The following is a 115343-nucleotide window of genomic DNA, read 5'->3' on the forward strand; positions in this document are numbered from 1 at the left end:
GCTCAATTTCCGAAAAAGTCAAACGGATACTGGGATTTGTCGCGGCTTGAAAATAATGGGACAAGGGGATGTATTTCTTTTCCAATAATATAGTCACTGGCACCTCTTCCTTCCAAAATCATAGGATTAGTTAGTAATATAATACCATTCAACTATGCTAAAGTACACACTTAACTTTAAAAATACTGATAATTCTAAAAACATTTCCGTATTTAGTTGGTCTGAAGCTGGAGAACACTAGGTTTTCTGTCGCAGATTTTTTCTGAAGAGGCGATTTGTGATAGAATAATCTCAGAAACTACTCAAGCCAGGAGGCCATTATTCATGTCAAAAGTTTTTGTATTAGGTCATAAAAATCCGGACACCGATTCGATTTGTTCAGCGATCGCTTATACCCATTTGAAAAAAGAGCTCGGAATGGATGCTGAAGCCATTCGCCTCGGGGAAGCGAACAATGAGACGCTGTTTGCGCTCGATCATTTCAAATCCCCGACCCCCCGCTTGGTGACACGCGCTTCAGACGAAGTGAAGCAAGTCATCCTTGTCGACCACAACGAGCGCCAGCAGAGCATCGATGATATCAATGACGTGCAAGTGATCGAAGTGATCGACCATCACCGGATCGCTAATTTCGAAACGGCCGATCCGCTTTATTTCCGTGCTGAGCCTGTCGGATGCACAGCGACGATCCTTTTGAAACTCTATAAAGAACATGCAGTCGACGTGCCGGCTGATATTGCCGGGTTGATGCTTTCTGCGATCATTTCGGATTCCTTGCTGTTCAAATCCCCGACATGTACGGAACAGGACATGCAAGCGGCGAAAGAACTGGCTAGCATCGCCGGCGTCGATCCCAATGTTTATGGCCTTGCCATGTTGAAAGCGGGTGCCGATTTGAGCAACAAAACGCTGGAAGATTTGATTTCGCTCGATTCCAAGGAATTCGAGGCGGGCGAGCACCGCTTTGAAGTGGCGCAAGTCAATGCCATCGATGTATCGGAAGTGCTGGCGCGCCAAGCGGAATTGGAAGTGTTGATTGGCAGCACGGTCGCTGCGAAAGGCTTGGACCTGTTTGTGTTCGCTGTTACGGATATCCTGAATAACAACTCGGAAGCGATTGTCCTCGGCCGCCGTGCAGACATTATCGAATCTGCTTTCCAATCAAGCGTCGTCAACAACCGGGTAATCCTGCCGGGCGTCGTCTCGAGAAAAAAACAAATCGTTCCGGTCATTACCGAAGCCTTAAGCTGATTCCCTTATAGGGAGTCAGTTTTTTTGTGCTGGAAATTTTCTTCAAGCAAAAAAATTGTGGCGTATCGAGGTCATTGCTATAGTAAGTGGCGAGGTGAATAGATATGAAAATTGAAGTTTGGTCAGATTACGTTTGCCCATTCTGTTATATAGGAAAGCGCACACTAGAACAAGCTCTCACACGCTCAGGCTACGAGAGCCAAGCCGAGATTACATTTAAAGCATATGAACTGGATCCACAAGCGCCGGTGGGCTCCAGCAGATTAGCCTATGAACATTTGGCAGAAAAGATGGGGCAAAGCCTCGAACGGGCGAAAGAAATGACAGCCCAGGTTGCACAGCAGGCAAAAGCGTTCGATTTGCATTACGACGTGGAAAACATGCCTCACGCCAATACATTTTCTGCGCACCGGCTCGTCAAATGGGCGGCCACACAAGGCGGGGAACACCGCTTGACCGAGCTATTGATGCACCATTACTTCGAAAAAGCGCACAATATCAGCAACACGGAGACGCTGCTTTCGATTGCTGAAAAAGCAGGCCTTGACCGCAAGCAGGCAGCGGACGTTCTCGATTCGGATCAATTCCAGGGCGAAGTCGAACAAGACATCCAAGAAGCCGGCCAGATCGGTGTACAAGGCGTCCCGTTCTTCGTCGTCAACCGAAAGTATGCCATCTCGGGCGCCCAGCCGCTTGAAGCATTCATTGAAGCGCTGGAACAGATCGGTGAAGAGGAAGGCATGCGCCCTTCGTTAAAGCCTGTCGGAAAAGCGAAGACCAGCTTTTGTACAGGAGATTCCTGTGAAGGGGAATGACGTGAGCAAGCTCTTTGACTTTATGCCTTGAATTACTTATAATTATAAAGTCTTGAATTGAAGAATAATAATATTAGTATAAAGGAGTTTTATCAGTGAAAAACATTTTAGTCGTAAAAGCCAATAACCGTCCGGCATCTGAAGGGGTTTCAAGTAAAATGCACGAGGTCTTCATGGAGAACTTGAAGACGGACGCAGAAGTCAACACATTCGATGTATTCGCAGAAGATATGCCGTATTTCGGCCAGGATTTCTTCGACGCCATGCAAAAATCCGCACAGGCAGAAGAATTGACTGAATTGGAGCAGCGCATCTTGACGGCTGCTAATAAAGCGATGGATGCATTCATGGATGCAGACGTTGTCGTATTCGCTTTCCCGCTATGGAATAAGACGATTCCTGCGGCATTGCAGACTTTCATCGATTATGTATACCGTGCAGGCATGACGTTCAAATATACGGAAGAAGGCCCGGTTGGCTTGGTTCCGGAGAAAAAAGTCATCATCCTGAACGCTCGAGGCGGGGTCTACTCGACACCGGAAATGGCGCCTAGCGAAATGAGCGTCAACTACATCCGTGCCATCATGAATTTCTTCGGCATCACGGATATCGAAGAAGTCATCATCGAAGGACACAATATGTACCCGGACCGCGCTGAGCAAATCATTGCAGACGGCATGGAGCGCGTGAAAGAATCGGCAGCATTGCTTTCTAAAGTTGAAGTAAACGCATAATGAATGAACAGACGGAAACGCTTCGGCGTTTCCGTCTTTTTTTTTCTTGAAATTGTCGGGACTAAGCTTTTCCGATCAAATGGGTTAATTCAGCTTTTTTATGCATTTATTTGCTCGACTTTCGCTGTGCTCAAGCCTCGCAAACGAATGTCCGAGGCAAGCCTCGTTAGTTTGCTCCCACATCTGCTAAGCAGATGCGTCGCAAATAAATGAACTCAGCTGCCCTTCGTTCATTTATTGGTTAGTAATTTCCACATGGGGGTAGACAGTCAATAAGCAGAACATTCAATAAAGGAGGGGCAGCATGTCTCAAAATGAACAGCACAGACGCATTCCCGAATCGAAGGAGTCTTTTTGGAGAGCCTATAAGGAATTGCCGGATTATCCGGCATTCACCGGCAATAAGTCTACGGAAGTCGCGGTGATAGGGGCAGGTATTGCCGGCGTCGTAACGGCTTACCTCTTGGCGAAAGAAGGGAAGAAAGTGACGCTTTTGGATGCCGGAAAATTGATCGACGGCGTCACGGGCTATACGACTGCCAAGATTTCGGCCCAGCATGGCCTGTATTATGCGCCGTTGATCAAGATCGCTGGTGAAAAACAAGCGAGGCTTTATTACGAAGCTAATATGGAAGGCTTGAAGTTTATCGAGGAAACGGCAAAAGAGCTGGACATCGATTGCGATTTCTCGCACCGGGATGCATTCATCTATTCGACGAAAGATGCCACCGTGAAGTTATTGGAGAAAGAAGCGGAAGCGTACCAGCAGCTGGGCATCGACGGCGGGCTTGCGCGCGAGGAGTCGGAGTTGCCGTTCCCGGTGACAGAAGCGCTCGTCATGCGCAACCAGGCGCAGTTCCATCCAGTGAAATTCTTGACAGGCCTTGTAAAGGAACTGGAGAAAATGGGCGTGGACATCCACGAACAAAGTCGCGCCATGAAGATCTTGAGCAAGAAAGACCCGGTCATCCAGATGGAAAACCTGTCTCATTTATCATGTGAAAAAGTCGTCGTCGCGACGCATTACCCGTTCAATGATTTCGATGGCATGTATTTCTCCAGGATGTCAGTCAACCGTTCTTATGCCATTGCGGTCCGGACCGAAGGCAAGATCCCGGAAGGCATGTACATCAGCGTCGATAGCCCATCGCGTTCCATCCGGTTTACGCCAGGTGAAGACGGGGAGAAACTCTTGTTGCTCGGCGGCGACGGCCACGCTACAGGCCAAAGTTCAGTTGACACGATGGAGCATTACGAGAATTTGGCAAAGTTCGGCGAAGATTATTTTGCCGCACAGGAAATTCCTTATCGCTGGTCGTCACAGGATTTGACGACTTTGGATAAAATCCCTTATGTAGGCACGATCACCGCCGGTTATGAAAATATCCTCGTCGCAACCGGCTTCCATAAATGGGGCATGGCAAACGGAGCCATCGCGGGGCGGATTCTGACCGACCAAATTGTCGGGCGCGACAACCCGTACGCTGCGCTATTCGACCCGACGCGGCCGAAAGTGAAAGCGGCCGATGCCGCAAGCTTCTTGAAAGACAATGCATCGGTGGCGAAAGAACTGGTCAGCGGCAAATTGAAAAAAGCATCCAAGACCATCGACGACCTGGAAAAAGGACAGGGCGGACTTGTCAAAGTGGATGGCAAAAAAGCGGGCGGCTACCGCGATGAATACGGCCAAGTGCATCTCGTCAAACCGACCTGTACGCATATGGGGTGTGACGTAGCGTGGAACGATGCCGAAACCTCGTGGGATTGCCCGTGCCACGGCTCGCGCTTCTCGCACACTGGCGAAGTATTGGAAGGCCCTGCCGTGAAACCGCTGAAGAAATTAGAAGGCGGCATTTAAAACACAAAAAAGAAGCAGCGAGGGCTGCTTCCTTTTTTTATGCTTATGCTGGGTTCGCTTGGATTTCCAAGTTCAATTTGATGTCTTCGCCGACAAGGACGCCGCCTGTTTCAAGCGCCTGGTTCCATGTCAATCCGAAATCTTTGCGGTTGATCTTGCCGTTGACGTTGTATGCTACGACTTCTACGCCCCAAGGGTTGGTGGCTTTGCCGCCGTATTCCGCTTCGAATTTCGCCGGGCGGGTAACGCCTTTGATGGTCAAATCGCCTTCAAGCTCGTATTCGTCATCGTCTTTTTTGCGGATATCGGTTGCGTTGAACGTAATGTAAGGATGCTGTTCAGCGTCAAAGAAATCAGCTGAGCGCAAGTGGTTGTCGCGGTCTTCGTTATTGGTGTCGATGCTTGTCACATCGATTTTGAAATCGATCAATGCATTTTCCAGGTTGTTTTCATCTGCTTCCACCTGTGCTTCGTAAGAACCGAAAGAGCCTTTCACTTTCGAGATCATCATGTGTTTTACGGAAAATCCGATTTCTGAATGCGCTTGGTCTACTGTCCATTTTTTCATGAGTAATTCCTCCAATTTCGTATGTGTTAGCCTTACTATAAACAATAAATATCTCGAAGTCAATAGGTTTTAATTAAAATAGTTTTAATTAGAGATAAAATTTATCCATACTTTAGTCCTTAACAAGGCAATATCGCTTGTCAAAACATGATGAAAAATGGATACTATTAAGAGCGAAAAGTTTAGAAGGGATTTGCTTGGAATGATGAAAGAAACTTGGTTGGCGGATCTGCGCCGTTTTGTGGCAAAAGATCACGTCAAGATGGACGAGCCTTTGCATTTGCATACATTGACGAAAATGGGCGGGCCGGCCGATATATTTGTAGCACCGACAACGGAAGATGAAGTAGCTTATACTGTAAAATACGCATATGACAATGAGATCCCGCTTTTGATGCTCGGGAATGGCTCCAATATGGTCGTCCGAGACGGCGGCGTGCGCGGCATCGTGCTGACGTTCAAGAAATTGGACGGCATCATGATCAACGGCACAACAGTCATCGCACAAGGCGGCGCCGACATTAAGACCGTATCCCGCGCAGCAGCGGACAGCCAGTTGACAGGCTTGGAATTCGCCTGCGGCATCCCCGGTTCGATCGGCGGCGCAATGGCGATGAACGCCGGCGCGTACGGCGGCGAGATCAAAGACGTCATCGTCCAGGCGACCGTCTTGACGAAAGAGGGAGAAAAGCTGGTCTTGACGAAAGAGGAGCTTGAACTTGGCTACCGCAAAAGCATCATCACGAAAAAAGGGTTCTATGTCCTGGCAGCCGAATTCAGCCTCGAAATCGGCGAACAGCGTGTCATCAACGCAAAAATGGACGAATTGACTTTCCAGCGGGAAAGCAAACAGCCTTTGGAATTCCCTTCTGCAGGCAGTGTCTTCAAACGGCCGCCGGGCAATTTTGCCGGGAAATTGATCCAGGAAAGCGGATTGCAGGGCAGAGGGTTTGGCGGCGCGGAAGTTTCGACAAAGCACGCCGGATTTATCGTCAACAAAAACAACGCGACAGCCAATGACTATATCCAGACCATTGAAATGGTGAAAAAAGCGGTATTCGAGAAATTCGGCATCGATTTGGAGCTTGAAGTGAAAATCGTCGGCGAAGATATGGCTTGATGCAAGTGAGCGGCACTCCTTATACGGAGTGTCGCTTTTTTAATTAGAGCCATTATTATGGTATAATGAATTCAAAGTAATTTACGGAGTAGGTGGTCAATATACAGAGCTTTAGTGTAGACGGTATAATCCTGATCGGTGGAATTTTCCTCCTGGCTGGCGTCTTGATGACGAAAGTATCGGCACGCGCCGGCGTTCCCTCGCTCGTTTTGTTTATGTTCCTCGGCATGGTGTTAGGCAGTGATGTTTCAGGCCTCATCTATTTCTCCAACGCAGAAATTGCCCAGATGGTCGGAATTGTCGCCCTCATTATTATCCTCTTCGAAGGTGGTTTACAAACCCAATGGAAGCATATCCGCCCGGTTCTTGGCGGTTCACTCGTCCTGGCGACGCTTGGGGTTTTGATCACGACAGGCATCGTAGCTGTCGCAGCGTACTATGTGTTTGATTTGACTTGGCTGCAGGCCTTTTTGCTCGGCTCCATTGTCGGCTCGACGGATGCCGCAGCGGTTTTCTCCGTTCTCGCAGGCCAGAACATCAAATCCAAGATTTCCTCAACGCTCGAAGCGGAGTCAGGAACGAACGACCCGATGGCGATGTTTTTGACCATTGCATTTGTTCAATTGATCATGATCCCGGAGTCATCGGTCTGGAACATGCTCGGCAGTTTCCTGCTTCAAATGGGGCTGGGATTGGTTCTTGGCCTGGCGCTTGGATTTTTCGCATCGTGGACCATCAATAGGATCCGGCTGGATGCCTCGGGGCTTTATGCGGTGCTTGCCGCAGGCTTTGCGATTTTCATCTATAGCTTTACGGCCGTCCTCGGCGGCAGCGGGCTGCTGGCGGTATACTTGGCGGCTCTTGTAATCGGGACGCGCGATTTGACGCATAGTTATTCGATCGTCTCCTTCCATGAAGGTTTCGCTTGGCTGATGCAGATCGTCATGTTCGTCATTCTCGGGCTTCTCGTCTTCCCAAGCCAATTGGCTGACTGGGATCTCATCTGGAAAGGGCTCGTGCTCTCATTCGTGTTGATTTTCATCGCGCGCCCGGTAGCTGTCTTCATCAGTACGGCGTTCTTCGATTATGATCTGAAAGAAAAGCTGTTCATGTCCTGGGCAGGGCTTCGCGGTGCGGTACCGATCGTTCTGGCGACGTTCCCGATGCTCGCCGGCATGGATAACAGCATCCTGTTTTTCAATATCGTTTCGTTTATCGTGCTGACGTCCGCTTTATTGCAAGGCTCGACCATTCCATTCTTCGCGGAGAAGCTCGGTTTGAACGGGCGTCCGGTGCCAAAGCGCATCCATTCGCTGGAATTGGTATCGATGGATCGTGCCAATGCGGAAATGCTGGAAGTCGAACTGTCCGAGAAATCGCCTTTTGCCGGCCAGTTGGTGCAGACGATCGGCCTTCCGAACCAGACCTTGATCAGCGCCATCATTCGTTCAGGAAAACTCGTTATGCCGACCGGAACGACGCGTCTCAGAAAAGGCGATGTGCTGTATGTCCTTACCGAAAAGAAACAAGTGCCGAAAGTCAAATTGGTGCTTGGAGAAGAAGATTTCGTCAACTAAGCTTGCCCATGCGGCAGGCTTTTTTGATGGCTAGGAAGGAATTTCCACTAAGCCGGTCGAATGAAAATCACAAAGGGGGATTATCCATGAAAAAGAAAAAATGGGTGAAATGGCTGTTGATTGCATTCGGGTCGTTACTCGCACTGGCAGTCGTTGCAGTGATTATTGCAAGCGCTTACATATCGAAGTCGAAACCGGTCATTGAAGGGGAAGTGGCTGTGCCCGTTTTAGAACAACAAGTAACGGTCGTACGGGATGATATCGGCGTGCCGCATATCCGGGCAGAAAGCGATGCGGATTTGTACAGGGCGCAAGGGTATGTGCAGGCGCAGGACCGTTTGTTCCAGATGGATCTATCGAGAAGGCAGGCGAGTGGACGTTTGGCTGAAGTGATCGGCGAAGCCGCTGTCGATACCGATAAATATTTCCGCACTTTCAGCTTGCGCCGTGCTGGGGAAGCGTCTTGGTCTGGCTACGGGGAAGAAGCGAAACAAGTGCTTGAGTGGTATGCGCAAGGCGTCAATGCGTATATCGATGAAGCGAAAGAAGAGGGGCGCCTCAGCTATGAATTCGCGCTGCTCGGCTACGAACCCGAACCGTGGACGCCTGTTGATTCCTTGGCAATCGGCAAGTTCATGGCCTATGATCTCGGCGGCCATTGGAATTCGCTTGCGGTCCGGCATTGGGCGTTGAATGAATTCCCGGAAGACAAAGCGCGCGAATTGTTCATCCGCTACCCGGAAGATGCGCCTGCGATTTTGGCAGCCAATAAAAAACAGCCGGTCACAGTCGCCGGTGCTTTCGATCCGTCAGTCATCCCGCCAGAGTTCAATGGCAGCAATAACTGGGTCGTGTCGGGGGACAAGACGGAAAGCGGGCTGCCGCTACTAGCAGACGATCCACATCTCGGCCTCAGCACCCCATCGATCTGGTACCAGATGCATCTGGAGTCGCCGGAACAAAATGTCAGCGGCGTCATTTTCGCGGGCATTCCCGGGATCATTCTCGGGCATAATGAACAGATTGCGTGGGGCGTGACGAATGTCGGGCCGGATGTGCAGGATCTGTACATCGAAACGCCAAACCCTGACGATCCGACACAGTTCCGCTATGAAGGCCAGTGGGAGCAAGCACAAGTATTGAATGAGCCGATAAAAGTGAAAGACGGGGAAACCATTGATTTCGAAGTGCTCGTGACGCGCCACGGCCCGGTCGTGTCACCGGTCATGTTTGACGAGGAAGAGCCTTCCGCCGTCTTTTCCATGCAATGGACCGCACTTGAGCCGACACTTGAACTGCAGGCCGTGTTGAATTTCAATAAAGCGGAGAACTGGGAACAATTCGAATCGGCGCTGGAAGATTTCCAGGCGCCTGCACAGAATTTCGTGTTCGCATCGACGGACGGCACCATTGCGTACAAGGCAAACGGCCGCATCCCGATCCGCAAACAAGGCGACGGGCAATTGCCGGTGCCGGGCGATTCCGCGGAGTACGGATGGGACGGTTATGTACCGTTCGATGAATTGCCGCGTTCGGTCAATCCGGAATCCGGTTTTATCGCGACTGCCAATAATCAAGTCATTAATGACAGCTATCCGTACCACATCACGGATTTCTGGGCGCAACCGTATCGCTATGAACGCATCGCGGAAGTATTGGAAAGCAGCGACAAGCTGACAGCGGAAGACATGATGGCCTTGCAGATGGACCAGAAAAATCTATACGCTGCAGAATTTCTTGAAGGCATGATGGCAGAAGTCGAAAAAGTGACAGATGAACACGGCGAGTTATTCGAGATGCTTCGCAATTGGGACCAAGTCGATAGCGCAGGGCAGGCGGCACCTTTCGTGTTCCATACGTGGATGCGCCAATTGCCGGACACTTTATTCGAGGAACAATTTCCTGAAGATGTTTACGAGATGCTGTCGGGCAAAAACCATATCACGGACGCCTTATTGCGCAGGGCTTTTGAAGGCGACGAGGGGGCATGGGTGCGTGAATACGGCGGCACCGGCAAGTGGCTGGCGGATTCACTTGATATGGCACTTGCCGATATCGAAAGCGAACAAGGCGATAATCCCGAAGCTTGGGAATGGGGCGATTACCATCAATTGACCTTCCCTCACCCTGTCGCCGGGGCATCGCCGATTCTCGAGCGTTTCCTGAATCCGGACAAAGTGCCGGTGGGCGGCTCGAATATCACTGTACAGGCGGCGGCTTTCAATGATGACGGCGATGTCGACCACGGGGCTTCGTGGCGTTTTGTCGCCGACCTATCCGATTTGTCCAAAGCTTATCACATTGTCGGCCCGGGGCTCAGTGGCCACGTGAAATCCGATTTCTTCCATAACCAAGTCGACAAATGGGCGCAAGGAGAGTTTCATGCAACCCGAATCGAAGGCGATGTGGAAGGAGCGGAATTAACGCTCGTCCCTGAATAAGGTATACTAGAGAAAACATTTCGGGGGATTTTATGAAAAACATCTTGGCTGTAGGATTTGGCGGCATGGCCGGATCGCTTCTCCGCATGGCCGTGTTTCAATTCGCTGGAGCGGGACTGGGCTTGTGGCTGGTGAACATTGTCGGAAGTTTCGCCATCGGCATCGCAGCGGCCCGATTGGCAAAACGGTCGGCGGAGACGCGGCTATTCGTCTCGACCGGGCTGATCGGTTCGTTCACGAGTTTTTCGGCTTTTTCGGCGGATTGGTTCCGTTTGCTTGAAACGTCCTTAATAACAGGGATCATTTATGCTTTTGGCATGACGGCCGCATCGATTGCGGCGGCAGCTTTAGGGCTGTTGGCAGGGCGCAAGGGGCGGTGGAATGATTAGCGTCGCTGTCTTCGGCTTTTTTGGTGCAGTTGCCCGTTATCTCTGTTATATGGCGGTGGAAAATCGTGCGCGCCAGCCAAAACTTGCGACTTGGTTCGTCAACAGTCTCGGATCGCTCATTATCGGCGCATGCATCGGGGCGGAATTGCCGGCAGCTTCAGGGGTTTTCGGGTTTCTTGGTGCCTTCACGACGTTTTCGACGATGGCGCTCGATTGTGTGAAGGATGTTGAAGATGGCCGCTGGAAACAAGGCATCTTATACATTTCCGCAACGCTTGTTTGCGGCTTGCTGCTGTTTGCTGTCGGTTATTCCATCGCTTCTATGTAAAAAACCGTTCCGCTGAAGAAGCGGAACGGTTTTTGTGTTTTGTTTTTATTCGAACAAGCCTTTTTCGACGACGCGCCCCATGCGCCCAAAAGTGGTCTCGGCATGGAACAGCGATTGATAGACCGCTTCTTCCGTTGATTCGATGACGCCTTGGAAAAGCGCAGCCATCACCTCATGGTCATCGCGCAGCAGCTGTAAATCGGTAAAAGGGGAATGCTGCCGATGGGGAATCGTATAGGCGGTGGAAAAGGCGATGATGATGTCCCCTGAGCCGTTATATACATGGGTACCCGTGCGGCCAAGCCCGATTGCCGCCCGTTTGGCAAGCCGTTTCAGCTGGCGGCTGTCGAGCGGCGCATCGGTGGCGATGACGATGATGACGGATCCATCGGGGCGCTTTTCCGGGGCGTTTTCAGGCAGCCAGTCGGCGATGGCGATTTCTTCTTTGCGCCCGAAATTGGTCAGAGCAAGTGCACCGGCCGTGAACTGTTCTGCCCCGTCTCCTGCAATGCGTGAAGAAGAGCCGATGCCGCCTTTGACGCCGTAGCAGATCATTCCTTTACCGGCACCGACAGCCCCTTGCGCAAAGTCAGCGGAAGCTGTGCGAATCGCCTCGGCGGCATGAGTCGGTTCGACCGCCATCCGCCGCATCGAATTCAAGTAGCTGTCGTTGCATTCACCGACAACCAAATTCAGCGAGCTGGTCGAATCGCCGATGGCCGGATTCCCAGCGAGCATATAGTCCATCGTCCCTTGCAGCACTGCGGCCACGCTGAACGTGTTGGTCAGCATGATCGGGGATTCAAGCACGCCCAGTTCATCGACCTGGACAAGCCCTGCAGTTTTCCCGAACCCATTCAACACAAAAGATGCGGCGGGCACTTTATGTTCAAACCAATTGCCGGCATGCGGCAAGATCGCCGTGACGCCGGTGCAGACAGATTCCTCTTCATTGATCTTTTCATCGAGCGTGACATGGCCGACGGTGACTCCAGGTACGTCGGCGATGGAATTGCGTATCCCTTTATGCATCATGATCCCCATTTCCGTTTTCCTGCATTATAACAAGAAGCCGCGCGGCGGAAAACCGGGCGGCTGATGGAAATGCATTTATTTGACGATTAGGACGGGTGCTTTGACGCGTTTCGCCACTTTATGGCTGACGCTGCCGAGCACGAATTGCTGGACGGGATTCAAGCCACGGCTGCCGATGACGACTGCATCATAGCCTTGTTCATTGGCATGCTCCACAATGGCGGGGCCGGGTGAGCCGTGGAGAACGACTGTCTTGGAAGTGACGCCGGCTTCCTTGAAAAGCATTTCGAGCGGCGCCAGGAACTCTTTTCTCGCTGCCGCTACTTGTTCGTTCGTTTGCCCCTTGCTGATTTCTTTTTCCGCCTTATCGTAATCGATGGCATAGGCGATGGTCACTTCGGCGTCCGGAGTATCTTTCACAAGCCGGATCGCTTCCTTGGCCGCCCGTTTGGAATGCTCAGAGCCATCCATTGCCACTAATAGATTTCGATACATGATCATTTCCCCCTATCCGGCGATGTAATCGCTTTCATTAAATAGAGTATATCATATACGGGATGGGGTATATAGCGTGGAGTACTGGAGTTTTTCATTCAAACGATGGTTTGACTGTTGGGCCTCATGGACGTATACTGAAGTCAATCAAATGAAGATTTGAATGAAGGGCGTGAATTAGATGGAAGAAGTATGCGAAATAACAAAGATCCATCCCGAAGCGGTTGACCGGGTACAGCAGCATATGGCGGAGCTCGATGGCGTTGCCGCTCTATTCAAAGCACTGGCGGATGAAACGCGTTTGAAGATCGCTTATGCACTGACCATCGAGCCGGAAATGTGTGTTTGCGATATCGCTGCCGTGATCGGCTCATCAACGGCGACCGCTTCCCACCACCTGCGGTATTTGCGCGAGCGGGATTTGGCGAAATCCGAACGCAAAGGCAAGCAGATTTATTACTCGCTATCAGACGACCATGTACGGCAATTAGTAACCATCGCCAATGAACATGTGAAAGAAGGTGTTCCGGTTGAGCAAAACCTATCGTCTTGAAAATCTATCTTGCACGAGCTGCGCGGCGAAGTTCGAACAGAACATCCGCGATTTGCCTGAGACAAAATATGTCGAACTGAACTTCGGCGCATCCAAACTGCGGGTTGACGGAAACGTGTCGATCGAAGAGTTGGAAAAAGCGGGCGCGTTCGACCATATCCGGGTTTATCCGGAAAAGCAGCGCGTGCCGCATGTGCCGTTCTATAAGCGGCGGCAGACAGTCGAAACGGCCATTTCGTTGGTCTTCCTGATTGCCGGCATCATCGCTTCATTCCAGCTTGGCGAGACGCATCCCGGAGCGGTCGGCCTGTTCGGTGCCTCGATGCTGATCGGCGGTTATGGAATGTTTTCCACCGGGGTGAAAAACCTCAGCCGGCTGGAATTCGATATGAAAACCTTGATGACCATTGCCATCATCGGCGCGGTCATCATCGGCGAGTGGCGGGAAGGCGCGGTCGTCGTCTTCCTGTTCGCCATCAGCGAAGCCTTGGAATCGTTCTCGATGAACAAAGCCCGCCAATCGATCCGTTCGCTCATGGATCTGGCTCCTTCACGGGCATTGATCCAGCGCGACGGCGAATTGATTGAACTGGAGACCGAAGACATCCGCATCGGCGACATATTGATCGTCAAGCCGGGACAAAAAATTGCCATGGATGGCACCGTGCTGCGCGGCGAGTCTGCCGTCAACCAAGCAGCGATCACCGGTGAATCGATTCCTGCCACTAAGCAGCCGGGCGATGAAGTGTTTGCCGGCACGATGAACGAAGAAGGCGCACTCGAAGTGACCGTGACGAAGCGTGTGGAAGATACGACCATCGCGAAAATCATCCATCTGGTGGAAGAGGCGCAGGCGGAAAAAGCGCCTTCCCAGCAATTCGTCGACCGTTTCGCCAAATACTATACTCCAGCGATTATCGCCATCGCTTTCTTGGTGGCGCTCGTCCCTGGATTTATGACCGGCAACTGGGAATTGTGGGTGTATCAAGGCTTGGCCGTGCTTGTCGTAGGCTGTCCGTGTGCACTTGTCGTCTCGACGCCTGTCGCGATTGTCACGGCAATCGGCAATGCGGCAAGGCAGGGCGTGCTCATCAAGGGGGGCATCCATCTGGAGGAAACCGGGCGCCTACAGGCTGTCGCATTCGACAAAACCGGAACCTTGACGAAAGGTTATCCGGAAATGACCGATGTCCTGCCGCAAGAAGGCTACACGCAGGAAGAGGTGGTCAAGCTCGCGGCGTCGGTCGAAGCCTTGTCGCAGCATCCGCTCGCCCGTGCGATCACCAAACAAGCGCCTGAACTATACCCATCCGAGCGTTTCCAATCCTTGACCGGGAAAGGCGTGCACGCAGAAATCGGCGGCACGCGCATCCGTGTCGGCAGCTTGAAATGGGCAGAAGAACACGGATTCCATGTGCCGGCAGCGGCGTATCGCTTACAGGAAAACGGGAAATCGGCGATGGCGGTATTTTCAAGCAAGCATCTGTTTGGGGTGATCGGCGTGGCAGACGCGATCCGGGAAGAAAGCCCGGCGATCATCGAGCAGTTGAAGGAGATCGGCATCGGCCACACGATCATGCTGACAGGCGACCATCCCGCAACGGCAACAGCGATTGCAGGGGAAATCGGCGTAACGGATATCCGCGCCGGCTTGATGCCTGAAGATAAGTTAGCGGCCGTTAAAGAGCTGCAGGGAAAATATGGCCGCGTGGCGATGGTCGGCGATGGCATCAACGACGCGCCGGCACTTGCGGCGTCCGACATCGGCATTGCAATGGGCGGTGCCGGTACGGATGCGGCGCTGGAGACAGCCGATATCGCCTTGATGGCGGATGATTTGGAGAAACTTCCATATACGATTCGACTAAGCCGAAAAACTTTGCGTATAATAAAGGAAAATATCATCTTTGCACTGGCACTGAAAATCTTGGCTTTGCTCTTGATCATTCCTGGCTGGCTCACATTATGGATCGCAATCTTTGCGGACATGGGGGCTACGCTATTGGTCATCTTGAATGCATTGCGTTTGGTGAAAGTCCAGAAGTAAGAGGCGTTTGGGGGTTGCGATTTGAAGTTAACAGAATGGACCATGGAAGAGCACGAGAAATTGATCGAGTTTATGACGACCAACTCATGGCCTTATCATGGCCACGAACATCCGGTGCGCGCCTTGATCGAGAAAACGATCGTAGAAGGCGGCTATAAATCGGACCAAGTCAAGACCTTTTGGATCGAAAACGACGAAAGCGAACAGGTGGGATTGGTGAAAATCTTCGACTTGCAGGATGAGATCCCGTTATTCGACTTGCGGATCGCCGATTCCTACCGGGGACAGGGCTATGGGCCGAAAGCGTTGCGGATGATTGCCGATTTCGTCTTTTCTCTGCCGGAGAAGAAAATCCGGCTTGAAGGGCATACGCGCCATGATAATTTTGCGATGCGTAAAGCTTTTGAGCGGACCGGTTTCGTCAAGGAAGCGCATTTGCGCCAAGCATGGTTTTCGCCGAAGGAGAACCGCTATTACGATGCAGTGACGTATGGCATGACGCGTGAAGACTGGCAAGCGGGCATCACCACGCCGGTGATGTGGGACGATACTGTCAAAGAGCCTGCCGAACTGCCGTTCAATCCGGTATTGCTGGAGTTTCCGGATGCTTTCGAATCGGAGCGGCTATTGATCCGTGCACCGAAGAAGGAAGACGCCATGCTCAGCTATGAGGCGGTGCGCCATTCGCTGGAAGCGTTGCGGCCCTGGATGCCATTTGCGCAGAGCGAGCCCGATCTCTCGTTGATGACGGCCAACCTTATCGAAGCGGCGGCTGATTTCGAGCTGCGCAAAGATTTGCGGTTGCATTTCTTCGATAAAGACAGCGGGCAATTCATCGGTTCAAGCGGCTTGCACCGCATCGACTGGGAAGTGCGCAAATTTGAAATCGGCTATTGGGTGGACAGCCGTTTTGAAGGGAAAGGCTATGTGACGGAAGCGGTGGAACGCATTACGCGCTTCGCGTTTGAGGAGTTGAAAGCGAACCGCGTCGAAATCCGCTGCGATCCGGACAATGTCCGGAGCCGCGCAGTTGCGGAACGTCTTGGATTTGAACTGGAAGGCATATTGCGCAAGGATAGCCTTTCAAGGCATGACGGGCAAATCCGCGACACCTGCGTCTATTCGAAAGTGAGAGCATGAAAAAACCCCGGGAAGGCAGATCATTCTGCCTTCCCGGGGTTTTTGGGTCAGGTGCTTAGCTAAACACCTTTCCTGCCTGTCACTAAGTTAATGATCAAGACGATTGCTGCGATAACCAATAGAATGTGAATAAGACCGCCTGCTACGTCCATTAAGAATCCGATTATCCATACAGCAAGGATGACTACCAAAATAATCCAAAGAATGCGTCCCATGTTCTCCACCTGCCTTTCAATTTCATGTATCTTTTGTGTTATAACTATCATTACCCTGAGCGAAAAGCTGTTAAACCTCTCCACATCCCTGCGATGCCGTATATATGGAAGTTGGAAAATTGCCTTTATTCGGCGCTTTGCAAAGTAAGCGGCAAGCGCCTATGCTCAGTTGTCCACAGGGCAGCAGTATAGTAAACTGAACATAGCGACGCGAGGGAGGAACGGAACTTGCCTACTCCAAGTATGGAAGATCATATCGAAATCATATATTCATTGATAGAGCAAAAAGGGTACGCACGCGTCTCGGATATCGCCGAGGCGCTATCGGTGCTGCCATCGTCAGTCACAAAAATGGTGCAGAAGCTCGACAAGGACGGCTATTTGATCTACGAACGCTACCGGGGATTGATGCTGACGCCCAAGGGGCAAAAGCTCGGTAAGCGATTGCTCCAGCGCCATGACCTGCTCGAGCAATTTTTGCGGCTGATTGGCGTGGATGAAGATAAAATCTATGGCGACGTGGAAGGGATCGAGCATCATCTGAGCTGGAATTCCATCGACCGTATCGCTGACCTTGTCCAATTGCTTGAAGAAGACCAAAGCGTGGCAGAAAAGCTGAAGCAATTCAGCAATGAACAAAAAAACGACGAATATAAATAAAGGAGGTATGCAGCATGGCTTTGCATCCAGGATTGAAAGCATCATTGCGCATTAAAGACCGTTCCACATCCCAGTGGATCTTGACGGATGGTTCCGGGGATGAAGTAACGATGAACGCATCGGAAATTGAAGAAGGGCAGGAAATCGGTGAGGAGATTGAGGTCTTCTTGTACCGCAACCGGCAGGGGGGCATCTCCGCGACGCCGATGATCCCGCATATTTTGCCGAGCCAGTATGGATGGGCGAAAGTATTGAAGGTTTCACCGCGTGAAGGGGCTGTCGTCGACATCGGAACGACGCGTGAAGTATATGTGCTGCCGGCTGATTTGCCACAAGTGCAGGACCTATGGCCAAAACAAGGCGACCATATTTTCATGACGCTTCGCACGGACCGCTACGGCGATCTCTACGGACGTCTTGCGACGGAAGAAAAGGTGCTGGAACTTTACGAACGGGCGCCGGCTGAGGCCTATAATAAAGATTTGAAAGCACGGGCTTACCGCCTGCTGCCGGTTGGCTCGTTTATGCTATCGGTGCCGGAAAACTACCGTGTCTTCGTCCATGAATCGGAACGTGAAGCAGAACCGCGCCTCGGTGAGGAAAAAACGGTGCGCGTCATCGACGTCAAAGACGACGGTACGCTCAACGGCTCTCTATTGCCGCGCAAGCAGGAGCGCCTGTCGGATGATGCGGAAGAAATCCTGCGTTATCTGGAAAATGCCGGCGGGCAAATGCCGTTTACGGATAAATCATCGCCCGATGAGATCATGGAAATGTTCGGCATGAGCAAAGCGGCATTCAAGCGTGCGCTCGGCCGGCTCTATAAAGAACGCCGAATCGTCCAGGAAGACGGCTGGACAAAATTGACCGGTTAAGGAACCTTTCTGCCTCAAATGCGTACTAATATTTGTAGAAAGGGGCAAAAAATGATGAAAAAAACAATGACTCTTGCCGCATTGGCGCTTGCCTTCGTGCTGGCTTTTGCCGGTGCAGCATCCGCGAATGTCGGGATAAATGAAAAATTCGGCTTGCCGATCGTCGTCTACGGAGGGGATCTGTCCGCAGATGAAAAAGCGCAAGTCGCCGAAAGCCTGGAAGTTTCAGGCGAAGCGGAAGTGGAAGAAATCGAAGTGACCGGACAGGACTTGGTCAAATACATTACGGATGGGGACGCGCGTGCGCGCATGTATTCCTCTGCCAAAATCACGCGCACTGAAGAAGGCGAAGGATTGGTCATTGAAATCGCCACGCCGGATAATATCACCCAAGTGACAACGGAAATGTATGCCAATGCCATGCTGACGGCCGGCATCGAAAACGCGACCGTGGAAGTGGCCGCACCGAAAGCCGTGACCGGGCACTCGGCGCTTGTCGGCATCTACAAAGCCTATGAAGTGAACGGGGAAGAGCTCGACCCTGAACGGACAGATGTCGCGAATGATGAATTGTCTGTCGCAACCGAGTTGTCCGAAGGCGGCGTCGACCAGGAGAAAGTCAGTGAATTGCTGACAGAAATCAAAAAGCAGATCGCCGAGCAAAATCCCGCGACGCGCGAAGACGTGGAGCAGATCGTTGAAGAGCAATTGAGCCGTCTCCAGATTGAATTGAGCCCGGAAGACCGCCAATTGCTGGTCGATTTGATGGACCGCATCCGCCAGCTCGATATCGACTTCTCGAAATGGTCGACTGAACTGGAAGACTTAAGCAAGACGATCGAAGATAAAATCGGCACAATCGTCAACGACGAAGGGTTCTGGGAAAACGTCAAGCAGTTTTTCCGCGATTTGGCCAATGCCGTCCGTGGCTTATTCAATTGATCCATTACTCTGGGTATAAATTGAGTGCCTTTGAATTTCATGGAGAATAAACAAAAAAACTGTCCCGGGACATCATGGAAATGATATCCGGGACAGTTTTTTTGCCTGTTATTAGCTTGTTCATGAAACAGAAACAGCTATCTTGCAGAAGAACACGGATGAATGCTAAACTGGATGTAACAATCTCGAATTCGAGATAAAGAAAGGGTGCTTTTCATGCAGGTAGCAGGGATTCATCATGTTTCAGCGATTACGGCAAATGCAGATAAAAACCATGATTTCTTCACGCGCATTCTTGGGATGCGCCTCGTCAAAAAAAGCGTCAACCAGGACAACCCATCTTCCTATCATCTATTTTATGCGGACGCAGTAGGGACACCGGGCACCGACATGACTTATTTTGATATTCCGATGGCGGGCAGAACCTATCCGGGCGTCACTTCCATCAGCAACACGGGCTTCCGGGTGCCATCTAGTGAAGCGCTCGATTACTGGCTGGAGCGTTTCGGGGAATACGGGGTCCCACATGGCAAAAAAACACAACGTTTCGGCCGTGAAACTGTGGAATTCCAGGACTTTGAAGGGTCGCGCCTGATGCTTGTCGTGGACAATGGCGAGGGCATCCCATTCGGTGTGCCTTGGACACAGCAGAGTGTTCCGGAAGAGTTTGCGATCCGCGGGCTCGGGCCGGTCAGGCTGACAGTACGGAAATCGGAGCGTACCGCCAAGGTATTGACGGATATTCTCGGGTTTACGAAAATTGGCGCCTATACCCCGGAAGTGGAAGGGCAGCCTGAAATTATCGTCTTCTCGACAGGAGATGGAGGTCCTGGCGGAGAAATACATTTAGAGGAACGTTCAGACCTTCCGCCGGAACGCCCGGGCCGGGGAAGTGTCCATCATGTAGCGTTCCGGGTAAAAACTTATGAAGAGTATCATAAATGGAACGATTATTTGCGTGCCAATGGCTTCCAGACATCCGGGGAAGTGGATCGCTATTATTTCAAGGCGATCTATTTCAGGGAGCCGAACGGGATCTTGTTTGAACTGTCGACAGATGAGCCCGGGTTTGCGACAGATGAAAAAGCGGAAGAACTCGGCAGGGCTTTGGCATTGCCGCCGTTCCTTGAGCCGAGGCGCAAAGAAATCGAAGGCTCTCTCCGCCCGTTGGAAATCAACCGCTAATCGGCGTTTATAGCCCAGGCGGCGGAAAGTCTCGATTCACCCGCACAGATAAAGTGGACATAAGGAGGAATTGGACCGATGGATTTGAAATTTACAGAACTTGGACAGGATGAATTCGCTTTTCGCGAGACAGACGGCGAGACAGTAAAAGCGGAAATCACATGGACGCAGCTGGCAGATTTGATGGTCATGGAGTATACCTTTGTCGAAGAAAAGCTGCGCAATCAAGGGCTTGCCAAAGAACTGGTCGACCGTGCGGTTGCTTATGCGCGTGAAAACCAGTTCAAGATGCAGCCGGTTTGCTCGTATGTAGCGGAAACATTCGAACGTTCCGATGAATACAACGACGTCAAAGCCTGATCTGCCAAACCGTATAGCAAGACGCAAAAAAAGCAATCCGTCTCCTTTTGGGATGGATTGCTTTTCTATGTATTGATGAATGGTTGACCCATAGGCTCACTCCTTCTTACAGGCTTGTCATGAAGAACACGATGGCTGTAAGGATAGATGCGCCGCCTACTCCGTACATGAAATCCGCTTGGTTAAAAATTAGTTTATTTTCCATTTTTTAGAACTCCTTTTATATTTTGTATTTGTCTTGCTGATAGTAATAAAATACCCAGCTTGACAAAACTTAAACAAGTTTTAATAACTTTTTAGCGGGAATTGAAGTAATGCGAAACCAAAACAGCGTAAAAACGTATGAATGAGGGAAGAGAAAGCAATAGAAGCCAAGGGGCGGCACCCGGGATGGAACCCTCATTGCGGCGGAAAGCCCCGAATTAGAAAGAGGAGGTTTTTTTATGAATCAGGCACCAGGGAATTACGGCACCATCAAAAGGACAGGGGAGAAAGTTCTCGGCATCATCGGCAGCGTTTTCAATGTAATCGGCATTATTTTGTCCATCATTTTCATCACCAGTTTGTCGGGGTTTGAAAACAGCGATATGCACCGCCAGATGGAACAAGATTTGCGCAATGATCCGATGATGACGAGTCCGGAAGAAGCACAAATGGCAGTCGATACATTCAATGCGTTCATTGCAGGATTCGATGTCGTCGGTTGGGTATTGGTCATCTTACTGGCAATCAGCACCGTCTTTGCCATTTTGGCCATCACGAAGTTGAAATCATTCGATAAGGCGAGCACGGCGGGTATTTTCTTTATCCTTGCCGGCATTTTCGCCGGGATCCTATCCCTGACATCCATTCTCTTCTATATCGCAGCAATCATGTGCTTCGTGCGCAAGCCGCCGCTCCGTGAAGACGAATTGATGGGCCATAGCAACGAACCAACCCCAAGAAACGATACAGTGACGCGTGAAGACGACACGCCATACCGCCCGTTATAAGAAATAATAATAAAACCCCCTCGAAATGGATTCGAGGGGGTTTTATGTGGCTGATTTATTGCGCTTGTCCTGAAAGGTCATAAACGTATTTAGCTGTTTGAAGGGGATGCCCTTCAAACAATTCCTCGAATTCCTCGAGCAACAGGAAGCCGTTCGCTTCGTAGAACTGGCGGCCTTTGTGGTTTTCGCTTTCAACGTAAACGAATAATTGCTGGCCGCCTTTTAGGCGCGACAAGCCATCTGACAGCAATTGCTTGCCGAAGCCTGAACGCTGGTGTTCAGGTTTCATGTACATGGCGATCAATTCGGCATCGCCGTCTTCATCGACTTTCGTGAAGTTCGCGAAGCCTACAGCCTGCCCGTCTTGTTCGGCAAGCAGCAGGATCGTCCGTTCCATGCGCATTTCAAGCATCGGGGTCGAGTAGGACTGCTCCAAAAACTTCTGTTGTATGGGAGATGGAATGATCCCTTCGTACGTATCATTCCAGCTGATGTGAGCGATTTCCCGTACAGATTCGATATCTGCCGGTGTACCTGTGCGAATCATGAGATCACCTCTGGAATTATTTTTGCTATCATATCAAACTCTAGCCTGGATAGCCATTGTTGTGGAATAATGAAATCACAGGAGGCGATTGATTATGGCGTGGAAAAGTTATCAATTTGACGACTTCACAGCACAAGCATTATACAATATCTTAAAGCTGCGTGTCGAAGTATTTGTTGTAGAACAGAATTGCCCGTATCCCGAATTGGACGGGCTCGACGAAGTTTCAACCCACATCGTTTATGAGGAAAATGGCGAAGTGCTTGCCTATGCCCGGCTGGTGCCTGCAGGGAAGAAATACGATGCGCCATCGATCGGCCGCGTCATCGTCCGGAAAGAGGCGCGTGGCCGTGGGCTGGCGAAAGAACTCCTTGAACGCTCCATCCGCTATATCGCCGAGCAATGGGAAGAACCCGAAATCCAATTGCAGGGGCAAGTGTATTTGAAAGATTTCTATGGTTCATTCGGCTTTGAAGCGATTTCAGATGTTTATGACGAGGATGGCATCCCGCATGTCGACATGAAACGTTCGGCTGCCAAAACAGCTGGCTGATCGATGATTAGCTTTAGCCGATTGGGGTAAACAGGAACTAATAAGAAAAGTAAAAGGAGTGCTGCAAATGGCTAGGAAAAAAGGTGGCGGCAGAGGCTTGCTTTTGGCGGGTCTCGCAGCCGGTGCATATGCATATTTCAAGAAACCGGAAAACCGTGAGAAAGCGACGGTCGCATTTAATGACGTGAAAGCGAAGGTGAATGAGTATATGGAATCCCAAAACTTGGACCACAATAAGAACCAGCAAGACCAAAAGAGCGAAGGCTTGGACAAGACCGACCTGCAGGAAAACAAGATGACGGCAGAAGGCGGCACACAAGCAACCGTCCAATACTACAATGAAAAAGAACAGAAGGAAAAGAAAGAAGACAATGACGACGTCAAACTTTCTTCAAACGATGACAGCGAGGAAAAATCGGAAAATACCGAGTCCGTATCATCCGAGCCGCGTTTGAATACCGATAAGCTGTAAATTTTATAAAGACCGCCTCGGCACGTATGCTGAGGCGGTCTTTTGCGTTGCCAAAAAAATCAGTGTTTGAGCGTCAGCCAATTGGCCAAAGCGACGGACAGCAATAGCGAACCGCTGAACAGGAAACCTCCGTCTGCAGTGAGTGCCAGAGCTCCAGTGATGCCCGATCCTGCGACGACGCCGATAGAGAAGAAGGCATAAAAGTATCCATAAGCCCGTCCTCTTGAGGCGGGTTCTGTCGCATCGATCAATAAGGAATTGATTGAAGGGAATAAGAGGGCGAATCCGAAACCGTATGCGCACATTGCCGCATACAACAGCGGCTCTGATGAGATATTGGCCAGTGCGAATAGCGAAGTCCCCATCACGCTGAAGCCGATGATCAATGTGATGATCGGGCGGACAGCATCGAATAGCCGATTGATCGGCAACAGGAAGACCAGGATGGCCGACAAGCCGAATGTGCTCAGCAAAAGCCCGCTGAGTTGGGCCGGGTAGCCAAGCGCCTCTACTTTCAGCGGCAGCATATACGCGAGCACGCCTTGGGAAAACATCAGGAAGAACGCGCCTGAAAAAGATCGCCAAAGCCCTGCATTCCATTGGAAAGATTCGTGTTTGGCCGGGCGGTCCTGTTGCTTTTTCACCTGATGCTTACGCAATAGGAAGAATGCTGCGACGGCGAGCCCCCCGATCAATGTGCCGGTCACGGCCATCGTCTCGGGAACACTGCCCCTGCCCGTATAGATCGCTCCGTAAGCAGGGCCGATAATTGCAGCAAGACCGACAAAGGCACCGGAAATCGCTGCATTTTTACCGCGGCGGCTATGGTCGGTACGATTGGCCAAATAAGTGAACGCGGCCGGAACCGTCAAGCCGGCAGCCAAGCCGTGCAGGAAACGGATGGCGAGGAGGCTCTGAGGCCCTTCCGCCAAGCCATAGGCGAACAACGCCACAGTTGTCGAAACTAGCCCCGCGAGCAAGATGGCATAAGGGCCTTTGCGGTCGGAAAAGATCCCTGAGATTACATTGCCGAATGTATTCGACAAGGAGTACATCCCGACGGCCAAGCCCGCCAGAAATGGGCCAGCCCCGAGTGATACAGCAAACGGGCTGATGATCGGCAGTTGGGCAAATAAATCGAAAAATGCGAAGAAGATGATAAGGTAAATGAAAAAGCGCAAGGGGGTCCCCAACTTCCTTTTAGATGTAATGAAAAGTGAAATACCGCTTTCCATACCGCGCTTTCCGAATTGCCGGCGCAGTCGAAAGAGGCTATGTTGGAAAGAAATAAATACGGCTAGATGGATTATATTCTACATTATTTAGGGTATTGAAACATATGACCTTATTATAGCACCGGAGGGGAAAAGATGAAAAAAGCGATGTTCATATGGAATCCTTCTTCAGGGAAGGAAAAAGCGGCGGATTACAAAGATTTTGCGGAAAAAACATTAATCGAAATGGGGTATGAGGCCGATACGCGTGAAACGACAGGGCCGGGGGATGCCACGCAATTTGCGGAAGAAGCCTGCGAAAAACACTATGATCTTGTCGTTGCGATGGGCGGCGATGGGACGATCAACGAAGCGGTGTCGGGTTTGGCAGAAAAACAACATGAACCGCTATTTGGGTTGGTCCCGCTTGGCACCGTTAACGATTTTGCCCGTGCGCTCGGCATTTCCCTCAATCCCGAAGAAGCGATTGAGGGCTTGAAAACGGGACGCGAAAAGCGTGTGGATATCGGAAAAGTCGGGGATCGGTACTTCATGAACATTTTGGCGATTGGCGAGATTGCCGAATCGACCTACGAAGTGGAACCTGAACAGAAGACCAAGCTTGGGGCTTTCGCGTATTTTCTCGAAGGCGTCAAAGCTGTCGCTTCCGATGAAACCACGACATTTTTGATCGAACATGACCACGGTTCGTGGGAAGGGGAAGCCAAGCTCGTCCTTGTAGCATTGACCAATTCCGTAGGCGGCTTCGAAAAACTCGCACCGGAAGCGTTGGCGGATGATGGCCTGCTTCATCTGTATATTGTCGAAAACGCCGCCCTTCCGGCGTTCGTCCGCATGGCGTCCGCTTTGGTGCGCGGGAAATTCGAAGAAGACCCGGCAGTGGAAGCCATCCACACGACAAGGGTCTCGATCCGCACAAGCGAACCGCTATCATGCAATATCGATGGCGACGAAGGGAACACGACGCCTTTCGATATTGAAATCATGCCGCGCCACATCCGGGCGGTCGTTCCTGGAGAAACCGATTGATGGCTGCTACGCCCGGGCTCTTGGCATTCGATTGGAGTTAAAGGCAATGCAGAACAGGCCGTATATCGTCGACGGCCTGTTTTTGAATTTTTTGTAAAAACGCTGGAAAACGGAACTTTTTCGTCGCTGAAACGTACAGTTAAGTGTATAATTGGGTTTAACTGTTACCGATGTCATATGTTTGTAAAATAAATTAGCTCATTTTACTTAAAAACTTGTAAATTTATCTGTAAAACGCTATTATTATTATTTATTCAAGCAGTTCATTAAATGAATAAGTTCGTTAAATTTTTTACATAGAAAGCCGGGGAGAAGATGAATATACTCGAAACGCCATCCATTCAGGAAACCATTTCCAGAATCTTCATGAATGAAACTGAAAACGTCGCACAGCTCGAGGGGCTGGAACGTTTTTTTGAAGTGGAGACTCAATTAATGCACGAAATCCACAACCTGGAGAAAGACCGTGCCAAAGAAACATTGCGTGAATTGATCGATATGCTTGCCCTTCATGCTGGGAAAGACATCATCCGTACCGTCCGCAATTATTACATCATCTTATCGTCTGTCATGGCGCGTAAATTGTATGAAATGCGCGTGCCGCCGAAAAAAGCGTTCGCGTTCAATGCAGCGTGCGTCGAATTGGTCGATAAGCATATGAACGATTCGGAATTCATGTACGTCGCCGATGAACTGATCGAATTTTTCACATCGATCATCTCGGAACGCAAGCAGCCGTCATTCGGGCACCAAACCGTCAACAAAGTCGTCATTTTCATCAATGACGAAGTCGAGCGCGATTTGTCGGTGGAGGAAATCGCCAAGCACTTCAATATTTCGACAAGCCACTTGTCGCGCATTTTCCGTGAACACGCAGGGATTACATTGGTGGAATACTTGAACGTGCGCCGCGTAGAGGAATCGCAATATTATTTGCGCCATTCCAATAAAGGGATCTCCGAAATCTCCAAGCAATTCCATTTCTGTAACCAGAGCTATTTCACGCGGATCTTCAAGAAATATACCACGGTGACGCCGAAGCAATTCCGCGACAGCCAGCATATTCCTTATTTCCGCTATACCTTGCCGAATGCCAAATAAAGGAGAAGCAATTCTCCTTTTTCTTATGCCTAATTTTTGTCACAAGAAATGAAAAAAGCAGACAGTCCCGGGACGGTGCATTGAATTTTTGCTCCCATATCGTTATACTTCTTAGTAGTCCAAAAAGGTGAAGGTGACAAATGTGAAAAAGAAAATTACATTACTGCTCATGCTTGCGGCCACGATCGCTTTCTTGAGCGGCTGTTCAGCAGTTGAAAACAAAGAAGGATTTTTCTACACGGTTTTTGTAGCGCCGTTTGATTTTTCGCTCGATTATTTGGGGAACCTTTTCGGGGGAAGCTACGGCATGGCGATTGTGGTCATCACGATCATCATCCGCCTTGTCTTGATGCCGTTCATGCTGCGTACCTATAAACGTCAGCAAGGCATGAAAGTGAAGATGGATAAGATGCGCCCGGAAATGGAAGATATCCAGAAGCGCTTGAAGGCAACGAAGGACAAAGAAGAGCAAATGAAGCTCCAGCAGGAAATGATGGGGCTCTACAAGAAGCACGACGTCAACCCGCTCAATATGGGATGCTTGCCCGTCGTCATCCAGATGCCGATCATCATGGGCTTGTATTTTGCCATCCTCTATTCGCCGGATGTGCGTTCGCATGAATTCCTGTGGTTCAACCTCGGTTCGCCGGACATTGCCATGACCCTGATTGCGGGTGCGGTGTACTTCTTCCAGGCTAAAGTGTCGCTATGGACCATGCCGGAACAGCAGCAGAAACAGATGAAATTCTTCATCTACCTGTCCCCGATCATGATCATGTTCATCTCGTTCACATCGATGGCTGCATTGCCTGTTTACTGGGCAGTCGGCGGGATCTTGTTGATTATCCAGACGTTCATCGGCCGGAAATTCTACTCGGAACACCCGGAAAAAGCGTTGGAAGCGGTGGAAGAGACGGAAACAACCGACAAGAAAAATTAATCAAAGAAGCCGGCGCAACTGCCGGCTTTTTTTTCAGGAGAGATTATTATGAACCCGAAAATCTTACAAGGCGTCTTGATTTTATTACTCAGCATATTGGCGATCGTCTTCCTGTTCATGGGCAGCATGGAAATCGCCGTATTGTTCATGACGCTATTATTCGTCTTGACGAACACGTTCCGTTACAAGCAAATGAAAGAGCGCGGCATGGACCGTGAAGCGAAATGGATGAAAGGCATGGCGATCATGTTCGGCATTCTGTTCTTTGTCGTTCTTGGCACGATCTTCATCTAATGAAAAACAGCACAGGCTAATTTGCCTGTGCTGTTTCTGTATGGTGGTGTTTATCTTTTTTGCGTTCTTCAAGAAGAAAGTCCAACTGACTCATGAGGGTCAGCAGGTCATGCTTTGATATCTCTTTCAAAATTCCCAGCTCCCTTAACAGTTATGCCATATTATTCGCGGCCGCGAATTCCGTTAAGGGGGTCGGAACATTATTTTTCAATATTTTTTTAATACGCGAATCGTTTGCGCGTCAACAGCACGAGCACGACGGCTGGGAACGAAGACGCTGCCATCCCGAGGAATGAATAGCCCGGAGCGATTTCGTATAGATAGCCACCGATAAATGTCAGCAATGCGACACTCAAGCTCATGCCGAGTGCAGCGTACATGCCTTGTGCCGCCGGAATATTGAGTGGATCGAGCTTTTTGAAGATATAGCGGATAAAGGCAAAATGCGCGACGCCGAAAGACAAAGCGTGAAGCGTCTGCGCCAAGATGAACACCCACACCGACGGGAACAGGAAAATCAGAATCCAGCGAACGGTCGAACCGATGCCTGCGAGCAGGAACATCGAGGACACCGACCATTTCTCGAACAATGTATCGGCTTTGACGAAAAAGACGATTTCAAAGATCACGGCGACATTCAAGATCAAGCCGATATAGAAGCTGTTGACGCCGATATCCTGCAAGTAGATGAAGCCGTAATTATAATACGCCGCATGCGCTCCCTGAAGCAGGATGGACACGACGAGAACGGTTATAAACCCTTTCGATTTCAGCAGTTCTGCCGTGGCGCTCGGCCCTTTCTTTGTTCTCGGTGCCGGCCTCGATTGCAGCGGCACTGGGGACGCAAGCGATTGGGTGATGGCCATGAACAGCAAGCCGAGAAGCATGATCCACAAAATCGCATTTTCCTGCCAGATGGCGGTCGCTGCCCCGACAATCAATAAAGCGATTGTATAGCCGAGCGACCCGTAAGAACGGCTTTTGCCGTAATGGATGCGATCGGTCTGCATCAAGACGGTCGCCCCGCTCTCCATCGCCGGCAACAGGTTCGGGTAGATAAAGCTGAAGGCGAATGTGATGATGAACAGTAAGGTATAGGAATTGGCTGGAATGTAGAGTGCCATGGCCGCAAACGAAGCGATGGCCAAAATCTGCATCAAGCGCCCAAGCGAGAACAGCCGCGTCAGCAACGGGAAGAAAAACAAAGTCGACAGCGAGCGAGCGACCATGCCAGCCCCCATGATGACACTGGCTGCCGATACGCTCAATCCTTTTTCATTGGTCAGCCAGCCGGTCCAGTAAGGCAAAAAGACGCCCCAGGTAAAGAAAAACGCAAAAAAGTTCAAGGAAAGCCATTTTTGATTGTTCATGAATAAATCTCCACTCTTTTCCAAAAGTCTGATTAAAGTATACCGAAATATTTTCACGCCGGGGGAATTTCCCGAAAGAAAATGATAGAATGGAAAAGGAATTGACAGGAAAGTTGGCCAGCCCGTGAAAACGACAAAAAAGAAACGTGAATTCGACAAGAAATTTTATATAAAATGGATGGTGATCGCAATGACAGCAATCTGGGCAGCTATTGCCGCAGTCTGGCTCTCGATGCATAATTGGGATACTGAAGAAAGCATGAAAGCATTGGCGAGAGCCTTTACCGAACAATCGGCAGAAAGCGGGCAACAACCCCCTGCGGAGGAGGAACCGGCAGTGAAAGAAGAACAAGCAGCGGCAGAAAAAAACGACCAGCCTGAAAAGCAAGCGGAAGAACAGCCGAAAGAAGAAACGCCTGCACCGGCACCGAAAGACGCCACCGTCTATCCGGAGATCGATCAATTACCGGCAGAACCGACTATCGTGAACGGCATCCTGCTGGCGAATAAGCAGCACCCGCTGCCTGCAAGCTACGCACCAGGCGAGAACGCGAAAGCCCGTGCCGCATTCGATTCGATGGCACAAGCAGCTGCCAAAGACGGCCTGCAATTGGTCGCCTTCAGCACATACCGCGGATTCGACCGCCAAAAGCAATTATACGAAGGCTATGTCGCCAAAGATGGCCAGGCAGCAGCCGACCGTTACAGCGCACGCCCTGGTTTCTCTGAACACCAGACCGGTCTCGCGTTTGACATCGGCGAAGCCGGCCAGGAGCAGCATTGGGCATCCTCTTCCTTCGGCGATACGGCAGGGGGGAAATGGGTGAAGGAAAACGCGCATAATTACGGCTTCATCCTGCGCTACCCGCAAGGAAAAGAACAAATCACAGGGTATATGCATGAATCCTGGCATTTCCGCTACGTTGGAAAAGAAGTGGCCACTGCGATCTACAACCAGAACATCACCTTGGAAGAATATTTGGGAATTTAAATGACAAGCGAATAAATGGAACCGGCTGTTTTCCTGAAAAGGGGAAGCGGCCGGTTTTTTGTTGGATATTATTTATGAGGAAATGTCACTGTTAGATGTCTTCATCCGCTGGTATCGTCGCTTAGCTGGACTCGATAGTGAGATGAATCAGCCAATGATTGTTTCATCGCGATATAGTCGCCTCCCGCCATAAGCCAAGAAGGGCACTTGTCTTATGGCTTCGGCTCGACCGTGTCCGCGGTTCGGCTTTTAGATTTCATCGGATGTTGCGTGCGAAGGCGTATCACTGTTGATTGACTTCATCCGCTAGTGGGGACGCTTAGCTAGACTTGATAATTGCAGAGAAATTCCACGCGTTGTTCAATTTGAATTTACGAAGATGGTTAAAGTTTTTCATGCTTACTTCAGTGTATGATGAATTTCATTTCCTCTCTAAAACTAGAGATGAAGCGGAAGGGAGGCGACGCCTGGGGGACTGCGCGGGCTGGCGAGACAAATGTGCTGCGCCCTTTGCAGCACATTGGCGGGTCACCCGCCCATCTCTCGGGCAGCTGAAAGCGCGACGTCCTGTCGCATCAGCTGCATGACTCGCATCCTGCGAGCCCCAAGCGGCCTCCCTGGAGCGTAATCTCCACCTCCATACATTTTCTCTATTATTTTCCGATGAAAAGAATCCACCATATAAGCAATTCACCAAACAAAAAAAAAACGCCCTTCCAAATGGAAAAGGCGTTCACTGGTTTGATTACAGAATCGGTGCCAACAGGCGGGCGATGGATTCTTTTGTCTTGATCATGCGGGTTCTTGCCATGTACATCTCATACGTCAGTTCCGACGATAATTCCGTATCCTGCCTGAACATATCCGCAAGCTCCATCGACACCTTGTCATCGTAAATGAAGGCATTCACTTCGAAGTTCAGCTTGAAGCTGCGGACATCGATATTCGCTGTCCCGACAGTCGATGCTTCATCATCGATGACGATCATTTTCGTATGGAGGAAGCCATTGTCGTAAATGAACACACGAGCCCCTGCCCGCAGCATCTGCCCGGCATATGAATACGTCGCCCAGTAGACAAACGGGTGGTCCGGCTTGTTCGGGATCATGATGCGCACGTCGATTCCGGACAAAGCCGCAATTCGCAAGGCGTCATAGAAACTGGCATCCGGAATGAAATACGGGGTCTGGATGTAAATATATTCACGCGCCAAATGGATCAGCTTCAAATAGCCGTCCTTGATCTGTTCCCATTCCTCGTCAGGGCCGCTCGAGACAATCTGCATCGAAGTCGAGCCGTCTTCAGGTTGTGGTGGGAAATACGCTTCGTCGTATTCAATGTCATGGCGCGCGGACGCCTGGTTCCAGTCGAGGATGAAACGGGTCTGGAGCGGATACAGGGCATTGCCTTCCATCCGGAGATGGGTATCGCGCCAATAGCCGAAGCGGCGGTTGAGCCCGAGGTATTCCTCCCCGACATTGAAGCCGCCAATATAGCCGACCTTGCCGTCGATGACGACGATTTTGCGGTGATTCCGGTAGTTCAACCGGGGATTGATGATCGGCATGATGGAAGGGAAGAAGGTTTCCACTTCGCCGCCGGCTGCCGAGAATTCCTTGAAATGGCGTTTGCTCAAGCTGCGGGAGCCCATATCGTCATAAAGCAACCGTACTTTCACGCCTTCTTTCGCTTTGGCGAGCAAAGCTTCCATAATGCGATTGCCGAGCTGGTCCAAGCGGAAAATATAATATTGGATATGGATATGGTCTTTTGCCTGTTCGATATCGCGGATCAAGGCATCGAACTTTTCACGGCCGTCATTGAAGATCTTTACATGGTTATTCTGTGTCAGTAAGGCGCCATTATTGCGTAAATGCAAGTAAATCAAGTTGCTGTAATCTTTCGTGCTGACATCCTGGAAAGGGAAGGTGCCGTCATGGATTTCATTCATTTGATGGGCGATCAAGCTTTCGATCCCGATCCGTTTGCGGCCTTCCTCCCATTTGAAGAGTTTTTTCTGGCGCAGCTTACGGCCGAGCAAGAGGTAGATGAAGAATCCGGCGATGGGAACGAAGAACAACACCAATAGCCATGCCCAGGTGGAGGAAGCATCCCGGCGTTCCAGAAACACCAGCGCCGCTGCCAGGAAAATATTCAGGATGAAGGTTGCAGCAGTCAACACAGAGATGATGGTGACGGTCATGGCCATGCTCCTTTTAAGGTAATTAGTATAGTTGCTTCTAGTATAGACCAGTTGTGTAATCGAAAGAAAGGAAGAGCTGGATGGAGATTATATCCTTTTGACATGTTTTATTGTAATTAACTGTCTCTTAACTTTATGGGCGACTAAAAAAACTGCACTCTGCAAAGGAGAGTGCAGTTTTATTTAGCTGAGGCGTTCTTCTTCTTTTAATTGTTCGACAATGCCTTCAACTTCCTGGCGGCTCATTTTTTCCTTGCCGGACTTGAGCGCCTTTAAGGTGCTATGGGCTAATGCAAGCGGCACTTTGCAGAACATGAGAATGCGCTTGTTCTTAATGGATTTTACGTATTGGTCGGCTTCCGCCAGGTTTTCACGCGCATAGCTGAACATATCGTCGCGCGTCCAGCCATCCGGCACGAATGTGACACCGCGTTCATAATCTTCGTCGTAATTGCGCAGCATGTTGACGGCTTGCAAACCACGGCCGAACCCGATGGCGAGCTTTGTATCGGTTTCGGTGCCATCATGCCATCTCCAAAGGTCGGAAAGCATGACACCGACAAGCCCGGCAACATAATAGGTGTAATCGTCCAAGTCTTCGCGCGTGTGGATGACCCAATCCTTTTCGACCCATTTGGCCATTCCGCCAGCCATGATGGCCGTTGATTCGAGCACTTTTCCGCGGATTTCAGGCGGGCACACTTCAACCCAATCCGGGAGCCTCATCGTCACGGATGGCAAATAATCCGCATAAGGGGCGACAAGAGCTGCGTATTCGGTTTCGTCCATATTCGTTTCGAGCATATGTTGGATGGAGCGCAGAAGAGACGCTTTCACTTCAGCTGGAAGCTCGGGATGATCCTCGATTTCATCGATTGCGCGCATGCACAAATAGGCGGAGCCGACGGTTTTTTTCAGGATGGGATCCAAAAAGCTGATCGGAATGAAAAAGGTCCGGCTCGTTTGTTTCAGCATCGCGAGTGATTCTTTTTGCAGATTGGCGACTTTGCTCATCTTCAGTCCTCCTTTTTATAGGTTTTGAGCGTGCTTATGTACAAGGGATTCGTAAATGTCTTCCTTCTAAATATAAACGAAATGGCTGAAAAAACAAATGATTACCTATAAAGCCAAAAGAAAACCCTTTGGGAGAAACGAGTTCTCCAAAGGGTTCAGTCTACATGGAAATGGTTCCACGCCTCATAAATTCCGCCAGCACAATGGCGATTCGCCCGGAAAATGAGCGGGTGTTCTTCATGGGTCTTGAGTTCGGGCTGGGCGTTTCCAACGATGACGGAAGGAAAACCGAGCGTCAGCATTTCCAGGTCATTTCCGGAATCACCCGCCACCAAAAGTTTAGCATCGGACAGGCCGTGCCGTTCCAACAGATAACGGAGCGCCTGGCCTTTCCCGCTTGCGGGAGGCAGGATATCCAAATCCTTGCCTCCGCTGAAGATCAGCTTATGGGGCACATTTTCTGCTTCGAGCAGATTGCGGAACTGCTCGACCGCCTGTGTATCCGTGACATGGTAGGAGCGTCGGCTTATCACAGGCAAGTCCTGTGGTGTCAAGCCGCTGATTTCTCTTGCGAGCGCTTCGACTTGCCCAGGCGCCCACTCGTCCATCAAATGGGCTTCCCATTGTGCATCTTTCCGAAAATCGGGGCCTGTATAGATTTCAGTCCCGACATCGGTGACAAGCGCTTCCGGGACCGGGAGCGCTTCATCTGCAATCAGCTGCCGTGCGGATGCGAGATGACGGCCGGTAATATAGATCAAGCCGACTTCATAAGGCTGCCGCTCATAAAAATCCAGCAGTTCCTGCAGCCCTGCTCTATCACCGACTAAGGTTCCGTCCAGGTCGGTCGCTAACAAGTGTGTTGCTCCGTTCACGGATGATCACCTCATACAAAGTATTTATTTTTTTTGAAATGCTGTCCCAATTGAAATCTTTCCGTGCAATGCGCACCGCTTGGCGGCTAAGGCGTTCCACCAGAAGCGAGTTAACGGACAGCACTTCCATGGCAATCGCCAAATCGATCTCATTCTGTGCTTCGACAAGTAAACCACTGACGCCGTCCTCGACGACGTTTTTCAAGCCGCCTACTTTCGAAGCGATGACCGGGCTGCCGCATGCCTGGGCTTCAGCGGCCACCATGCCGAAGGATTCGTAGAAGCTCGGGACGATGGTGGCGGTAGCTGAATTGAACAGCAACGCCAATTGTTCCTGGTTTTTCGGGCCGACGAAACGGACATAATGTTCGATGCCGCTTACCGCTTTGCGCAATTCCGGATCTTTCGGCAAGCCTGTTTCTGTATCGATGGCATCCGGTTCACCGCCGGCAATCACCAATTCAGGCGTGTAGCGGCTGCCGCTTTTTTCTGTCAGGAGCTTGAAGGCTTTCAATAAAGTGAAGATGCCTTTCGTTGCCTCCAGGCGGCCAGCAAAAACGAAGAGGGGATCCTGGTAGCCGAATTTCTTCCGGATATGGTGCCGGCTACCGCGGACACGGAACGCCTCGTCAACGCCGATAGGGATCACCGAGATGGGAGAAGCCGCGGAAACGTTCTCTTTGATCACTTGCTTTTCCGTATTGGTCGTCGCCAGGATATGGTCGCTATGGGCGAGGATGGTTTCTTCCGCTTTTTCGCGGCGGGCATCATGCGTGCCGGTCGCTTCTTCCTTTGCCCATCCGAGCGAATGGGACGTATGGATATAAGGGAGGCCGAACTCCTCTTTGAGTTTCTTGCCGATCAATCCTGAAAGCCAGTAATGGGTATGGACAATATCGTAATTCGATAGCGGCAATAAGCGCTTCATTTCTTCATAAAATGCCGGGAGCATGGAATACATTTCGTTTTTTGAAACGAATCCTTTATAGCCGGCTTCTACACGGATCACACGGCAGTGTTCGCCGAAATGTTCGATTTGGGGCGCGTTTTCATCGCACCAGTGGGTCACGACATCCACCTGCCACCCTCTGTCTTCAAGAGCGAGTGCCAGTTGCTTGACGTAATTGTTTTGGCCGCCTGCTTGTTTTCCGCCGAGCTTTGCCAAAGGATCGCCATGGTCTGATACAAAAAGCACTTGTTTGGTCATTGTCGTTCATCTCCGTTCGTTATTCCCTCCCTCATAGAGCCGGGAGTGCATATTATATATACCCAAATTCAGGGAATGCTAAACAGGATTTCTGAAAAGTTCCAAAATTTTTGGCGGTATTAAAAAAGAGCGCTTATAGAAGCGCTCTTTCCAGGCTGTCGAGAAAGTTAAAAAGCCGTATTTTCCGAAGCTTATTGCTCGCTTTCCGTGGGGCGGGAATCGAGCCTCCTCATTCTCTGCGCTCACTGCGGGGTCTCTCAAACCCGCTGGTCCCACAGGAAAGATAAGGCCGAACTACGTGAGACCTTATCTTTGCGAAGTAATGCGCAGCATTATTGAGCAGAAGGGTTTACGAGCAAACGCTTCTCCAAATACTTAAATAGGTCATTGATTTTTGAATGTCGAAAAGATGGTCAGCTTTTAATTTAATAACCGTCTAACAGACTTCTTCAACAAGCTGAAAAGAGCGCTTATAGAAGCGCTCTTTCAATCTTTCATTTCGTGTGGACAAACTTTCCGTGAGATGGAACGGCGACATCCGGGAAATGATTCGCCAGCTCAACCAGCCCTTTTGCCAATTGAGAACCTTTCATCGGCTTGCCGTGCCCTGTGGCAGCGAAAGAAGGCTTCAAGTCGGCAAGTTTCGAAACGGACTCCCAGGCAGCGCGCCAATCCGTCGTTAAATACACAGGCGGCCCGTGCACTTCTTTTTTCTGGCGCATCACTTTATAAAGTGAATCCTGCTTGACGGTGACAAAGGCATCTCCCGCAATCAATACGCGGCCGACGTCCTTGAAGAACGAGACATGGCCTTTCGTATGGCCAGGTGTATGGAGCCAGCGCCAATTCGGCAGGTCAGGGATGCTGCCGTCTGGCGGCAATTCCACTAAATGCTCGGAAATGTCGATGGCCTTGACAGGGAAGGTCTTGGACATTTTCGTGACCATCCCGCCTTCGACGCTGGAATCCGGTTCCGGGTAATCTTCCTTGCCGGTCAGGTACGGAAATTCTTCCGGATGGGCATAAACCGGGACTGGATGCTTTTCGAGGATGTCGATAAGCCCGCCGACATGGTCAAAATGGCCGTGGGTCAATAAAATCGATTGCAATTGCTGATCCGGGCCGAAGCGTTTTTCCGCTTCTTTCAGAATCTTGTCGGCGGAATGTGGCATCCCCGCGTCCACCAATACCCAGCGCGGGCTGATGGATGGGTTGCCGATCAGGAAGACATTGGAGATTTTCGTCGTATAGCAATACGTATCGGGGGCGATTTCGATGCCCGAGCCGCTGCGGATTGACGTCATCGGCATGATTGCCTCGGTTTCAGTGCTGCGTTCCATATACATTGATTCCTCCTTAGCGATTGACTATTGAATTTTCTTCATATGGATGGTTTACCCGCTATGCAGAATTCAAATCCTGGCGGTGTTTGAGTCTGCTGGCGTGATTCGGTAGAATGGAAGGAAGATTGCCAAGGAAGCAAGGTGCATAAAAATGAAATCAATGATTATCATCGGCTCGGGAATCGTCGGGGCAAGCGCGGCGTATTATGCGGCGAAAGCGGGGAATCACGTCACGTTGATCGACCGCGCGGACCGCGGGCAGGCGACAGGGGCGGCAGCGGGGATCGTCTGCCCATGGATTTCCCAAAGGCGCAACCAGGCCTGGTACCGTCTCGCCTCGAACGGTGCCGCATACTATCCGGTACTCATCAAAGAACTTGAAGCGCTCGGCGAGAAGGAGACCGGCTATAAACAAGTGGGCATCGTCAGTATCCACGAAGAATCGAAGCTCGATAAAATGGAGCAAAAGGCGCGCGAACGCCAAGCGGGATCTCCCGAGATGGGCGAACTTGAACGATTGACGCCTGAACAAACGAAAGCCAGGTTCCCTTATGCCGGAGACCGTTACGGTTCTTTATATGTCAGCGGCGCCGCGCGCGTCGATGGCAGCGCCATCCGTGATGCGCTGATCCGTTCTGCGAGAAGTTTAGGCGCAAGGTTCATCCAGGGTGACGCCATGCTGCTGATGGAAGAAGGGCAGGCGACCGGCGTGGAAGTGAATGGGGAGAGCTTGTCGGCAGACCAGATCATTTCTGCCGGCGGCGCATGGGCGGCTGAACTGTTTCGACCGCTCGGGCTTCACTTAAAAGTCGTCCCGCAAAAAGCGCAGATTTTGCATTTACAATCAGGCGACACGGGAACAGGCGACTGGCCGGTTGCGATGGTGCCGTTCGGGCAATACATCGTGCCGTTTGAGGGCGGGCGCATCGTCGCCGGTGCGACGCACGAGAACAATACCGGCTTTGATGACAAACTGACCGCCGGCGGCATTCTTCATATTTTGGAGAAAACCTTGGACGTTGCACCGGGTCTTGCCACGGCCGAATTCACCGGGGCGGCCACGGGGTTCCGTCCGGCGACACTCAGCGCCTTGCCGTTCATCGGCCAAGTGCCGGGGCAGAAGAAGCTATTCGCCGCCAATGCGCTGGGTGCCTCGGGGCTCACGGCCGGGCCATATCTCGGCATGCAACTAGCGAAGCTGGCCGTTGGCGAAACGACGGACCTCGACATCAGTTTGTATCCAATTGAAGAAGCTTTCGAAGAAAACGAATAAGAAAAGGCAGGAGGCCCGGGTCTCCTGCCTTTTTTATATTGAAGAAGTCTATATTCTGCTGCGCATTACTTCGCGAAGCTGGGTTCTCACGGAGTTCGGGCTGCATTCATTTCGCCGGCAAGTTAATATCCATCAGCTTGCGCGAAAATTTTCCGGTAAGTTTCCAGGATGAACCGTTTATGGGGGAGCTCGGGCATCGGTTCGATCAACTCTTTCGCTTTTTGGGCATACGTTTTCGCCTGTTCGTGGTCGCCCAGCTGTTCGTAGATCAAGGCCATATACGCTTCTTTTTCATAATGCATCGCCAAGTCGTAAGGGTGATGGATGAACCGGTTCATGCGGTGCTGTTTGAAGCATTCGAGTGCTTCTTCGATCCGTCCCATCCCGAAGAGCGCCTTGCCTTTTTCCAGGAAATAAAAATCCTCTTCATCCAATAGTTGGCGCGTTTCTTCGAGCAGCCGGTCCGCTTTTTCGTACTCATGGGTGAAGGAATTCCAATAATGGATCTCGACGGCATGGGCATAAGCGGCGATTTCGGGATCATCGGAAAACTCCGCAAACAGTTTGAGCTTGCCGACATAATAATCCTTGCGTTCCAAATCTCCCGCGAGCATCGCTTCAAAGCCCGCAAGCCGGTACAGCGCATTGATCTGGTAAAAGATTTGATGCTCTTTGGAATAAGCGATCGCCTCTTCCATCAAGCGGCGGGCATTTTTCTTATCGCCAGTCGCGGAACACAGGATCGATTCGTAATAATCGAAGTCCAGTTTCTTCAGCGGGTCGAGGCTGCCCGATTGTTCTTCGATCAATTTGCGCGATTCCTGCAGCGACGCCAAAGCTTCCGCATATCGATGTTCCGTGAATTTCATGAGCGCACGGAACATATGGAGGTCGGCGACGGAATTGATCAAATGCAATTGTTCATAGATTTCTTCTGCCCGGTCAAACGCCGGCTTCCAATCATAGCGCTTCGAATGGTAGCAGCAGCGGCTGTAAATCTCGAGCAGGCGCGCCGATTCGTATCGAAACGGCAATTTCTCCACATACGGATGGATGTGTTCTGCGATTTCCGTATAAGCCCTTAGCATCTGTTCATCCGTTCCGGAGACTTTCCGGCGCTTTTCTTCGATTTCATCAAGCAAAGCGCGAAGTTCCGCGGTCGGCATCTCCTGTAGCAATTCCGTGCGGTCGATGCCAAGCCGTTCTGCGATATAGGAAAGGCTCTCCATCGAAGGGTTCGCTTTATTGTTCTCGATCAAGCTGAGCATGCCTTTCGTCAATCCATCCCCTGCAAGCGCCTGTAGGGTCAGGCCCTGCTCTTTACGTAAGCGTTTGATCCGCTCCCCTAAAGTTGCCATAAATTCACCTGCTTTTTTCTTATTTAGCTAAAATCACTGGCATGGCAGCGGCTGCCGTGCCGTTCTTGCTTTCATTGTAAACGAAGGAAAGGCGTTTTACCTGCCCGAAACACAATATGATTTTAATTAGTTTAATTATATTAAACTTTTGCTTGCAATGCGAATGAAAGCGTGATATATTTTGTTTAATTAAATTAAACTTATTGAAAAGGGAGCGAGAAACATGAACGAAGCGGGTAAAATCAAACAGGCTACGTACCATCTGTATACGTTCACCATCAGCAAACTGATTTCCACATTCGGCAGCTCGGTTTACGCATTCGGCATCAGCCTCTACGTCCTGGCTTTGACCGGTTCCGCTGTCAGTTTCGCCATCAACTTGATCTGCAGCATCCTGCCCCGGACCTTGTTTGCGCCTTTTGCCGGTTATGTCGCGGATAATTACCCGAAAAAAGCGGTCGTACTCTTGTCCCAATCGGCGAGCGTGCTGTCAGTGGGCGGGTTATTGCTCTACAGCATGTCGAACGGCTTGTCGCTGGCAGCAATTTACACGGCGACCGCATTGATTTCCGTCAGTTCCATGTTCACAAGCGTTGCCTTTTCATCCTCGATTGCCAATTTAATCGACCCGGATCGCATCCAGAAAGCGATGGGCTATAATCAATCTGCACTTGCCATCGCAACAATCGGCGGCCCGGTCATCGGCGGCATGCTGTTCGGTTTTGTGTCGATGAACGTTTTTCTGCTGATCCAAGTGATCGCCTATGCGCTTGCTGCGGCACTCGAAGCCACGATGAACTTCCGCCTCTACACGAGACGCGTTGAAACAGAAACCGTAGAAGATAAGCAAGGCGTCTGGCAAGGCATGAAAGAAGGTGCCGCCTATTTGCGGAGAAACCGTGTCATCACCGTCATCGTCACGACGGCCGTCGGCTTGAATTTCTTTTTCTCCGCCTTGATGATTGGTTTGCCGTTCATCGCCGTCCAGCAATTAAAAGTACAAGCGACACATTTCGGCTTCATCGAAGCGATGATCGCGCTCGGCATGCTGTTGGCATCGATTTATTTCTCGGTGCGCAAGGAAGTCAAATTCCCGCTGCAATTCTCTAAGCGCGCCATCATGATCATGTCGCTATTGCTTGCGGCAGTCTCCTTGCCGCTTGTCGCGGGCTTGTCGTATTGGGGAAATGTCATCTACTTGCTCGCATTGATGCTGGCGTTCGGCATCTCCAATGTCTTCGTCAACACGCCGATCGGGGTCATGATGCAAAAAGATGTCGACGAAGAATACCGCGGCCGCGTTTTCGGAATCCTGGAATCGATGGCGATGGCCATGATGCCGCTTGGCTATTTACTGTTCGGCTTGCTCTATGACTTGGTTCCTGCTCAATACGTGTTATGGGCTTGCAGCCTTTGCCTCTTGATCTTGACGGCTTACAGCATGCGCCCGGCCATCATCAGGGAAGCCTATCCGGAGCTTGCGGAGAAGTCGCTTGATAAAGTGTTATCCTGAATCAATAAAACCGCCTTGTGGAAAAGGCGGTTTTTGTTTTACACCGGCGCGGTTCCACGTTTTAGGAGAACAAGGAAGGGGAAAAGCGAAGAAGACATAATAACTGAGAAAGGTGGAGATGTACGATGAAGGACAAAGTGGAAAAAGTCCCGGCACAGCATCAGGACCGCCAGCCCGGTTTTGAAACAGAAATGGAACCGCGGCCGGATTTCCAGGGCAATCTGGCCGGTGCTTCGCAGCGTTTGCCCGGTAAAGCGGCTCTCATCACCGGAGGCGACAGCGGAATCGGCCGCGCAATCGCCGTCGCTTTTGCAAAAGAAGGGGCAGATGTGGCGATTTCCTATCTAGATGAACACGAAGACGCCGAGGAAACGAAACAGCTTGTCGAAAAAGAGGGCCGCAAATGCCTGCTCATCGCTGGGGATATCGGGGATGAAGCGTTTTGCAAACAAGTCATTTCACAAGTGATCGAGGAGTTCGGAAAACTTGATGTGCTGGTTAACAATGCCGCAGAGCAACATGTACAGGAATCGCTTAAGGACATCACGGCAGAGCAATTGGAGAAAACATTCCGCACCAATGTCTTCAGCATGTTCCACCTGACAAAAGCGGCACTGGACCATTTGAAACCTGGCGCATCGATCATCAATACGACATCGATCACCGCGTTCCGCGGCGAGCCAAGCTTAATTGATTATTCTTCTACAAAAGGCGCGATTCTGGCATTCACCCGCGCCTTGTCCGGATCGCTCGCAAAAGAAGGCATCCGGGTTAACGGAGTCGCACCCGGCCCGATCTGGACACCGCTCATCCCAGCTTCCTTCCCAGCGGAAGAGGTCGAAGGATTCGGAAGCAGCACGCCGCTCGGACGGCCAGGGCAGCCCGATGAACTGGCCCCGGGATATGTCTATTTGGCTTCAGACGACTCATCCTATGTTACAGGCCAAGTACTCCACATCAATGGAGGTACGCCATATTAAGTATTTTCAGGCATTCGATCAGTCTAATTGATCGAATGCCTTTTTTATCCATAATAAAATTAATTTACAGGGAGGAGAGGTGCGTGACATGTCCGAGCAATTGAGAACGCCGCTAAAGAAACCGATCTGGACATTGGTCGTATTGAATTTAGCGGATGGTTTTTTAACTTACTGGGGGCTGTTGGCAGGAGCGATCGAGGAAGCGAATCCCTTGCTCAGCGGGCTGCCGCCGCTTGCGATCTTTTCGGTTAAGCTATTGTTATCCGCCTGCCTTGCCGCATTCCTCTTCACCCCGCTCGTGCGGCTTGAGTCCCGGGTCTGGCGCTGTTTCCTTCTGGCTGCCAATTTCGTCTATGCTGGCATTTTGTCGCTCCATGTCATTTGGATCGCTTTATTGTATCTATAAAAAATCCCCAGACAGCCGAGCTGTCTGGGGATTTCCTATGCCGGATTTTGGCCGGCTTGTTGTTCTGTATAGCGCAACGATTTTTTGGAAGCTTTGAACAGGACGATCAAGATGATGCTGAAAATGGCCAATCCGCCCGAAAGATAATAGATGGCGCCGGATTGCATCGTGAGCAGCCACGTGAAAAACAGCGGGCCGATAATGCGCCCGAGGTTGTCCATCGAGTAAGTCATGCCGGCCGCTGTACCGTATTTGCCGCCCGCTTCTTTCGAAGTGAGCGAGACGAGCACGGTGCGCGCGAGGGCGTTTCCGGCAGTGAAGATGCTGAGTGCGACACCTGCAAACACCAAGCTGGTCGTAAACGGCAACAGCACCAAGCCTAGCGCGGTGACGATCTGTGCGCCGATGATCCATTGCGTCTCGGTGCCGTTTTTCACACGGCGGACAACGCCGCCTTGAATCGCGGCATCCACAAAGCCAGAGGCCATGAACAAATAGCCGAGCTGGAGCGGGGTAATTTGGATTTGGTCAATCTGGAACAATTGGAACGTCGACTCCAAGCCTGCGAGCAGGAACGTCACCATGAAGGAGAACAGGAACAAATAACGGATGCGGTAATGCCAAAGCGTGCTGGCGCCTTTTGGCAACAGCTTGCGTTTGACTGCTTCGCCTTTGCGGACCGGTTCTTTCAAGACGATGCTTGCATAAACCATCAACAACAGCACAAGCGCAGCTGAAGCGGTGAATGGCAAGGACAAGGAGACCGCGCCGAGCAAGCCGCCGATCGCCGGTCCAAAAATAAACCCGAGGCCGATCGACATGCCGAGAAGGCCCATGTATTTATTGCGCTCTTCATCTGTCGTGATGTCCGCGACATACCCTGTGACCGCCGTATAAAGAGCGCCCGAGAACAAGCCGCCGATAATGCGCGATATGTACAATAAGGCAAGATTATCGAGGAATAGCGAGAATAGGAAGAAGCTGAGCGCAAATCCGGCAAGGCCGACCAGGATCAGCTTCTTGCGGCCCGTGCGGTCAGATAACTTGCCCCATAGCGGCGCCGTGAAAAAAGACGAGAGGGCATATATTGTAATTAGTCCTCCGACATGGATGTCCGCATACCCTTGCTGGACGATCACTTCGGGGAGAATCGGGATGATCAAGCCGAAGCCAAGATAGACGAAAAATTGGACGGACATGAGCAATAAAATGGTTTTCTTCATAAAGGAATTCCTGCTTTCTGCAAAGACTAATGCCTTCATTTTACTCTTGTTTGCCCCTCAGAACAACGGCAGCGGAAAAAAGTTGGCCAATGAAAAAAGCTCCCGCTTGCCTGATGGCAGCCGGGAGCTTTGGGAATCGCTTACTTATTCAATTTCACGCGCTGCAGACGCAATGCGTTCATGACGACCGAAACGGAACTGAACGCCATCGCAGCGCCTGCGAGCCAAGGCGCGAGGAACCCGGCGGCAGCGATCGGGATGCCGACGGAATTATAGGCGAGCGCCCAGAACAGGTTTTGCTTGATGTTGCGGACGGTCAGGCGGCTCATGCGCACTGCATCCGCGACGCGCATCAAATCGCCTTGCATCAAGGTGATGTCGGCCGCTTCGATGGCAATCGCTGTGCCGGTGCCCATGGCCATGCCGATATCGGCAGTCGCAAGCGCCGGTGCATCGTTCAAACCGTCTCCGGCCATCGCGACTTTCCTGCCTTGTTCCTGCAGTTTTGCCACATGTCCCGCTTTTTCAGCGGGCAAAACGCCGGCGACGACTTCGTCGATGCCGACTTGCCTTGCGATGGCATCAGCTGTGCGCTGCTGGTCACCTGTCAGCATGACGACATGCAGCCCCATGCGTTTCATTTCTTCGACGGCGGCTTTCGCGGAATCCTTGATCGTATCCGCGACAGCAATCAGGCCGGCGTATTTCCCGTCGATGGCAATGAACATCGCGGTCTTGCCGTCTTGCTCCAATTGCTCGGCCGCCCGTTCATCGACCGCAATGCCTGCGAGCAAGCGGCGGTTGCCGACCCAGACTTCACGGCCGTCCACTTTTGCTTTAATGCCGTGTCCGGGTATCGCTTCAAACCCGTTGACCGGAAGGCCGGCGGAACCGAAGTCGGCGATCGCTTGTGCGACAGGGTGTTCAGATTCGCTTTCCGCACTGGCCACGAGCCGTTTGAGATGATCCGAATCGATATCCGGGGCCGTAATGAAGTCGGTGACAACTGGCTTGCCGTTTGTGATGGTGCCGGTCTTATCGAGCACGATTGTGTCGATATGCTTTGTTGTTTCCAGGGATTCCGCCGTCTTGAATAACACGCCTTGTTCGGCGGAACGTCCGGAACCCGCCATGATCGAGGTCGGGGTTGCAAGCCCGAGCGCACAAGGGCAGGCGATGACGAGGACGGCAACCGTACTGGTCAGCGCCGCCGCGAAATCCCCGGGCGCGGCCAGGAAGTACCAGATAAGGAAAGTCACGATCGCGATTGCGACAACGATCGGGACGAAAATGCCCGAGATCTGGTCGGCCAGACGCTGGATCGGTGCTTTCGATCCTTGCGCCTGTTCGACGACGCGGATGATGTTCGATAGCACTGTATCCTTGCCGATCTTATCGGCGCGCACTTTCAGTGAACCGTTGGCGTTGACGGTTGCAGCGTACACTGCGTCGCCTTCCGCTTTATCGACCGGCAAGCTTTCGCCTGTCAGCATCGATTCATCTACCGCTGAACTTCCGGAGATGATGGCCGCATCGACGGGGATGGAAGCGCCTGGTTTGATCAGCAGCACATCGCCTTCTTTGACCTCTTCGATCGGCGCGCTGACGAATTCCCCGCCGCGTTCGACGAGCGCGTGCTGTGGCTGCAGCTTCATCAGTTTCTTGATGGCGTCGGACGAGCGGCCTTTCGCGCGCGCTTCGAACACTTTCCCCAGGACGATCAAGGTGATCAGGACGGCACTCGTTTCAAAATACAAGCCCATATTATGGCCCGTCCCTAAGTTCGCAAGCACGAGATAGACGCTGTAGAAATAAGCGGCCGAGGTGCCGAGTGCGACCAATACATCCATATTGGCGCTTTTGTTTTTCAATGCAAAATAGGCGCCTTTATAGAAGGTCGCGCCGACCCAGAATTGTACCGGTGTCGCGAGCGCCCATTGCACGAATGGATTCATCAGGAATTCCGGGACGTACATCCAAGACGTGAACGTGAAATGACTGAACATCGTCCACAGGAGCGGCAAGGAGAACGCGGCTGAGATCCAGAATAGGCGGGTCTTTTTCTTGATTTCCTGTTCTTTGTAATCAGTCGCTTCCTGCTGGTCCTGTTCAAGCACCGCGTCATAACCGAGCGATTGGATTTTTTGGACAAAATCTTCAGGAGTCAAGGTGCCAGGGCTATAGACGACGTGCCCGCTTTCCATGGCAAGGTTGATCGTCGCGTTTTCGACACCGTCCATCCGGTTCAACGCTTTTTCGATCCGCGCGGAACAGTTCGCGCACGTCATGCCCTGTATCGAGAAATCGACTTCTTCTTGCTGGATCCCGTAGCCGAGCTGTTCGACTTTTTGGTGCAAATCATTGAGATTGGATTGTTCGTCATCGAAACTGACCGATGCTTTTTCGGTTGCGAAATTGACGGTCGCGGATGATACGCCGGGAAGCTTCTGCAGGCCTTTCTCGACCCGGTTCGCGCAAGCGGCGCAGGTCATGCCGGTAATCGGCAGTTCCGTTTGCTTAGTAGCCATGTATAATCCCACCTTCATACCTTATAGGGGTATATTGTTTTGAAAAAAATAACTGCGTTTCCGCAGTTATTCGCTTAATGCCGCTACATCATAGCCTTGGTCTTCGATAGCAGAGGCGATTTGTGCCACATCAACATTCGCGCTGTCATACGTCACATCGACTGCGCCTTGCTCAAGTGAAACATCCACCTTTTCAACTCCGGATAATGCACCGACGCTATCTTCTACAGATTTAACACAATGCTGGCAGCTCATGCCGCTTACTTGCAAATGAACTTGTTCTTTCATGGGAACTCCTCCTTAAATATTATGGTTATTTCCTCATCAGCTTTTGGAAGGTGACGAGCAGTTCGTCCAGGATCTCTTCGTCGCCTGATGCCAGGCGGTCTTTGACGCAGCCTTTCAGATGGCCGTCGAGCAGCACTTTCGTCACGCTGTTCAATGCAGACTGGGTCGCAGCCAATTGCGTGATGATATCATCACAATAGACATCCCGGTCGACCATGCCTTTGATGCCGCGCACTTGCCCCTCGATGCGATTCAGCCGGTTCGTCAAATCACGTTTGACCGAAGGGGGATGGTGGCTTTTTCTGCAGGCATCCGGGGCTGGCATTTCTTCAATCGCTTCACTCATTCAAAACCCCTCCATTTATAGCTGGCGAATCATTCGCCGGCTTTATTCAATCAATAGCTGGACAGTTTCGATTACACCCCGATTATACCTTAAGGGGGTATGTGATTCAAGAGATTAACTTCAGCTTTGCATTTGTCATCAAATTGATACGTTTGAAAAGCTGAAATGATGGTATTATATACGTAGATAAAGAAAAGTCAACTATTTCGAACGGAACAGTCACATCAGCGAGATCTGCACACGTCCAAATAGCAACAACTACTTCCTGAAGAGGTGATCATGGATGATTAAAAATGGAGAGATCCGCAACATCGTATCGAATCTTGCAAAACTTGGTGTCCAGGCGAAGATAACAAAATCCCGTGTGGAGCTGAGCAAGACCCTGGCATTGCCGCAACCGCCGCAAGCTCCTTCCCATTCTTCATAAAAAAACTCCGACGCCCGATGCGCCGGAGTTTTTATTTGGTTCATGAATTTTGGCGCGACCGGTCGAACATATAGTTCTTGTGATGGAACCGCATACTGAAGACGACGCCGAGCGCGAGCATATTGCCGATCAAGGAACTGCCCCCATAGCTGATGAAAGGAAGCGGGATTCCGGTGATCGGCAGCAATTGGATCGTCATGCCGATGTTCTGGAAGACGTGGAATGTGATCATCGCAATAATCCCTGCGCACACGTAAGTGCTGAAGGTATCCTTGAATTGAAGCGTGATTTTCGTCAAGTGGTAAATGAGCATAAAGAACAAAATGATGACGGCACTTGCGCCGATAAAGCCGAAATCTTCCGAGATGACGGTGAAGATGAAATCGGTGTGGTTTTCAGGCACGTATACTTGGCGTCCTTGATAGCCTTTTCCGAACACTTCCCCGGAACCGATCGCATTCAAGGCAGCAATCAGGTTATAGCCGCCTGACTCTGCATAGGAATATGGATCAAGCCAGGTGTAGATCCGCTCAAACATATACGGCTTCAAACCGAAGCGTCCCAGCAACTCCTGCATATTGAGCGTCATCCACAATAAGGTGGCGCCGATGAACGCCACACCGCCGAAGCTCGGCAAGATGATTTTCCAGGAGATGCCCGATACGATCACGATGGCCAGCGTAATGGCAATGAACACAAGGGCCGTTCCAAGATCTGGCTGGAGCAGGATGAAGCCGAGTGGCATAGCCAGCATCACTGCAATTTTCCCGAGCAATAATAAATCGGTTTTGATGGTGCTCAGCACATGATGTTCATGATGCGAAGAAATCATTTTCGCAAGCGCCAGAATATAGAAGGTTTTCATGAACTCGGCTGGCTGGATATTGACGAAAGGCGTGTGGAACCAGGCTTTTGCGCCATTGATCGGCTGTGCGATCTGGCCTTGCCCGTCCGGTGCGACCATTAAGGCGAACAATAGCAAAAGGCCCGCCCCGTACAAATAATACGCCATCTTTTTGTATTGATCGGTATCGAAGTACATCAATACCGCAATCATCCCGGCTGACACGATGTAGAACAGCGCCTGGCGCGGGACGAAGTTGGTCAAGTACTGCCCCGAAGTCTGGGCAGAAGAGATCGCGACCAAGCTGACGATGAAAAACAGGAACAATATAAAAGTGAGCGACCAATCGAAACGATCGGAAAAGCTCTTATTAGTTTGCATATCAATTCACCCATACTTTTCTTAATCTTTAACGCCCATCATTATACAGCATATGCCAAACTTATGCGCATGCAAAAAGTAATGACGATTTGAAAACAGGAATGTTTCCTAAGCGGCGCCCAAGCCGTATAATGAGAGAGGAAATGGAGTGGGGCACATGGAGAAAAAGCCGTTGAAGGCGGATTTTTACATACAGCATTTATATATCTATGTGAGCGAAGCGGACCGGATGGCGCTTTTCAGCGGTTTCGGCTTCGGGCATTTTCTCGAAGCGGTCGACATGCCGGAGAATTTATTGCTGTTGAAGCATCCATACGAGGAAGCTTCTTTTAATATGCACACCCACCTGGACTTCGCGACAAAGGAAGAATACAGCCAATTGAAAAGGGCGCGTTCCAACCGGAAAAGTGAGTTCTGTTGGGTGGATTTCCGCAGTGAAAAGCAATTGAATTCACTGACGGCCCAGGAGCAGGCGGAACTTCTCTACTTGGGCCATAAAAAAGAACCGGTGAAAAGCCCGTTCTTCACGACGCTGCAAAACGAGTATGTGTATTTGGCAGGCGAGGAAAAGGAATGGACGAAGATCTATTTCCGGCGCATGGAAAAGCTCGGCGCATTGATCGCCAATCATTTCACGCAAATCATCCGCAAAGAAACGAACGGCCAGCATTTTTTCCGCCGCCGCATGAGGGACTTGATCCCCGAACTGTCGAAAGAGCAATTCCATAAATTGCGCATGGACATGGGTGAAGGGGTGTTGTTATCGCTGGCGGACCCCGAAAAAACGAAAAACACGATTGAGCTTCATGTCCGGACCGTCGGCGAAATCGATTTTATGGATGAGTTCTGGGAAGATCTCGGGGAAACGATCCGCAAACCGCTATCGGGACGGATCGTCTATGACCGAAAACAAAAAGGCTGGAAATGATACCCGTTAAGACGCGGGTATCATTTTTATTTGTCAAAGTTAAAAGGATCCGTGTCATGCCTGTTCTAATAGTGGAGATGAGAGAGTGGAAAGCGTCCGCCTGGAGCGATTTAACTACTTTCTTTCAAGCTATCTAATTCTGTAACCAAGCTTAATTCAGTGCGATTTTACAGCCGCTGACAAAAAGATTTTTCGGCTGACAACGTTCGTGATAAACTAAGCAATATGCAAAACGAAATGAGGGTCATTGATGAAAAAACGAATTGGGCTTTTATACGGCGGCAAATCCGCTGAACACGAAGTATCGTTGACAACAGCCAGCGCATTCTCGAAAGCGCTTGATTTTGATAAATACGAAGTATACCCGATCTACATCACGCAAGAAGGCGAATGGCGAAAAGGCACCCCTTTAACTGGGCCTGTTTCTTCTATAGAAGAACTTCAATTGGCAGGGGAAGCGGAACGTAAAAACGATATTTCCAGTTTCCTTCCAAACGCTCAAGAGCCGGCGCTGGATGTCGTTATCCCATTGCTTCACGGGCCGAACGGGGAAGACGGCACGGTGCAAGGCTTGCTTGAAGTGATGAACTTGCCGTACGTCGGCAATGGCGTCCTGGCCTCGTCGGCGGGAATGGACAAAGTGGTCATGAAGCAATTGTTCGAACAAGCCGGGTTGAACCAGACGCCTTACGTCTATTTCCTGCGCCGCGATTGGAAAAACGGACAGGACCTATGGCTGGATAAAGTCGAGCGGGAGCTGGCATGGCCGGTATTCGTCAAACCGGCGAACCTCGGTTCGAGTGTCGGCATCAGCAAAGCCGAGTCACGCGAAGAACTGATTGCAGCAGTTGAGGAAGCACTTAAATTCGACCGCAAAATCGTCATCGAACAAGGCGTCGTCGGCCGTGAAATCGAAGTCGGCGTACTCGGGAACGATGAGCCGGAATGCTCGGTAGCAGGTGAAATCAAACCGTTGAAAGCTTTCTATGATTATCAGGCAAAATACAAAGACGGCAATACGGCGATGATCATCCCGGCAGAACTGCCGGAAGTGGTTTATGCAGAACTTGTCGAGTCGGCGAAAAAAGCGTTCAAGATCCTCGATTGTTCAGGACTTGTGCGTGCTGACTTTTTCGTGACGGATGCACACGAGATCATCATCAACGAAGTCAATACTTTGCCGGGATTCACGCCGTACAGCATGTTCCCGCTATTGTGGCAGCATACGGGGCTTGAGTATCCTGATTTGATCGAGAAACTCATCACACTTGCTATCGAACGCTATGAAGAAAAACAATTATTGCAATTCAAAATGGATTGAGTGGGGAGAACCGATGAAAAAAACGATTGAACAGATGGCCGCATGGCTGGACATCAAGACGAATTTAAAAGGGATTGAAGTGACTGGCGTGTCGATCAATACGCGGACGCTGAAGCCGGGCGATTTGTTCATTCCGTTCCGCGGCGAAAATGCCAATGGGCACAAATACGTCCGCTACGCGATTGAAGCTGGGGCTGCTGCTGCATTATGGCAGCGTGACGAGCCGGATGCGCCGACTGACTTGCCTTTATTGATCGTTGACGATTGCGAAAAGGCATTGCAGGAAATGGCGCGCGCTTACCGCAATGAATTGAAGGCGACCGTGATCGGCATTACCGGATCCAACGGCAAAACCTCGACGAAAGATCTGGTCGCGAGCGTCTTGAAGCCATACTATAAAGTCCAGAAAACGCAAGGCAATTTCAATAATGAACTCGGGCTGCCGCTGACGATCCTGTCGTTGGATGAAGACACCAAATACGTGGTCCTCGAGATGGGCATGAGCGGCTTCGGGCAGATTCAGTTCTTGTCGGAGCTTGCACGCCCGGACTATGCGGTCATTACCAATATCGGCGAAGCGCATATGCAGGACCTCGGATCGAGAGAAGGCATCGCCGAAGCGAAGTTCGAAATCGTCGCCGGCCTCGAGCAACATGGCAAGCTGTTCTATGACGGCGATGAGCCACTATTAGTGCCGTTTGTCGAAGATTTCACCCAAGCGGTATCATTCGGCTTCGGCCCGGATAATGAACTGAGCGTAACCGACATCCAAGCGACCGAAGAAGGCAGCAGTTTCCTGGTCAATGGCATCATCGACGCGAAATTCTCCATCCCTGTGCTCGGCGAACACCAGGTGAAGAATACGCTGCCGGCGATTTTGATCGCCCTAGAAGCCGGATTGACGGAAGAAGAGATCCGCCGTTCATTGAAGAATGCGGCGTTGACCGATATGCGGATGCAGCTGGTCCCTGCCGAAAACGGCGCGGTATTCATCAACGATGCGTACAATGCGGCGCCGACTTCCGTGAAAGCGGCACTGAACTTCATCCGTGAGACGACGATGAAAGAAACGAAATGGGCTGTGCTCGGCGATATGCTTGAACTCGGGGAACATGAGCAGCGCTTCCATGAAGAGCTCGCAAAATCGATCGGCCCGGAACTTGAAGGTGTCTGCCTGTTCGGCCCGCGCATGAAATGGCTTTACGACAAACTTGCCACTTCCTATGAAGGGAAATTATTGTGGAGTGAGGACGATTACGGACCCATCATCGACTTGTTGAAGAAAAATGTCAAAAAAGACACGGCTGTTCTCGTCAAAGGGTCGCGTGGCATGGCGCTTGAAAAAGTCATCGAACCGTTCACGGGCCAATGAGAACCGGCGTCCTGTGCATTCATGGATTCACCGGGGGGCCGTTCGAAGTCGAGCCGTTTGCCGATTACTTGAACGAGCAAACGGATTGGCTCATAGAGATTCCTACATTGCCGGGCCATGGCGAAAAGCTTGAACTCGGCGCGCAAAGTGCTGAAGTGTGGATGATGGAAGCGGAACTGGCGTTAAAACGCTTGAAAGCGAAAGCCGACCGCGTCATCATCGTCGGCTTCTCAATGGGTGGCTTGATTGCACTTTACTTGTCGATGCGCTATAAAATCGACCGGCTCGTGTTATTGAGTGCCGCGGTAAAATACATCAGTCCGGTGCAGATGCGGGCAGAAGTGCGTGGAGCGCTCCGCGATTTGATCAGTAAACGGATCACCCAAAATGCGCTCTACCATTTATATGAATACAAATTCCGCAATACCCCGATCCGTTCGACTGTCGAGTTCTTGCGCGTCGTCAAAACAGTGGAACCTTATTATCACCTGATCGATGCGCCGGCTTTCATCGTCCAAGGGGAAAAAGACGGCATCGTCCCGCCGTCCGCAGCCCAACATATTTACGACCACCTCGGTTCTGCGGAAAAGCATCTTTACCGCTCGGCGAACGGCAAGCATTTGATCTGCTATAGCGACGATGCTGCCGAATGGTTCCCAAAAGCCTTGAAATTCATGCGCAGGTAACAGTAAACTGATAATTGGAACCTTTGCATATCAATTGCATGTGCTGTTAAAGCGTGTTATTCTGTTTAGAGCAATGGATACATTTTTGAGACACTCTTCCTTCGTGAAGAGGTTTTTTTTGAGCATAAACGGTTTGTTCTACTTACTGGGGAAGACAACCCCCGCTGTGCAGACCGCTCGGCAACGACCGAGCTTTTCCTGTTCACACATCCCCTCTGACTTAAAACTCCAGAGCATGATTTTCGACGTGAAAGTTCTTAATAAAGGCTCGACCTTGTCATAAATTCATCTAAAATGTGTACCATTTGTAAATAAGATGAAGACAAAAGGAGATTGAAAAAATTTGGTTAAATTTGCAGATCTAAATATCAGCGAAACAACATTGAAATCCGTAAGACGTATGGGCTTCGAGGAAGCGACACCTATCCAGGAAGGCACAATCCGCCTGGGCATGGAAGGCAAAGACATTATCGGGCAAGCACAAACAGGTACTGGTAAAACAACCGCTTTCGGTATTCCGTTGATCGAGAAAATCGACACACGTGACGGAAATGTGCAAGGCTTGGTCATTGCACCGACACGCGAATTGGCAATCCAGGTTTCTGAAGAGCTTTACAGACTAGGTAAAGATAAAAACGTGCGCATTTTGTCCGTATTCGGCGGGCAGGAAATCGGCCGCCAGATCCGCGCTTTGAAAAACCGCCCTCAAATCATCGTCGGCACACCTGGTCGTTTGCTTGACCATATTAACCGCCGCACGTTGAAGCTTGAAAACGTCAATACACTCGTGTTGGATGAAGCTGATGAAATGCTGAACATGGGATTCATCGAAGACATCCAGTCGATCATGTCGAATGTCCCTGAAGCCCGCCAAACGCTTCTGTTCTCTGCAACCATGCCGGATCCGATCCGCCGCATCGCAGAAAAATTCATGAAGTCGCCTGAAATCGTCAAAATCAAGTCGAAAGAAATGACTGTCGAAAACATCGAGCAGTTCTTCGTGAAATCCGTAGAACGCGAGAAGTTCGATATTCTTTCCCGCCTGTTGAACGTTCATCAGCCGGAACTCGCCATCGTCTTCGGGCGTACGAAGCGCCGCGTTGATGAGTTGGCACACGCATTGAACATCCGTGGCTATTTGGCCGAAGGAATTCACGGCGACCTTAGCCAAGCGAAGCGCATGTCTGTCTTGAAGCAGTTCAAGGCAAACAAAATCGATATCCTTGTTGCGACTGATGTAGCGGCACGCGGACTTGATATCTCAGGCGTATCTCATGTATACAACTTTGATATCCCGCAAGACCCTGAAAGCTATGTTCACCGTATCGGCCGTACTGGCCGTGCAGGCAAGAAAGGCGTAGCCGTAACTTTCGTTACGCCACGCGAAATGGGCTACTTGTCAATCGTTGAAAGAACGACGAAGAAAAAAATGCAGGCGCTAGTGCCTCCGACTGCTGACGAAGCAGTTCTAGGGCTACAGCGTGTTGCCATGGAACAATTGGAAACGATGACCGAGAAAAACAATCTCGGCAGCTATCGTGAGCTTGCGACAGAAATGTTGGAGAAGCACGACGCAGTCGATTTGATCGCGGCAGCCCTTAAAACGCTGACGAAAGATCCGGAAGATGCGCCAGTCCAAATTACCGAAGAACGCCCATTGCCATCACGTGGCGGTGGCGGCTACAAAGGTAAAGGCGGCGGACGTTCCGGCGGCGGATACAAAGGCAAAGGCGGCGGACGCTCGTCTGGTGGCGGCTATAAAGGCCGCCGTGACTCAGGACGCGCTTCAGGCGGAGGACGCCCTGGACGCACTCGCCGTCACGAATCCTAATAAAGTTCAATCCAGTAAACCACAAGACGGAGAATCGGCAGCAAATGCCGATTCTCCGTCTTTTTTGCCGTTTCGGAATAAGGTACAATGAAATGAAACGTTCCGGTTCATGAACCGTATAGATGAAGAGAGTACTCTTGATTGGAGATGACATAATGAACCATCAACCGAAAAACCGGATCTCGCGAAAAGGGCTGACCGTCTGGCGGCTTTACGGGATGATCGAGACGGCGGTCATCGCTGTGCTGCTGGCCGGCATCGGCACCCTTACATATTTCTTCGACTGGCCGAATTGGATCTATGCCGCTGCGGGGGGCGTGCTATTGCTATTCGCTTTCCTGTTCATCTACTTATTCCCGAAAATCCGTTGGGAACGGTGGCGCTACGAAGTGCGCGACCAGGAAATTGAATTGCAGCACGGCTTATTCATCGTCAAGCGGACGCTTGTGCCGATGGTGCGCGTCCAGCACGTCGATACGGAGCAAGGGCCGATTCTCCGCAAATATGATCTATCGGAGATTTCCATCTCGACTGCCGCTACAACCCATACCATTCCAGCACTGATTACGGAAGAGGCGGATGAATTGCGCTCCCGCATCTCCGTGCTCGCAAGGGTGGCGGAAGATGATGTCTGAGACACGTTATAAACTGCATCCCATTTCTGCACTCATCAATTTCCTGAAAGGCTTGAAAGAGCTGATCTTGCCTTTCGTCATCATTTTCGGCGCAAACCTGTTTCGGGAAGACGGCATTTCCGGCATGTTCAACCAGGGTTGGCAAGGCTTACTGCCGGTGATCATCGGCGGTGTCGTCTTAGTATTCATGTTGATTGCCGGCATCATCAAATGGAAACGCTTTGTCTATTGGTTTGAAGATGGGGAGCTGCGGATCGAATACGGGCTGTTCGTCAAAAAGAAACGTTACATCCCATTTGAGCGAATCCAAAGTTTGAATTATACGGAAGGGATTTTCCACCGGCCGCTTGGGCTTGTCAAAGTCAAAGTCGAGACAGCGGGCTCTGGAAAAGCAGGGCAGTCGGAAGCGGAACTGACCGCCATATATCGTGCCGAAGCCGACCGCATCGAGCAGGAGATGCATATGGCAAAGCGTGGAAGCGGGGTCCATGCGGACTCGTCAGGTGAAGTGCTTTATGGTCCGGCCGAAGCCGAACCGGCACATGAGGCACCTGCAGAAGAGCCAGCGCGCGTGTTGTACCGGATGGGCATGAAGGAATTATTGGTGCTCGCGACGACTTCAGGCGGGATCGGCGTCGTCATTTCCGGTGTCGCTTTATTCCTCTCGCAATTTGCGGAACTGATCCCTTATGACGCGATCTATGAGGAAGTCATGTTATTCATGCGCTTCGGCTACCTGGTAGTGGCTTTGACTGTCTTTGCAGGGCTATTGCTTGCCTGGATCATTTCCGTGGCCATGACGCTCATCGCATATTATCAATTCACCATCCATGCCGACGATGAACGGATTTACATTACACGCGGCTTATTGGAAAAGAAAAAAGTCTCCGTGCCGTTCAACCGCGTGCAAGGCATTAAAATGACGCAGAATCCGCTGCGCCAGCTATTCGGCTATGTAAACGTCACGGTCGAAAGCGCAGGGGGCACCTTGGCCGATAAAGACGAGAAAATCCGCTTGTTCCCGCTTGTTAAGCAGGAAAAGATGAAGCCGGTCCTGGATGAACTGTTCCCGGATTTTGACTGGTCTCCGGAATTGACCCGCTTGCCGAAAAGAAGCCGGCCGTTCTTTTACCGGCTGTCGATCGGCTGGCTCGTGCCGGTATTCGCCGCGCTTGGTTATTTCTTCTATCCGTATGGCTTATGGGCACTTGCGGTCGTGCCGATTATCGTTGCAATGGGCCTCTGGCAGCACCGCTCGGCGGGGTACGCCATCTCGGGGCGCCAATTGACCGCGCAATTCCGCGGCATCAGCCTGCACCGCTTCTATATGCTGAAAAAACGCATTCAAGTGGTCGCGGTGACACGGACGATTTTCCAGCGCCGCCGGGATGTCGCTTCTGTCCATGCAACGATCAAATCAGGCATGCTCGGTGCCACCGCAATTGTACCGAATCTGGCGCGGGAAGATGCCGAACGCATCCTGTCCTGGTATGAACCTTCCAGGCAGCGCCAGGCAATCGATCGTGGGCAAACGAAAAACCCTCAACCGGATGAAATCGGCTGAGGGTTTTTTCATGGAAATCAGCGGCGGTTTTTGGCGCGCCAGCTGACGATGCGTTTCGGGTGGAAATAGCTGAGCCCGATCAGGAAACCGGTGATCATGCCGGCGATGTGCGCCGTGACATTGATGTTCGGTGTCACGAATGTCATGACTATACTAATGACGATGATCGGGAGTATAATTTGTTTGAGCTGCGGTAGCGCCCGTCCGCCGTAATAGACGAGGGCGCCGAACGCGCCGAAGATCCCGAAGATCGCGCCGCTTGCCCCGACATGTACATAATCGAGCGGCTGCAGGAAGTAGGTGGCCGCTGAGGCGAAAAGGCCAGCCAGCATATAAATCGTGATAAAACGCATCTTGCCGGTCAGGCGCTCAAGCTCCGGCCCGAACAAAAACAACGAGAACATATTGAACAGCAAATGCATGAAGCCGCCGTGGAGGAAGATCGGCGTCACAAAGCGCCACCACTCGCCGTTCGCGATGTGGAAATTCGACCCCACGCCATAATAGTAAATGTATTCGCCGAGCATCGGCAAAAACGTCAGCAAGTGAATGAACACATTCAACGCGATCAACGTCGATACGACCGGGTACATTCTTAAGTACTGTGAAAAACTTTCTCTTCTGATAAACAATAAGGTCACCTCAATTTCATAGCTTTATTATACCCGTTACCCATTTGCGAATGAAAGGAGAAACCTTTATGATAACAGGAATCGGTCTTGATATTGTCGAGCTGGATAGAATCCGCAAGCTCGATGAAAGATCTCCGAAATTCCGCGAGCGTGTCCTGACCGAAACGGAGCTAGCCGAGTACCTTCTATTGAAGAATAAACGCAAGACCGAATTTTTGGCAGGGCGCTTTGCGGCGAAAGAAGCATTCGCGAAAGCCCGCGGCACCGGAATCGGCGCGTCATGCCCTTTTTCGGATATGGAAATCAGAAAAGATGCGAATGGCAAACCCGGCATGTTTTTCCGCGGCGCGGAATGCGGATTTGTTTCGATCACCCACTCAAAGGAATTTGCTGCCGCACAAGTTGTTTTGCAAACCGAATGAACAGGATGTGTAGAATATGGAAATGTATCGCCCGACAAAGGCAATCATCAATTTGGAATCGATCCGGAATAATCTCACGGCATTTCAAAAACGGGCAGGCGACGCTGAAGTGATCGCGGTCGTCAAAGCGGACGGTTATGGCCATGGGGCAGAAGCAATCGCCCGCACTGCCATTGATTGTGGCGTCCGCATGTTTGCGGTCGCGACGCCAGACGAAGCGCTGATATTGCGCCGCGTTGGAATCGAACAGGATATCCTTGTAATGGGGGCAGTGCCTGCTGCATTCGTGCCCGTCGCGCAGCGCGAAGATATTATCGTCACTGCCTTGTCGCTCGAATGGATCGAGATGGCGGGGGAAGCTGCCATTCAGGGACGGCCGCTACGGGTTCATTTGAAAGTCGACACCGGAATGGGCCGTCTTGGCATACAGCCTGAAGAAGCGGAAATGGCATTCGGCAAATTAACTGCCGATGTATTTTCATTCGACGGCATCTTCACGCATTTTGCCGCAGCGGATGACGAGGATACGACGCTCTTTGAACAACAAGTCGAACGGATGAATGGCGTCTTGAAGCAGTTGCCGCAAGGGGTCATGGTCCATGTGTCGAACAGTGCCGCAGCGCTGATGCATCCATCTGTTGCTTGCGATGCCGTCCGTATCGGCATCTCGCTTTATGGGATCGCCCCGTCGCCTTATGTCGGTGAACATTCCCCGATTATGCTCGAACCGGCCTTGAGCCTGGAAACGGAAATCGTCCACATCAAGAAAGTGCAGCCGGGAGCGACCATCAGTTATGGTGCAACGTACCGCAGTGAAGGCGAAGAGTGGATCGCCACGCTTCCCATCGGATATGCGGACGGCATGCTGCGTGGTTTGCAAGGGCAGGAAGTGCTCGTGCGCGGTGAACGGATGCCGATTGTCGGGCGCATCTGCATGGACCAATGCATGATTCGCTTGAAAGAGAAGCTTCCAGTCGGAGAGCCGGTGCAGTTGATCGGACGCCAGGGAGATGAGGAAGTCTTGATCGATGAATGGGCCGAAAAGCTGGGCACAATCCCCTACGAGATCCCTTGTATTTTGACGAAGCGGGTGCCGCGCGTCTATGTGAATGGCACCAAAAATGCCGGATCGCCTTTTCAGTCGAACGATTCAATGGTAAGATGAGAAGGTAAACTAGACAGAGATCGGGATTTTCGGAGGTGTCGGCTGTGTACGAGAAGTCAAAGACGAAAGAAGTGGTAGTCAAGTTGCCGAAGCAATTCATGTCGGAGCTCACTGCCCATTCAGATGAACGCATAGAGGAGAACGGTGAATTCATCTATGTATCGACTCAACGGGTAACAAAAAATGTCTACGATTCATATCATATTCGGGAAGCGATGATCAAGGGCTACGTGGAAATGTCGCAGATCAACCTGTCGATTGCCTGCGAATGCTCGCACGCTGAGTACGAAGCGGAGCACACGACAGTGCAACTCGTAAGCGGAGGGTGACAACTTGATTGTAAAACGCGGGGATGTTTTTTTCGCAGAATTATCACCGGTCGTCGGGTCTGAGCAAGGCGGGACCCGTCCGGTTTTGGTGATACAAAATGATATCGGTAACCGATTTAGCCCAACAGTGATCATAGCGGCGATCACCGCCCAGATCCAGAAAGCCAAATTGCCGACCCACGTGGAGATCAATGCCAAGAAATACGGCTTTGAGCGTGATTCTGTTATTTTGCTTGAGCAATTGCGGACAATTGATAAATCGCGTTTGACCGATAAGATTACACAGCTGGACGATGCGTTGATGGAAAAGGTGGACGAAGCCTTGGAAATCAGTGTCGGACTTGTAAAGTTTTAGCATACATACTCCATGGAAACACCCCGAGATGGCTTTTCTCGGGGTGTTTTCGTATAGAAAATCATCATAATCGGGGCTGTTCATCAAAAAAGATGTGAATTACTTCGTTTTCCGATACAATGGATAGACAAGTATGAAATTGTGGCTGCTAGAGTCACCGGGAGGGTTTTACGACAAGATGAACAAACAAATGGCTACATATATACAAGAAAACATGACCGACATCATTGCCGAATGGCAGCAAATGATGCGAGATGAAAAGGACGAACCTTCATTTCAGGTGATGTCGGAAGATATGGTGAACCAAACAAGCCGTGAATTCGCAGGGCTGATGACTTCAAGCCTTCTTGAAAGCCATAAGGTGTATGAAGACCGCTTGCAGGATTTTGCCGAGAAAGTGGTCCGCCTTGGCTGGTCCATCACCTTCATGACAAAAGCGATCGACCATTTCGCAGAAATCGTTTACGAAGGGATGCGGGACGCGGGCACAATCCATCCGGAAAATATGGATGGATTTATCCACGAATTTTCGAAATGGGCTACGCCGATCCGCAATAGCATGATCGAAACTTACTCCAAAACTTGGGAACGGACGGTCAGCTTGCAGAAGATTGCCTTGCAGGAGCTTTCCGCTTCCCTGATTCCGGTATTCGACAAGGTTTCTGTCATGCCGCTTGTCGGGACGATCGACACGGAGCGGGCGAAATTGATCATGGAAAATTTGCTCGACGGCGTCGTCAAGCATCGTGCGGAAGTGGTGTTACTCGATATTACCGGCGTACCGGTCGTCGATACGATGGTTGCCCATCACATTATCCAAGCTGCAGACGCAGTGCGTTTGGTCGGTGCGAAATGCATGCTTGTCGGCATACGCCCGGAAATTGCCCAGACGATCGTAACCCTCGGTATCAACTTGAATGACTTTACGACAACGAGCACTTTGCAGAGGGGCGTAGAACAGGCACTGGCTTGGACAAACCGAAAAATTGTGGAGGTTGAAGAAGTATGAATGTGAGAATCCCAATTCTAAAACTGAAAGATACATTGATTGTTTCGATCCAATGGGAGCTGGATGACCAGACGGCTTTGCAGTTCCAGGAAGATCTTTTGACTAAATTGCACGAAACCAGCGCCCGCGGGGTGGTCATCGATTTGACATCCATCGACTTTATTGATTCATTCATTGCCAAGGTGCTGGGAGATGTCATCAGCATGTCCAGCCTGATGGGGGCAAGAGTGGTTATTACCGGTATCCAGCCGGCAGTTGCCATCACTTTGATCGAGCTCGGAATTCGACTTGAAGATGTTATGACGGCACTTGACCTAGAGAACGGCTTGGAGAAACTTCAACTGGAATTGGAGGCTTGAAGATGAGCGACCAATCCTCAGTGGAAATTTTAACGGAATGGGATATTGTCGCGGCAAGGCAGCTTGGGCGCAATGTCGCCAAAGAGCTCGGCTTCGGCACCGTGGACCAGGCGCGGATCACGACAGCCATCAGCGAGCTTGCCCGCAATATTTATCTATACGCCGGTCAAGGCAGGATCGAGATCCAGCAATTGACCGAAAACGGCATGAAGGGAATCCTGATCATCGCGGCTGACAGCGGCCCGGGGATCCCGGATGTCAGAAAAGTAATGGAAGACGGGTTCACGACATCGGGGGGACTGGGTGCAGGCTTGCCGGGTGTCAAACGCTTAATGGACGACTTCAAGATCGAGACTATCCAAGGCGAAGGGACAGATATACGGGCTACGAAGTGGCTCCGCTAGGGGGAACGCTAAATGCCTCAACACATTGAAGCACAGTACCAGGAGATTCTGAACGAATATGTTAAAAAGCAGACGGAACAAAATTTGTACGTCGGCCAAAATTTCAGCAGGCAACTTATTCTGGAGAACATCTCTCCCGAAGAAGTGATCAGCATGCACAAAGCAGCCATCCGGGAGCTCTATAGCGATCTCCCGGATGTTGTTTGGCATTCTTTCGATTTTCTGATCGAAATGATGATCAATTATGGGTTGGCCCTGCAGGAGCGCCAAAGCCTGCTGAAGCGCCAGGAAGAACTGAAAGTGGAAATGGACTTGGCCGCAAACGTGCAGGAAACTTTGCTCAAGACGAAATTGCCGTCTCTTGACGGGTTGGATATCGGCCTATTGTCGATTCCGGCCAAGAAGATGAACGGGGATTACATCTATTTTGTCAGTGATTATGATGGATACGCTGGAGTGGCTGTTGCCGATGTCATCGGCAAAGGACTTCCGGCGGCTCTTTGCATGTCCATGATCAAATTCGGCATGGACAGCCTCAATAGTTCGCATGCCATGCCAAAAGATGTGCTCAGCGTCATTAACCGGATCGTCGAAAAAAGTGTCGATGATTCGATGTTCGTGTCGATGTTCTATGCGAATTACGATGCGGGGGCAGCCAGGCTCACTTATGGATCGGCCGGACACGAGCCTGCCATTCTCTATCGCGCGGATACAGGAGAATTTGAGGAACTTGAAGCAAAAGGCTTGCTGCTCGGTGTTTCTCCGGCAGCTGTCTACGAAGAGCATTCTGTCACTTTGGAAAAAGGCGATATGGTCATCATGATGACGGACGGGGTGACCGAGGGCCGTACAGAGGAAGGCTTTATCGAGCGGGACGTCATTTATGAATTGATTGGGCAAAAGAAGGGCGAACCGGCTCAGGCGATTGTCCAGCATGTCTACGATGAACTTGAACGGATGCAAAATGCAGAACTTCAGGATGACTTCACTTTAGTGATTTACAAGAAGGTTTAAATCCATGTTTAAAGGCATTGCATAGCGGGTAAAAAAGCATATAATGGCTTTTTTCAGCCGAATTGAATCATACAAAACGGGGTGTCATATAGAGATGAATATTCAAGTTAATTTGACAGAAAATGACAATACATTAAAAGGCGATATCCACGGGGAAATCGATGCGCACACAGCACCGGTACTCCGCGAAAAACTAGAAGCGTACCAGGCACAGGAAGGCTTGAATGCCGAACTGGATCTATCCGGTGTCGATTACATGGATAGTACAGGCTTGGGCGTTTTTGTCGCGTTCTATAAATCCATCAATGCAAAAGGCGGCCATCTGAAATTGACTGGCCTCTCGAGCCGCTTGAAGCGCCTCTTCGATATAACGGGCCTAGGCGATATCATGGATATTGAAGCAGCAGTCGGGAAGGGTGGGAATTAATCATGCGTCCTTTCGATTATGTAGAGATGCGCGTCCCGGCCAAATCCCAATACGTAGGCGTAGCTCGCCTGACGATTTCGGGGCTGGCAAGCCGCATCGGTTTTTCATTTGATGATATTGAAGATTTAAAGATCGCTTCAAGCGAAGCAGTAACAAACGCCGTTCAACACGCATATTCAGAAGGTGAAGAAGGCGAAGTGGTCATCGGTTGCGCATTATATGAAGACAAGATTGAAATCATGGTAGCCGACCACGGCCAAAGCTTCAACTTTGAAGAAACGAAGGCAAAAGTGGGCCCTTACCACGACCAGGAAGAAGGAGCGTTCCTGCGCGAGGGAGGTCTCGGCCTGTATTTGATCGAAACGCTTATGGATGAAGTGAAAGTGCATCATCAGGAAGGCGTTACTGTCTTTATGACCAAGCATGTTGAAGGAGAGCGGGTGGAAGAGGATGTCGAAACAATCTCATCCTAATCAGCCAACGAAAGAACAGGTACTGGAATGGATTGAAGCTTATCAAAAAACCGAGGACGAGGAAGCCCAGACTAACCTTGTCCTCAATTATCGCCGTTTAGTGGAATCGATTGCCCGCAAGTATTCAAATGGGAAATCCTACCACGAAGACATTGCACAAGTGGGCATGCTTGGCTTGCTCGGTGCAATCCGGCGTTATGATCCGTCTTATGGCCGCAGTTTCGAAGCTTTCGCGGTGCCGACTATCATCGGTGAAATCAAGCGCTTTTTGCGCGACAAAACATGGGCAATCCATGTGCCGCGCCGCATAAAGGAACTGGGGCCGCGCATCAAAGCGACGGTTGAAGTGTTGACGACAGAGCTTCAGCGTTCTCCACAAGTTTGGGAAATCGCTGAATATCTGGATGTTGATGAAGACGACGTTTTGGAAGCGATGGAGATGGGCAAAAGCTATCAAGCACTTTCCATGGACCATTCACTCGAGGCGGATTCGGACGGCAGTACGGTTACATTGTTTGATGTAGTCGGCCAGGAAGACGACGGATATGAAAAAGCGGATCAGCGCATGCTCGTGGCGGAAGCGATGAATGTCCTTTCCGATCGGGAAAAGCAGATCATCCAATACACCTACATAGAGCAGCTGAGCCAGAAGGAAGCGGGCGACCGCCTGGGGATTTCCCAGATGCACGTTTCACGCCTTCAACGAAAAGCCATCAAAAAGCTTCAGGAAGCGATTTTGGCTGCTGGCGGGGTTTCCTAGTGGAAGAAATTCGACACGAAAATGTGGAAGCCTATGCCTACAACGCGGCAAAAAAAGGGAATTACGAATCCGGCGACAGCTATTTCACTGTATTGACGGATGATTACTTTATTTGCTCCGTAGCCGATGGTTTGGGAAGTGGCCCTGTAGCGCGTGAATCGTCGCAGGTTATCCCGCAAATTTTGAAAGAATATCATCATGAGACAATCGATCAATTGATGAACCGCTTCAATGGTTTAATGATGCAAAAACGTGGGGCTGCAGTCGCCATCTTTAAAGTGGATTTCAAGAAACGCACTTTGGAATACAGTTGTGTAGGCAATATCCGTTTCTACCTTTATAGAAGAGAAACCGATGAAGTGATTTATCCGCTGCCAGTCATGGGCTACCTTTCAGGACGCCCCCAAAAGCTGAAAACACAGCTTTATACGTATTTGGAGAACGACTTGTTCCTGATTCATTCAGATGGCGTGGACTTGCGCAATCCAAAAGCGATGATGAGAAAAGCGGGATCACCTAGACGGCTATACGAAGACATTCTTGCGTCCATTCAAACCGGCGACGATGCCACCTTAATTTCAGGAAGCCTCCTTCATTGAGAAGAGGCTTCTTTTTTATGGATAAAACGATTTGGCAAAGGCTTGTTTCTCCAGCTTTCCATAGGCATGTTAAAATAAAGAAATAGAAAGGAAGTGCATGGAATGGATACTCAGCAATTGCACGCATTGATCGCCAAAGAAGCCGGCGTTAAACCAAACCAGGCAAAGCAGGTCATTGAGCTGCTTGTAGATGGAAACACGGTGCCATTTATTGCCCGTTACCGAAAAGAAGCGACCGGTTCATTGGATGAAGTCCAAATAAAAGCAATAGAAGATCGCTATACATACATCCAGAATTTGGAGCAGAGAAAAACGGATGTACTCCGTTCAATCGAAGAACAGGGCCAGTTAACCCCTGAGCTTGAAAAAGCCATCAAAGCCGCCACTGTCCTTCAGAGAGTGGAAGATTTGTACCGCCCTTACAAACAAAAGCGCCGTACAAAAGCGATTATCGCAAAAGAAAAAGGCCTCCAGGGGCTGGCAGATTGGTTGTTGAAACCAGGAAAAGAACAAATCGAAACTATTGCAGGCCGCTATATCAATAATGAAAATGGTGTTGAAACAGCGGAAGAAGCGATTGCAGGTGCACGGGATATTTTGGCCGAACTCTTTGCAGATGACCCTGAAATCCGTGAAAAAGCCAGACGGATGACCCGGGATAACGGTATTTTGGAAACTGCGGCCAAAAAAGGGCATGACGATGAGAAACAAGTGTTCCACATGTATTACGAATACGGTGAGGCTATCAAAAAAATCGTCCCACACCGCATACTAGCAATAAACCGTGGCGAAAAAGAGGGGGTATTGAAAGTTGCTATTACGCCCCCAATAGACCGGATCATCCGTTCGATGAAAGATAAATGGTTGAAACCAGGAAGCCCTGCCGCGAGAGAAGTGGAAGCGGCCATTGAAGATAGCTATAAACGCCTGATCCAGCCATCCATTGAACGTGAAATCCGTACGGAACTGAGTGAAAAAGGTGAAACGCAGGCCATCCATATCTTTTCGGAGAACCTGCGCAATCTATTATTACAGCCGCCGATGAAAGACAAAATGGTGCTCGGCATCGACCCGGCATACCGTACAGGCTGTAAATTAGCGGTTATAGATGCAACGGGGAAACTGTTGGAAGTGGCCGTCATCTATCCGCATCCTCCCAAATCCGATCAACAAGGTGCTAAGGAAACCTTGCAGCGCTTAACTGATACCTATCCCATTGAAATCATGGCGATCGGAAACGGCACTGCATCACGGGAAACCGAACAATTCGTTGCGGATTTCCTAGGCGAAACTGCAAAGGAAGTCTCTTACGTCATTGTCAATGAAGCAGGCGCCAGTGTATACTCGGCTTCCGATATAGCCCGAGCAGAGTTTCCGGACTTGCAAGTAGAAGAACGCAGTGCGGCTTCCATCGCCCGCCGCCTTCAAGATCCGCTTTCGGAACTGGTGAAGATCGACCCGAAAGCTGTAGGCGTTGGGCAATATCAACACGATGTCTCACAGAAAAAGCTGGCAGACCAATTGACCTTCGTTGTCGAAACTGCGGTCAACCAAGTCGGCGTAAATGTCAACTCGGCCTCAGCCTCTCTGCTTCAATATGTCGCAGGTCTCAGCAAAACTGTTGCCGAGAATATCATTAAGGCGAGAGACGACAATGGCCGTTTTATTTCCCGTGTCCAGCTCAAGAAAATCCCGCGCCTCGGTGCCAAGACTTATGAGCAAGCTATCGGATTCCTGCGCATAACGGAAGGGAAGAACCCGCTCGATGCTACAGGCATTCATCCCGAAAGTTATGAAGCTGCCGAGCGGATCCTTAAGTTGATCGATGCCGATAAAAAAATGATTGGACGCCCGGAAATCATCGCTAAGCTGGAAGGTTTGGATGTGGAAGCATTAAGTGCGGAATTGGAAATCGGCAAAGTGACACTCAAGGACATAGTGGATGCGCTGAAAAAACCATTCCGCGACCCACGCGACGAGTTCCCGCAGCCATTGCTAAAGAGCGACGTCTTAAAGATGGAGGATTTAACTCCTGGGATGGAAGTGCAAGGCACAGTGCGCAACGTCGTCGACTTCGGGGCTTTCGTCGACATTGGCGTGAAGCAGGATGGTCTGGTCCACATCTCTAAGTTGAAAAAAGGATTCGTTAAACATCCGCTTGATGTCGTGGCGGTCGGAGATATCGTCACTGTATGGGTCGACCAGGTCGAAAAACAAAAAGGCCGGATCGCCTTGACGATGCTGCCGCCAAAAGAACAACAGCCCGACCTTCAGGGGAGATAAGATGACGAACGAAGAACTGACCCAGATGATTGCAGAAATTTCCCATGAAGTGTTCGGTAAACCTTTCCGACATCAAGGCGTATTCAATAAACGCCTCCGGACAACAGGTGGCCGTTACTTATTGGGAACACATAACATCGAAATCAACCCCGCTTCTTATGAAAAGTTTGGGAAGGATGAACTGAGAGGCATCATTAAGCATGAGCTATGCCATTATCATCTCCATCTTGAAGGGAAGGGATACAAACATCGGGACAAGGATTTCCGCGCGCTGTTGCAAGAGACCGGATCTCCGCGCTTTTGTTCGCTTCTCGCAGAGAAGCGGCGGAAGGCAACAGGCTTTCATCTATATGAATGCATCTCCTGTAAAACGGAATTCCCGAGAAAGATCCGAATGAACACAACCAAGTATAGATGTGGGCGCTGCAGCGGCAAGTTGCGGTTGAAAAGAGAAAAAGTTTTATAAGAAAGAGCCGCTGAAAAAGCGGCTCTTTCTTTTGGTATCTTGCAATATACAATGAAATTTTCCGGACAGTAAGCAAAAGATGGCGCTGGGAGTTTTTCTTTGTATAGAAAGGAGAGCGGATCCATAAAGTTTTGAGAATCATCCGCCACCTATTCTAAACGTGCGTGTTCGTATTCTCGAATGCTCATAATTTTTAGCGGACGATCCGTGCGGGCCGGTTAATTGCTCTTGGGACTCGGACAATATGAAATGGAATTTACTGAACGAAATACAGGGTATAAATTAAAATTTAAAATGATGAATAAAAGTATTGACGATTCTAGTCAGGCTCTTTATAATAGAAAAAGTCGACAAGTACTTAAACACTATTCCGAAGTAGCTCAGTGGTAGAGCACCGCACTGTTAATGCGATGGTCGTAGGTTCGAGTCCTACCTTCGGAGCCATTTAATTGGCCCCTTGGTCAAGCGGTTAAGACACCGCCCTTTCACGGCGGTAACACGGGTTCGAATCCCGTAGGGGTCACCATACATATTATTGGATTACTTTTTCTGATATAATACTTTTGTGCAGTACAATTGAAAATATTATTATTGTCGCGGGGTGGAGCAGTTCGGTAGCTCGTTGGGCTCATAACCCAAAGGTCGCAGGTTCAAATCCTGCCCCCGCAACCAAATGGTCCCGTGGTGTAGCGGTTAACATGCCTGCCTGTCACGCAGGAGATCGCCGGTTCGATCCCGGTCGGGACCGCCATTTTTTTCAATGGGGTATAGCCAAGCGGTAAGGCAACGGGTTTTGATCCCGTCATGCCCTGGTTCGAATCCAGGTACCCCAGCCAATTTTAGGGTGGCCAAGACGAGCTTGAAATATAACTATTGACAACAAGAATTAGAAGTCGTATAATAGAATTTGTCTCAAAAAAATATATTATTTGCGGTCGTGGCGGAATGGCAGACGCGCTAGGTTGAGGGCCTAGTGGGAGAAATCCCGTGGAAGTTCGACTCTTCTCGGCCGCACCATACATATTCAATTATTTGCGCCCGTAGCTCAATTGGATAGAGTACTTGACTACGAATCAAGCGGTTAGAGGTTCGAGTCCTCTCGGGCGCGCCATTTATCTTCTATAATATATGCGGGTGTAGTTTAGTGGTAAAACCTCAGCCTTCCAAGCTGATGATGAGGGTTCGATTCCCTTCACCCGCTCCATCATTATTTTGAACCTTGAAAACTGAACAGCAAAACGTCAACAATACAGCCGCGAGTGATCGCGGCAAACTTACTGATCAGCGTATGCAGATCAAAGCGAATCGCGTGTCTTTCGAGGCGGCGATGCGCCAGCAACTATTGAGCAATCAATACTACTCTATAATGGAGAGTTTGATCCTGGCTCAGGACGAACGCTGGCGGCGTGCCTAATACATGCAAGTCGAGCGGAACCATTGGAGCTTGCTCCTTTGGTTTAGCGGCGGACGGGTGAGTAACACGTGGGCAACCTGCCCTGCAGATCGGGATAACTCCGGGAAACCGGTGCTAATACCGAATAGTTTGCGGCCTCTCATGAGGCTGTACGGAAAGACGGTTTCGGCTGTCACTGCAGGATGGGCCCGCGGCGCATTAGCTAGTTGGTGGGGTAACGGCCCACCAAGGCGACGATGCGTAGCCGACCTGAGAGGGTGATCGGCCACACTGGGACTGAGACACGGCCCAGACTCCTACGGGAGGCAGCAGTAGGGAATCTTCCGCAATGGACGAAAGTCTGACGGAGCAACGCCGCGTGAGTGAAGAAGGTTTTCGGATCGTAAAACTCTGTTGTGAGGGAAGAACAAGTACCAAGTAACTACTGGTACCTTGACGGTACCTCACCAGAAAGCCACGGCTAACTACGTGCCAGCAGCCGCGGTAATACGTAGGTGGCAAGCGTTGTCCGGAATTATTGGGCGTAAAGCGCGCGCAGGCGGTCCTTTAAGTCTGATGTGAAAGCCCACGGCTCAACCGTGGAGGGTCATTGGAAACTGGGGGACTTGAGTGCAGAAGAGGAAAGTGGAATTCCACGTGTAGCGGTGAAATGCGTAGAGATGTGGAGGAACACCAGTGGCGAAGGCGACTTTCTGGTCTGTAACTGACGCTGAGGCGCGAAAGCGTGGGGAGCAAACAGGATTAGATACCCTGGTAGTCCACGCCGTAAACGATGAGTGCTAAGTGTTAGGGGGTTTCCGCCCCTTAGTGCTGCAGCTAACGCATTAAGCACTCCGCCTGGGGAGTACGGCCGCAAGGCTGAAACTCAAAGGAATTGACGGGGGCCCGCACAAGCGGTGGAGCATGTGGTTTAATTCGAAGCAACGCGAAGAACCTTACCAGGTCTTGACATCCCGCTGACCGCCTTGGAGACAAGGCTTTCCCTTCGGGGACAGCGGTGACAGGTGGTGCATGGTTGTCGTCAGCTCGTGTCGTGAGATGTTGGGTTAAGTCCCGCAACGAGCGCAACCCTTGATCTTAGTTGCCAGCATTCAGTTGGGCACTCTAAGGTGACTGCCGGTGACAAACCGGAGGAAGGTGGGGATGACGTCAAATCATCATGCCCCTTATGACCTGGGCTACACACGTGCTACAATGGACGGTACAAAGGGTCGCGAACCCGCGAGGGGGAGCCAATCCCAGAAAACCGTTCTCAGTTCGGATTGCAGGCTGCAACTCGCCTGCATGAAGCCGGAATCGCTAGTAATCGCGGATCAGCATGCCGCGGTGAATACGTTCCCGGGCCTTGTACACACCGCCCGTCACACCACGAGAGTTTGTAACACCCGAAGTCGGTGGGGTAACCCTAGTGGAGCCAGCCGCCGAAGGTGGGACAGATGATTGGGGTGAAGTCGTAACAAGGTAGCCGTATCGGAAGGTGCGGCTGGATCACCTCCTTTCTAAGGATAATATCGGAACCGAACTTCGTTCGGGTTGACGTTTTGCGTTCAGTTTTGAAGGTTCACTCCGCAAGGATTGGCTTTCAGACTTGTTCTTTGAAAACTGGATAGATCGACATTGATTAAGAAACAAGCATCAAGTAGCGTGATCGCCTCAAGCGATCAACTTATTGTTTGACCATCAGTGGTTAAGTTAATAAGGGCGCACGGTGGATGCCTTGGCACTAGGAGCCGAAGAAGGACGGCACTAACACCGATATGCCTCGGGGAGCTGTAAGTGAGCTGTGATCCGGGGATTTCCGAATGGGGAAACCCACTGTTCGTAATGGAGCAGTATCCATGTGTGAATTCATAGCACATGAGAAGGCAGACTCAGGGAACTGAAACATCTAAGTACCTGAAGGAAGAGAAAGCAAATGCGATTCCCCAAGTAGCGGCGAGCGAAACGGGAACAGCCCAAACCAGAAGGCTTGCCTTCTGGGGTTGTAGGACACTCTATACGGAGTTACAAAGGAATGGATTAGGCGAAGCGACCTGGAACGGTCCGCGAGACAGGGTAAGAGCCCCGTAGCCGAAAGTGCATTCCCTCCAGAGTGGATCCTGAGTACGGCGGAACACGTGAAATTCCGTCGGAATCCGGGAGGACCATCTCCCAAGGCTAAATACTCCCTAGTGACCGATAGTGAACCAGTACCGTGAGGGAAAGGTGAAAAGCACCCCGGAAGGGGAGTGAAAGAGATCCTGAAACCGTGTGCCTACAAGTAGTTAGAGCCCGTTAATGGGTGATAGCGTGCCTTTTGTAGAATGAACCGGCGAGTTACGATTGCATGCAAGGTTAAGGTGAGAAGCCGGAGCCGCAGCGAAAGCGAGTCTGAACAGGGCGAATGAGTATGCAGTTGTAGACCCGAAACCAGGTGATCTACCCATGTCCAGGGTGAAGGTAAGGTAACACTTACTGGAGGCCCGAACCCACGCACGTTGAAAAGTGCGGGGATGAGGTGTGGGTAGCGGAGAAATTCCAATCGAACCTGGAGATAGCTGGTTCTCTCCGAAATAGCTTTAGGGCTAGCCTCAAGATAGAGAATCCTGGAGGTAGAGCACTGTTTGGACTAGGGGCCCATCCCGGGTTACCGAATTCAGACAAACTCCGAATGCCAGTGATTTATGCTTGGGAGTCAGACTGCGAGTGATAAGATCCGTAGTCAAGAGGGAAACAGCCCAGACCACCAGCTAAGGTCCCCAAATATCCGTTAAGTGGAAAAGGATGTGGCGTTGCTTAGACAACCAGGATGTTGGCTTAGAAGCAGCCATCATTTAAAGAGTGCGTAATAGCTCACTGGTCGAGTGACACTGCGCCGAAAATGTACCGGGGCTAAACGGATTACCGAAGCTGTGGATGGACATCTGAGATGTCCGTGGTAGGAGAGCGTTCTAAGGGCGGTGAAGTCAGACCGGAAGGACTGGTGGAGCGCTTAGAAGTGAGAATGCCGGTATGAGTAACGAAAGACGGGTGAGAATCCCGTCCACCGAATGCCTAAGGTTTCCTGAGGAAGGCTCGTCCGCTCAGGGTTAGTCGGGACCTAAGTCGAGGCCGATAGGCGTAGACGATGGACAACAGGTTGATATTCCTGTACCACCTCCCCGCCGTTTGAGTAATGGGGGGACGCAGAAGGATAGGGTGAGCGTGCCGTTGGTTGTGCACGTCCAAGTTGTGAGATGAGAAACGAGGCAAATCCCGTTTCTGTATACATCAAGCAGTGATGGCAAGAGGTTTAACCTCAGAGTCCCTGATTTCACACTGCCAAGAAAAGCCTCTAGCGAGGCGGGAGGTGCCCGTACCGCAAACCGACACAGGTAGGCGAGAAGAGAATTCTAAGGTGAGCGAGTGAACTCTCGTTAAGGAACTCGGCAAAATGACCCCGTAACTTCGGGAGAAGGGGTGCTCTGGTAGGGTGAATAGCCCGAGAGAGCCGCAGTGAATAGGCCCAGGCGACTGTTTAGCAAAAACACAGGTCTCTGCAAAACCGTAAGGTGACGTATAGGGGCTGACGCCTGCCCGGTGCTGGAAGGTTAAGGGGAGTGCTTAGCGCAAGCGAAGGTGCGAACCGAAGCCCCAGTAAACGGCGGCCGTAACTATAACGGTCCTAAGGTAGCGAAATTCCTTGTCGGGTAAGTTCCGACCCGCACGAAAGGCGTAACGATCTGGGCACTGTCTCAACGAGAGACTCGGTGAAATTATAGTACCTGTGAAGATGCAGGTTACCCGCGACAGGACGGAAAGACCCCGTGGAGCTTTACTGTAGCCTGATATTGAATTTTGGTGCAACTTGTACAGGATAGGTAGGAGCCAGAGAACCCGGAGCGCCAGCTTCGGGGGAGGCGTCGGTGGGATACTACCCTGGTTGTATTGAACTTCTAACCCACAAGCCTAAGCGGCTTGGGAGACAGTGTCAGGCGGGCAGTTTGACTGGGGCGGTCGCCTCCTAAAGAGTAACGGAGGCGCTCAAAGGTTCCCTCAGAATGGTTGGAAATCATTCGCAGAGTGTAAAGGCACAAGGGAGCTTGACTGCGAGACGGACAGGTCGAGCAGGGTCGAAAGACGGACTTAGTGATCCGGTGGTTCCGCATGGAAGGGCCATCGCTCAACGGATAAAAGCTACCCCGGGGATAACAGGCTTATCTCCCCCAAGAGTCCACATCGACGGGGAGGTTTGGCACCTCGATGTCGGCTCATCGCATCCTGGGGCTGTAGTCGGTCCCAAGGGTTGGGCTGTTCGCCCATTAAAGCGGTACGCGAGCTGGGTTCAGAACGTCGTGAGACAGTTCGGTCCCTATCCGTCGCGGGCGCAGGAAATTTGAGAGGAGCTGTCCTTAGTACGAGAGGACCGGGATGGACACACCGCTGGTGTACCAGTTGTTCTGCCAAGAGCATCGCTGGGTAGCTATGTGTGGCCGGGATAAGTGCTGAAAGCATCTAAGCACGAAGCCCCCCTCAAGATGAGATTTCCCATTGCGCAAGCAAGTAAGATCCCTCAAAGACGATGAGGTAGATAGGTTCGGGGTGGAAGCGTGGCGACACGTGCAGCTGACGAATACTAATCGATCGAGGACTTAACCAACCAACTGAAACGCACGTTTCCCACAATGTCGATTTATCCAGTTTTGAGCGAACAAGCTCAAAAAAGTCCAGTGATGATGGCAAAGAGGCCACACCCGTTCCCATCCCGAACACGGAAGTTAAGCTCTTTTGCGCCGATGGTAGTTGGGGGTCTCCCCCTGTGAGAGTAGGACGTCGCTGGTCTATAATTTTGGTCCCGTGGTGTAGCGGTTAACATGCCTGCCTGTCACGCAGGAGATCGCCGGTTCGATCCCGGTCGGGACCGTCATTCCAAAAAGTGAGCACAGCGAAACCGCTGTGCTCTTTTTCTATGGGAATAATATATTTTGATTTGCGCGGCTATCTCGGCTAAACTATGAAAAGACTCAAATGAGGTGAAGAGACATGAGCTTTACGATTAAAGTGCAATCGCCAGAACAGACAGAAAAACTTGCCATTCGATTGGCTTCGCTTTTACAATCCCGTGATCTTCTGACCCTGGAAGGCGATTTAGGGGCAGGGAAGACGACATTTACTAAGGGCTTGGCAAAAGGCCTCGGTATCGAACGAACGGTCAATAGCCCAACTTTCACTATCCTTAAACAATATGAAGGCCGGCTGAATTTGAATCATTTCGATGTATACCGCTTGGAAAATAGTGAGGAAGACATTGGATTTGATGAATTATTTGCGGAAGATGCTGTGTCAGTGATTGAGTGGGCTCAGTTCATCGAGGACTATTTGCCGAAAGAACGCTTGGACATAGTGATTCGCCGCTCGTCTGAAGAGGGGCGTGAAGTTGAATTTTATCCACACGGAAGTCGTTATGAAAATTTATGCAGGGAGCTAATGCAATGATTTTAGGAATCGATACGTCGAATTCACCGCTTGCGATCGCACTGGTGAAAGACGATACAGTTTTAATAGAAGAAACTCAAAATCTAAAGATCAATCATTCCTTAACTGCTATGCCTGCAGTGGAGGAATTGATGAAAAAAGCGAAAATTGCTCCAGGCGATTTGACGCAAATTGTGGCTGCGGAAGGGCCTGGATCTTATACAGGGGTCCGCATTGGCTTGACGATTGCGAAAACTCTCGCCTGGTCGTTAAAAATCCCATTCGTTACGGTATCGAGTTTAAAGGTGCTAGCAGCGAACGGACAGGGGTTTGAAGGCATGGTCTGCCCTGTCATGGATGCAAGACGCGGTACCGCTTTTACGGCACTGTATAACGGGCATAACCTGGAAGCGGTCATTTCTGATCAGCATAGTGACTTTAAAACGTTTTTAGAACAAGTCCTTATACATGAAAAACCAGTTTTGTTTACGGGAATTGATCTTGAGATTCACCGTCCATTGATTGAGGAAATACTTGGGGACTTGGCTAATTTTTCGTCGTTCCCAAATAGGTTGCCTAAAGCGTCAAATTTGATTGCTCTGGCAGCGGCTGAAGAAGCGAAAGAGGTACACCATACGGTTCCTGAATACCGCCGGATTACAGAAGCGGAAGCGAATCTTACAAAAACGGGTGAAGGAAAAAGCCGATGACCGAATCAGTGAAATTCCGGAAAATGACCATTCATGATGTGGATGCAGTTTATGAGATTGAAAGACAATCATTTACGCTCGCCTGGACTAAAGAAGCATTCGAACAAGAGATGCTAAAAAATGAATTCGCGTATTATGTTTTAGCTGAAACGGCAGACGGAGTTGTCGGTTACTGTGGCATGTGGCTTGTCATGGACGAGGCACATATTACGAATATTGCCATCTCGCCCCAAAAACGAGGCAAGAAGTTCGGGGAAGCTTTGATGAGGGAAGCGATGGAAAGGGCAAAAGCACAAGGTGCAAAGCTGATGACATTGGAAGCGCGTGTCAGCAATATAGCTGCGCTTAATTTGTATAAGAAACTAGGGTTCAAAAATGGTGGCATCCGAAAGGGTTATTATACGGATAATCAGGAAGATGCCATAGTAATGTGGGTGAATTTTGATGAATGAAGATATTTTCGTGTTGGGCATAGAGACGAGTTGTGATGAAACGGCGGCTTCTGTCGTGAAAAATGGGAAAGAAATCATCTCCAATGTAGTGGCATCACAAATTGAGAGCCATAAGCGTTTTGGCGGCGTTGTACCGGAAATTGCATCGAGGCATCATGTCGAGCAAATTACGATTGTGATTGAAGAGGCTTTGCAGCAGGCGAATCTAGCGCCAGCTGAATTATCCGCGGTGGCCGTAACGGAAGGGCCTGGTCTAGTCGGGGCCTTGTTAGTTGGTGTCAATGCAGCAAAAGCATTTGCGTTTGCACATGGTTTGCCATTGGTGGGTGTGCATCATATCGCAGGACATATCTATGCGAACCGGCTGGAGCAGGAAATGGAATTTCCACTTTTGTCGTTAGTCATTTCAGGAGGGCATACTGAGTTGATCCTCATGAAAGAGCATGGTGATTTTACAGTCATCGGCGAAACGAGGGACGATGCTGCAGGAGAAGCCTATGATAAAGTGGCGCGGACATTGAACTTGCCGTATCCGGGAGGTCCCCATATTGACCGATTGGCACACCAAAGCGTGGAAGCAGTCGACTTTCCACGGGTTTGGTTGGAAGAAGGATCCTATGACTTCAGCTTCAGTGGATTGAAATCGGCTGTATTGAACTATATGCATAACATGAAACAGCGCGGGGAAACGCCCGTGCCGGAAGCGGTTGCGGCGGGCTTCCAGAACAGTGTAGTGGAAGTCGTAACGGCAAAGACTTTGCGTGCTGCACGGGAATTTGGCGTGAAGCAAGTGATTGCAGCTGGCGGTGTCGCAGCCAATAAAGGGCTCCGTAAATCGCTTACCGAGACTTTTGAAAAGGAGAATATCCCTTTCTTTATTCCGCCGCTGCCGCTTTGTACAGATAATGCAGCGATGATTGCCGCGGCTGGAACGGTGATGTATGAAAAAGGATTGATAGGTGATATGGCCATGAATGGGCGGCCAGGCATGCCTTTGAGTTCATGGATTTAATTGAAAGCATTCCCGCAATTTATTGAGAATTGCGGGAATGCTTCTTTTTTTATGAATAATATCCAAATCTTACAAGGACATAGAAATATGTTTTCTGTCAATAGAGAACATTTGTACTTATGCACAATTTGTGAATAAGCTGTTAACAACCTATCGATAACTAGTGGATTTACTATATATTGTGGGCGTCTGAGTGGAAAACTGTGTGGATAAAAGAAATAGGACTTGTGGATAATGTTTATAACTCTGTTGATAGTTGATTCTATAGCTCACGGAATGTGTACAAGTCTGTGGAAATATTTATTTTGCTAAACGGTATTGACCTACATATAGGCAAAGAAAAACCGCATAGCCAGTATGCGGTCAAGAGTTTACATTTTCAAGTTGTTCTTGTATTTCGAGCCATTCGGCCATAGCTTCTTCGTGTAATTGTTTCAGCTCTTCGAGACGGACTTGTAACGGCATGACGCGTTCATGGTCCTGGAAAATATCCGGTTCGCATAGCTGTTCTTCAATTGCCGCGATTTCTTCATCGAGCGATTCCATCGTTTGTTCGATTTCGGAATTTTTCCTTACTAGCTGGCGTTCTAGTTTTTTGGCTTCCTTGTCGATTTGCGAAGTGGAGGCGGAAGCTTGTAACTCAGGCTGTTTCGCTTGTGATTCAAGTGCATCGAGCGCTGCGAGTTCTTCGGCTTCAAGCTTTTTCTCCACATAGTAATCGTAATCGCCCAAGTACTCGGTAGTGCCATGCGCCGACAATTCCACCACTTTTGTGGCGATTCGGTTCATGAAATAGCGGTCATGAGATACGAATAACAATGTGCCGGGATAGTCGATCAAGGCGTTCTCGAGAACCTCTTTGCTGTCGAGGTCCAAATGGTTGGTCGGCTCATCCAGCAGCAGGACATTGGCTTTTTGCATCATGAGTTTGGCAAGTGCCACGCGGGCTTTTTCGCCGCCGGATAAAGTCGAGACCGGCTTTAGCACATCGTCCCCAGTAAACAGGAAGCGGCCAAGGATGCCGCGTATGTCTTTTTCATTCACATGCGGGTAGTCGTCCCACAATTCATTGAGGACGAGCTTATTGCCCTTTAAATTGGCTTGTTCCTGGTCGTAATAGCCGAACTGGATGCCGGTGCCGTAATGGATTTGGCCTGCGAGTGCGGGCAGTTCCTTCATGATGGTCTTGAGCAGTGTCGATTTCCCGACGCCGTTCGGCCCGACAAGTGCGAGGCTATCGGTGCGGTAGAGCTTAAGCGAGATATTACTCGATACCGCATGATCGCCATAGCCGACGGACAGAGACTGGATATTCAAGACATCGTTGCCGCTTTGCTTTTGGATATCGAAGCCGAAACGCGCTGATTTTTCGTCGCCTTCCGGTGCTTCCATCCAGTCGGTCTTCTCGAGCACGCGGCGCCTGCTTTGCGCCATTTTCGTCGTGGAGGCGCGGACCAGGTTGCGGGCGACGTAATCTTCGAGCTTGGCTTTTTCGCTTTGCTCTTTCTCGAATTGTTTACGATCGAGTTCGTATTGCTTCGCTTTCTCGCTTAAGTAGCGGCTGTAGTTGCCGGTAAATTTGCGGACCTTCTTGCGCGACACTTCGTAGACGAGCGTGACGACTTGGTCGAGGAAATAGCGGTCATGCGAGACAATGAGAATGGCGCCTGGATAATTTTTCAGGTAGTTCTCGAGCCAGCTCAAGGTTTCGATGTCCAAGTGGTTGGTCGGCTCATCGAGAATCAAGAGTTGGGGTTTGGCAAGAAGGAGCTTTGCCAGCATGAGGCGGGTTTTCTGGCCGCCTGACAGGGAAGTGATTTTCTTTTCATAGTCTTCCGGATAGAACTTCATGCCGTGAAGGACAGCGCGCGTATCGGCTTCGAACTGGTAACCGCCCGCATCTTTGAAGTTGGTTTGCAGCAAGTCATATTCCTGCATGACTTTGGCGTTGCGATCTGCGTCGTTATAGACAGCCGGGTCCGCCATCGCCGCTTCAAGCTGGCGCAGCTTCGTTTCCTGCTCCCGGAAATGGGAAAAGATTTTCATCATTTCCTGCCATATGGTGGCATCTGAGTTCAAGTCGGTTTGTTGTTCCAAATAACCGATGGTCAAGTCTTTCGGCATGATCAAATCGCCGCTGTCGTAGGACATTTCCCCGGCGATGATTTTTAATAACGTGGATTTTCCGGCACCGTTGCGGCCGACGAGTGCAACCCGGTCGCGATGCTGGACTTCGAGTTTGGCGCCTGAGATGATCTCCTCGGCACCGAATGATTTATGGATTTGATTAACTTGCAATACGATCATTAGGGTCACCTCTATTCTTCTTAAGTGTAGCTGATGGGCGGGCGCTTCGCAATCGCGCAAGCCTTTACATATCAAGGCCTGTCATGTAAGATTGATACGATTTGACAACAGTTCAGAAGGAAGCGATCACATGCTTGACGAATCAGCGAAAATCCCGCAAGCGACAACGAAGCGGCTGCCCTTGTACTACCGGTTTCTCCAGAATTTCGCCAACGCCGGGCAAAAGCGTATTTCCTCCCAGGAGTTGAGCGAAGCGATGAAAATCGATTCGGCGACCATTCGACGAGATTTTTCACATCTCGGTGCGCTCGGTAAAAAAGGTTATGGTTATGATGTGCAGGAGTTGTTGGCGTTTTTCCGCAAGACGCTTGACCAGGATGAAGCGACCAATGTCGCCTTGATCGGTGTCGGAAGCCTTGGTAGCGCATTTCTAAAATACAATTTCCACCGCAACCATAACACGAAAATCATCCTCGCCTTCGATACGAATAGCCCCCATGAAGGCAAGAAAATCAGCGGGATCGATACGTACCATCCGGATTTGATTGAAGAGAAGATTAAGCAGTACGGTGTTGAAGTGGTCATTTTGACGGTGCCGTCGCGTTCGGCCCAGGAAGTCACCGACCGGCTCGCCCAGACTGACATCAAAGGCATCCTCAATTTCACGCCAGTGCGCATTTCTGTCCCCGAACATATCCGTGTCCAGACGATCGATTTATCGGTCGAGTTGCAGACTTTGATCTATCAGATCAAGCACGATTAACATAAAACCTTCACATTTGAACGGCCTTTGGAAATAGCCAAAAGGCCGTGTTTCATGTACACTAGAAACATACTACAGGAGGTGTCTGATATGGCTCCAGGTCCACTTAGCTTAATCATCATCGGAATCGTGGCATTGCTTGTTTTCGGCCCGAAAAAATTGCCGGAACTAGGCAAGGCATTTGGCTCGTCCCTGCGCGAATTCAAAAACGCTACTAAAGGGTTGGCGGATGATGATGAAGACGATAAAAAAGTCGAAGCCCCTAAAAATGACTTAGACAAGAAAGACGAGCACAAGTAACACGATAGGATGTTTGTCCGATGAACCAACAAAACGAAATGACAGTTGTTGAACATATAGGTGAACTCAGAAAACGGCTGACCTTGATAGTCGTTTTCTTTCTGTTCGCGCTCATTGCCGGGTTCTTTCTCGCTGAACCATTGATCCGCTATTTGCAATTCAGTGAAGAAGCGCGGAATTTGACGCTGAACGCGTTCAAAATCACGGATCCGATCAAAATTTACATGCAGGTCATGATGATCTTGGCTTTGATCATTACGTCTCCATTGATCATGTACCAGTTCTGGGCATTCATCAGCCCGGGGCTCTCTGACCGTGAGCGGAAAGTGACGCTCAGCTACATTCCATTTTCTTTGTCGCTTTTTATCGGCGGCCTTGCGTTTTCGTATTTGGTACTGTTCCCGTATGTCATCGGGTTCATGCTCAATATATCGGAAAATCTGGACATCCAGGAGACGATCGGGATCAATGAGTATTTCCAGTTCCTGTTCCAGATCACCTTGCCGTTCGGCTTTATCTTCCAGCTGCCGGTATTGATGCTGTTTTTGACGCGTCTTGGCATTTTGACGCCGATGATGATGACGAAATACCGGAAATACGCGTATTTGGTACTGGTCACGATTGCGGCGTTCATTACGCCACCGGACATTGTGTCCCATCTGCTCGTGACATTGCCGCTGATTTTATTGTATGAGTTCAGTGTCATCATCGCACGCATGGGGTATCGCAAATTCCTGCGGGCAGAACAGCAGCAGGCAATTAAAGAACAGACAGAAGACCTTCCGCCGAAATGATGGCGGGAGGTTTTTGGTTTGGAATGAAAAGCATTGGTATTAGGAGACTGCGCTGCAGGAGCTGCTTGGGGCCCGCAGGATGCGGGTCATGCAGTTGAAGCGACAGGACGTCGCGTTTTCAACTGCCCGGGGATAGGGCGGGTGTTGAGCCAAAGCGGAAAAGCACCGCCTTTGTCTCGCCAGCCCGCGCGGTCCCACAGGCATCAGCCCCCTACGCTCCGTCTCTGAGTTGAGATTGAAGAGAAGTCATTTCACTAGAATTTCTATGCGGGAGATATCACTAGACCAACCTTAAGAGAGTTTGCGGCTCGATTATGGTTGCTGGATTTTGGCAATCAAATATCCATAGCTAACCTAGTTCTAACGTAAGGGATATGCAAAAACCGCTACTCCAACAAGGGAGTGGCGGTTTTTGGGTTATTGCAGGTTTTCCATTTGTTTGATGAAGGTTTCGATCTTGTCCATATTGAGCTGGATGAGCATGACGTAGCCATTCAGCAGGATGTGCGCGATGATCGGGGTGAGGATGCGCTTGGTCCGCTGATAGAGGGCTGCGAGGATCAAACCAGTCGTAAAGTAGAGCAAGAGGTGCGTGAACTCGAGATGGACGAGCGCGAAGACGAGTGCCGAGATGGCGGTCGCGATCCAGAAGTTCATCGTCTGGTTCAAGGAACCGAAGACGACTCTGCGGAAGACCAGTTCTTCGAGTATCGGGCCGAACAGGACGACCGCGATGATTGCGTATGGCACGACTTCAGCGATTCGGACGAGCGTCTGCGTATTGGCGGAGCCCGGGTCGATGCCGATCGCCATTTCGATCATGGCGGCGATTGATTGGCCAACGATGAGCAAGAGAAAGCCGAGGACGCCCCAGCCGATTGCAGCGGGGAGGCTCGATTTTTTGCCTTTCCAGATGTTGAAGAAATTGCGGTCGCGCAAGATGAGGGCCATCGTAACTAAAAAGCCGACGCCCATCGTCAGGAAGATCAGCCAACCGGACGTCGAAGCGCGGGCTGTCGCATCGTCAAGTCCCTGGTCGCGGAAATAGCCGAGCGTCGGGCCGATAAAGAGGATCGGCATGAGCTGGACGGCTACGAAGACGAGCAGGACAAGGAGTGGCGTGCGCATGTTTTTACGCTTATAGCCTTTCGCTTTCTGGGAAGAGGCAGTTTTATGGGTTGAGGTCATGAAGTCAGATTCCTTTCTTTTCACATGCTCCTTTTATTGTAGGGCTTAACGGAAAAAGGCGCAAAGAATTCAAAACGCCATAAGGTTTCTGCTTGCAATTAACTGAAGATTTTATTAAACTTATTTATGGGTTAGCACTCAAAGGTTGAGAGTGCTAAACGACTAGTAGCTATTTAATTTGAGGAGGGTGTTTCAATTGTTAAGACCATTAGGAGATCGTGTCATCATTGAGCTCGTCGAAGTGGAAGAGAAGACATCTAGCGGAATCGTCTTGCCAGGTACGGCGCAGGAAAAACCGCAGGAAGGCAAAGTGATTGCGGTAGGGAATGGCCTTATCCGTGAAAACGGACAGCGCACAGAGCTGGACGTAACAGAAGGAGACCGCGTCGTCTTTTCGAAATACGCGGGCACAGAATTGAAATACGAAGGCAAAGAATACTTGATCTTACGTGAAAACGACATTCTCGCGATTGTCGGCTAAATAACCATAAATTCTATTTCATAGGAGGAACCGAATCATGGCAAAAGATATTAAGTTCAGTGAAGATGCACGCAGCCTGATGCTGCAAGGTGTAGATAAATTAGCGGACGCAGTCAAAGTAACGCTTGGGCCAAAAGGGCGCAACGTTGTGCTTGAGAAGAAATTCGGCACGCCGCTTATCACAAACGACGGCGTAACGATCGCCAAAGAAATCGAACTTGAAAACGCATTTGAAAACATGGGCGCAAAACTTGTGGCGGAAGTGGCTTCCAAAACAAACGATATCGCTGGTGACGGTACGACAACTGCAACGGTTCTTGCACAAGCAATGATCCGTGAAGGCTTGAAGAATGTTACAGCTGGCGCCAACCCTGTAGGAATACGTCGCGGCATCGAACTGGCTGTGGAAAATGCGGTTACTGGATTGCAATCCATTTCCCAGCAAATCGAAGGCAAAGAATCGATCGCGCAAGTAGCGGCGATTTCTTCAGGCGACGAGGAAGTCGGCAAATTGATCGCGGAAGCAATGGAGCGCGTCGGCAACGATGGCGTCATCACATTGGAAGAATCACGCGGCTTCACGACGGAACTTGATGTCGTAGAAGGGATGCAATTCGACCGCGGCTACCAGTCTCCATACATGGTGACAGATTCCGATAAAATGGAAGCGGTTCTTGAAAACCCGTTTATCCTTGTCACTGACAAGAAAATCGGCAACATCCAGGAAATCCTTCCAGTGCTTGAGCAAGTCGTCCAGCAAAGCAAACCGCTCCTCATCATCTCTGAAGATGTTGAAGGCGAAGCGTTGGCAACACTTGTCGTGAACAAATTGCGCGGCACATTCAACGCAGTGGCTGTTAAAGCTCCTGGATTCGGCGACCGCAGAAAAGCGATGCTCGAAGACATTGCTGCACTCACTGGCGCTGAAGTGATTACAGAAGACCTCGGCCTTGACCTGAAATCCACTAACATCGCACAACTTGGACGCGCAGCGAAAGTCGTCGTCTCTAAAGACAACACGACGATCGTTGAAGGCAATGGCGACTCCGAGAAAATCATCGCACGCGTGGCGCAAATCCGCAGCCAATTGGAAGAAACGACTTCTGAATTCGACCGCGAAAAACTGCAGGAGCGCCTAGCGAAACTCGCTGGCGGCGTAGCAGTCATCAAAGTCGGCGCAGCAACTGAAACAGAACTCAAAGAACGTAAACTGCGCATCGAAGACGCATTGAACGCAACACGCGCAGCGGTTGAAGAAGGCATCGTGGCAGGCGGCGGTACAGCGCTTATCAATGTCTATAACCAAGTGGCGCAAGTGGCGACTGAGCAAGAAGGCGACGTTGCGACAGGCGTGAACATCGTGCTTCGCGCACTTGAAGAGCCGGTTCGTCAAATCGCTACGAACGCTGGCCTTGAAGGTTCAATCATCGTTCACCGCCTGAAAACGGAAGAAGTCGGCATCGGCTACAACGCAGCAACAGGCGAATGGGTCAACATGCTTGACCAAGGCATCGTAGACCCAACGAAAGTGACGCGTTCTGCACTGCAAAACGCAGCATCCGTTGCAGCTATGTTCCTGACAACTGAAGCAGTCGTAGCAGATCTGCCGGAACCAGCAGCACCAGCTGGCGGCGGCATGCCTGATATGGGCGGCATGGGCGGCATGATGTAATCATTAGCCCATCTGGAAAAATCCCCTTTCACTTCATGTGAAAGGGGATTTTTTTGATATTGGAACGATAGGGATCCTACTTCCTAGAAGTGTACTGGAAAACCGGATCCATCAACTCGAACTCATAGGTGTCACTGTTGACCTTCCCGAGGACTTTTTCGCTATCGTAAAGCTCCAGCATAAACTGTGCCATCTCTTTTGCGGTGTGGAACTTCTGCACATTGTCGCTATAGCTGAAGTCATCAAGCTCCCGCGCCGTTTTCACGAATTCGGTTTCTGTCATGGATGGCGCGAGTATTTTTACTTTCATGAGTGCGCCGTTATCCTGCAGTTCCTGGGCCAGGCCTTCTGTAAATGCGCTCACGTAAAACTTAGTCGCAGCGTATGTAACGGCATTTGGCACGAGTCGGTAACCTAGGTCAGAGGATACGTTGATGAGCTGCGCCCCTTCTTGATCAGCATAGTCATGTGCATAAAGAGTGGAGAGGGTTGTGAGTGCTTCTATATTTACGCGAAGCATCTTTTCCGTTTTATGTACATCTTGTTCAGCAATAGTTGCACTGTTTCCGAAGCCGGCGTTGTTCACAAAGGTTTCGATGTCGTATTCTTTCAGGCTTTCGTACAGCGCGTGGACTTGCTCGCTGTCGGATAGGTCGGTGGGGTTGATGACGACGTCGAGATCGGCGTTCATGTCTTGGATGTTCTCCTTAAGCTTATTGAGTTCAGCTTCCCTTCTTGCTACAAGAATCAGGTTTTTGCCGCGTGCTGCGAAAGCCATGGCCGCTTCATATCCGATTCCTGAGCTGGCGCCTGTGATAACCGTGTACTTCATGTAAATCCCTCCATTGAAATGAATAGATAGCAAGTGTACAGAAACAATGAAACTCTCATGAAAGAATGCTGGCTCTTAAAGTGGAAGAGACAGCAATTTATAAACTAAGGATTTCTTGGAGTACTTGGAATTATAAGAGTTCTTAAATGAAGATTATACACTATTTTCCTGCCGGCAAAGAAACATACAGATTATCTTAGCAAGGAGCAGTACGTGAAAATACTCTTTTCTACTTTAGTGGTGAGGAGTATTCTGATGAAATGATTTCGAAATCCTCTATTGCCATAAAATCAAAGCTCTGCTATTGTATTAATCATATTAAATTACTCGGCATTATCCCGAGTACATAATTTCTTATCCAGAGAAGTGGAGGGACTGGCCCTTTGAAGCTTCGGCAGCGGAACAGATTGGATTCCAATTTGAAACTGTGCCAAATCCAGCAGGTGCGCAAGCGCTTGAGAGATGAGAAGAGCCGGACGGTGAGCCACTCTTCTTTTTTATGAAGAGGGGCTTTTTCTATTGGGCCGAAGTTGATAGCATTTCATTCAAAATAAAAAAGACCAAGGAGAGATGGCAGATGAACAAGCGTTGGGTTGGCATGATCGGGATTTCAAGTGCGTTGTTATTGGCTGGATGCGGCGATAGTGGGGAGGCTTCAGGAGATGATAAGAAAGAGGTGCGTGTCGGCTTTGGCGTCGGGACGTATGAGCAGCAATTCAAGGAAGGGATCTTGCCTATTTTGGAGGAGAAAGGGTATAAAGTGGATACGACGACGTTTTCCCAGAACATGCAGTTGAATCCGGCGATGCAGGAAGGCTCGATCGATGCGAGCATTTTCCAGAGCACGGCGTATATGGAAGGGATCAACGACGAACTCGGCATGGACATGACGGGCATCGCGTTTGTGCCGAGCGCGCCTCAAGGCTTGTATTCGGTGAATCATCAATCGCTCGATGAAGTGCAAGACGGCTCGACTGTCGGTTTGCCGAACGATCCGGTCAACCAGGAACGCGCAGTGCGCATCTTGGAGGAACTCGGGTGGGTGACGGTGTCAGACGATGCAGGCGTGACGGATTTTAATTTGAACGCAGTGGAAAATGCGGATTACGATCTGGACTTGAAAGTATTGGACCCAGCGCAGATTTTGGTGTCGCTTCAGGATATCGACTTCGGCGTCGTCAACGGCAACTACATCGCCAATGCGCCGGACCGCAAGATTACCGACGCCTTGAAAATCGAGAACACGCCGGAACAGCACCGGATTGTGGTGACGATTGAGGAAGAAAATGCGGATACTGAGTGGGCGAAAGATTTGAAGGAAGCTTATGAATCCGAGGAATTCCAGGAATACATCGAGTCGAACGAGCAGTACGACGGCTTTATTTTGACGGAGGAATGGACGCAATAGATAGAAGAAAGGTGAAGACTGATGGATATCACAAAAGCGAAAACATTCGAAGAACGCATGGACATATTGAATGAGACGGTGGCGCCGTTCACGGAGCGGGCTGCGCAAAACGATCTGGAGCGGAAATTCCCGTTTGAGAATTTCAATGAGCTGAAGGCGATCAATTATCCGGCTCTGACGATTCCGAAACAGTACGGCGGAGCGGGCATTTCCTTAGTTGAAATGCTGCGCTATCAGGAAGCGATCAGCCGCGCGGACGGGTCGACGGGTCTGTCGATTGGCTGGCATATGGGCATTGTTCAAGACTTGGGAGAAACGAATAAATGGGATGAAGCCGTGCTCGAGACTTTATTTGACGACATTAAAGCGCGCGGCGCCTTGATCAATAATTGCGCGACGGAAAAGCAGACCGGAAGCCCGACGAGGGGCGGCAAGCCGTCGACCACAGCGAGAAAAGTGGGCGGTTCGTGGGTCATCGATGGGCGCAAGTCGTTCACATCGATGGCGCCGGTGCTGGATTATTTCAATGTGACTGCTGTGATTGAAGAGACCGGGGAAGTGGGTTATTTCCTCGTGCCGCGGTCGGCTGGCGGTATAGCGATCGACGAAACATGGGATAGTGTGGCGATGACCGGCACGGGAAGCCATGATTTGGTGTTGACGAATGTCCGAGTCGAGGAATCGGCGTTGGTCGAGATCAGTGTGCCCGGTAAAAAGCAGCCGGCCGGATGGCTTTTGCATATTCCGGCGTGTTATCTCGGAATCGCTCAGGCTGCGCAGGATTACGCGATTCGTTTTGCGCAAGATTATTCGCCGAACAGTTTGAACGGGCCGATCATCGAGTTGCCGAACGTGAAACAGAAGATCGGCCAAATAGAATTGGAATTGCAGCGGGCGCGGCATTTTCTTTATTCCGTGGCGAAACAATGGGACGAATCGGACGAAGAACAGCGCTCGCAGATGGCTGCGGAACTCGGGGCCGTGAAAGTCGCAGTGACGAATTCAGCTGTCGACATCGTGGATTTGGCGATGCGGGTGGCGGGTGCACACAGCCTGTCGGAAAAATCGCCGTTGCAGCGCTATTACCGCGATGTGCGGGCAGGACTCCACAACCCGCCGATGGAAGATATGCTCATTCCCTCGCTTGCGGATTTTGCGATCGGCAACGCGAAATCAAAACAACCGGTCAAATAAGATAGAGCCGCGGATTCCTTGGGATCGGCGGCTTTTTCTTTTTATAATTGGAAAGATATAACGAATATAAGTGCAAATTATGTCGGCGCTTACATTAAATCCTCCTAATATGACATCTGTCACTAGCCACCACGGCAGAACCCCCTGTACGTTAACTACAGCAGACAACTGCTTCCGATATGGAATTTGCATCTAGAGGGGAATTTTTAGAATGAAAAAAATCGCATGGATTACGGATACAGCAGCGCAATTGGATGATGCATTCATCCAACGGCATCATGTCTATGTGTTGCCCCTTAGTGTCGTGTTTGAGGATGGGTCGTACCGTGAGTCGATCGACCTGACACAAGGAGAATTTTACGATAAATTAAAGGCGGCGAAAGTATCGCCGAAAACATCACAGCCGGCCATCGGCGAGATGACGGCCTTATACGAACAATTGCAGTCCGAAGGTTATGATTTGGCGGTGGCGCTCCATTTGTCGAGCGGATTGTCCGGTACTTACAATAGCGCGCTATCAGCTGCCGAAATGGCGGATTTCAAGGTGTACCCGGTCGACTCGAAAATCGGTTCATTCCCGATGGGGAAAATGATCGAGATCGGCAATGAATTGTTCGCAGCCGGGAAAGAACCGGAAGAAGTCGTGGAGACCATTAATCAATTAGCCGCCAAATCGCATCTGTCGTTCATTCCGTCGAGTTTGAACCAATTGCACAAAAGCGGGCGTGTATCAGGGACGCAGGCATTCCTCAGCAATATCCTGAACATCAAAGTGGTCATCACGTTCGTGGACGGAATCACGGTCATGAAGGAGAAAGTCCGTTCAAACAAGCGCGCCAAGGAAAGCGTCAATTCAGCCTTGCGTGCGGATATGGAGACGGGCATGGTGCCGGAAGTGGCGGTCATCCATTGCAATAACGAAGCCGGTGCCGAAGCATGGAAAAACGAATTAATGAAAGAGTTTTCTGGGCTGAAAGTGGAAGTCATCCCGTTGAGCGTCTGTGTCGGCGTCCATGCCGGCGAAGGCACGACCGGCTTGAGCTGGGTCAGTTATTGAAAATTTAGAGAATCATCAGAAACCCCTGGACTGCGGTCCTGGGGTTTTTTTGAGGACGAAAACAGCCCACTTTCCATGGGCACGCGAATCGTGTAAACTGTATAAGGTTAAGAAAAGAAGAGCATGTTGAGAAGTTGGACATTTTTGGGTTCCCATTATAGATGACAGTGAATTTTTGGATGAAGGAATGCTTCATCCCGTAAGGAAAGGATTGGAATTGAGTTATGAAAGAGAATTTTTGGCGTGACTTGCCGAAGCCGTTTTTTGTATTGGCGCCGATGGAAGATGTGACGAATGTGGTGTTTCGCCATGTCGTGGCGGCAGCGGCGAGCCCTGATGTGTATTTCACGGAATTTACGAATACGGAAAGCTATTGCCATCCGGAAGGCATCCACAGCGTGCGCGGGCGTTTGACGTTCACGGAAGACGAGCAGCCGATCGTCGCCCATATCTGGGGCAACAAGCCCGAGCATTTCCGCGACATGAGCATCGGCATGGCGGCGCAGGGCTTTAAAGGCGTCGACATCAATATGGGCTGCCCGGTCCCGAACGTTGCGGCCAAAGGAAAAGGCAGCGGCTTGATCAATTATCCCGATAACGCAGCGGAAATCATCCAGGCCGCGAAAATGGGCGGATTGCCCGTCAGCGTCAAGACGCGCCTCGGCTATACGAGTGTCGACGAATGGCGTGGCTGGCTGACACATGTCCTGGAACAGGACATCGCCAATTTGTCGATCCATTTGCGGACGAAAAAGGAAATGAGCGCCGTGCCTGCGCATTGGGAGTTGATCCCTGAGATCAAGGCATTGCGCGATGAGATCGCGCCGGATACGTTGCTGACGATCAACGGCGACATTCCGGACCGCAAGACCGGCCAGGAACTGGCGGATAAATATGGCATCGACGGCGTCATGATCGGGCGCGGGATTTTCCATAACCCGTTCGCGTTCGAGGAGGAGCCGAAAGAGCATAGCACACAGGAATTGTTCGACTTGTTGCGCCTGCACTTGGACCTCCACGATAAATACTCGACGGAAACCGAGCCGATCGCGTTCAAGCCGTTGCGCCGTTTTTTCAAGATTTACGTGCGCGGCGTACGTGGTGCGGGTGAACTCCGCAACGATTTGATGCACACTGAATCGACCGATGAAGTGCGCGCGTTGCTGGATGAATTCCAATTCGCTGCGAGCGGCGCAGGAAGCTCAAGTTCAGAATCATAAAGCAAGAATCCCTCCCCGCCGTTACGGCGGAAAGGGATTTTTTTAATTGGCGTCACGATATCGGTAGATGGACTGGTAGAAGCGGGTTTGGTATTCCGTTTCGAACGACGAGCGGCTCCAGATGCTCTCTTTATCGGACGTTTCCTCGGTCTCGACCAATTTCAATTCGCCGGCTTCAAGCCTCATGATTTTGGACTCCACAGATTTCAGTTCATTTTGCTGGCGGTCGAGCGCACGGATTTGCACTTGCACTTGTTTCGTTTCATCCAGATTGTTTTTGACGAAGAACGCGTTTTGGTAATCGCTCGAGTTGCAGTTTTCGGTGCGGCGGCGGACGCATTGCTTTTCGGAGCTCATGAAGACGATCGTGATTTCCTCGCCGTCTTGCTTTTCATCCGCAGCCGCAATCGCGGAATCGAGCCGGACAATATACGATGCCTTTTCCGCTAAAGGGTAGACCCAGACGATGAAAAACAGCATCGTCGTGCAAAGGACCGCTGTGAAGCCCCATACGACTTTCGGGTTGTAAAACGATTTCGGTGCCCCTCTATAGACGATGCCGGCAATGATATTGATGATCGAGAAAATCACTAGGAAGGCGCCGGCGACGATCAGTCCGACCGTCAATTCAAATCCGCTCTGGAAAAATGCGAGATTATACGCCTCGGAATAAACATAATTGAGCACGGCGCTGATCAGGATCAGCCCAATCAGCACAGCCATCGGTTTTTTCCAGCGATAGGTCTCCACCATGCCGGTTTTGTTGCTGATGCTGCTCCAGAGAAACCAGCCGTAAGGAAAAAAGAAAATCAGGATGACTAATGTGACGATGCCCATGGAATCATGCCTTTCATAAGAGGATTATGTGTAATTGGCTATTGTTTACATTATACGAGGGAATAGATAAAAAAGATTCAATTTTTTTACAGTTTCTTTATTGACTAGAAGATGTTTTGCCATGCCGGGTTGAACTATACCCGGGAATGGCAGCGATTATGGTATAGTAGTTGACTTAAGGCAATGATAGAGGGGGACTAGAAAGCCTCCAGCCAATCCTAAATTGAGGTGTAACCGAATGAATAAACGATGGACGATCGATAAAATCCGGACATTCGTCAACAATAACTCCGAGAGCACATTATTGTCGACCGAATACCACGGCTTCTCCCAAAAGCTCTTGTTCAAATGCGCGTGCGGCAATAACTTCGAGAAGACCTTCACGAAGTTCAATAAGAGTAACCAGCGCAAATGCGATACGTGCCAGCCGCCGAAAGCATCACGCGGGCAGGAACAATAACGGAAACGCCAATTCCCCTTTACAGGGAATTGGCGTTTTTTTAGGCTAAACCATTATAGCTTGCGGATGAACAGGATGATCTGGATGTACATCTCCGCCATTTCTTCTGGCGTCTCCGTCAAATCATTATCCAGCCATTGCTCGATGAGGCCGAGGAATGCGGAAGTGGCGAAGGCTGACAGATAATCGTCCGGCACGCTGGCGCTTTGGAAGAAACGTTCGTTTTTAAGCATATTGCCGATAAAATGGCCGATGAAAAATCCTTTAAGCCGCTTGTGGAAGCCGTTTTGGTTATGCTCACTTAAAAACGCGCGGAAAGCGGCAGCATTCATTTCGATATAGCGGAATACTTCAACGGATTGGATGGACACATTGCCTTTATCCGCTTCGGCCAAAAGCATTTCGGGCTGCAATTCTTTCAACTGCTGGGCCAAGCCGTCGAGCAGCTGTTCTTCCATTTGGTCCAGCAAATCGTATTTGTCGAGGTAATGCAGATAAAACGTTCCCCGGTTGATCCCGGATGCTTTGGAAATATCCTGGACAGAGATCTTGATGAAATTCTTTTTGGCCAGCAGCTGCAGGAAGCTTTGCTGGATTTTTGCTTTCGTTTTTTCGTTCATGTCATCATAAATGGCTGGCACGCTATCTCCTCCAAACCGCTTAACAGCTGTGTCTTTTCTGTTTATTGCTTCCAGTATAGCAGGCATTTAAAATAGATAGTAACCACCCAACAGTGTGTTGAGTGAAATTACAGGATAGGTGATGGACATGAAGAAAAAAATGGCCGTAATGGGGATTGCGCTGCTGGTTGCTCTGTATATGCTCGGGAAAGCATTTTTATTGAATGAAGAGATCAAAATGTTCTTGCTGATCTTTTTCGGAATTGGACTCGTCCTCGCGCTGCTCCGTTTGTTAGTGAATAACTCGATCAAGAAAATGAAAGGCAAGGATTGGAAAGTGAAAGTGCTGTTCTTTACGGTATTGCTCGGTTTCGGATTGCCGTTCCAGTCCTGGTTCCGGACAGAAATCTTATTCAAAATGGACTCCGCTTATTTAGCGGGCAGTGTGGCCATGCTCGTATTAGGGATGGTTTTCATGACCCTATTCTACGGCTTTGCCAAAACAAAAATTCGGACCATGCAATTAGCTTGATGAAATGTGCTAAGCGAGATATTTCCAAGGAAAAATAAAATAGTTTTGAAAATTCGGTTGACTTCTTTATTTCCTAGTATTAAGATAGGGATTAATTTAATAATCTTATCCAGAGAAGCCGAGGGACTGGCCCGTTGACGCTTCAGCAACCCCTGATATTATTCAGGAAGGTGCTACTTCCAGCAAGGAGAGATTCCTTGGGAGATAAGAGAGCGGACCCGACTATTCAAATAGCCCTCTTTTCTCGTTTTATTGAGAAAAGAGGGCTATTTTTATTTTCCAGTGAGGGCTGCGGAAATTGGAATTTCAAAAGGAGGAATTTGACGATGACGAAGAAACGGATTTATTTGAATGCATTTGAGATGGTGTGTGCAGGCGGGCACCAGTCGCCGGGATTGTGGCTTCACGAGGACGACCGGTCGCATACATACAAGGACAGCGAATATTGGATCGAGCTCGCGAAGCTATTGGAAAAAGGAAAGTTTGACGCGGTGTTTTTGGCTGATGTGCTCGGGACTTACGATGTCTATGGCGGCACGCGCGACGCGGCGCTTCGCAATGCGGTGCAGACGCCGGTCAACGACCCGCTATTGGTCGTGCCGCTCATGTCGTCGGTGACGGAGCATTTGAGTTTCGGGGTCACGGCATCTGTCAGCCACGAACATCCGTACACCTTCGCGCGGCGCATGTCGACACTCGATCATCTGACAAAAGGGCGCATCGGCTGGAACGTCGTCACTTCCTATTTGAAAAGCGCCGCAGTCAATATCGGGCTCGATGACCAGATGAGCCACGACGAACGCTATGAATTCGCGGCCGAGTATTTGGAGGTTTGCTATAAATTATGGGAAGGCAGCTGGGAAGATGGCGCGGTCGTGCGCGATCAACAGTCGAAAGTCTATACCGACCCGTCGAAAGTGCACGACATCCGCCACGAAGGCACATATTTTAAAGTGCCGGGCGCTCATCTATCTGAACCGTCGCCACAGCGCACGCCGGTATTGTTCCAGGCAGGCGCTTCGCCGCGCGGCCGGGAGTTCGCCTCAAAGCACGCCGAATCGGTGTTTACGGCAGGGCCGACGATTCCCGTCGTGAAAAAAGGTGTCGACGCGCTTCGTGAACGCATTCAAGCGAACGGCCGGAACCCGGAAGATGTGTTGGTGTACACCACCTTCACCGCAATTGTCGGGAAGACCGAACAAGAAGCGCAAGAGAAATACGAAACCTTGAAAAGCCATGTCAGCTACGAAGGCGCACTCGCACTTTTAAGCGGTTGGACAGGCATCGATTTCTCCGGATACGAGCCGGACGATACGCTCGAATACATCCAAAGCAACGCCATGCAATCGGCGGTCGAAGTATTCACGCGTGCCGATCCGGACAGAAAGTGGACGATCGGGGAACTGGCGACTTTCGTCGGCATCGGCGGAAGAGGGCCGGTCGCGGTCGGGACGCCGGAGCAAGTAGCCGATGAAGTGGAGCGCTGGAGAGATGAAACCGGCGTCGACGGTTTTAATTTGGCGTATACGCTCGCACCCGGAAGCTTCGAGGACTTTGTCGAACTGGTCGTTCCTATCTTGCAGGAACGCGGGCTCGTGCAGAAAGAATACGCAGACGGCACATACCGCGAGAAAATCTACGGCAAAGGCCAAGCGCAACTGAAAGACAATCATCCGGGCAAAACGTTCAAGCACTTGCACGAAACAGTTAACAACTAGAGGGGGAATGAGGATGCTGACAGCTTATTGGATCGCCGTCGCCGTCTTTTGGATTGCGGGGCTGGCTTTATGGAACAAACTCTATCCAAAACAAAAAGGAGGCGAACGCAATGGGGGATGAGACAACTTGGCTATTGCCGCTGATTGCTTTGATGCTCGTCGGCTATTTCGCCTTGACGACATGGCTCGGGAAAAAAGGCAAAGCCCATAGCGGATCGATGAAAGGCTTTGCGATCGCCAAAGGCAAAGTCAATCCGGCGGTCGTCGGCATGAGCTTCGGCGCCTCATACGCCAGTGCGAACTTGTTTCTTGGCGTGCCGGGCTGGGCGTATACATACGGCTTGTCGACTTTATGGTACACAATCGGCTGTTTCGGGGTTACGTGGCTCGGGCTGTTGCTGTTCACGAAAACCTTCTGGCGCTACGGGCAGAAAAATGGCGGCAGCTTGACGATTCCCGAGTGGCTCGGCAACCGCTACAACAGCAAAGCCTTGCGCGTGCTCGTCGCATTATTGGTACTGTTCAATATCTACTATATCGTCGGGCAGAACGTCGGCTTAGCTACGATGTTCGAAACGGTCATCGGCATTCCGTATTTATGGGGTATCGCGATCGGCGTCATCATCACGATCGTCTACGTCAGTCTCGGCGGCGCGTTCGCACAGATTGTCAGCGACGGCATCCAAGGGGCGACGATGGCGGTCGTGTCGCTATTGTTATTCATCTCGTTATTGTGGACAATCGGCGGCGGATGGAATGTGTTCGGCACGCTGCAAGCGGAACTTCGCGCGATCGACCCGGCGCTTGTCGCTCCGCTGTCGACAGGCGGGCCGTTCTATAGCGGCTTCGCCATCTTGAGCATCCAGTGGCTGCTGTTTTCATTCGTGCTATTGCCGCATTTGATGAATAAAGTGCTGACTGTCGAAAAAGAGGAAGACTTGCGGACCTTCACTTTGTCTGCGGGCGTCTCTTTGTTCACCTTGTCAATCTTCTCGGTATTCGCAGGGCTCGCGGCGCGCATCATCCTGCCGGGGCTCGCGTCGGCGGACAGCGCCATTCCGGCGTATATCATGGAAGCTTTCCCGGTCGTCATCGTCGCGCTGCTTGTCATGGGCTTGATCTCCGCGATCCTGTCGACGACCGACAGTCTGTACCTAGGCATCACCAACAGCATCGGCAACGATTTGTTCAAAGTGCTGGCTGTGCCGGTTCTCTACAAAAACAGGAATCTGACGGAACGGGAACTCGATGCCAAAGTGCTGAAGGCGTCGAAAGTGTCGCTCGTCTTCATCGGCCTTGTGTCACTTTATATGTCGATCAACCGGCCGGAATCCTTGGCGCTGTTGACGAATTTCGGGACTTCCGCGATCATCAGCGGCATCGCGGCACCGATCAGCCTCGGCTATTTCTGGAAACACTCCAATAAATCCGGCGCCATCGCTTCCGTCGTCAGCGGTGCCGGCTGCTATATGATCTTGACTGGCGCAGGCATCATCGAACACGTTTTCCAGGCGATGTTCTTCAGTTCGATCCTCGGCTTCACGTCGATGATCACGGTGAGCCTGCTTGCCGAAACTTTGAGAAAGCGCGAAAAGACTTCTCAGGAAGCGGTTCGTGGATTGTAAAGAAAAGCCCCGAAATCATTTGGGGCTTTTTTCTATGCCGCCAATCTTCAGAGAAATTTCATAAATCCAAGTGCACCGCTCTTGTTTCTTCCGTTCAAATGAAATAGGCTAAAAAGAGTTGTTGCACTATTTGAGTTGACTTAACAAGAAAGAAGGAATCATACCCATGAAGAAGACTTTGGTTTTATTAAGTGCGTTGTTGGTTTTGCCGATGACGGCACATGCCCATTCGGTGCTTGAATCATCCACTCCGGCAGAAGGTGAGGTTGTGGCTGAGCCAATTGAACAAGTGGTGCTCGATTTCAGCGCAGGCATTGAACAAGGCAGTGGCATGACGATGACGATGGATGGCACCGCTGTGGATTTCAGTGAAGTGGCTGTGATGGAAGACCAATTGGTCGGTACGCCGGCACAGGAACTAGAAGACGGTTCGTATGTCGTGGAATATGACGTGCTGAGCGAAGACGGCCACCCGATCCAAGGCTCACTTGCTTTTGAATTGCAGGCGGGCGAGGAACAAGCGGCGCAAGAAGAGCCGGCTGAAGAAGCGGCTGAACCGGAAGCTGATGAATCGGAAACGACAGAAGCGGCGGAAGCAACAGATACGGAACAGGCAGCAGCGAGCGATTCGGAAGTTGCTTCAGAAGAAGGCGGTTCGAGCATGACCTTTATCATTGCCGGGCTTGCCATTGTCCTATTGGTTGCTGCTGTTGTGTTAATGCGTAGAAAACGATGAGTTGGTTGATCGCACTGTCGGATTTTTTCCTCTATGTGATGCTGGCGTTTCTGGCAGGGGATGTCGTCTTGCGCTCCGTCAAATCGGAGAAAAAACCGTTAGTTGAAGTTCCGAAAAAACTGCTCTTGCTGGCGCTTGCGCTTATTCCGCTATTGCTCGCGCCGCCCGTCATCCAGCTGATCCTTTTGCTTTCGGACAGCTTTGGACCGGCGCAAGCAGTGGTGGATGTCGCAACTGAATTTCGCGCAGGCCAAAGCTATGTATTCGGCGTCTTGATGGCAGTGGCATGGTTAATCGTAGTATGGCGCAACGGTTCATGGGTGTTCCGCGCGTTTTGGCTTGTGCTCAGTGTGCTCAATGCGGCGTATGCGAGCCACGCTGCGTCGATTGCGGACTGGCAAGGCTTTGCCGGGCACGCCATCCATTTTTTAGCGCTCGTATTATGGGCAGGTGTTTTGATCCACATCGCCTGGTTTTTGCGCGACGGGCGCAATTGGCGTGCATTTCTCAAGTGGTTTACACCGTTTTCTATTGCTATGATGATCCTGTTGATCGGCAGCGGCATCTGGCTCATGCTATTTTTTGTGGCGCCGGAAGATTACGCGAGCTCGTGGATTTTGCCTTACGGGCAGCTCTTGCTCTTGAAGCATTTGAGCATCGTGCCGCTGTTGCTCGCGGCGTTCATCAATGCCTTCTTATCCAGAAGCGACGCTCCGAACCGCGCATGGCTTAAAGTCGAGAGCTCGCTATTGTTGTTGGTGTTATTGATCACCGCCTTCATGAGCAAGCTCGCGCCGCCGCATAACATCAACGAAACATTTCGCGTGGAAGGCAGCGCGCCATTTATCGAATGGTTGGCCGGGCCGCAATATTTGCCGGTGCACGCGGTGTGGACGCCGAACATCGATGCATTCCTGATGCTTTCGATCGGCTTGATTTTCCTGGGCTTGCAATGGCTAAGCTACCGTAAACAATTGCCTGAATGGCTGTCGTTCATCTTCGGCCTCGGGTTTGTCGTTTCGGTATATACCGGATTGATGTTCAGCTTCTTATTTTAATGAAGAACCTTGCCGGAGATGGCGAGGTTTTTTTCTTGGAAAGAAAATTTCGACTATCGGATAAGTTGTTGTGAGTTGCAGGGGATTCAGTTACACTTAAAATGGCAAGGAATGGATTTTAATTATTCAAAAATTTACACTTTAACAATAATTAGACAACTAGAAGTATTTTTGTATGCTGCTATTCCTTTCTCATAAAAATCACAGAATGGCGAGGTACATATAATGGCAGATTTACGGGTGCCTGAAAAGCGCTTCAGGCCCGAGCTGGAAGGAATCCGCGCGGTCGCCGCGCTTTTGGTGGCGGTCTATCATATTTGGATTGGGTCGGTTTCCGGCGGGGTTGATGTCTTTTTCATCGTCTCAGGATACTTGATCACAACGTCTCTTTTGTCACGGATGGTGCGCGAAGGCCGCATCAATTATTTGGAAAATTTATTGGGACTCGCGAAACGGTTGTTTCCGCTGGCATTTACGGTGCTTGCCGTAAGCGCTGTGCTGTCGATTTTCCTGTTGCCGCTCAGCACATGGCGCCAGACAATCGCCGAGTTGTTTTCGTCGATGTTCTATTTCCAAAATTGGCAGCTTGCCAATAGCGCCGTCGATTATTTGGCGCAGAACAATACGGCGAGCCCGTTCCAGCATTTCTGGGCATTGTCGATCCAAGGCCAGTTTTATGTAACATGGCCAATCGTCATCACGCTTGTTTATTTGCTGGCGACAAAAATCCTGAAAACGCCGGTGCGCAAAACTTTGCTCGCCGTGCTGACGGTGATTTTCCTCGCATCACTCAGCTATTCGGTTTATATCACGGCAGTCAACCAGCCGTGGGCGTATTTCGATACCTTCGCCCGCGCTTGGGAATTCTCGCTCGGCGGGATGCTCGCGTTGCTGCTCCCTTATTTGAAATTCTCAAACCGTGCACATCTCATCATGGGCTGGGTGGGGCTTGCAATTATCTCGTTCACTGGCATAGTGCTGCCCGTTTCGACAGTATTCCCTGGATTTGCGGCATTGCTGCCGACCGGCGGGGTGATCCTTGTCATCATCGCCAGTGAAAACGGCCAGGCATTCGGCGTGCAGAAATTGCTCGGGTCGAAGCCATTCCAGTATTTCGGCAGCATTTCTTACGGCTTTTATTTATGGCATTGGCCGCTATTAGTGTTTTACTATGCCTATTTCAATACCGAAACGGTCACCGCACTCGGCGGCATCGGCATTTTGGCCATCACACTCGTTTTGTCGATCATGACCATCCGGCTCGTCGAAAAGCCGGTGCGCGAGATGCCGGTCAAGCATTCGAAAAAACGCTTGTCGAAAGTATTGGTCGCGTTGATGACACCGGCAATTCTGGTCGGTCTCTCATGGGGCGTATTCGTCCAAGCAAGCAGCGGCGGCACAGCAACGGTAGAGGACAATCCAGGCGCACGCGCCGTCTCGGAAAATATCCAGCCGTCGAAAGAAGCTAAACTGCAACCGGATTTCTTATCGGCAAAAGAAGATTTGCCGACATTCTATAGCGATAAAGATTGTTTCTCGACAGGCAGTGTCAGCTCGAAACTCAAGGAATGTTCGTTCGGCGTAACGGAAAACCCTGAGCGTGTCGTGGCATTGGTCGGCGGTTCGCATTCCGGACATTGGTTCCCGGCACTTGAAGCCGTCGCAGAAGAAATGAACATGCGCATCGATGTCTATAATAAAGACGCGTGCCGATTCTCAAGCGGCGATTTCGACGGCCAATTGGATGAAGCGTGCATGACGTGGAACGATAACCTTCAAGAGCGCTTGATGGCAGAACCGCCTGATTTGATCTTCACGACAGCGACGGTGAATTCTGGCGATACGGTGCCAAAAGGGTATCTTGCTAAATGGAAAGAGTTCGAAGGGATCGCGGGGATTTTCGCCGTGCGTGACAACCCCCGCATGAAAGTCGATCCGACGCTGTGTCTCGATGAATTGAGCGTCGACAATTGCTCGGTTGAACGCAGTAAAGCGTTGTCGGATGTTGTGCCATGGGAAAATACAGAAGACATCCCGGACAATGTGACGTTCGCCGATATGTCCGAGTATTTCTGCACGGACGATACGTGCCCGCCGGTCATCGGCAATGTGCTCGTCTACCGCGATAAGCATCATTTAACGACGCTTTATTCGCAAACGATGGGGCCTGCATTAAGAGAACATCTCGAACCGGCTTTTGAAAAGTTGAACTGATGAATACTGAACGCCTCCGGAAGGGCACTCTTCCGGAGGCGTTTTCTATTGATTCGTTTTGCAGGGAAAACAAATGCTGTGTCGAAAGAGAATAGCAAGGAACAAAGTGCGCAGCAAAATCGGAGAGGGGTATGTGGCATGAAACGCAGATGGCCGGTTTTAGCATTGACGACGCTCGGGGCATACGGAATTTACCGGAAATATAAAGACATGACGCGGCTTGTTAAACCGACATGGCCGGAAGTCCGGCACGCCGGTGAAGTGGAACAGGCAAGAACGGACAATCTTCCAAAACCGATCGCCAAATGGCTGGAAGTGAGCGGCGCGATCGGCCGGGAACAGGTGATGGGCGTTTACGTAAAGCAAGTGGGCTGGATGAAAACGAAACCCGACCAGGAAGAATGGAGTGAATCGACCGCCGAGCAATACAGCTTTATGGAGCCGCCGTCGTTTTATTGGAAAGCGCGCATGAAAGTGGACGGCTTGTTCGTTACAGGGGCCGACAGTTTTCGGGATGGCCGCGCGGGCATGCGCCTCCGCTTTGCGGGCCTCGTGCCGATCAACCGGTCGATGCCGGACGGCAAGCTGGATGAATCGGCCTTGCAGCGCTTTTTAATGGAGATGGCGTGGCTTCCGGGACTGGTGTTCAGCCCGTACGTGCGGTTTTTGAACAGCAATGCCCATTCCGTGGAAGCGGAAATGACCTATAACGGGTCGACCGCCAATGTAACCTTCGAGTTTGATGAAACAGGGCGCATGAAGCGGGCGCGGGCGATGCGCTATAAAGACGTCGGCGAAGAGGCGAAGCGCTTGCCGTGCATTGCCGAAGTGCATGAATGGCAACAAGTCGACGGCATCGAAATCCCGCGTCGCATCGACATTACGTGGATCATCGACGGCCAAGCCTTCACGTGGTATAAATTCACTGTCGAAGCCGCCAAATTCAATCCGCGCGTTCCGGATGCCTGGTAAAGGCCGGAAATGTAACAGAAAGTTCTTTGTTTTTTGATAAATCACCTTGACCCAAATCATCGCAGGGGGTATCATGTGGGAATACTGAAAACTGCATAGTGAATTCTTATCTAGAGAAGTCGAGGGACTGGCCCGATGACGCTTCAGCAACCAGCCGTTAGGTCAGGTGCTAATTCCAGCAGGCATATGCCTGGCAGATGAAAAGGAACGAGTCCGATATCGTAAAGCCTTCTTTTTCATGGAAGGCTTTTTTTGTTTCATATCGATGCGTCCGCAGCTGCACGGCAAAATCAGACAGAGGAGGACGAATCATGTTATTGGATGAACTGAAAAAACGGATGCTGACGGCGGACGGCGCCATGGGAACGCTGTTGTACTCGTACGGCATCGAATATTGCAACGAGGAATTGAACATCCAGCGCCCGGAAGTGATCGAGAAGATCCACCGCGATTATATCGCAGCCGGGGCCGACATTATCCAAACGAACACATACGGGGCGAATGCCCATAAACTGGCGCGCTACGGGCTCGAAGAACAGACCGAAGCGATCAATAAAGCAGCGATCGCCATCGCCAATAAAGCCGCAAAAGACGGCGGGCAGTTTGTCGTCGGTACGATCGGCGGCATCCGCGGCATCCGGAAAAGCGATGCCACTTTGGATGAAATCGTCGCTATGGTCGACCAGCAGGCGAAGCATTTATTGTCCGGCGACCCGGACGGCTTATTGCTCGAGACGTATTACGATTTCGAGGAACTGGCGGCGACCGTCACCCATTTGAAGAAACTGACAGACGCCCCTTTAATCGCGCAATTGTCGATGCACGAACCCGGCATTTTGCAAAACGGCATGAGCTTAAACGAAGGATTGAAACGGCTCGATGCGCTCGGCGCGGAAATCGTCGGCGTCAATTGCCGGCTTGGCCCGCACCATACCATCCAAGCATTTGAAGGCGTCGAACTGCCGGAAAAAGCGTTTTTATCCGCTTATCCGAACGCTTCGCTATTGGATATCGAAGACGGGCGCATCGTCTATGAATCGGAAGCCGATTATTTCGGCCGTGCGGCACTGCTTTTGCGCGAAGAAGGCGTGAGACTCATCGGCGGTTGTTGCGGCACGACGCCAAAACATATCGAAGCAGTGAAAAAACGCATCGGCCATTTGCAGCCGATCACCGAAAAGAAAGTCGAAGAGAAAAAGCCGATTGTCATCCGCGAGGCGGAGGCGTTAAAAGACAAGCCCTTGCACGAAAAAGCGAAAACCGAGCGGACGATCATCGTCGAACTCGATACGCCGCGCCATTTGGACATCGAGAAATTCCTTGAAGGTTCAAAGGCATTGGACGCAGAAGGCATAGACGCCATCACGATGGCCGACAATTCACTCGCTTCGCCGCGCATCAGCAATATGGCGATGGGTTCGATCATCAAGCACAAGCAGGATGTCAGACCTCTTGCGCATATTACGTGCCGCGACCGTAATTTGATTGGCTTGCAATCGCATATCATGGGGCTGGATGCACTCGGCATCCACGACATACTCGCCGTCACGGGCGACCCGACCAAAGTCGGCGATTTCCCAGGCGCGACAAGCGTCTACGACGTGTCGAGCATGGAGTTGATCCAGCTCATCAAAAAGCTCAATGAAGGCATTTCATTTTCCGGGAAACCGTTGCGGAAAAAAGCGAACTTCTCAGTTGCCGCCGCGTTCAACCCGAATGTCCGTGTGGTGGAACGGGCGGTTCAAAGGCTCGAGAAGAAAATCGAAGCCGGTGCGGATTACTTCATTTCGCAGCCGGTCTACACAAAAGAGAAAATCATCGAAATCCACGAAGCAACGAAGCATTTGGACACGCCGATTTTCCTCGGGGTCATGCCGCTGACGAGCATCCGCAGCGCCGACTTCTTGCATAACGAAGTGCCGGGCATCAAATTGTCGGAAGAAGCACTTGACCGCATGCGGGCTTGCGGTGAAGACAAGGAAAAAGCGACCGCAGAAGGCATACAGATCGCAAAAGAATTGATCGACACGGCAGCGGAATTGTTCAACGGCATTTATTTGATCACGCCATTTGTGCGCTACGACATGACGGTGGAATTGATCCGCCACATCCGACAACTAGATTTAAAGAAAGCGAGCGATCGTGCCTATGCCTAAACATTTAATTGAACAGCAACTCGAAAAACGCATCTTGATCATTGACGGCGCGATGGGAACGATGATCCAAAACGCGGATCTGTCCGCAGAAGATTTCGGTGGTGAGGAATACGACGGCTGCAATGAATATTTGAATATTGTCCGTCCCGACGTGCTTGAAGGAGTACACGACGCTTATTTGGAAGCGGGTGCTGATATCATCTGTACGAACACATTCGGCGGCACGCCAGTCGTCCTCGATGAGTACGGGCTCGGGCATCGTGCAGCGGAAATCAATCAAAAAGCGGTCGAAATCGCCAAAAAGAGCCAAGCGAAATATTCGACGCCAGAATGGCCGCGCTTTGTTGCGGGTGCACTCGGGCCGACGACGAAAACTTTGTCGGTAACAGGCGGTATCACGTTTGATGAATTAAAGCAGGATTTCCAAGTACAGGCGAAAGCCTTGATCGAAGGGGGAGCGGATCTATTACTCCTTGAGACGAGCCAGGATATGCTCAATGTCAAAGCGGCGACGATTGCCATTCGCGATGCTTTTGAAGAAACTGGTGTGGAATTGCCGGTGATGATTTCAGGGACGATCGAGCCGATGGGCACGACGCTTGCCGGGCAGACGATTGAAGCGTTCTATGTATCGATCGAACACATCAAGCCGCTTTCAGTCGGCTTGAACTGCGCGACAGGGCCGGAATTCATGACCGACCATTTGCGTTCATTGTCTGAATTATCTTCAGGTTACGTCAGCTGCTACCCGAACGCCGGGCTGCCGGACGAAGAAGGGCATTACCACGAAACGCCGGAATCCTTGTCGAAAAAACTGCGCGGCTTTGCTGAAAAAGGCTGGCTCAATGTCGTCGGCGGCTGTTGCGGCACGACGCCTGCACATATCAAAGCGGTGCGTGAAGCGGTCGACGGGCTGGCCCCGCGCGAACGCAATGAAACAAGCCATGGCCATGCAGTATCCGGTATCGAAGTACTCGAATACGACGAGTCGATGCGCCCGCTATTTGTCGGCGAACGCACGAATGTCATCGGTTCGCGCAAATTCAAGCGGCTCATTATCGAAGGGAAGTTCGAGGAAGCGGCAGAAATCGCCCGTGCCCAAGTGAAGAACGGGGCGCACGTCATCGATATTTGCCTGGCGAACCCGGACCGCGATGAACTGGAGGACATGGCGGCATTCATGCAGGAAGTCGTCAAAAAAGTGAAAGTGCCGCTCGTCATCGACTCCACGGACGAAGACGTCATCGAAGCGTCGCTGAAATTCTCGCAAGGCAAGGCGATCATCAACTCGATCAATCTGGAAGACGGCGAAGAACGCTTTGATGCGGTCATGCCGCTCGTGAAAAAATATGGCGCTTCGGTCGTTGTCGGCACGATTGACGAAATCGGCATGGCCGTGACGCGTGAGCGCAAACTCGAAATTGCGGAACGTTCGTACGGATTGCTGACCGAAAAATGGGGAATCGCCCCGGAAGACATCATTTTCGATCCGCTCGTGTTCCCGGTCGGAACGGGCGATGAGCAATACATCGGCTCGGCGGTGGAAACGGTTGAAGGCATCCGCCTCATCAAGGAAAAGCTGCCGCGCGCCTTGACGATCCTCGGCGTGTCGAACGTGTCGTTCGGTTTGCCGCCGGTCGGCCGTGAAGTGCTCAATGCCGTTTATCTTTACCATTGCACACAAGCCGGGCTTGATTACGCAATCGTCAACACCGAGAAGCTTGAGCGCTTTGCGTCGATTCCGAAAGAAGAAGTGAAGATGGCGGAAGAATTGTTGTTCGAGACGACCGATAAAAACTTGGCGGACTTCACGGATTTCTACCGCGATAAGAAAAAGGAAAAAACCGAAGACGATATTCCGGATACCGTGCCGGAGCGCCTCGCGTACTATATTCTTGAAGGCACGAAAGAAGGACTCATCCCGGATCTTGAAAAAGCGCGGGAGATGTACGAAGACCCGCTTGAGATCATCAACGGCCCGCTTATGGAAGGCATGGCGGAAGTCGGCCGCTTGTTCAACGACAACCAGCTGATCGTCGCGGAAGTGCTGCAATCAGCAGGCGTCATGAAAGCGGCAGTCTCTTATCTTGAAGGCTTCATGGAGAAAAAAGAAGACGATAGCGGAAAAGGCAAGGTTGTACTCGCGACCGTCAAAGGAGACGTCCACGACATCGGCAAAAACTTGGTCGATATCATCCTGTCGAATAACGGATTCAAGGTTATCGACATCGGCATCAAAGTGACGCCGGCGGAACTGATCGAAGTGATCCGCAAAGAACAGCCGGACATCGTCGGCTTGTCGGGGCTGCTCGTCAAATCCGCCAAGCAGATGGTGCTGACGGCGCAGGATTTCCGCGAAGCGGATATCGACGTGCCGATCCTGGTCGGTGGAGCGGCCTTATCCCGACGCTTCACCGAAACGAAGATCGCCGCGGAATACGACGGCCCGGTCATTTATGCAAAAGACGCCATGCAGGGGCTGGACCTCGCGAACCGACTGCAAAGCGGCACCGGTAAAGCGGAATTGCTCGATGAACTCGGCGCCAAGCAGGAAAAGCGCCAGGCACAGGAAGCCGCGCGTGCTGAAAAAGGAGCCGTTGCTGTTGCCGAAAAACCGGTCAAGACCGTGCGCGAAGATGCGCCAGTTTACGTGCCGAACGATTTGCGCAGGCATGTCTCGAAAGAGTATTCAGTGGCGCACCTGTATCCATACGTTAATATGCGCACCTTGATCGGCCATCATTTGGGGCTGCGGGGGTATAGCGATAAACTCTTGCAGCAAGGCGACGCGCGGGCAGTGGAATTGCATGAACTCGCAACGAAGTTTCTCCAGTCCGGGTTCTTGAAGCCGGCGGGGATGTATCAATTCTTCCCGGCGCAATCGGACGGTGACGACGTCATCATCTACGATCCGAAAGATGCCAAGACAGAAATCGAGCGCTTCACCTTCCCGCGCCAACAAAAAGCGCCGTTCTTGTGTTTGGCCGATTATTTGAAATCGGTGAGCAGCGGCGAGATGGATTATGTCGCGTTCATGCAAGTGACGGCAGGACACGGCGTCCGTGCAGAAGCGACGCGCTTGAAAGAAGCGGGGCGTTTCCTGGAAAGCCATGCGCTGCAGGCGACCGCTTTGGAACTGGCAGAAGGTTTCGCAGAACGCATGCATCAGGAAATCCGCGACCAATGGGGATTCCCGGACGCGACGGACTTCTCGATGCGTGACCGGTTCGCGGCGAAATACCAGGGGCAGCGTTTCTCGTTCGGCTACCCGGCCTGCCCGAATCTGGAGGACCAGGCGAAGCTGTTCAATCTCATCAAACCGGAAGACATCGGCGTCCACTTGACGGAAGAATTCATGATGGACCCGGAAGCATCGGTTTCGGCGATCGTTTTCGCCCATCCGGATGCGCGTTATTTCAATGTAGAGTAATAGGGACGGACCGGGGGAGCCCGGTCCGTTTTAAAATTATAAAAGAAGTAATGACCGTCGAAACTTATGAAAAGAGTAGATACTGTTGTCAGATCAAAATAATCAATGATGATGCTAAGTGGTTTGGAGAAGTGTCTGCGCGTAAAACCTTCTGCTCAATAATGCTGCGCATTACTTCGCAAAGATAATGTCTCCCGTAGTTCGACCTTATCTTTCCTGTGGATCAGCGAGACGACCGAGACCCCGCAAGCAGCGAAGCGGCTGAGGAGGCTTGGGCGCGAGCCCACGGAAAGCGGGCAGTAAACTTCGGAAAGCCACCTTGAATTTAATTGTTTGATATATGATAAAGCGGACTGGCAGACCCCGGTCCGTTTTTCTTTGTGTTCGAGTGGTAAGATGAAGAGTAGAGAGTTACAGGAGGTGGGGACGGATGACCGTCTTGAATATTTTGGATTACTCGCCGATCGATGAAGGCGAAACGGCAGCTTCCGCGCTTCGTTCGACTGCGGAGCTCGCGCGTCTTGCGGACCGTTTGGGCTATAAACGCTATTGGGTCGCCGAGCATCATCAAGTGTTTTCGGTCGCGGGCAGTTCGCCGGAGATGCTCATGATGCATCTCGCGACACTCACCGAACGCTTGCGGATCGGTTCCGGCGGCGTCATGTTGCCGCATTACAGCGCCTATAAAGTGGCGGAGAATTTCCGTCTGCTCGAAGCGTTGCATCCGAACCGGATTGACCTGGGCGTCGGGCGCTCGCCAAGCTTCCGGCTCGTCAACCAGGCGCTCAATGAATCAAAAGGCAAGCGCGTCCCTTACGCCCAGCAACTCATCGACCTGGAGAAGTATATCACCGATGATGTGGACAGCGAACACCGCTTCCAGAAACTGAAAGCGACGCCGATCACAGAAACAGCGCCTGAACTATGGCTGCTCGGGACTGGCGAAGGCTCGGCGAAACTCGCGGCTGAACGGGGCATGGCTTATGCGTATGCACATTTCGCCCGCCCTGAACAGGCGGGCATCGACGCGATCAAACGCTACCGGGAAACGTTTACCCCGTCTGGACTACGGAAACAGCCACACGTCGCGATCGCTGTTTTCGCCATTATCGGCGAGACGGAAGAGCAAGCCGAACAGCTCGCCAAAGCGTTCGACCTATGGCTGTTGTTCGTCGAATCGGATTTCCAGCCGCCATATTACCCATCGGTCGAAACCGCTGAAAAGCGGCGCCTGAGTGCAGCCGAGCGAGAACGCGTCGAACGCAACCGGAGCCGCATGCTCGTCGGCACGGCCGAACAAGTCAAACGGCAAATCGAAACCGTCGCCGGACAATTCGGAGCCGATGAAATCACCATTATCCCGAATATCGCCGGCCACCAATCGCGCATGGACACCGTGCGTTTATTGGCTGAAGCATTCAATATGCAGTGAACGGATTGGGAAATCCAATATAAGTAAGTATTTCTCAGTATTGTCCTAATAATGGCATGCTTTGGATGAATAAGTATTCTAAAAATTTTATAAAGACTGAGAATATGAAATATTGCCTTTTATTTAAGGAAATTGTCCTTTATAATAGTAAAAAACCTATTAGGAGGGGAACATATGAACAAATATAAATTAAGCGCTTTCACGGCAGTAGTCGCTGGCGCCATGACGCTTGCGGCTTGTGGCGGCGGTGAAGAAGGGGGATCCGGCGGCGAGGGCGGCGGAGAAGGCCTCGAGTCGAACATCGTAACGATTGCAACAGGCGGTGCATCAGGCCCTTATAACATCATCGGTTCCACGCTTGCCGATGTATACAGCAATGAGTACGGCGTCAACTCCCGTACACAGACGACCGGCGCTTCCGTTGAAAACGTCAACTTAATGAAGGAAGATAAAATCGAAATGGCGTTCACGATGAGTGATGTGGTCAGCCAGGCCGTTAACGGGGAAGAAAGCTTCACGGAACCGACTGACAAAATCAGCCAAATCGCGGCACTCTACCCGAACTATGTGCAAATCGTGACGACAGAGGATTCCGGCATCGAAACTTTCGATGACCTTGTCGGCAAACGCATTGCCGTTGGCGACCAGAACTCCGGAGTCGAAGTCAATGCCCGCACACTTCTTGAAGGGCATGGCATCACATATGACGACATCCAAGTCGATTACCTTGGCTACGCAGAAGCGGCAGACGGCTTGCGCGCCGGGCAATTGGACGCGGCGTTCTTGACGAGCGGCCTGCCGAACGCTTCACTTCTGGAGCTTTCCGAAACACTCGATATCCGCATGGTGTCAATCGACCCTGCCGATGTGGAGGAAATTGCACAGGACAAGAGCTATTTCGTCGCGCTTGATATCCCGGCAGACACGTATGGAAATGAAGAAGCGGTTCCGACTGCAGCGATCATGAATGCTTTGGTCGTCCGTTCCGATATGAGCGAGGATGATGTCTACAAATTGACACAGACGTTCTTCGACAACCTGGAAACACTCGGGAATTCCCACCAGGCAGCAACCGACATCACGCTTGAAAAAGCGCAGGAAGGCCTAGTGGCGCCATTGCACCCAGGCGCTGAACGCTACTATAGTGAACAATAAAAAGCTTTTGGGGGGAGGAGCATTCATTGCGGTGCTCCTTTTTTTCCTGCTGATAAAACTGCCGGTCATTGCCTTTGAAACAGATGGCGAGCGGTTTTATTTGAAGGAAGAGGCATTCGAATTATCGTGGATCCATTCGGTCGAAAAAGAGGAATGGCGCGAATACTACGAACGGGATGGGCAGATGCTTCGGCTGACGGAAACCCATTTCAAGACATTCGGGGCAGGGGTTCCGTCAGATGGCACGATTTTGCCGTCGGATGACGGATTTGTCCATATGCGGATCGACCGGGAATTCGAGGAACTGAATTTAACGGTATCGGAAAACGCCCAGACCATGATCCGTGCCGGCGGGCGGGAAATGCCGCTATACAGCTTAGCTGAAGATTACGGCACGTTCCGCATTTCGGTCGAGTACATTCATTTATGGAATTATGTAGGAGGGAAGACATTATGACCAAAGATAACCGGGATTTGGATGTCGAGAGCGTATCGGCACATCCCGAAGATAAAAACGTCAACCAGGAAGTGCTGGAGAAATACGATGTGGATGCGAAAGTCCGTAAACTGCGCAGCCGCAATATCGTTTTCGCCATCGCGGCCATCGCCATCGCTTATTCCCTTTATCACCTTTGGGTGACATTCAATCCGCTGCCTGCGCTTCAGGCGCGCTCGATTCACGTAGCGGTCGGGATGGGGCTTGTGTTCCTCGTCTATCCGGCATTCAAGAAGCAGGACAAGACACGCATCCCGTTCTATGACTGGATATTGTTCTTATTCAGTTTGGCCACTGCCGGGTATTTGATCTACGAATACGAAGCGATCATGACGACGCGCGGCGGGATTCCGAACACGCTCGACATCATCATGGCCATCGCGACCGTCGTCCTTGTACTCGAGGCGGCGCGCCGCGTAACCGGCATCATCCTGCCGGTTCTCGCGCTTGTGTTCCTCGTCTATCCGTTTATCAGCCACAATTTGTGGATGCCGGATATGCTCATGACACGGCCGTTTGACCTTGGCGATATTTTCGGCCAATTGTACTTGAAGACGGAAGGTTTGTATTCGACGGCGATTTCCGCTTCCTTGCAATTCATCTTCCTGTTCATCTTGTTCGGCGCGTTCCTCGCGAAATCGGGGATGGGCCAATTGTTCAATGACCTGGCGATGGCTCTTGCCGGATCCAAACAGGGCGGCCCGGCGAAAGTCGCGGTCATCTCATCCGGCTTCATGGGAAGCATCAACGGTTCCGCGATCGCAAACGTTGTCGGAACCGGCGCGTTCACGATTCCCTTAATGAAGAAAATCGGCTACCACCGGAACTTTGCAGGCGCTGTCGAAGCGAGTGCCTCGGTCGGCGGGCAGATCCTGCCGCCGATCATGGGCGCCAGTGCCTTCATCATGGCAGAAACGACAGGCATCGCCTACGGCACGATTGCGCTTGCTGCACTGTTGCCAGCGGTCCTGTATTTCCTCGGCGTCATCATGCAAGTCCATTTCCGCGCCGGCAAAGACAGCTTGCGGGGCATCCCGAAAGCCGACTTGCCGCGCACGAAGGAAGTGCTGAAAGAAAAAGGGCATCTGCTTTTGCCGATCGTAGGGTTGATCTTCATGCTCTACACCGGCATGCCGATCGCTTATGCCGCCTTCTACACGATCGTATTGACTGTTGTCGTCGCGGCGTTCCGCAAATCGACGCGCATGGGCGTCCGCGATATCCTCGAAGCGCTTGAAAACGGCGCGCGCCAATCGCTTTCCGTCATGATCGCCTGTGCGGTCGTCGGGATCATCATCGGCGTCGTCAGCCTGACAAGCTTCGGGACCGTCATGACATCTGCGATCACGGCATTCGGTGCCGGCTCCCTGTTCTGGACTTTGTTCCTGACGATGCTTGCATCGATCGTGCTTGGCATGGGCTTGCCGTCCATTCCGGCATACATCATCACGGCGACGATGACGGCACCGGCACTTGCCGAGTTCGGCATTCCCGTGCTCGTCGCGCATTTGTTCGTGTTCTACTTCGGGATCTTCGCGAACATCACGCCTCCTGTCGCACTGGCTGCCTTTGCGGGTGCCGGGGTATCCGGAGGGGATCCGATGCGGACCGGCTTCAATGCCTTGAAGCTCGCGATCGCCGGGTTCATCATCCCGTACCTGTTTGTCTATAATCCAGCGATGCTGATGATCGACACGACGGATGTGGCGGTCAATGCGACAGAATTCGCCTTGCCGCCGATACTCGAGATCCTCCTGATCACGGTAACCGCGATCATCGGGATCATCGCACTCAGTGCTGCAGCGGAAGGCTATTTCCAGACGCGCATGAATGTCGTGACGCGTATCCTGCTCGGTGCCGGCGCATTGATGACGATTGTCCCGGAAACCTTGACGGATACGATCGGTCTGGTCATCGTGCTTGGGATCTTCGCCTTGAATTACATGAATGCACGCAAGAAAAACCAGTCGCCAAATGCGGCCTGAAGAATGAAATGAAACCGCCAGGAAATTTCCTGGCGGTTTCATTTTTTTATCCGGAATCCAAATACAATGAAAATGGATGCCTTCATTTTAAAGGTTTGACCAAGTTGCAGTTCCGTCATCTTCATCAAATTCAATGATGACATCCGTGACATTCTTGATGTTCTCTTTCAGTTTCTCTTCGATATAATCCCGGATTTCGTCTGCTTCTTCAATCGTCATCGACGGATCGACTTCGACCCTGATTTCAATATGCAGGCTATCCCCTTCTTTAATGGCATACAGATCCTGGATGTCCCTAATTTGTGGATGTTCCATGATCCTTGCGCCGATTCGTGCTTGCAAACCAAGATCCGCTACACCCAGTACGCCGGCCGCATTGTCCAAGAAAATACGGCCGACGACGACAATGAGTGCGATCCCGATCAGGATGGAAGCATAGCCGGTCGCGCTATGGAAAGGCGTATAGGTGGAGACCACAATGGCCAACAAGGCCAATAGGGCACCACCGACTGCTACATTATCTTCCAAAAAGACCAGCTTGGTGGCCGGATTCGCCTCTTTGGCATGGCGGTAGCTCGCGGGAATGATCTTAAAGCCGCTCACTTCCTCTTTCGGCAAGTGGGCGGTGATTTCTTTCATGGCTTTATAAAGAACAATGGCTTCGAGTATCGCTGCCGCTCCCAAGACACCAACATTAAGCCAGAACCAGTCCTCGGAATGGGCGGCATTTGAAATGTGGTGGATTCCTTCCACGATCGTTTCGTAAGCGAGCACCCCGACTACAAGGACTGCGCCCAGTAGCACCAAGTTCACTAAACGCCCGAATCCGCCAGGAAAACGTTCGGTCGGCTGCTTCTTGCTGAGCGCAGAGCCGATAAAGACGAAAAACTGGTTAGCGGCATCGCCGAAGCTATGCATCATTTCTGCAAACATCGCAACATTGCCGGTGATGAGGTAAGCAGCAGTTTTAATGATTGCGACAATCGTATTCACAATAGCTGCCCAAAGAGCGGATTTGGTCCCGAATTTCAACAAGCTGATAAATTCTTTCATAACTTTTCCTTCTTTCCAGGAAATTGATAAGTATATGTAATTCGTTTCCCTTAATTTCAGTCGCAAAACATTGAAAGAAAGCAGGGCCGGGCGAATTTTACCCTTCCTGTGTATAATGGAGCTAAAAAAGCATATTTTTCGAATGTGTCCATTATTTGGGCGACAGGGATCGATTCAATAGCTGATCAAGCAGCAAGGAGGACGGATATGGGGAAAAGCCTTCTGTTTTCAAATGTTTTGGTAGTGGATGAGGATGGTGTAGAGCGGATAGATGTGCTGACCGCAGATGGGCGTATCGAAAAAATGGGGCATGGGCTCGTGGCTAAGGATGCGCAAGCCTTTGATGGCCGCGGCAAAATCCTGATGCCGGGGTTCATCGATATCCATGTGCACGGGGCGAACGGGTTCGATGTGATGGATGCGGACGCTGCGGCGCTGTCGGGCATCGCGCAAGCTTTGCCGAAAGAAGGGGTGACGGCGTTTGTTGCGACAACGATGACGCAAACCGAAGGACGCATCGCACGTGCTGTCGAAACGGCAGGGAAGTATAGAAGCGCGGACGGCGAAGCGGAATTGCTCGGGATCCATCTCGAAGGGCCGTTTTTGTCTCCGGAACAGGCGGGTGCACAAAATCCCGAGCATTTCCTGAAACCTGAGCTTGATTTATTCAACCATTGGCAAGCGCTTGGCGGCGGCCGTATCCGCATCGTCACCTTGGCGCCCGAGCTCGAAGGGGCGGATAAATTTATCGCGGGACTCGAAGCGTCGGGGGTGATCGCCTCCATCGGGCATTCGGCGGCGACTTATGAACAAACGGTCGCCTCGAACGCGCAGCATGTGACGCATCTATTCAATCAAATGACGGCGTTCCATCACCGCGAACCGGGCGTGGTGGGGGCAGCGATGCTGGATTCACGTTTCCGGGTCGAGTTGATCGCGGATTTGATCCATAACCATCCAGCGGCGGTGAAACTGGCGTATCAACAGATCGGTGCGGGGCGGTTGATCCTGATTACCGATGCGATGCGCGCCAAAGGCCTTGGTTATGGCAATTATGATCTCGGCGGCCAGACCGTGGTGGTCGATGAAACAGGGACAAGGATCCAGACGGGGAGGCTCGCCGGAAGTGTATTGACGATGGATCGGGCTCTCCGGAATGTCCGCGATTTGGCGCAATGCAGTTTGCCGGAACTCGCACAGATGAGTTCCGGAAATGCCGCAGCGGCACTCGGGCTTCACGGTAAAGGGAAGATTGCGCGCGGAATGGATGCCGACCTCGTGCTGATGACGGAAGCGCTGGAAGTGGAATTGACTGTATGCCGAGGGGAGATCGCTTTTTCGGCAAATTAAAATGCCTGGATGAACAATCCAGGCATTCTTTTGGTTACTGAGCGGTTAATTCGCTTTCTGTAACCCATTTATGGTTGCTGACTGACTCTCCGGTTTCGGTATTTTCGAAATCGACCATATAGACGGTCGTTTCTTCAGCACTGTCGACTGCTGCACTTGCGCCTTCCATGCCTTCCATATGGTCAGCCGCGAGCGTCACGGCATCGCCTTCAGTGTAAGGGGCATCTTGCGCATCTTCAAGTTCTTCATGAATCACCCATTTATGGTTTTCGACAGGTGCCCCTCCGTCTGTCGGCGTGTAGCTGACGCTGTAGGCAGTCGTGTCGTATGCACCGGCGATGGTCGCTGTGGCACCATCCATTCCCGGCATATGGTCTGCTTGAATGGTCGCCTTATCCCCGACAGCATATGTCGGATTAGCGGCTTCCATCAACTCATCCGGCACTTCGCCATCGCTTGAATGGTCCATGCCTCCGTGGCCATCGCTTTCTTCGCGTTCTTCTGGGTCATCGATTTCTTCGAGCACTTTGCCTGCTTCGTTGGTCGTCTCGGATTGTTCTTCGGGAGCGGCTGAATTATCCGCTTCCTCGCCTCCGCACGCGGCAAGTGTCAGGGCTGCTGCGAGCGATGCGCTGCCCATCATGAGTTTTTTCCTGATCATCCAATTCCCTCGTTTCCTGAAAATCTATTTCTACCTGCCACATACCCGATACGTGGCGAGGTATGTATTTTGTGACAAAGATGCATCATTTTGCGCAATTAGTTGACCTTTTATTCGGACCATGAAACTATAGAAACAGCACAACAGAGAGGAAGATCGAGCGATGAAAAACAACTGGTTATGGCCGGTGATCGCAGCCGGGCTGTTCATTTCAGCTTGCGGCGCAGAAACGGCTCAACAGGAAACAGAAAATCCAGCTGACGCGTCTCCCGAATCAACTGAAGAAACCGAAACGGCTTCAGCTGTGGATAGTGCGGCAATGGAGCTGGAAGTGCCGTTTGACGGCGTGATGGATCACGTCCATGGCATGGGTTATATCGAAGAAAACGGCGGCTTGTATTTCGCTTCGCATCATGGATTGAAAGTGCACCGCGACGGAAAGTGGACGGAAATCGAAGATCAATACCATGATTTCATGGGCTTTAATGCGACAGCAACCGGTTTTGTGTCATCAGGGCATCCTGATATGCAATCCGGCATGCAAAATCCGCTCGGCATCAAACGCAGCGATGATGGGGGAGAAACTTTCGAAGACCTCGGGTTTGAAGGAGAAACGGATTTTCATGAAATGGCAGTCGGCTACAATACGAATAATTTATTCGTCTTCAATCCGCAGGCGAATTCCGAAATGGAAACCGGCTTCCACCGCAGCGACGATGCCGGAGAGACCTGGCAGCAGACAGCAGCAGAAGGGCTTGACGGGAAAGTGACCTATCTTGCGATGCATCCCGACGATTCGATGATGATCGCAGCAGCGTCGAACCAGGGAATCTTCTTGTCTGAAGATGGCGGCGAGAGCTTCACGCGCATCACGGAAGGTGAACTCGGAACGGCCGCATTCTTCAGTGAAGACGCGCTTTATTATGGCACGTACAGTGAACAGGCAAAACTGGTGAAACGCGACTTGTCAGGCGAGGAGCAGGAGATTTCCTTGCCGGAGATGACGGAAGACGGAGTTGTCTATGTTGCGCAGCATCCGGAAAATCCGGAGCAGTTGGCGATTTACACCGTCAAGGGCCATGCGTGGCAAACACAGGATGCCGGTGAAAACTGGACACAAATCTTGAATGCGGGGCAAGTGCAGTAAGCAGTAATGAGTGAATACCTTATTTAGTGGAAGCCTAGCATGACAAACGATCAATACCCGCCCTCAAATCTGAGGGCGGGTGTTTTTTACGTCAGCAAAGCTTTTCCGGAAATT

The 115343-nt window shown here is 50.9% G+C and carries 108 protein-coding genes, 9 tRNA genes, 3 rRNA genes and 3 riboswitches (2 of these 123 cut by a window edge); of the genes, 92 read left to right on the top strand and 28 right to left on the bottom strand.

What is annotated here, in order from left to right; translation table 11 throughout:
* Positions 1 to 97, bottom strand: partial view of a GNAT family N-acetyltransferase gene (locus tag BBI15_RS02575; protein WP_068871984.1) — the start only. Its footprint begins 704 nt before the window's first position; the window shows 97 of its 801 coding nt (coding positions 1–97); the start codon lies at positions 95 to 97; the stop codon falls past the left edge of the window.
* A 227-nt stretch (positions 98 to 324) separates the two neighbouring features.
* Between BBI15_RS02575 and BBI15_RS02580 the strand changes: the two genes are divergently transcribed.
* The 4 genes from BBI15_RS02580 (at position 325) to BBI15_RS02595 (ending at position 4658) form a co-directional block, all read left to right on the top strand.
* Complete coding sequence (locus tag BBI15_RS02580; RefSeq protein ID WP_068871986.1) at positions 325 to 1251, top strand: manganese-dependent inorganic pyrophosphatase; 927 nt, start codon at positions 325 to 327, stop codon at positions 1249 to 1251.
* Positions 1252 to 1355: 104 nt separating this feature from the next.
* Positions 1356 to 2066 (top strand): DsbA family oxidoreductase, encoded by a 711-nt coding sequence (locus BBI15_RS02585; protein ID WP_068871988.1) that lies wholly within the window; start codon positions 1356 to 1358, stop codon positions 2064 to 2066.
* 95 nt (positions 2067 to 2161) lie between these two features.
* Positions 2162 to 2800, top strand: coding sequence for an FMN-dependent NADH-azoreductase (locus tag BBI15_RS02590; RefSeq protein ID WP_068871990.1), 639 nt, complete (start codon positions 2162 to 2164; stop codon positions 2798 to 2800).
* Between the two features lie 304 nt (positions 2801 to 3104).
* Positions 3105 to 4658: an FAD-dependent oxidoreductase gene (locus BBI15_RS02595; RefSeq protein ID WP_068871992.1), complete on the top strand. Its 1554-nt coding sequence runs from the start codon at positions 3105 to 3107 to the stop codon at positions 4656 to 4658.
* A gap of 43 nt (positions 4659 to 4701) precedes the next feature.
* Here the strand turns inward: BBI15_RS02595 and BBI15_RS02600 are convergent, their stop codons facing one another.
* On the bottom strand, positions 4702 to 5226 hold the full coding sequence (locus tag BBI15_RS02600; protein WP_068871994.1) for a YceI family protein: 525 nt from the start codon (positions 5224 to 5226) through the stop codon (positions 4702 to 4704).
* Positions 5227 to 5428: 202 nt separating this feature from the next.
* On the opposite strand from BBI15_RS02600, the gene murB reads away from it, so the two are divergent.
* From murB to BBI15_RS02625, 5 genes are all read left to right on the top strand, one after another.
* On the top strand, positions 5429 to 6346 hold the full coding sequence (murB, locus tag BBI15_RS02605; RefSeq protein ID WP_068871996.1) for a UDP-N-acetylmuramate dehydrogenase: 918 nt from the start codon (positions 5429 to 5431) through the stop codon (positions 6344 to 6346).
* Between the two features lie 101 nt (positions 6347 to 6447).
* The gene (locus tag BBI15_RS02610) at positions 6448 to 7923 is read left to right on the top strand and encodes a potassium/proton antiporter (protein ID WP_068872674.1); all 1476 of its coding nucleotides are present in this window, start codon (positions 6448 to 6450) and stop codon (positions 7921 to 7923) included.
* Positions 7924 to 8009: 86 nt separating this feature from the next.
* Positions 8010 to 10364, top strand: coding sequence for a penicillin acylase family protein (locus BBI15_RS02615; protein WP_068871998.1), 2355 nt, complete (start codon positions 8010 to 8012; stop codon positions 10362 to 10364).
* Between the two features lie 32 nt (positions 10365 to 10396).
* Positions 10397 to 10753 carry a fluoride efflux transporter FluC gene (locus BBI15_RS02620; protein WP_068871999.1) on the top strand — a complete coding sequence of 119 codons (357 nt, stop codon included), beginning with the start codon at positions 10397 to 10399 and terminating at the stop codon, positions 10751 to 10753.
* Complete coding sequence (locus BBI15_RS02625) at positions 10746 to 11081, top strand: fluoride efflux transporter FluC (protein ID WP_068872001.1); 336 nt, start codon at positions 10746 to 10748, stop codon at positions 11079 to 11081. Before BBI15_RS02620 ends, BBI15_RS02625 begins: the two co-directional genes overlap by 8 nt.
* A gap of 45 nt (positions 11082 to 11126) precedes the next feature.
* Here BBI15_RS02625 and BBI15_RS02630 read toward each other — a convergent pair whose 3' ends face one another.
* The gene (locus tag BBI15_RS02630) at positions 11127 to 12113 is read right to left on the bottom strand and encodes a P1 family peptidase (RefSeq protein WP_068872675.1); all 987 of its coding nucleotides are present in this window, start codon (positions 12111 to 12113) and stop codon (positions 11127 to 11129) included.
* A gap of 78 nt (positions 12114 to 12191) precedes the next feature.
* Positions 12192 to 12611: a universal stress protein gene (locus BBI15_RS02635; protein WP_068872003.1), complete on the bottom strand. Its 420-nt coding sequence runs from the start codon at positions 12609 to 12611 to the stop codon at positions 12192 to 12194.
* A 181-nt stretch (positions 12612 to 12792) separates the two neighbouring features.
* Between BBI15_RS02635 and BBI15_RS02640 the strand changes: the two genes are divergently transcribed.
* The 3 genes from BBI15_RS02640 to BBI15_RS02650 are packed head-to-tail and all read left to right on the top strand — an operon-like array spanning position 12793 to position 16351.
* On the top strand, positions 12793 to 13164 hold the full coding sequence (locus BBI15_RS02640; RefSeq protein WP_068872005.1) for an ArsR/SmtB family transcription factor: 372 nt from the start codon (positions 12793 to 12795) through the stop codon (positions 13162 to 13164).
* Positions 13142 to 15211 (top strand): heavy metal translocating P-type ATPase, encoded by a 2070-nt coding sequence (locus BBI15_RS02645; RefSeq protein WP_068872007.1) that lies wholly within the window; start codon positions 13142 to 13144, stop codon positions 15209 to 15211. Before BBI15_RS02640 ends, BBI15_RS02645 begins: the two co-directional genes overlap by 23 nt.
* A gap of 21 nt (positions 15212 to 15232) precedes the next feature.
* Complete coding sequence (locus BBI15_RS02650) at positions 15233 to 16351, top strand: GNAT family N-acetyltransferase (protein ID WP_068872009.1); 1119 nt, start codon at positions 15233 to 15235, stop codon at positions 16349 to 16351.
* 59 nt (positions 16352 to 16410) lie between these two features.
* Here the strand turns inward: BBI15_RS02650 and BBI15_RS02655 are convergent, their stop codons facing one another.
* Positions 16411 to 16617: a lmo0937 family membrane protein gene (locus BBI15_RS02655; protein WP_068872011.1), complete on the bottom strand. Its 207-nt coding sequence runs from the start codon at positions 16615 to 16617 to the stop codon at positions 16411 to 16413.
* A 177-nt stretch (positions 16618 to 16794) separates the two neighbouring features.
* Between BBI15_RS02655 and mntR the strand changes: the two genes are divergently transcribed.
* The 6 genes from mntR to BBI15_RS02685 all read left to right on the top strand — a co-directional run bounded on the left by mntR (position 16795) and on the right by BBI15_RS02685 (position 21580).
* Entirely contained in the window at positions 16795 to 17226 is a 432-nt protein-coding gene (mntR, locus tag BBI15_RS02660; protein WP_068872013.1) for a transcriptional regulator MntR, read from the top strand.
* 14 nt (positions 17227 to 17240) lie between these two features.
* Complete coding sequence (locus BBI15_RS02665; RefSeq protein ID WP_068872015.1) at positions 17241 to 18101, top strand: CvfB family protein; 861 nt, start codon at positions 17241 to 17243, stop codon at positions 18099 to 18101.
* A gap of 54 nt (positions 18102 to 18155) precedes the next feature.
* Positions 18156 to 19043 carry a DUF1002 domain-containing protein gene (locus BBI15_RS02670; protein ID WP_068872676.1) on the top strand — a complete coding sequence of 296 codons (888 nt, stop codon included), beginning with the start codon at positions 18156 to 18158 and terminating at the stop codon, positions 19041 to 19043.
* A 216-nt stretch (positions 19044 to 19259) separates the two neighbouring features.
* A complete protein-coding gene (locus tag BBI15_RS02675) occupies positions 19260 to 20228 on the top strand; it encodes a ring-cleaving dioxygenase (protein ID WP_068872017.1) in 969 nt (322 codons plus the stop codon).
* Between the two features lie 78 nt (positions 20229 to 20306).
* Positions 20307 to 20588: a GNAT family N-acetyltransferase gene (locus tag BBI15_RS02680; protein WP_068872019.1), complete on the top strand. Its 282-nt coding sequence runs from the start codon at positions 20307 to 20309 to the stop codon at positions 20586 to 20588.
* 443 nt (positions 20589 to 21031) lie between these two features.
* Entirely contained in the window at positions 21032 to 21580 is a 549-nt protein-coding gene (locus BBI15_RS02685; RefSeq protein ID WP_068872021.1) for a DUF4064 domain-containing protein, read from the top strand.
* 55 nt (positions 21581 to 21635) lie between these two features.
* Here BBI15_RS02685 and BBI15_RS02690 read toward each other — a convergent pair whose 3' ends face one another.
* A complete protein-coding gene (locus BBI15_RS02690) occupies positions 21636 to 22127 on the bottom strand; it encodes a GNAT family N-acetyltransferase (protein WP_068872023.1) in 492 nt (163 codons plus the stop codon).
* A gap of 94 nt (positions 22128 to 22221) precedes the next feature.
* On the opposite strand from BBI15_RS02690, the gene BBI15_RS02695 reads away from it, so the two are divergent.
* On the top strand, positions 22222 to 22680 hold the full coding sequence (locus tag BBI15_RS02695; protein ID WP_068872025.1) for a GNAT family N-acetyltransferase: 459 nt from the start codon (positions 22222 to 22224) through the stop codon (positions 22678 to 22680).
* A 67-nt stretch (positions 22681 to 22747) separates the two neighbouring features.
* On the top strand, positions 22748 to 23152 hold the full coding sequence (locus BBI15_RS02700) for a hypothetical protein (RefSeq protein WP_068872027.1): 405 nt from the start codon (positions 22748 to 22750) through the stop codon (positions 23150 to 23152).
* Positions 23153 to 23211: 59 nt separating this feature from the next.
* Here BBI15_RS02700 and BBI15_RS02705 read toward each other — a convergent pair whose 3' ends face one another.
* On the bottom strand, positions 23212 to 24333 hold the full coding sequence (locus BBI15_RS02705; protein WP_068872029.1) for an MFS transporter: 1122 nt from the start codon (positions 24331 to 24333) through the stop codon (positions 23212 to 23214).
* Positions 24334 to 24522: 189 nt separating this feature from the next.
* On the opposite strand from BBI15_RS02705, the gene BBI15_RS02710 reads away from it, so the two are divergent.
* From BBI15_RS02710 to BBI15_RS02725, 4 genes are all read left to right on the top strand, one after another.
* The gene (locus BBI15_RS02710) at positions 24523 to 25416 is read left to right on the top strand and encodes a diacylglycerol/lipid kinase family protein (RefSeq protein ID WP_068872032.1); all 894 of its coding nucleotides are present in this window, start codon (positions 24523 to 24525) and stop codon (positions 25414 to 25416) included.
* Positions 25417 to 25731: 315 nt separating this feature from the next.
* Entirely contained in the window at positions 25732 to 26517 is a 786-nt protein-coding gene (locus tag BBI15_RS02715) for a helix-turn-helix domain-containing protein (RefSeq protein ID WP_068872033.1), read from the top strand.
* Between the two features lie 142 nt (positions 26518 to 26659).
* Positions 26660 to 27457 carry a membrane protein insertase YidC gene (gene yidC / locus BBI15_RS02720; protein ID WP_068872035.1) on the top strand — a complete coding sequence of 266 codons (798 nt, stop codon included), beginning with the start codon at positions 26660 to 26662 and terminating at the stop codon, positions 27455 to 27457.
* Positions 27458 to 27505: 48 nt separating this feature from the next.
* Positions 27506 to 27751 carry a hypothetical protein gene (locus tag BBI15_RS02725; protein ID WP_068872036.1) on the top strand — a complete coding sequence of 82 codons (246 nt, stop codon included), beginning with the start codon at positions 27506 to 27508 and terminating at the stop codon, positions 27749 to 27751.
* 218 nt (positions 27752 to 27969) lie between these two features.
* Here the strand turns inward: BBI15_RS02725 and BBI15_RS02730 are convergent, their stop codons facing one another.
* Complete coding sequence (locus BBI15_RS02730; protein ID WP_068872038.1) at positions 27970 to 29121, bottom strand: 3-phenylpropionate MFS transporter; 1152 nt, start codon at positions 29119 to 29121, stop codon at positions 27970 to 27972.
* 124 nt (positions 29122 to 29245) lie between these two features.
* Between BBI15_RS02730 and BBI15_RS02735 the strand changes: the two genes are divergently transcribed.
* On the top strand, positions 29246 to 30112 hold the full coding sequence (locus BBI15_RS02735; RefSeq protein WP_237150900.1) for a M15 family metallopeptidase: 867 nt from the start codon (positions 29246 to 29248) through the stop codon (positions 30110 to 30112).
* A 745-nt stretch (positions 30113 to 30857) separates the two neighbouring features.
* Here BBI15_RS02735 and cls read toward each other — a convergent pair.
* From cls to BBI15_RS02760, 5 genes are all read right to left on the bottom strand, one after another.
* The gene (cls, locus tag BBI15_RS02740) at positions 30858 to 32315 is read right to left on the bottom strand and encodes a cardiolipin synthase (RefSeq protein WP_068872043.1); all 1458 of its coding nucleotides are present in this window, start codon (positions 32313 to 32315) and stop codon (positions 30858 to 30860) included.
* A gap of 183 nt (positions 32316 to 32498) precedes the next feature.
* Positions 32499 to 33329, bottom strand: coding sequence for a squalene/phytoene synthase family protein (locus BBI15_RS02745; protein ID WP_068872045.1), 831 nt, complete (start codon positions 33327 to 33329; stop codon positions 32499 to 32501).
* A gap of 155 nt (positions 33330 to 33484) precedes the next feature.
* The gene (locus tag BBI15_RS02750) at positions 33485 to 34204 is read right to left on the bottom strand and encodes an HAD-IIB family hydrolase (protein ID WP_237150901.1); all 720 of its coding nucleotides are present in this window, start codon (positions 34202 to 34204) and stop codon (positions 33485 to 33487) included.
* The gene (locus BBI15_RS02755) at positions 34149 to 35411 is read right to left on the bottom strand and encodes a glycosyltransferase (protein ID WP_068872049.1); all 1263 of its coding nucleotides are present in this window, start codon (positions 35409 to 35411) and stop codon (positions 34149 to 34151) included. The genes BBI15_RS02750 and BBI15_RS02755 overlap by 56 nt, the downstream gene beginning before the upstream one ends.
* Positions 35412 to 35905: 494 nt before the next feature.
* Positions 35906 to 36757: an MBL fold metallo-hydrolase gene (locus tag BBI15_RS02760; RefSeq protein WP_068872051.1), complete on the bottom strand. Its 852-nt coding sequence runs from the start codon at positions 36755 to 36757 to the stop codon at positions 35906 to 35908.
* A gap of 148 nt (positions 36758 to 36905) precedes the next feature.
* Between BBI15_RS02760 and BBI15_RS02765 the strand changes: the two genes are divergently transcribed.
* The gene (locus BBI15_RS02765) at positions 36906 to 38027 is read left to right on the top strand and encodes an NAD(P)/FAD-dependent oxidoreductase (protein WP_068872053.1); all 1122 of its coding nucleotides are present in this window, start codon (positions 36906 to 36908) and stop codon (positions 38025 to 38027) included.
* A 122-nt stretch (positions 38028 to 38149) separates the two neighbouring features.
* Here BBI15_RS02765 and BBI15_RS02770 read toward each other — a convergent pair whose 3' ends face one another.
* Positions 38150 to 39385 (bottom strand): helix-turn-helix domain-containing protein, encoded by a 1236-nt coding sequence (locus BBI15_RS02770; protein WP_068872055.1) that lies wholly within the window; start codon positions 39383 to 39385, stop codon positions 38150 to 38152.
* A gap of 223 nt (positions 39386 to 39608) precedes the next feature.
* Between BBI15_RS02770 and BBI15_RS02775 the strand changes: the two genes are divergently transcribed.
* From BBI15_RS02775 to BBI15_RS02785, 3 genes are all read left to right on the top strand, one after another.
* A complete protein-coding gene (locus tag BBI15_RS02775) occupies positions 39609 to 40898 on the top strand; it encodes an MFS transporter (protein ID WP_068872057.1) in 1290 nt (429 codons plus the stop codon).
* A gap of 125 nt (positions 40899 to 41023) precedes the next feature.
* On the top strand, positions 41024 to 41878 hold the full coding sequence (locus BBI15_RS02780) for an SDR family oxidoreductase (RefSeq protein WP_068872059.1): 855 nt from the start codon (positions 41024 to 41026) through the stop codon (positions 41876 to 41878).
* Positions 41879 to 41966: 88 nt separating this feature from the next.
* Positions 41967 to 42284, top strand: a complete 318-nt coding sequence (locus tag BBI15_RS02785) for a DUF5658 family protein (RefSeq protein WP_068872060.1) — start codon at positions 41967 to 41969, stop codon at positions 42282 to 42284.
* Positions 42285 to 42319: 35 nt separating this feature from the next.
* Here BBI15_RS02785 and BBI15_RS02790 read toward each other — a convergent pair whose 3' ends face one another.
* The 4 genes from BBI15_RS02790 to BBI15_RS02805 all read right to left on the bottom strand — a co-directional run bounded on the left by BBI15_RS02790 (position 42320) and on the right by BBI15_RS02805 (position 46669).
* Entirely contained in the window at positions 42320 to 43507 is a 1188-nt protein-coding gene (locus BBI15_RS02790) for an MFS transporter (protein ID WP_068872062.1), read from the bottom strand.
* Between the two features lie 140 nt (positions 43508 to 43647).
* Positions 43648 to 46035, bottom strand: a complete 2388-nt coding sequence (locus BBI15_RS02795; protein ID WP_068872064.1) for a heavy metal translocating P-type ATPase — start codon at positions 46033 to 46035, stop codon at positions 43648 to 43650.
* A gap of 66 nt (positions 46036 to 46101) precedes the next feature.
* Entirely contained in the window at positions 46102 to 46323 is a 222-nt protein-coding gene (copZ, locus tag BBI15_RS02800) for a copper chaperone CopZ (protein ID WP_068872065.1), read from the bottom strand.
* 25 nt (positions 46324 to 46348) lie between these two features.
* Positions 46349 to 46669 (bottom strand): metal-sensitive transcriptional regulator, encoded by a 321-nt coding sequence (locus BBI15_RS02805; RefSeq protein WP_068872067.1) that lies wholly within the window; start codon positions 46667 to 46669, stop codon positions 46349 to 46351.
* Between the two features lie 283 nt (positions 46670 to 46952).
* Between BBI15_RS02805 and BBI15_RS16505 the strand changes: the two genes are divergently transcribed.
* On the top strand, positions 46953 to 47096 hold the full coding sequence (locus BBI15_RS16505; protein WP_167358020.1) for an Lmo0850 family protein: 144 nt from the start codon (positions 46953 to 46955) through the stop codon (positions 47094 to 47096).
* A gap of 40 nt (positions 47097 to 47136) precedes the next feature.
* Here the strand turns inward: BBI15_RS16505 and BBI15_RS02810 are convergent, their stop codons facing one another.
* Positions 47137 to 48321 carry an FtsW/RodA/SpoVE family cell cycle protein gene (locus tag BBI15_RS02810; RefSeq protein WP_068872069.1) on the bottom strand — a complete coding sequence of 395 codons (1185 nt, stop codon included), beginning with the start codon at positions 48319 to 48321 and terminating at the stop codon, positions 47137 to 47139.
* A 157-nt stretch (positions 48322 to 48478) separates the two neighbouring features.
* On the opposite strand from BBI15_RS02810, the gene BBI15_RS02815 reads away from it, so the two are divergent.
* The 7 genes from BBI15_RS02815 to BBI15_RS02845 all read left to right on the top strand — a co-directional run bounded on the left by BBI15_RS02815 (position 48479) and on the right by BBI15_RS02845 (position 56658).
* Entirely contained in the window at positions 48479 to 49249 is a 771-nt protein-coding gene (locus BBI15_RS02815) for a hypothetical protein (protein WP_068872071.1), read from the top strand.
* Positions 49250 to 49499: 250 nt separating this feature from the next.
* The gene (locus BBI15_RS02820; protein WP_068872073.1) at positions 49500 to 50570 is read left to right on the top strand and encodes a D-alanine--D-alanine ligase; all 1071 of its coding nucleotides are present in this window, start codon (positions 49500 to 49502) and stop codon (positions 50568 to 50570) included.
* A 13-nt stretch (positions 50571 to 50583) separates the two neighbouring features.
* Positions 50584 to 51942 (top strand): UDP-N-acetylmuramoyl-tripeptide--D-alanyl-D-alanine ligase, encoded by a 1359-nt coding sequence (locus tag BBI15_RS02825; RefSeq protein ID WP_068872075.1) that lies wholly within the window; start codon positions 50584 to 50586, stop codon positions 51940 to 51942.
* Positions 51939 to 52628, top strand: a complete 690-nt coding sequence (locus BBI15_RS02830) for an alpha/beta hydrolase (RefSeq protein ID WP_068872078.1) — start codon at positions 51939 to 51941, stop codon at positions 52626 to 52628. Before BBI15_RS02825 ends, BBI15_RS02830 begins: the two co-directional genes overlap by 4 nt.
* A 343-nt stretch (positions 52629 to 52971) precedes the next feature.
* A complete protein-coding gene (gene cshA / locus BBI15_RS02835) occupies positions 52972 to 54459 on the top strand; it encodes a degradosome RNA helicase CshA (protein WP_157101612.1) in 1488 nt (495 codons plus the stop codon).
* 155 nt (positions 54460 to 54614) lie between these two features.
* Positions 54615 to 55094 carry a PH domain-containing protein gene (locus BBI15_RS02840; RefSeq protein ID WP_068872080.1) on the top strand — a complete coding sequence of 160 codons (480 nt, stop codon included), beginning with the start codon at positions 54615 to 54617 and terminating at the stop codon, positions 55092 to 55094.
* The gene (locus BBI15_RS02845) at positions 55087 to 56658 is read left to right on the top strand and encodes a PH domain-containing protein (protein WP_068872679.1); all 1572 of its coding nucleotides are present in this window, start codon (positions 55087 to 55089) and stop codon (positions 56656 to 56658) included. Before BBI15_RS02840 ends, BBI15_RS02845 begins: the two co-directional genes overlap by 8 nt.
* A 17-nt stretch (positions 56659 to 56675) precedes the next feature.
* On the opposite strand, the gene BBI15_RS02850 is transcribed toward BBI15_RS02845, so the two are convergent.
* Positions 56676 to 57290 carry a rhomboid family intramembrane serine protease gene (locus BBI15_RS02850; protein WP_068872082.1) on the bottom strand — a complete coding sequence of 205 codons (615 nt, stop codon included), beginning with the start codon at positions 57288 to 57290 and terminating at the stop codon, positions 56676 to 56678.
* A gap of 68 nt (positions 57291 to 57358) precedes the next feature.
* Here BBI15_RS02850 and acpS point away from each other — a divergent pair, with 68 nt between their 5' ends.
* The 30 genes from acpS to tsaD all read left to right on the top strand — a co-directional run bounded on the left by acpS (position 57359) and on the right by tsaD (position 76376).
* Positions 57359 to 57712: a holo-ACP synthase gene (gene acpS / locus BBI15_RS02855; RefSeq protein ID WP_068872084.1), complete on the top strand. Its 354-nt coding sequence runs from the start codon at positions 57359 to 57361 to the stop codon at positions 57710 to 57712.
* A 16-nt stretch (positions 57713 to 57728) separates the two neighbouring features.
* Positions 57729 to 58877 carry an alanine racemase gene (gene alr / locus BBI15_RS02860; RefSeq protein ID WP_068872087.1) on the top strand — a complete coding sequence of 383 codons (1149 nt, stop codon included), beginning with the start codon at positions 57729 to 57731 and terminating at the stop codon, positions 58875 to 58877.
* Between the two features lie 44 nt (positions 58878 to 58921).
* On the top strand, positions 58922 to 59206 hold the full coding sequence (locus tag BBI15_RS02865) for a hypothetical protein (protein WP_058381777.1): 285 nt from the start codon (positions 58922 to 58924) through the stop codon (positions 59204 to 59206).
* 4 nt (positions 59207 to 59210) lie between these two features.
* Positions 59211 to 59561 carry a type II toxin-antitoxin system PemK/MazF family toxin gene (locus BBI15_RS02870; protein WP_058381776.1) on the top strand — a complete coding sequence of 117 codons (351 nt, stop codon included), beginning with the start codon at positions 59211 to 59213 and terminating at the stop codon, positions 59559 to 59561.
* A gap of 178 nt (positions 59562 to 59739) precedes the next feature.
* Positions 59740 to 60570, top strand: coding sequence for an RsbT co-antagonist protein RsbRA (locus BBI15_RS02875; RefSeq protein WP_068872088.1), 831 nt, complete (start codon positions 59740 to 59742; stop codon positions 60568 to 60570).
* Positions 60567 to 60929 carry an STAS domain-containing protein gene (locus BBI15_RS02880; protein ID WP_058381774.1) on the top strand — a complete coding sequence of 121 codons (363 nt, stop codon included), beginning with the start codon at positions 60567 to 60569 and terminating at the stop codon, positions 60927 to 60929. The genes BBI15_RS02875 and BBI15_RS02880 overlap by 4 nt, the downstream gene beginning before the upstream one ends.
* Before the next feature lie 2 nt (positions 60930 to 60931).
* Complete coding sequence (locus BBI15_RS02885; protein ID WP_058381773.1) at positions 60932 to 61333, top strand: anti-sigma regulatory factor; 402 nt, start codon at positions 60932 to 60934, stop codon at positions 61331 to 61333.
* Between the two features lie 12 nt (positions 61334 to 61345).
* Entirely contained in the window at positions 61346 to 62347 is a 1002-nt protein-coding gene (locus BBI15_RS02890; RefSeq protein ID WP_068872091.1) for a PP2C family protein-serine/threonine phosphatase, read from the top strand.
* Positions 62348 to 62441: 94 nt separating this feature from the next.
* Positions 62442 to 62774 carry an anti-sigma factor antagonist gene (locus BBI15_RS02895; protein WP_068872093.1) on the top strand — a complete coding sequence of 111 codons (333 nt, stop codon included), beginning with the start codon at positions 62442 to 62444 and terminating at the stop codon, positions 62772 to 62774.
* A gap of 2 nt (positions 62775 to 62776) precedes the next feature.
* Positions 62777 to 63247 (top strand): anti-sigma B factor RsbW, encoded by a 471-nt coding sequence (gene rsbW, locus BBI15_RS02900; RefSeq protein ID WP_058381770.1) that lies wholly within the window; start codon positions 62777 to 62779, stop codon positions 63245 to 63247.
* The gene (gene sigB, locus BBI15_RS02905; protein ID WP_058381769.1) at positions 63225 to 64007 is read left to right on the top strand and encodes an RNA polymerase sigma factor SigB; all 783 of its coding nucleotides are present in this window, start codon (positions 63225 to 63227) and stop codon (positions 64005 to 64007) included. The genes rsbW and sigB overlap by 23 nt, the downstream gene beginning before the upstream one ends.
* Entirely contained in the window at positions 64007 to 64606 is a 600-nt protein-coding gene (locus BBI15_RS02910; protein ID WP_068872095.1) for a PP2C family serine/threonine-protein phosphatase, read from the top strand. Before sigB ends, BBI15_RS02910 begins: the two co-directional genes overlap by 1 nt.
* Positions 64607 to 64708: 102 nt before the next feature.
* Positions 64709 to 66889, top strand: a complete 2181-nt coding sequence (locus tag BBI15_RS02915; protein WP_068872097.1) for a Tex family protein — start codon at positions 64709 to 64711, stop codon at positions 66887 to 66889.
* Between the two features lies 1 nt (position 66890).
* On the top strand, positions 66891 to 67355 hold the full coding sequence (locus BBI15_RS02920; RefSeq protein WP_068872099.1) for a SprT family protein: 465 nt from the start codon (positions 66891 to 66893) through the stop codon (positions 67353 to 67355).
* Between the two features lie 369 nt (positions 67356 to 67724).
* Positions 67725 to 67799, top strand: a tRNA-Asn gene (locus BBI15_RS02925).
* Between the two features lie 7 nt (positions 67800 to 67806).
* Positions 67807 to 67881: transfer RNA gene (locus BBI15_RS02930), tRNA-Glu, on the top strand.
* Between the two features lie 69 nt (positions 67882 to 67950).
* Positions 67951 to 68027, top strand: a tRNA-Met gene (locus BBI15_RS02935).
* 3 nt (positions 68028 to 68030) lie between these two features.
* Positions 68031 to 68106 (top strand) — tRNA-Asp (locus BBI15_RS02940).
* Positions 68107 to 68116: 10 nt separating this feature from the next.
* Positions 68117 to 68191: transfer RNA gene (locus tag BBI15_RS02945), tRNA-Gln, on the top strand.
* A 95-nt stretch (positions 68192 to 68286) separates the two neighbouring features.
* Positions 68287 to 68372, top strand: a tRNA-Leu gene (locus BBI15_RS02950).
* Positions 68373 to 68389: 17 nt separating this feature from the next.
* A tRNA-Arg gene (locus tag BBI15_RS02955) sits at positions 68390 to 68466 on the top strand.
* A gap of 19 nt (positions 68467 to 68485) precedes the next feature.
* Positions 68486 to 68559: transfer RNA gene (locus tag BBI15_RS02960), tRNA-Gly, on the top strand.
* 159 nt (positions 68560 to 68718) lie between these two features.
* Positions 68719 to 70268, top strand: a 16S ribosomal RNA gene (locus BBI15_RS02965).
* A gap of 186 nt (positions 70269 to 70454) precedes the next feature.
* Positions 70455 to 73387, top strand: a 23S ribosomal RNA gene (locus tag BBI15_RS02970).
* 66 nt (positions 73388 to 73453) lie between these two features.
* Positions 73454 to 73569, top strand: a 5S ribosomal RNA gene (rrf, locus tag BBI15_RS02975).
* Together the 16S, 23S and 5S rRNA genes with 9 tRNA genes alongside form the textbook arrangement of a ribosomal RNA operon.
* A gap of 9 nt (positions 73570 to 73578) precedes the next feature.
* A tRNA-Asp gene (locus BBI15_RS02980) sits at positions 73579 to 73651 on the top strand.
* Positions 73652 to 73770: 119 nt separating this feature from the next.
* Positions 73771 to 74223: a tRNA (adenosine(37)-N6)-threonylcarbamoyltransferase complex ATPase subunit type 1 TsaE gene (gene tsaE, locus BBI15_RS02985; RefSeq protein ID WP_068872101.1), complete on the top strand. Its 453-nt coding sequence runs from the start codon at positions 73771 to 73773 to the stop codon at positions 74221 to 74223.
* On the top strand, positions 74220 to 74912 hold the full coding sequence (tsaB, locus tag BBI15_RS02990) for a tRNA (adenosine(37)-N6)-threonylcarbamoyltransferase complex dimerization subunit type 1 TsaB (protein WP_068872103.1): 693 nt from the start codon (positions 74220 to 74222) through the stop codon (positions 74910 to 74912). The genes tsaE and tsaB overlap by 4 nt, the downstream gene beginning before the upstream one ends.
* Positions 74909 to 75364, top strand: coding sequence for a ribosomal protein S18-alanine N-acetyltransferase (rimI, locus tag BBI15_RS02995; protein ID WP_068872104.1), 456 nt, complete (start codon positions 74909 to 74911; stop codon positions 75362 to 75364). The genes tsaB and rimI overlap by 4 nt, the downstream gene beginning before the upstream one ends.
* Complete coding sequence (gene tsaD, locus BBI15_RS03000; RefSeq protein WP_068872105.1) at positions 75357 to 76376, top strand: tRNA (adenosine(37)-N6)-threonylcarbamoyltransferase complex transferase subunit TsaD; 1020 nt, start codon at positions 75357 to 75359, stop codon at positions 76374 to 76376. Before rimI ends, tsaD begins: the two co-directional genes overlap by 8 nt.
* Before the next feature lie 363 nt (positions 76377 to 76739).
* Here tsaD and BBI15_RS03005 read toward each other — a convergent pair whose 3' ends face one another.
* On the bottom strand, positions 76740 to 78683 hold the full coding sequence (locus BBI15_RS03005; RefSeq protein WP_068872106.1) for an ABC-F family ATP-binding cassette domain-containing protein: 1944 nt from the start codon (positions 78681 to 78683) through the stop codon (positions 76740 to 76742).
* A 130-nt stretch (positions 78684 to 78813) separates the two neighbouring features.
* On the opposite strand from BBI15_RS03005, the gene BBI15_RS03010 reads away from it, so the two are divergent.
* The 3 genes from BBI15_RS03010 to tatC all read left to right on the top strand — a co-directional run bounded on the left by BBI15_RS03010 (position 78814) and on the right by tatC (position 80540).
* Positions 78814 to 79446 carry a redox-sensing transcriptional repressor Rex gene (locus tag BBI15_RS03010; protein WP_068872107.1) on the top strand — a complete coding sequence of 211 codons (633 nt, stop codon included), beginning with the start codon at positions 78814 to 78816 and terminating at the stop codon, positions 79444 to 79446.
* Between the two features lie 90 nt (positions 79447 to 79536).
* A complete protein-coding gene (locus BBI15_RS03015; protein ID WP_068872108.1) occupies positions 79537 to 79746 on the top strand; it encodes a twin-arginine translocase TatA/TatE family subunit in 210 nt (69 codons plus the stop codon).
* Positions 79747 to 79766: 20 nt separating this feature from the next.
* Positions 79767 to 80540: a twin-arginine translocase subunit TatC gene (gene tatC, locus BBI15_RS03020; protein ID WP_068872109.1), complete on the top strand. Its 774-nt coding sequence runs from the start codon at positions 79767 to 79769 to the stop codon at positions 80538 to 80540.
* Positions 80541 to 80957: 417 nt separating this feature from the next.
* On the opposite strand, the gene BBI15_RS03025 is transcribed toward tatC, so the two are convergent.
* On the bottom strand, positions 80958 to 81728 hold the full coding sequence (locus BBI15_RS03025) for a CPBP family intramembrane glutamic endopeptidase (protein ID WP_068872110.1): 771 nt from the start codon (positions 81726 to 81728) through the stop codon (positions 80958 to 80960).
* A gap of 196 nt (positions 81729 to 81924) precedes the next feature.
* On the opposite strand from BBI15_RS03025, the gene groES reads away from it, so the two are divergent.
* On the top strand, positions 81925 to 82209 hold the full coding sequence (gene groES, locus BBI15_RS03030; RefSeq protein ID WP_058381756.1) for a co-chaperone GroES: 285 nt from the start codon (positions 81925 to 81927) through the stop codon (positions 82207 to 82209).
* 37 nt (positions 82210 to 82246) lie between these two features.
* Positions 82247 to 83881, top strand: coding sequence for a chaperonin GroEL (groL, locus tag BBI15_RS03035; protein WP_068872112.1), 1635 nt, complete (start codon positions 82247 to 82249; stop codon positions 83879 to 83881).
* 76 nt (positions 83882 to 83957) lie between these two features.
* Here the strand turns inward: groL and BBI15_RS03040 are convergent, their stop codons facing one another.
* Positions 83958 to 84713: an SDR family NAD(P)-dependent oxidoreductase gene (locus tag BBI15_RS03040; RefSeq protein WP_068872114.1), complete on the bottom strand. Its 756-nt coding sequence runs from the start codon at positions 84711 to 84713 to the stop codon at positions 83958 to 83960.
* Positions 84714 to 85064: 351 nt separating this feature from the next.
* Positions 85065 to 85182: riboswitch (SAM riboswitch) on the top strand.
* A gap of 108 nt (positions 85183 to 85290) precedes the next feature.
* Here BBI15_RS03040 and BBI15_RS03045 point away from each other — a divergent pair.
* From BBI15_RS03045 to BBI15_RS03060, 4 genes are all read left to right on the top strand, one after another.
* Positions 85291 to 86121: a MetQ/NlpA family ABC transporter substrate-binding protein gene (locus BBI15_RS03045; RefSeq protein ID WP_068872116.1), complete on the top strand. Its 831-nt coding sequence runs from the start codon at positions 85291 to 85293 to the stop codon at positions 86119 to 86121.
* A gap of 21 nt (positions 86122 to 86142) precedes the next feature.
* A complete protein-coding gene (locus BBI15_RS03050; protein WP_068872117.1) occupies positions 86143 to 87315 on the top strand; it encodes an acyl-CoA dehydrogenase family protein in 1173 nt (390 codons plus the stop codon).
* Positions 87316 to 87526: 211 nt separating this feature from the next.
* Positions 87527 to 88372: a DegV family protein gene (locus BBI15_RS03055; RefSeq protein ID WP_068872118.1), complete on the top strand. Its 846-nt coding sequence runs from the start codon at positions 87527 to 87529 to the stop codon at positions 88370 to 88372.
* Positions 88373 to 88596: 224 nt separating this feature from the next.
* Positions 88597 to 89592, top strand: a complete 996-nt coding sequence (locus BBI15_RS03060; RefSeq protein ID WP_068872119.1) for a tRNA dihydrouridine synthase — start codon at positions 88597 to 88599, stop codon at positions 89590 to 89592.
* Positions 89593 to 89634: 42 nt separating this feature from the next.
* On the opposite strand, the gene BBI15_RS03065 is transcribed toward BBI15_RS03060, so the two are convergent.
* A complete protein-coding gene (locus BBI15_RS03065; protein ID WP_068872121.1) occupies positions 89635 to 90429 on the bottom strand; it encodes a hypothetical protein in 795 nt (264 codons plus the stop codon).
* Between the two features lie 238 nt (positions 90430 to 90667).
* Between BBI15_RS03065 and BBI15_RS03070 the strand changes: the two genes are divergently transcribed.
* Positions 90668 to 90889: a hypothetical protein gene (locus tag BBI15_RS03070; RefSeq protein ID WP_068872123.1), complete on the top strand. Its 222-nt coding sequence runs from the start codon at positions 90668 to 90670 to the stop codon at positions 90887 to 90889.
* Positions 90890 to 90942: 53 nt separating this feature from the next.
* Here BBI15_RS03070 and BBI15_RS03075 read toward each other — a convergent pair whose 3' ends face one another.
* Positions 90943 to 91530, bottom strand: coding sequence for a TetR/AcrR family transcriptional regulator (locus BBI15_RS03075; RefSeq protein WP_167358021.1), 588 nt, complete (start codon positions 91528 to 91530; stop codon positions 90943 to 90945).
* 127 nt (positions 91531 to 91657) lie between these two features.
* On the opposite strand from BBI15_RS03075, the gene BBI15_RS03080 reads away from it, so the two are divergent.
* The 13 genes from BBI15_RS03080 to BBI15_RS03140 all read left to right on the top strand — a co-directional run bounded on the left by BBI15_RS03080 (position 91658) and on the right by BBI15_RS03140 (position 111018).
* On the top strand, positions 91658 to 92041 hold the full coding sequence (locus BBI15_RS03080) for an MFS transporter permease (RefSeq protein WP_068872125.1): 384 nt from the start codon (positions 91658 to 91660) through the stop codon (positions 92039 to 92041).
* 102 nt (positions 92042 to 92143) lie between these two features.
* Positions 92144 to 92252, top strand: a riboswitch (SAM riboswitch).
* Between the two features lie 115 nt (positions 92253 to 92367).
* Positions 92368 to 93759, top strand: a complete 1392-nt coding sequence (locus BBI15_RS03085) for an LLM class flavin-dependent oxidoreductase (RefSeq protein WP_068872127.1) — start codon at positions 92368 to 92370, stop codon at positions 93757 to 93759.
* 110 nt (positions 93760 to 93869) lie between these two features.
* Positions 93870 to 95384, top strand: coding sequence for a sodium:solute symporter family protein (locus BBI15_RS03090; RefSeq protein ID WP_068872133.1), 1515 nt, complete (start codon positions 93870 to 93872; stop codon positions 95382 to 95384).
* A gap of 166 nt (positions 95385 to 95550) precedes the next feature.
* Positions 95551 to 96120, top strand: a complete 570-nt coding sequence (locus BBI15_RS03095; protein ID WP_068872135.1) for a copper resistance CopC family protein — start codon at positions 95551 to 95553, stop codon at positions 96118 to 96120.
* Positions 96117 to 97178, top strand: a complete 1062-nt coding sequence (locus BBI15_RS03100) for a copper resistance D family protein (protein WP_068872136.1) — start codon at positions 96117 to 96119, stop codon at positions 97176 to 97178. The genes BBI15_RS03095 and BBI15_RS03100 overlap by 4 nt, the downstream gene beginning before the upstream one ends.
* Before the next feature lie 225 nt (positions 97179 to 97403).
* The gene (locus BBI15_RS03105; protein ID WP_068872137.1) at positions 97404 to 99392 is read left to right on the top strand and encodes an acyltransferase family protein; all 1989 of its coding nucleotides are present in this window, start codon (positions 97404 to 97406) and stop codon (positions 99390 to 99392) included.
* A 138-nt stretch (positions 99393 to 99530) separates the two neighbouring features.
* On the top strand, positions 99531 to 100364 hold the full coding sequence (locus tag BBI15_RS03110) for a DUF6920 family protein (protein WP_068872138.1): 834 nt from the start codon (positions 99531 to 99533) through the stop codon (positions 100362 to 100364).
* A gap of 103 nt (positions 100365 to 100467) precedes the next feature.
* Positions 100468 to 100568, top strand: a riboswitch (SAM riboswitch).
* A 104-nt stretch (positions 100569 to 100672) separates the two neighbouring features.
* The gene (locus tag BBI15_RS03115; RefSeq protein WP_068872681.1) at positions 100673 to 102520 is read left to right on the top strand and encodes a bifunctional homocysteine S-methyltransferase/methylenetetrahydrofolate reductase; all 1848 of its coding nucleotides are present in this window, start codon (positions 100673 to 100675) and stop codon (positions 102518 to 102520) included.
* A complete protein-coding gene (gene metH / locus BBI15_RS03120) occupies positions 102513 to 105950 on the top strand; it encodes a methionine synthase (protein WP_068872141.1) in 3438 nt (1145 codons plus the stop codon). The genes BBI15_RS03115 and metH overlap by 8 nt, the downstream gene beginning before the upstream one ends.
* 430 nt (positions 105951 to 106380) lie before the next feature.
* Positions 106381 to 107382, top strand: coding sequence for an LLM class flavin-dependent oxidoreductase (locus BBI15_RS03125; RefSeq protein WP_068872143.1), 1002 nt, complete (start codon positions 106381 to 106383; stop codon positions 107380 to 107382).
* Between the two features lie 174 nt (positions 107383 to 107556).
* Complete coding sequence (locus BBI15_RS03130; RefSeq protein WP_084632723.1) at positions 107557 to 108537, top strand: TAXI family TRAP transporter solute-binding subunit; 981 nt, start codon at positions 107557 to 107559, stop codon at positions 108535 to 108537.
* A gap of 31 nt (positions 108538 to 108568) precedes the next feature.
* Positions 108569 to 108994 (top strand): DUF1850 domain-containing protein, encoded by a 426-nt coding sequence (locus BBI15_RS03135; RefSeq protein ID WP_237150902.1) that lies wholly within the window; start codon positions 108569 to 108571, stop codon positions 108992 to 108994.
* On the top strand, positions 108991 to 111018 hold the full coding sequence (locus tag BBI15_RS03140; RefSeq protein ID WP_068872145.1) for a TRAP transporter permease: 2028 nt from the start codon (positions 108991 to 108993) through the stop codon (positions 111016 to 111018). Before BBI15_RS03135 ends, BBI15_RS03140 begins: the two co-directional genes overlap by 4 nt.
* An 87-nt stretch (positions 111019 to 111105) precedes the next feature.
* Here the strand turns inward: BBI15_RS03140 and BBI15_RS03145 are convergent, their stop codons facing one another.
* Positions 111106 to 112071: a cation diffusion facilitator family transporter gene (locus tag BBI15_RS03145; protein WP_068872147.1), complete on the bottom strand. Its 966-nt coding sequence runs from the start codon at positions 112069 to 112071 to the stop codon at positions 111106 to 111108.
* Positions 112072 to 112278: 207 nt separating this feature from the next.
* On the opposite strand from BBI15_RS03145, the gene nagA reads away from it, so the two are divergent.
* Positions 112279 to 113421 (top strand): N-acetylglucosamine-6-phosphate deacetylase, encoded by a 1143-nt coding sequence (gene nagA / locus BBI15_RS03150; protein WP_068872149.1) that lies wholly within the window; start codon positions 112279 to 112281, stop codon positions 113419 to 113421.
* Positions 113422 to 113455: 34 nt separating this feature from the next.
* Here nagA and BBI15_RS03155 read toward each other — a convergent pair whose 3' ends face one another.
* Positions 113456 to 114082, bottom strand: a complete 627-nt coding sequence (locus BBI15_RS03155) for a YdhK family protein (RefSeq protein ID WP_068872151.1) — start codon at positions 114080 to 114082, stop codon at positions 113456 to 113458.
* Between the two features lie 163 nt (positions 114083 to 114245).
* On the opposite strand from BBI15_RS03155, the gene BBI15_RS03160 reads away from it, so the two are divergent.
* A complete protein-coding gene (locus BBI15_RS03160) occupies positions 114246 to 115229 on the top strand; it encodes a F510_1955 family glycosylhydrolase (protein ID WP_068872152.1) in 984 nt (327 codons plus the stop codon).
* 86 nt (positions 115230 to 115315) lie between these two features.
* Here BBI15_RS03160 and BBI15_RS03165 read toward each other — a convergent pair whose 3' ends face one another.
* Positions 115316 to 115343 carry the end of a phytoene desaturase family protein gene (locus BBI15_RS03165; protein WP_068872154.1) on the bottom strand. 1454 nt of this gene lie beyond the right edge of the window, so the window shows 28 of its 1482 coding nt (coding positions 1455–1482); its start codon lies beyond the right edge, outside the window — the gene reads right to left on this strand; the stop codon is at positions 115316 to 115318.

The organism is Planococcus plakortidis (assembly GCF_001687605.2).
Taxonomy (GTDB): domain Bacteria; phylum Bacillota; class Bacilli; order Bacillales_A; family Planococcaceae; genus Planococcus; species Planococcus plakortidis.

Coding starts and splice junctions, on each gene's coding strand:
- BBI15_RS03060 (WP_068872119.1), top strand. CDS start 88,597: ATGAAAGAGAATTTTTGGCGTGACTTGCCGAAGCCGTTTTTTGTATTG.
- BBI15_RS02885 (WP_058381773.1), top strand. CDS start 60,932: ATGAGCGACCAATCCTCAGTGGAAATTTTAACGGAATGGGATATTGTC.
- BBI15_RS02755 (WP_068872049.1), bottom strand. CDS start 35,411: ATGACCAAACAAGTGCTTTTTGTATCAGACCATGGCGATCCTTTGGCA.
- BBI15_RS02760 (WP_068872051.1), bottom strand. CDS start 36,757: ATGTATATGGAACGCAGCACTGAAACCGAGGCAATCATGCCGATGACG.
- BBI15_RS02675 (WP_068872017.1), top strand. CDS start 19,260: ATGCAGGTAGCAGGGATTCATCATGTTTCAGCGATTACGGCAAATGCA.
- BBI15_RS02895 (WP_068872093.1), top strand. CDS start 62,442: ATGAATATTCAAGTTAATTTGACAGAAAATGACAATACATTAAAAGGC.
- groL (WP_068872112.1), top strand. CDS start 82,247: ATGGCAAAAGATATTAAGTTCAGTGAAGATGCACGCAGCCTGATGCTG.
- BBI15_RS02615 (WP_068871998.1), top strand. CDS start 8,010: ATGAAAAAGAAAAAATGGGTGAAATGGCTGTTGATTGCATTCGGGTCG.
- BBI15_RS03065 (WP_068872121.1), bottom strand. CDS start 90,429: ATGGGCATCGTCACATTAGTCATCCTGATTTTCTTTTTTCCTTACGGC.
- BBI15_RS03045 (WP_068872116.1), top strand. CDS start 85,291: ATGAACAAGCGTTGGGTTGGCATGATCGGGATTTCAAGTGCGTTGTTA.
- BBI15_RS03015 (WP_068872108.1), top strand. CDS start 79,537: ATGGCTCCAGGTCCACTTAGCTTAATCATCATCGGAATCGTGGCATTG.
- BBI15_RS02695 (WP_068872025.1), top strand. CDS start 22,222: ATGGCGTGGAAAAGTTATCAATTTGACGACTTCACAGCACAAGCATTA.
- BBI15_RS03010 (WP_068872107.1), top strand. CDS start 78,814: ATGCTTGACGAATCAGCGAAAATCCCGCAAGCGACAACGAAGCGGCTG.
- BBI15_RS03005 (WP_068872106.1), bottom strand. CDS start 78,683: ATGATCGTATTGCAAGTTAATCAAATCCATAAATCATTCGGTGCCGAG.
- nagA (WP_068872149.1), top strand. CDS start 112,279: ATGGGGAAAAGCCTTCTGTTTTCAAATGTTTTGGTAGTGGATGAGGAT.
- BBI15_RS03025 (WP_068872110.1), bottom strand. CDS start 81,728: ATGACCTCAACCCATAAAACTGCCTCTTCCCAGAAAGCGAAAGGCTAT.
- BBI15_RS02665 (WP_068872015.1), top strand. CDS start 17,241: ATGGCTTTGCATCCAGGATTGAAAGCATCATTGCGCATTAAAGACCGT.
- BBI15_RS02700 (WP_068872027.1), top strand. CDS start 22,748: ATGGCTAGGAAAAAAGGTGGCGGCAGAGGCTTGCTTTTGGCGGGTCTC.
- BBI15_RS02655 (WP_068872011.1), bottom strand. CDS start 16,617: ATGATAGTTATAACACAAAAGATACATGAAATTGAAAGGCAGGTGGAG.
- BBI15_RS02595 (WP_068871992.1), top strand. CDS start 3,105: ATGTCTCAAAATGAACAGCACAGACGCATTCCCGAATCGAAGGAGTCT.
- BBI15_RS02585 (WP_068871988.1), top strand. CDS start 1,356: ATGAAAATTGAAGTTTGGTCAGATTACGTTTGCCCATTCTGTTATATA.
- BBI15_RS02825 (WP_068872075.1), top strand. CDS start 50,584: ATGAAAAAAACGATTGAACAGATGGCCGCATGGCTGGACATCAAGACG.
- tsaE (WP_068872101.1), top strand. CDS start 73,771: ATGAGCTTTACGATTAAAGTGCAATCGCCAGAACAGACAGAAAAACTT.
- BBI15_RS02620 (WP_068871999.1), top strand. CDS start 10,397: ATGAAAAACATCTTGGCTGTAGGATTTGGCGGCATGGCCGGATCGCTT.
- BBI15_RS02770 (WP_068872055.1), bottom strand. CDS start 39,385: ATGGCAACTTTAGGGGAGCGGATCAAACGCTTACGTAAAGAGCAGGGC.
- BBI15_RS03140 (WP_068872145.1), top strand. CDS start 108,991: ATGACCAAAGATAACCGGGATTTGGATGTCGAGAGCGTATCGGCACAT.
- BBI15_RS03155 (WP_068872151.1), bottom strand. CDS start 114,082: ATGATCAGGAAAAAACTCATGATGGGCAGCGCATCGCTCGCAGCAGCC.
- BBI15_RS03085 (WP_068872127.1), top strand. CDS start 92,368: ATGACGAAGAAACGGATTTATTTGAATGCATTTGAGATGGTGTGTGCA.
- BBI15_RS02845 (WP_068872679.1), top strand. CDS start 55,087: ATGTCTGAGACACGTTATAAACTGCATCCCATTTCTGCACTCATCAAT.
- BBI15_RS03080 (WP_068872125.1), top strand. CDS start 91,658: ATGAAGAAAAAAATGGCCGTAATGGGGATTGCGCTGCTGGTTGCTCTG.
- BBI15_RS02805 (WP_068872067.1), bottom strand. CDS start 46,669: ATGAGTGAAGCGATTGAAGAAATGCCAGCCCCGGATGCCTGCAGAAAA.
- rimI (WP_068872104.1), top strand. CDS start 74,909: ATGACCGAATCAGTGAAATTCCGGAAAATGACCATTCATGATGTGGAT.
- acpS (WP_068872084.1), top strand. CDS start 57,359: ATGATAACAGGAATCGGTCTTGATATTGTCGAGCTGGATAGAATCCGC.
- BBI15_RS02730 (WP_068872038.1), bottom strand. CDS start 29,121: ATGAACAATCAAAAATGGCTTTCCTTGAACTTTTTTGCGTTTTTCTTT.
- tsaD (WP_068872105.1), top strand. CDS start 75,357: ATGAATGAAGATATTTTCGTGTTGGGCATAGAGACGAGTTGTGATGAA.
- BBI15_RS02635 (WP_068872003.1), bottom strand. CDS start 12,611: ATGTATCGAAATCTATTAGTGGCAATGGATGGCTCTGAGCATTCCAAA.
- BBI15_RS03160 (WP_068872152.1), top strand. CDS start 114,246: ATGAAAAACAACTGGTTATGGCCGGTGATCGCAGCCGGGCTGTTCATT.
- BBI15_RS02920 (WP_068872099.1), top strand. CDS start 66,891: ATGACGAACGAAGAACTGACCCAGATGATTGCAGAAATTTCCCATGAA.
- copZ (WP_068872065.1), bottom strand. CDS start 46,323: ATGAAAGAACAAGTTCATTTGCAAGTAAGCGGCATGAGCTGCCAGCAT.
- BBI15_RS02810 (WP_068872069.1), bottom strand. CDS start 48,321: ATGCAAACTAATAAGAGCTTTTCCGATCGTTTCGATTGGTCGCTCACT.
- BBI15_RS02915 (WP_068872097.1), top strand. CDS start 64,709: ATGGATACTCAGCAATTGCACGCATTGATCGCCAAAGAAGCCGGCGTT.
- BBI15_RS02875 (WP_068872088.1), top strand. CDS start 59,740: ATGAACAAACAAATGGCTACATATATACAAGAAAACATGACCGACATC.
- BBI15_RS02685 (WP_068872021.1), top strand. CDS start 21,032: ATGAATCAGGCACCAGGGAATTACGGCACCATCAAAAGGACAGGGGAG.
- BBI15_RS03110 (WP_068872138.1), top strand. CDS start 99,531: ATGAAACGCAGATGGCCGGTTTTAGCATTGACGACGCTCGGGGCATAC.
- alr (WP_068872087.1), top strand. CDS start 57,729: ATGGAAATGTATCGCCCGACAAAGGCAATCATCAATTTGGAATCGATC.
- murB (WP_068871996.1), top strand. CDS start 5,429: ATGATGAAAGAAACTTGGTTGGCGGATCTGCGCCGTTTTGTGGCAAAA.
- BBI15_RS02600 (WP_068871994.1), bottom strand. CDS start 5,226: ATGAAAAAATGGACAGTAGACCAAGCGCATTCAGAAATCGGATTTTCC.
- cls (WP_068872043.1), bottom strand. CDS start 32,315: ATGACCGTCACCATCATCTCTGTGTTGACTGCTGCAACCTTCATCCTG.
- BBI15_RS03070 (WP_068872123.1), top strand. CDS start 90,668: ATGAATAAACGATGGACGATCGATAAAATCCGGACATTCGTCAACAAT.
- metH (WP_068872141.1), top strand. CDS start 102,513: ATGCCTAAACATTTAATTGAACAGCAACTCGAAAAACGCATCTTGATC.
- BBI15_RS03050 (WP_068872117.1), top strand. CDS start 86,143: ATGGATATCACAAAAGCGAAAACATTCGAAGAACGCATGGACATATTG.
- BBI15_RS03040 (WP_068872114.1), bottom strand. CDS start 84,713: ATGAAGTACACGGTTATCACAGGCGCCAGCTCAGGAATCGGATATGAA.
- BBI15_RS03130 (WP_084632723.1), top strand. CDS start 107,557: ATGAACAAATATAAATTAAGCGCTTTCACGGCAGTAGTCGCTGGCGCC.
- BBI15_RS02690 (WP_068872023.1), bottom strand. CDS start 22,127: ATGATTCGCACAGGTACACCGGCAGATATCGAATCTGTACGGGAAATC.
- BBI15_RS02795 (WP_068872064.1), bottom strand. CDS start 46,035: ATGGCTACTAAGCAAACGGAACTGCCGATTACCGGCATGACCTGCGCC.
- BBI15_RS02890 (WP_068872091.1), top strand. CDS start 61,346: ATGCCTCAACACATTGAAGCACAGTACCAGGAGATTCTGAACGAATAT.
- rsbW (WP_058381770.1), top strand. CDS start 62,777: ATGCGTCCTTTCGATTATGTAGAGATGCGCGTCCCGGCCAAATCCCAA.
- BBI15_RS02630 (WP_068872675.1), bottom strand. CDS start 12,113: ATGCATAAAGGGATACGCAATTCCATCGCCGACGTACCTGGAGTCACC.
- BBI15_RS16505 (WP_167358020.1), top strand. CDS start 46,953: ATGATTAAAAATGGAGAGATCCGCAACATCGTATCGAATCTTGCAAAA.
- BBI15_RS03055 (WP_068872118.1), top strand. CDS start 87,527: ATGAAAAAAATCGCATGGATTACGGATACAGCAGCGCAATTGGATGAT.
- BBI15_RS02790 (WP_068872062.1), bottom strand. CDS start 43,507: ATGAAGAAAACCATTTTATTGCTCATGTCCGTCCAATTTTTCGTCTAT.
- BBI15_RS02785 (WP_068872060.1), top strand. CDS start 41,967: ATGTCCGAGCAATTGAGAACGCCGCTAAAGAAACCGATCTGGACATTG.
- BBI15_RS03125 (WP_068872143.1), top strand. CDS start 106,381: ATGACCGTCTTGAATATTTTGGATTACTCGCCGATCGATGAAGGCGAA.
- BBI15_RS02820 (WP_068872073.1), top strand. CDS start 49,500: ATGAAAAAACGAATTGGGCTTTTATACGGCGGCAAATCCGCTGAACAC.
- sigB (WP_058381769.1), top strand. CDS start 63,225: ATGTCGAAACAATCTCATCCTAATCAGCCAACGAAAGAACAGGTACTG.
- BBI15_RS02680 (WP_068872019.1), top strand. CDS start 20,307: ATGGATTTGAAATTTACAGAACTTGGACAGGATGAATTCGCTTTTCGC.
- BBI15_RS02775 (WP_068872057.1), top strand. CDS start 39,609: ATGAACGAAGCGGGTAAAATCAAACAGGCTACGTACCATCTGTATACG.
- BBI15_RS02780 (WP_068872059.1), top strand. CDS start 41,024: ATGAAGGACAAAGTGGAAAAAGTCCCGGCACAGCATCAGGACCGCCAG.
- tsaB (WP_068872103.1), top strand. CDS start 74,220: ATGATTTTAGGAATCGATACGTCGAATTCACCGCTTGCGATCGCACTG.
- BBI15_RS02840 (WP_068872080.1), top strand. CDS start 54,615: ATGAACCATCAACCGAAAAACCGGATCTCGCGAAAAGGGCTGACCGTC.
- BBI15_RS03095 (WP_068872135.1), top strand. CDS start 95,551: ATGAAGAAGACTTTGGTTTTATTAAGTGCGTTGTTGGTTTTGCCGATG.
- BBI15_RS03105 (WP_068872137.1), top strand. CDS start 97,404: ATGGCAGATTTACGGGTGCCTGAAAAGCGCTTCAGGCCCGAGCTGGAA.
- BBI15_RS02580 (WP_068871986.1), top strand. CDS start 325: ATGTCAAAAGTTTTTGTATTAGGTCATAAAAATCCGGACACCGATTCG.
- BBI15_RS02640 (WP_068872005.1), top strand. CDS start 12,793: ATGGAAGAAGTATGCGAAATAACAAAGATCCATCCCGAAGCGGTTGAC.
- BBI15_RS03100 (WP_068872136.1), top strand. CDS start 96,117: ATGAGTTGGTTGATCGCACTGTCGGATTTTTTCCTCTATGTGATGCTG.
- BBI15_RS02715 (WP_068872033.1), top strand. CDS start 25,732: ATGAATATACTCGAAACGCCATCCATTCAGGAAACCATTTCCAGAATC.
- BBI15_RS02830 (WP_068872078.1), top strand. CDS start 51,939: ATGAGAACCGGCGTCCTGTGCATTCATGGATTCACCGGGGGGCCGTTC.
- BBI15_RS03090 (WP_068872133.1), top strand. CDS start 93,870: ATGGGGGATGAGACAACTTGGCTATTGCCGCTGATTGCTTTGATGCTC.
- BBI15_RS02710 (WP_068872032.1), top strand. CDS start 24,523: ATGAAAAAAGCGATGTTCATATGGAATCCTTCTTCAGGGAAGGAAAAA.
- BBI15_RS02725 (WP_068872036.1), top strand. CDS start 27,506: ATGAACCCGAAAATCTTACAAGGCGTCTTGATTTTATTACTCAGCATA.
- BBI15_RS02625 (WP_068872001.1), top strand. CDS start 10,746: ATGATTAGCGTCGCTGTCTTCGGCTTTTTTGGTGCAGTTGCCCGTTAT.
- BBI15_RS02880 (WP_058381774.1), top strand. CDS start 60,567: ATGAATGTGAGAATCCCAATTCTAAAACTGAAAGATACATTGATTGTT.
- tatC (WP_068872109.1), top strand. CDS start 79,767: ATGAACCAACAAAACGAAATGACAGTTGTTGAACATATAGGTGAACTC.
- BBI15_RS02765 (WP_068872053.1), top strand. CDS start 36,906: ATGAAATCAATGATTATCATCGGCTCGGGAATCGTCGGGGCAAGCGCG.
- BBI15_RS02815 (WP_068872071.1), top strand. CDS start 48,479: ATGGAGAAAAAGCCGTTGAAGGCGGATTTTTACATACAGCATTTATAT.
- BBI15_RS02745 (WP_068872045.1), bottom strand. CDS start 33,329: ATGAGCAAAGTCGCCAATCTGCAAAAAGAATCACTCGCGATGCTGAAA.
- BBI15_RS02670 (WP_068872676.1), top strand. CDS start 18,156: ATGAAAAAAACAATGACTCTTGCCGCATTGGCGCTTGCCTTCGTGCTG.
- BBI15_RS03145 (WP_068872147.1), bottom strand. CDS start 112,071: ATGAAAGAATTTATCAGCTTGTTGAAATTCGGGACCAAATCCGCTCTT.